This is a genomic window from Rhodococcus sp. 06-221-2 (genome assembly GCF_002258365.1).
Taxonomy (GTDB): Bacteria; Actinomycetota; Actinomycetes; order Mycobacteriales; family Mycobacteriaceae; genus Rhodococcoides; species Rhodococcoides fascians.
The window spans coordinates 113,509-228,851 of the sequence record NZ_NOYJ01000024.1 but is presented as its reverse complement, the minus strand read 5'-3'; the positions used below and the strand labels follow the sequence as shown (position 1 = coordinate 228,851).

76 protein-coding genes, 2 pseudogenes and 1 riboswitch (1 of these 79 running past the window's edge) are annotated in these 115,343 nt (G+C 61.2%); of the genes and pseudogenes, 41 read left to right on the top strand and 37 right to left on the bottom strand.

Annotated elements, in window-relative coordinates; all coding sequences use genetic code 11:
- Positions 1-151, top strand: partial view of a long-chain fatty acid--CoA ligase gene (locus tag CH281_RS12510; protein WP_032406985.1) — the 3' end only. 1,475 nt of this gene lie to the left of the window's left edge; only the last 151 of its 1,626 coding nucleotides appear in the window; the start codon falls outside the window, past its left edge; it ends in the stop codon at positions 149-151.
- 33 nt (positions 152-184) lie between these two features.
- Here CH281_RS12510 and CH281_RS12505 read toward each other — a convergent pair whose 3' ends face one another.
- Positions 185-799 carry a TetR/AcrR family transcriptional regulator gene (locus CH281_RS12505; protein WP_032364370.1) on the bottom strand — a complete coding sequence of 205 codons (615 nt, stop codon included), beginning with the start codon at positions 797-799 and terminating at the stop codon, positions 185-187.
- Positions 800-919: 120 nt separating this feature from the next.
- Here CH281_RS12505 and CH281_RS12500 point away from each other — a divergent pair, with 120 nt between their 5' ends.
- The gene (locus CH281_RS12500; protein ID WP_032406904.1) at positions 920-1,819 is read left to right on the top strand and encodes an NADP-dependent oxidoreductase; all 900 of its coding nucleotides are present in this window, start codon (positions 920-922) and stop codon (positions 1,817-1,819) included.
- Positions 1,820-1,850: 31 nt separating this feature from the next.
- Positions 1,851-2,720 (top strand): TIGR03619 family F420-dependent LLM class oxidoreductase, encoded by an 870-nt coding sequence (locus CH281_RS12495; protein ID WP_032406905.1) that lies wholly within the window; start codon positions 1,851-1,853, stop codon positions 2,718-2,720.
- Positions 2,721-2,742: 22 nt separating this feature from the next.
- Here the strand turns inward: CH281_RS12495 and CH281_RS12490 are convergent, their stop codons facing one another.
- From CH281_RS12490 to upp, 3 genes are all read right to left on the bottom strand, one after another.
- Positions 2,743-3,030: a hypothetical protein gene (locus CH281_RS12490; RefSeq protein ID WP_032406906.1), complete on the bottom strand. Its 288-nt coding sequence runs from the start codon at positions 3,028-3,030 to the stop codon at positions 2,743-2,745.
- A 1,024-nt stretch (positions 3,031-4,054) separates the two neighbouring features.
- A complete protein-coding gene (locus tag CH281_RS12480) occupies positions 4,055-4,432 on the bottom strand; it encodes a PH domain-containing protein (RefSeq protein WP_032384880.1) in 378 nt (125 codons plus the stop codon).
- Positions 4,433-4,827: 395 nt separating this feature from the next.
- Positions 4,828-5,451 (bottom strand): uracil phosphoribosyltransferase, encoded by a 624-nt coding sequence (upp, locus tag CH281_RS12470; RefSeq protein ID WP_032393066.1) that lies wholly within the window; start codon positions 5,449-5,451, stop codon positions 4,828-4,830.
- 203 nt (positions 5,452-5,654) lie between these two features.
- Between upp and CH281_RS12465 the strand changes: the two genes are divergently transcribed.
- The 16 genes from CH281_RS12465 to CH281_RS12390 all read left to right on the top strand — a co-directional run bounded on the left by CH281_RS12465 (position 5,655) and on the right by CH281_RS12390 (position 28,734).
- Positions 5,655-6,827 carry a CaiB/BaiF CoA transferase family protein gene (locus CH281_RS12465; protein ID WP_032364454.1) on the top strand — a complete coding sequence of 391 codons (1,173 nt, stop codon included), beginning with the start codon at positions 5,655-5,657 and terminating at the stop codon, positions 6,825-6,827.
- Entirely contained in the window at positions 6,824-8,404 is a 1,581-nt protein-coding gene (locus tag CH281_RS12460) for a carboxyl transferase domain-containing protein (RefSeq protein ID WP_094694408.1), read from the top strand. The genes CH281_RS12465 and CH281_RS12460 overlap by 4 nt, the downstream gene beginning before the upstream one ends.
- A 78-nt stretch (positions 8,405-8,482) precedes the next feature.
- Positions 8,483-9,589: a ring-opening amidohydrolase gene (locus CH281_RS12455; protein WP_094694440.1), complete on the top strand. Its 1,107-nt coding sequence runs from the start codon at positions 8,483-8,485 to the stop codon at positions 9,587-9,589.
- A gap of 105 nt (positions 9,590-9,694) precedes the next feature.
- Positions 9,695-11,143, top strand: coding sequence for an amidase (locus tag CH281_RS12450; protein ID WP_032384967.1), 1,449 nt, complete (start codon positions 9,695-9,697; stop codon positions 11,141-11,143).
- Positions 11,144-11,185: 42 nt separating this feature from the next.
- Positions 11,186-12,904, top strand: a complete 1,719-nt coding sequence (locus CH281_RS12445; RefSeq protein WP_094694406.1) for a PucR family transcriptional regulator — start codon at positions 11,186-11,188, stop codon at positions 12,902-12,904.
- 21 nt (positions 12,905-12,925) lie between these two features.
- Complete coding sequence (locus CH281_RS12440) at positions 12,926-14,302, top strand: amidase (RefSeq protein WP_094694404.1); 1,377 nt, start codon at positions 12,926-12,928, stop codon at positions 14,300-14,302.
- A 141-nt stretch (positions 14,303-14,443) separates the two neighbouring features.
- Positions 14,444-15,586, top strand: coding sequence for an XdhC family protein (locus CH281_RS12435; RefSeq protein WP_094694403.1), 1,143 nt, complete (start codon positions 14,444-14,446; stop codon positions 15,584-15,586).
- Positions 15,587-15,642: 56 nt separating this feature from the next.
- The gene (locus CH281_RS12430) at positions 15,643-17,247 is read left to right on the top strand and encodes a helix-turn-helix domain-containing protein (protein WP_256983497.1); all 1,605 of its coding nucleotides are present in this window, start codon (positions 15,643-15,645) and stop codon (positions 17,245-17,247) included.
- A 129-nt stretch (positions 17,248-17,376) separates the two neighbouring features.
- Positions 17,377-18,837, top strand: coding sequence for a uracil-xanthine permease family protein (locus CH281_RS12425; RefSeq protein WP_045840797.1), 1,461 nt, complete (start codon positions 17,377-17,379; stop codon positions 18,835-18,837).
- 80 nt (positions 18,838-18,917) lie between these two features.
- Positions 18,918-19,832, top strand: a complete 915-nt coding sequence (locus CH281_RS12420; protein WP_094694399.1) for an FAD binding domain-containing protein — start codon at positions 18,918-18,920, stop codon at positions 19,830-19,832.
- Entirely contained in the window at positions 19,832-20,470 is a 639-nt protein-coding gene (locus CH281_RS12415; protein WP_027497753.1) for a (2Fe-2S)-binding protein, read from the top strand. Before CH281_RS12420 ends, CH281_RS12415 begins: the two co-directional genes overlap by 1 nt.
- On the top strand, positions 20,467-22,947 hold the full coding sequence (cutA, locus tag CH281_RS12410) for an aerobic carbon-monoxide dehydrogenase large subunit (protein WP_094694396.1): 2,481 nt from the start codon (positions 20,467-20,469) through the stop codon (positions 22,945-22,947). The genes CH281_RS12415 and cutA overlap by 4 nt, the downstream gene beginning before the upstream one ends.
- Positions 22,944-23,609, top strand: coding sequence for an SRPBCC family protein (locus CH281_RS12405; RefSeq protein ID WP_094694394.1), 666 nt, complete (start codon positions 22,944-22,946; stop codon positions 23,607-23,609). Before cutA ends, CH281_RS12405 begins: the two co-directional genes overlap by 4 nt.
- A gap of 248 nt (positions 23,610-23,857) precedes the next feature.
- Positions 23,858-25,957, top strand: coding sequence for a hydantoinase/oxoprolinase family protein (locus CH281_RS12400; protein ID WP_027497755.1), 2,100 nt, complete (start codon positions 23,858-23,860; stop codon positions 25,955-25,957).
- Complete coding sequence (locus CH281_RS12395; protein ID WP_094694392.1) at positions 25,957-27,888, top strand: hydantoinase B/oxoprolinase family protein; 1,932 nt, start codon at positions 25,957-25,959, stop codon at positions 27,886-27,888. Before CH281_RS12400 ends, CH281_RS12395 begins: the two co-directional genes overlap by 1 nt.
- A 9-nt stretch (positions 27,889-27,897) precedes the next feature.
- Positions 27,898-28,734 (top strand): SDR family oxidoreductase, encoded by an 837-nt coding sequence (locus CH281_RS12390; RefSeq protein ID WP_094694390.1) that lies wholly within the window; start codon positions 27,898-27,900, stop codon positions 28,732-28,734.
- 33 nt (positions 28,735-28,767) lie between these two features.
- On the opposite strand, the gene CH281_RS12385 is transcribed toward CH281_RS12390, so the two are convergent.
- From CH281_RS12385 to CH281_RS12375, 3 genes and pseudogenes are all read right to left on the bottom strand, one after another.
- Complete coding sequence (locus CH281_RS12385; protein ID WP_143544806.1) at positions 28,768-29,238, bottom strand: GreA/GreB family elongation factor; 471 nt, start codon at positions 29,236-29,238, stop codon at positions 28,768-28,770.
- 364 nt (positions 29,239-29,602) lie between these two features.
- A pseudogene (locus CH281_RS12380) lies at positions 29,603-29,940 on the bottom strand (NADP-specific glutamate dehydrogenase); the annotation flags it as partial.
- Between the two features lie 59 nt (positions 29,941-29,999).
- A complete protein-coding gene (locus CH281_RS12375; protein ID WP_094694438.1) occupies positions 30,000-31,553 on the bottom strand; it encodes a helix-turn-helix domain-containing protein in 1,554 nt (517 codons plus the stop codon).
- Between the two features lie 144 nt (positions 31,554-31,697).
- Between CH281_RS12375 and CH281_RS12370 the strand changes: the two genes are divergently transcribed.
- The 3 genes from CH281_RS12370 to CH281_RS12360 all read left to right on the top strand — a co-directional run bounded on the left by CH281_RS12370 (position 31,698) and on the right by CH281_RS12360 (position 33,908).
- Complete coding sequence (locus CH281_RS12370; protein WP_094694386.1) at positions 31,698-32,162, top strand: nucleoside deaminase; 465 nt, start codon at positions 31,698-31,700, stop codon at positions 32,160-32,162.
- A complete protein-coding gene (gene codB, locus CH281_RS12365; protein ID WP_094694384.1) occupies positions 32,159-33,469 on the top strand; it encodes a cytosine permease in 1,311 nt (436 codons plus the stop codon). Before CH281_RS12370 ends, codB begins: the two co-directional genes overlap by 4 nt.
- Positions 33,470-33,530: 61 nt before the next feature.
- A complete protein-coding gene (locus CH281_RS12360) occupies positions 33,531-33,908 on the top strand; it encodes a DUF6941 family protein (protein ID WP_094652389.1) in 378 nt (125 codons plus the stop codon).
- Positions 33,909-33,950: 42 nt separating this feature from the next.
- Here CH281_RS12360 and CH281_RS12355 read toward each other — a convergent pair whose 3' ends face one another.
- From CH281_RS12355 to CH281_RS12330, 6 genes are all read right to left on the bottom strand, one after another.
- The gene (locus CH281_RS12355; RefSeq protein WP_143544805.1) at positions 33,951-34,733 is read right to left on the bottom strand and encodes a hypothetical protein; all 783 of its coding nucleotides are present in this window, start codon (positions 34,731-34,733) and stop codon (positions 33,951-33,953) included.
- 218 nt (positions 34,734-34,951) lie between these two features.
- Positions 34,952-35,317, bottom strand: coding sequence for a DUF6188 family protein (locus CH281_RS12350; protein ID WP_094694380.1), 366 nt, complete (start codon positions 35,315-35,317; stop codon positions 34,952-34,954).
- A gap of 118 nt (positions 35,318-35,435) precedes the next feature.
- Positions 35,436-35,741 (bottom strand): mandelate racemase/muconate lactonizing protein, encoded by a 306-nt coding sequence (locus CH281_RS12345; protein WP_256983494.1) that lies wholly within the window; start codon positions 35,739-35,741, stop codon positions 35,436-35,438.
- A gap of 151 nt (positions 35,742-35,892) precedes the next feature.
- Positions 35,893-36,012: riboswitch (SAM riboswitch) on the bottom strand.
- Positions 36,013-36,148: 136 nt separating this feature from the next.
- Entirely contained in the window at positions 36,149-36,358 is a 210-nt protein-coding gene (locus CH281_RS12340) for a hypothetical protein (RefSeq protein ID WP_094694376.1), read from the bottom strand.
- Positions 36,359-36,493: 135 nt separating this feature from the next.
- Complete coding sequence (locus tag CH281_RS12335; protein ID WP_094694374.1) at positions 36,494-36,907, bottom strand: hypothetical protein; 414 nt, start codon at positions 36,905-36,907, stop codon at positions 36,494-36,496.
- 9 nt (positions 36,908-36,916) lie between these two features.
- Positions 36,917-37,474, bottom strand: a complete 558-nt coding sequence (locus CH281_RS12330) for a DUF3558 domain-containing protein (RefSeq protein ID WP_256983504.1) — start codon at positions 37,472-37,474, stop codon at positions 36,917-36,919.
- 337 nt (positions 37,475-37,811) lie between these two features.
- On the opposite strand from CH281_RS12330, the gene CH281_RS12325 reads away from it, so the two are divergent.
- On the top strand, positions 37,812-38,102 hold the full coding sequence (locus CH281_RS12325; RefSeq protein ID WP_094694436.1) for a 2TM domain-containing protein: 291 nt from the start codon (positions 37,812-37,814) through the stop codon (positions 38,100-38,102).
- Between the two features lie 27 nt (positions 38,103-38,129).
- Complete coding sequence (locus CH281_RS12320) at positions 38,130-38,345, top strand: hypothetical protein (RefSeq protein WP_045840812.1); 216 nt, start codon at positions 38,130-38,132, stop codon at positions 38,343-38,345.
- 33 nt (positions 38,346-38,378) lie between these two features.
- Here the strand turns inward: CH281_RS12320 and CH281_RS12315 are convergent, their stop codons facing one another.
- The 6 genes from CH281_RS12315 to CH281_RS12290 all read right to left on the bottom strand — a co-directional run bounded on the left by CH281_RS12315 (position 38,379) and on the right by CH281_RS12290 (position 44,392).
- Positions 38,379-39,197, bottom strand: coding sequence for an HpcH/HpaI aldolase/citrate lyase family protein (locus CH281_RS12315; RefSeq protein ID WP_094694370.1), 819 nt, complete (start codon positions 39,195-39,197; stop codon positions 38,379-38,381).
- The gene (locus CH281_RS12310) at positions 39,194-40,357 is read right to left on the bottom strand and encodes an acyl-CoA dehydrogenase family protein (RefSeq protein ID WP_032393088.1); all 1,164 of its coding nucleotides are present in this window, start codon (positions 40,355-40,357) and stop codon (positions 39,194-39,196) included. Before CH281_RS12310 ends, CH281_RS12315 begins: the two co-directional genes overlap by 4 nt.
- Before the next feature lie 39 nt (positions 40,358-40,396).
- Complete coding sequence (locus CH281_RS12305; RefSeq protein ID WP_094694368.1) at positions 40,397-41,767, bottom strand: MmgE/PrpD family protein; 1,371 nt, start codon at positions 41,765-41,767, stop codon at positions 40,397-40,399.
- On the bottom strand, positions 41,764-42,981 hold the full coding sequence (locus CH281_RS12300; protein ID WP_032384863.1) for a CaiB/BaiF CoA transferase family protein: 1,218 nt from the start codon (positions 42,979-42,981) through the stop codon (positions 41,764-41,766). Before CH281_RS12300 ends, CH281_RS12305 begins: the two co-directional genes overlap by 4 nt.
- On the bottom strand, positions 42,978-43,526 hold the full coding sequence (locus CH281_RS12295) for a MaoC family dehydratase (RefSeq protein ID WP_057474838.1): 549 nt from the start codon (positions 43,524-43,526) through the stop codon (positions 42,978-42,980). The genes CH281_RS12300 and CH281_RS12295 overlap by 4 nt, the downstream gene beginning before the upstream one ends.
- 131 nt (positions 43,527-43,657) lie before the next feature.
- Positions 43,658-44,392, bottom strand: coding sequence for a FadR/GntR family transcriptional regulator (locus CH281_RS12290; RefSeq protein WP_094694366.1), 735 nt, complete (start codon positions 44,390-44,392; stop codon positions 43,658-43,660).
- Between the two features lie 306 nt (positions 44,393-44,698).
- Between CH281_RS12290 and CH281_RS12285 the strand changes: the two genes are divergently transcribed.
- The 7 genes from CH281_RS12285 (at position 44,699) to CH281_RS12255 (ending at position 53,474) form a co-directional block, all read left to right on the top strand.
- Positions 44,699-46,780: a hydantoinase/oxoprolinase family protein gene (locus CH281_RS12285; RefSeq protein ID WP_094694364.1), complete on the top strand. Its 2,082-nt coding sequence runs from the start codon at positions 44,699-44,701 to the stop codon at positions 46,778-46,780.
- Positions 46,777-48,594, top strand: a complete 1,818-nt coding sequence (locus CH281_RS12280; protein WP_094694362.1) for a hydantoinase B/oxoprolinase family protein — start codon at positions 46,777-46,779, stop codon at positions 48,592-48,594. The genes CH281_RS12285 and CH281_RS12280 overlap by 4 nt, the downstream gene beginning before the upstream one ends.
- Complete coding sequence (locus CH281_RS12275) at positions 48,591-49,799, top strand: amidase (RefSeq protein ID WP_306427552.1); 1,209 nt, start codon at positions 48,591-48,593, stop codon at positions 49,797-49,799. The genes CH281_RS12280 and CH281_RS12275 overlap by 4 nt, the downstream gene beginning before the upstream one ends.
- A 175-nt stretch (positions 49,800-49,974) precedes the next feature.
- Complete coding sequence (locus CH281_RS12270; protein ID WP_094694358.1) at positions 49,975-50,991, top strand: ABC transporter substrate-binding protein; 1,017 nt, start codon at positions 49,975-49,977, stop codon at positions 50,989-50,991.
- Positions 50,992-51,067: 76 nt separating this feature from the next.
- Positions 51,068-51,832 (top strand): ABC transporter ATP-binding protein, encoded by a 765-nt coding sequence (locus tag CH281_RS12265; protein WP_179274189.1) that lies wholly within the window; start codon positions 51,068-51,070, stop codon positions 51,830-51,832.
- The gene (locus tag CH281_RS12260) at positions 51,829-52,653 is read left to right on the top strand and encodes an ABC transporter permease (RefSeq protein WP_094694354.1); all 825 of its coding nucleotides are present in this window, start codon (positions 51,829-51,831) and stop codon (positions 52,651-52,653) included. Before CH281_RS12265 ends, CH281_RS12260 begins: the two co-directional genes overlap by 4 nt.
- Positions 52,653-53,474, top strand: a complete 822-nt coding sequence (locus CH281_RS12255; protein ID WP_094609948.1) for an ABC transporter permease — start codon at positions 52,653-52,655, stop codon at positions 53,472-53,474. Before CH281_RS12260 ends, CH281_RS12255 begins: the two co-directional genes overlap by 1 nt.
- A 37-nt stretch (positions 53,475-53,511) precedes the next feature.
- Here CH281_RS12255 and CH281_RS12250 read toward each other — a convergent pair whose 3' ends face one another.
- Positions 53,512-54,345: a LysR family transcriptional regulator gene (locus tag CH281_RS12250; protein WP_094694434.1), complete on the bottom strand. Its 834-nt coding sequence runs from the start codon at positions 54,343-54,345 to the stop codon at positions 53,512-53,514.
- A 90-nt stretch (positions 54,346-54,435) separates the two neighbouring features.
- On the opposite strand from CH281_RS12250, the gene CH281_RS12245 reads away from it, so the two are divergent.
- Positions 54,436-55,128 (top strand): SDR family NAD(P)-dependent oxidoreductase, encoded by a 693-nt coding sequence (locus CH281_RS12245; RefSeq protein ID WP_256983492.1) that lies wholly within the window; start codon positions 54,436-54,438, stop codon positions 55,126-55,128.
- 61 nt (positions 55,129-55,189) lie between these two features.
- On the opposite strand, the gene CH281_RS12240 is transcribed toward CH281_RS12245, so the two are convergent.
- Positions 55,190-55,780 carry a hypothetical protein gene (locus CH281_RS12240; RefSeq protein ID WP_094694350.1) on the bottom strand — a complete coding sequence of 197 codons (591 nt, stop codon included), beginning with the start codon at positions 55,778-55,780 and terminating at the stop codon, positions 55,190-55,192.
- A 131-nt stretch (positions 55,781-55,911) separates the two neighbouring features.
- Positions 55,912-56,535, bottom strand: coding sequence for a DUF4352 domain-containing protein (locus CH281_RS12235; protein ID WP_094694348.1), 624 nt, complete (start codon positions 56,533-56,535; stop codon positions 55,912-55,914).
- Between the two features lie 135 nt (positions 56,536-56,670).
- Between CH281_RS12235 and CH281_RS12230 the strand changes: the two genes are divergently transcribed.
- From CH281_RS12230 to CH281_RS12220, 3 genes are all read left to right on the top strand, one after another.
- Positions 56,671-57,906 (top strand): sensor histidine kinase, encoded by a 1,236-nt coding sequence (locus CH281_RS12230; protein ID WP_094694346.1) that lies wholly within the window; start codon positions 56,671-56,673, stop codon positions 57,904-57,906.
- 38 nt (positions 57,907-57,944) lie between these two features.
- Positions 57,945-58,598, top strand: coding sequence for a response regulator (locus CH281_RS12225; protein ID WP_094694344.1), 654 nt, complete (start codon positions 57,945-57,947; stop codon positions 58,596-58,598).
- 1,217 nt (positions 58,599-59,815) lie between these two features.
- Positions 59,816-61,897: a DUF3883 domain-containing protein gene (locus tag CH281_RS12220; RefSeq protein WP_143544803.1), complete on the top strand. Its 2,082-nt coding sequence runs from the start codon at positions 59,816-59,818 to the stop codon at positions 61,895-61,897.
- Between the two features lie 188 nt (positions 61,898-62,085).
- Here the strand turns inward: CH281_RS12220 and CH281_RS12215 are convergent, their stop codons facing one another.
- The 10 genes from CH281_RS12215 to CH281_RS12160 form a co-directional block, all read right to left on the bottom strand.
- A complete protein-coding gene (locus CH281_RS12215; protein WP_094694340.1) occupies positions 62,086-65,334 on the bottom strand; it encodes a UvrD-helicase domain-containing protein in 3,249 nt (1,082 codons plus the stop codon).
- A 1-nt stretch (position 65,335) separates the two neighbouring features.
- Positions 65,336-68,068, bottom strand: a complete 2,733-nt coding sequence (locus CH281_RS12210; RefSeq protein WP_256983490.1) for a PD-(D/E)XK nuclease family protein — start codon at positions 68,066-68,068, stop codon at positions 65,336-65,338.
- A gap of 107 nt (positions 68,069-68,175) precedes the next feature.
- Complete coding sequence (locus CH281_RS12205) at positions 68,176-68,667, bottom strand: hypothetical protein (RefSeq protein ID WP_143544802.1); 492 nt, start codon at positions 68,665-68,667, stop codon at positions 68,176-68,178.
- A gap of 538 nt (positions 68,668-69,205) precedes the next feature.
- Positions 69,206-69,955 carry a hypothetical protein gene (locus CH281_RS12200; RefSeq protein WP_143544801.1) on the bottom strand — a complete coding sequence of 250 codons (750 nt, stop codon included), beginning with the start codon at positions 69,953-69,955 and terminating at the stop codon, positions 69,206-69,208.
- 569 nt (positions 69,956-70,524) lie between these two features.
- Positions 70,525-72,195 (bottom strand): DUF262 domain-containing protein, encoded by a 1,671-nt coding sequence (locus CH281_RS12185; RefSeq protein ID WP_094694328.1) that lies wholly within the window; start codon positions 72,193-72,195, stop codon positions 70,525-70,527.
- Positions 72,196-72,238: 43 nt separating this feature from the next.
- Positions 72,239-74,464, bottom strand: coding sequence for a 3'-5' exonuclease (locus CH281_RS12180; protein WP_094694326.1), 2,226 nt, complete (start codon positions 74,462-74,464; stop codon positions 72,239-72,241).
- A gap of 40 nt (positions 74,465-74,504) precedes the next feature.
- The gene (locus tag CH281_RS12175) at positions 74,505-80,888 is read right to left on the bottom strand and encodes a DEAD/DEAH box helicase (protein ID WP_094694324.1); all 6,384 of its coding nucleotides are present in this window, start codon (positions 80,886-80,888) and stop codon (positions 74,505-74,507) included.
- Positions 80,888-85,618: an Eco57I restriction-modification methylase domain-containing protein gene (locus tag CH281_RS12170; protein WP_094694322.1), complete on the bottom strand. Its 4,731-nt coding sequence runs from the start codon at positions 85,616-85,618 to the stop codon at positions 80,888-80,890. Before CH281_RS12170 ends, CH281_RS12175 begins: the two co-directional genes overlap by 1 nt.
- Entirely contained in the window at positions 85,615-88,524 is a 2,910-nt protein-coding gene (locus tag CH281_RS12165) for a helicase-related protein (protein ID WP_094694320.1), read from the bottom strand. The genes CH281_RS12170 and CH281_RS12165 overlap by 4 nt, the downstream gene beginning before the upstream one ends.
- Before the next feature lie 190 nt (positions 88,525-88,714).
- Positions 88,715-89,857 carry a DNA cytosine methyltransferase gene (locus tag CH281_RS12160; protein ID WP_094694318.1) on the bottom strand — a complete coding sequence of 381 codons (1,143 nt, stop codon included), beginning with the start codon at positions 89,855-89,857 and terminating at the stop codon, positions 88,715-88,717.
- A 136-nt stretch (positions 89,858-89,993) separates the two neighbouring features.
- Between CH281_RS12160 and CH281_RS12155 the strand changes: the two genes are divergently transcribed.
- Positions 89,994-90,896 carry a ParA family protein gene (locus tag CH281_RS12155; RefSeq protein WP_094694316.1) on the top strand — a complete coding sequence of 301 codons (903 nt, stop codon included), beginning with the start codon at positions 89,994-89,996 and terminating at the stop codon, positions 90,894-90,896.
- Between the two features lie 496 nt (positions 90,897-91,392).
- Here the strand turns inward: CH281_RS12155 and drmB are convergent, their stop codons facing one another.
- Genes drmB through CH281_RS12140 form a run of 3 tightly spaced genes read right to left on the bottom strand, consistent with a single transcriptional unit; the run spans position 91,393 to position 99,394 of the window.
- A complete protein-coding gene (drmB, locus tag CH281_RS12150) occupies positions 91,393-93,105 on the bottom strand; it encodes a DrmB family protein (protein ID WP_094694314.1) in 1,713 nt (570 codons plus the stop codon).
- A complete protein-coding gene (locus CH281_RS12145; protein WP_256983489.1) occupies positions 93,102-96,254 on the bottom strand; it encodes a helicase-related protein in 3,153 nt (1,050 codons plus the stop codon). Before CH281_RS12145 ends, drmB begins: the two co-directional genes overlap by 4 nt.
- A 47-nt stretch (positions 96,255-96,301) precedes the next feature.
- Entirely contained in the window at positions 96,302-99,394 is a 3,093-nt protein-coding gene (locus CH281_RS12140) for an ATP-dependent helicase (RefSeq protein ID WP_094694310.1), read from the bottom strand.
- Positions 99,395-99,660: 266 nt separating this feature from the next.
- On the opposite strand from CH281_RS12140, the gene CH281_RS12135 reads away from it, so the two are divergent.
- The 5 genes and pseudogenes from CH281_RS12135 to CH281_RS12115 form a co-directional block, all read left to right on the top strand.
- Entirely contained in the window at positions 99,661-102,774 is a 3,114-nt protein-coding gene (locus CH281_RS12135; protein ID WP_094694308.1) for a DEAD/DEAH box helicase, read from the top strand.
- Positions 102,767-105,937, top strand: coding sequence for a sacsin N-terminal ATP-binding-like domain-containing protein (locus CH281_RS12130; protein ID WP_094694306.1), 3,171 nt, complete (start codon positions 102,767-102,769; stop codon positions 105,935-105,937). Before CH281_RS12135 ends, CH281_RS12130 begins: the two co-directional genes overlap by 8 nt.
- Before the next feature lie 181 nt (positions 105,938-106,118).
- Positions 106,119-107,651 carry an ATP-binding protein gene (locus CH281_RS12125; RefSeq protein WP_094694304.1) on the top strand — a complete coding sequence of 511 codons (1,533 nt, stop codon included), beginning with the start codon at positions 106,119-106,121 and terminating at the stop codon, positions 107,649-107,651.
- 36 nt (positions 107,652-107,687) lie between these two features.
- The gene (locus tag CH281_RS12120; protein ID WP_094694302.1) at positions 107,688-110,684 is read left to right on the top strand and encodes a Z1 domain-containing protein; all 2,997 of its coding nucleotides are present in this window, start codon (positions 107,688-107,690) and stop codon (positions 110,682-110,684) included.
- Positions 110,685-111,098: 414 nt separating this feature from the next.
- Positions 111,099-112,263 (top strand): annotated as a pseudogene (locus CH281_RS12115) (IS3 family transposase); the annotation flags it as partial.
- 117 nt (positions 112,264-112,380) lie between these two features.
- Here CH281_RS12115 and CH281_RS12110 read toward each other — a convergent pair.
- Positions 112,381-113,943 carry a PD-(D/E)XK nuclease family protein gene (locus CH281_RS12110; protein WP_143544799.1) on the bottom strand — a complete coding sequence of 521 codons (1,563 nt, stop codon included), beginning with the start codon at positions 113,941-113,943 and terminating at the stop codon, positions 112,381-112,383.
- Between the two features lie 38 nt (positions 113,944-113,981).
- Positions 113,982-115,304 (bottom strand): hypothetical protein, encoded by a 1,323-nt coding sequence (locus CH281_RS12105; protein WP_094694298.1) that lies wholly within the window; start codon positions 115,302-115,304, stop codon positions 113,982-113,984.
- Positions 115,305-115,343 lie beyond the last annotated feature (39 nt).

Sequence of the window (115,343 nt, the reverse complement as noted above, 5' to 3'; positions counted from 1 at the left end):
GTTCCTCGACAGCCGCGTCGCGCATTGGCAGTTGCCGGAACGATGGACCTTCATCGACGAGGTCCCGAAAACGAGCGTCGGCAAGTACGACAAGAAAAGGCTGCGGAGTTCCCACGCCGACGGTGCGTTGGAGGTCATCGAACTGGTCTAGCTCCAGCCGATACGCCTCTCACGATTGGTGCCGTCAGTGCGTTGTCGGCGGGCCCATTCCCAACGAGGCGAGAGTCATGTCCGCAACTCGTTCGAGTTGATCCCGAGTCGACCCGTCTCGGGCACGTTGCGACATGCCCTGGATGACGACGCCGATGAATTCCGCTGTGTCGAGAGGTGCCGACGACTGCGGCAGGATTCCGTCGGCGGCGTTCTCCGAAATGCGTTGTGCCAACAGTGAGACGTTGGCATTGCGTATGTCGCGCAGCCGATCTGCGATGCTCTGGTTGGCCTCGGTGACCCCGACGGCCGAACTGATGATCAGACAGCCCCCCGGACAGGACTCATCGGTGTAGTGCGATGCTGCCTCGTACAGCAGTCTGGAAATGAGTTCGGCAGCGTTGGGCTCCTCGGCAAACGCCCGGCCCATGAAGTCACCGCGGGTCGCGAGGTAACGGTCGATAGCAGCGAAGAACAGCTCTTCCTTGCCACCGAATGCGCTGTAGAGACTTGGCGGGTTGATGCCCATAGCACTGGTGAGCACGGAGACGGAAGTGCCCTCGTACCCGTGCCGCCAGAAGGCCAACATCGCTTTGTCGAGCGCGGCGTCGACGTCGAACTTCCGGCCCTGCCCGCGAACCCCGGCCATTGTTCCCCCTCCCTCTCGCGCATTGCACTGCTCGGTGTGGCCGAGCTTACTCGTATAGCGATCGATACACGAATAGCCTAGCCTCGGACAGGTCGCGCTACGTGAACGAGAGGAAGTCGAATGAAAGCTGTTGTCATCACCGGCAAGGGTGGACCCGAGGTACTCACAGTCGCGGAGATCGACGAGCCCGACGCAGGCTCGGGCGACGTCACCGTGTCGGTGGCTGCGGCAGCCGTCAATCCGGTCGACATCAAGACCCGCTCGGGATTCCTGCCTATCGAACTGACGTACCCCGCGGTCCTCGGTTGGGATCTGTCCGGCACCGTCGTCGCCGTCGGACCATCGGTCACCCGATTTGCACCAGGCGACAACGTGATCGGAATGATCACGCAACCAGCGCACCGCTTCGGCACCTCTGCCGAGCGAGTCGTCGCCGACGAATCACTGTTCGCGCACGCACCTATCGGCATCAGCCTCCAGCACGCCGCAGCAATCCCACTCGCCGCCCTCACCGCCATGCAACTCATCGACAAGATCACCCTCCCTGCGCATTCGACGGTCTTGGTGACGGGTGCGGCCGGTGCGGTGGGCGGCATAGCGTCGGCGCTTCTGTCGATCCGCGGCCACACCGTCGACGCTGTCGCGCGGAAGTCCGATACCGAAAACCTCCTCGCACACGGTATGCGCAGGGTGTTCACGAGTCCCGTCGACCTGCCTGCGGGCGCTTACGACGCCGTGGTCGATACGGCCGGCATCGTCGACGCCATCGACAGCGTGCGCGACGGCGGAGCGTACGTCTCGATCGAGGACGGAAATCAGCCCGAGCCACAGCGCAACATCACGCCGAGTAAGAGCTACGTGAACGAGGACGGGCTGGGGCTCGAGAAATTCGTCTCGCCCGTCTCCGCGGGGACGATCACTGTTCCGGTCGCTCGCGAATGGGAATTCGACCAAGCCCCACAGGCACATTCGCTGCTGGCCGCCGGTGGAACACGAGGAAAGGTGTTGTTGATCCCATGATCGGTGATGCTCGACCCGTCCCCGGTGCGCTATGAAATACGGAATCAATCTTCCCAACTTCGGGCCGCAGATCGACCCGGACGGAATTCTCGCGTGGGCGCGCACTGCCGAATCCGCTGGTTTCGACAACGTGCTGCTTTCCGATCACGTCGTACTGACCGAAGACGCTCACGGCCGCTCGCCGTCACCCTTCTACGAATGCCTGGCGACGCTGTCGTGGCTCGCGGGTCAGACCGAGTCCATTCGCCTCGGCAGCGGGGTACTGATCGGAAGCCATCGCCATCCGGCGCATCTGGCTCACGCGACCGCCACAATCGACCGGCTCAGCGGTGGACGACTCATCGTAGGAGTGGGCGTCGGTTGGACGACCCAGGCATTCGATGTGCTGGGTGTTCCCTTCGACCGGCGAGGTCGAATGACCGATTCGACGCTCGAAACTCTGCGTGCAGCATGGTCTTCCGAAACGTACGGGGCCATGGGAGCAAGCGGCACACCCCGCCGAGTTCACACTGGACCGCTACCGCTGCAGACACCGCATCCGCCACTGTGGATCGGTGGCAACGGTGCAGCCGCACTCGACCGGACGAACGCGTTGGGCACCGGCTGGCATCCCCTACACCCCACCCGGCAGCAATGCATCGATGGATCCCGCGCGCTGAACGATGGTAAGGAGTTCGTCCCGCGGATCTTCTTCCTACCCTCTGACGCTTCGGTGCAATCGCCGAACCGCCCGCTCGGCTACGGGTCCATCGAACAAATTCTTGAAGACGTTCAGTTCCTCGCCGAACTAGGCACCGAGACAATCGTTCTCGACACCGACCCTGGAGACCAGAAGCTTCGAAGTTTCACTGCCCACGATCTCGAACTAGTTCGATACGCAGGCGACGTGTTGGGGATGTGAGTCACACGCTCGACAGTGCGAACTATCCGCTCCAACCCCAGTTGTAGGGGTTCACCACGATTCGATACCAGACATCGGTGTCCGCAACGTTGGTGCAGGGCACCAGGATGTACGACTGTGATGCTTGCTCGAGCGACAACGCCTTGTTGCAGAAGTACTGTGCGCCTTCGCCGGATTGCTCCGCGCGATAGACGGGGCCGTAGTGCCATTCGTCGGCACTTGCGGTCGCAGCCCCCATCGTGGCACCGGCGGCGAGCGGAAGCGCCAGAAGTCCGGTCAATACGGCAATACGTCGGCTGATGCGGTTCATTCGAGGGCCTTTCGTGGCGGCACGTCCTGCACAACGTCGCCGGCCGTGGTCCGGCCACCGACTCGATCCGTTCATTGGTGACGTCGCTCGACGGCCGAGTCGCGTTACCGCTCGCGAGAACGACGGTCCCGCAGCCCTATCGAACTCGGTATACGGCTTGTCGGCGTCGTCGACGACCGGGACCGTCCTGGGCACACACAGCTATTCACATTGCGGGCCAGTGATGTACCCCTGCTCGCAGCCATACTGCGTTTGTATGTCACCGCTGGTGGGTTCTTCTCCGCAGAGGACGCCGCAGCGCTCATACCCGTTGACGACACCATCGCCGTTGCGGTCTTCGGATTCGTTGTACGGATAGCCGGATTCCTGTGACGGCACCGTAGCTGTACACCTCGGATCGTTCACCGCATAGGACCCATCGGTGAAGACCGCGGTACCGCCGTAATCGCAGTATCTGAACTCGGGAGGTGCAGGGGCGACGTATGTGTCGCATTCGGCTTCGTATCCCGTCGTTCCGTCTGAATATAAAGCTGTGCCGGACTGGTACAGGCCCAAGTCTCCACATTGAAAGGTGACCGGTTGGGGCTGAGGAACGGGTGCCTGCGTGGGTGGTGGCGGCGGCTCGACGGTGAGGGTTGGCGGTGCGGATGCCGGACTGGACCCCCTCGACACGGGGGGATTGTCGCTCGGAGGCTCGGTTGCGCCGTCGTTTGAGCAGCTCAGGCATGCTAGAGCGATTGCGATGACTGCAATGGACAATCTTCTCGACATAGCCACTCCGAACGAATCAGATAGCGTGGGCCCGTCCCCGACCACAGGCAATGTCGATCCAGTATGGCAATTGACTGGACGCTGAAGCGCTTGATTCGACACCCGACATCTGGAGATACGCCTTTGATCCCGGACACAGGGGTGGCGACACGGGATGAATGCGGTGCCGCACCTCGGCTGTCCGAGCGCAGTCCGGATGCAACCGCCAAAGATCCTGGCTGCGAGTGCCTGCTCGGATTTACAGCGAGCTAGCTCAGGACACTACGAAGTGCGAGAGGATCGCTTGAACCTCGTAGATGTCGACCTGCTTGGTGAACTGCTTCTGGATAGGAACCGCGTTGCCCGAAATCCAGATTTTCAATTCGGCGTCCAGATCGAAAGTACCGGCAGTTTCGACAGCGAAGTGTGTGATCGAGCGGTAGGGCACGCTGTGGTATTCGACTTTCTTGCCGGTCAGACCTTGTTTGTCGATCATCAGTAGACGACGGTTGGTGAACAGGAAGGCGTCTCGGACCAACTGGTACGCCGCGTGGATTTGCTCGCCACCGCCGAGTAGCCGGCTGTACTCCTGATGCGCTGCGACAGGATCGATCTTTCCTGCGTTGCCGATCAGACCGTCCATGAAGCCCATGTGCTCACGCCTCTTCCGCCCAGTCCGCCGCGTGCGGACACCTGAAATCTAGTCGCTGACGAATCCACTCTCGTTACCGCACACTCACTTGACCAAGATCTGGATTGGTGCGATCACTCCGAAGTACAGACGCTCTCCGTGCCGATCTGTGCAGCTCGACAGCGTGGCCGCGGTCGCGGATGCTCTGGGGTGCGATATCGCACTGCTCACGCGCGCCGGATCGTTTGTGCCACCGCTGGATCCGACATGATTCAAGCACTCGAGCTACGAGAGGTCGATGCAGCCGATGCCTACCAGGGAAGACCCCTTCTTCCCGATTTACTGACCCGCTCGGGAAACGACATGGTGTTTCGATACGACAGCACCTACCTCGACGACTCCTCTGCGTCGGATCGTCACCGAGGCCCGAATTGACGGTCTCCCGCATCCCCCAGTCCTGGCACGATGATGCCCTGATCGTTGAGCTCATCATCGACGGCGGCACACACCACACGGACGGGATGTCCTGACTTCTCCAGCGCGGCAAGGCCTTCAGGTGTGACGACGACGCACACGACGACCACGTCGGTTGCTCCACGTGCGACGAGCAAGTCGATCGTCGCGGTCATGGACCCGCCTGTGGCCAACATCGGGTCGAGAACGAACACCGGCGTGCCGGCGAGATCTGCGGGGAGAGACTCGAGGTACGGCACCGGCTGCAGTGTCTCTTCGTCTCGCGCCATGCCGATGAATCCCACACCGGATCGCGGAATGAGCGCACTCGCCTGCTCCACCATGCCCAGCCCGGCCCGCAGAACCGGCACGAGCAGAGGTGGATTCGCCAACCGAACACCCGTGGTGCGGGCAACCGGGGTGTCGACCTCGAAGGTGTCCACCGGGGCATCACGCAAAGCCTCGTACACCAAGGTGTGTGTCAGCTGCCGCAGCGCCGAACGGAAGGTCGCGTTGTCACTGTGGACGTCGCGCATCGTCGTCAAAAGCGCTGCGGTCAAGGGATGGTCGACTACGTGGGTATCCATGGTCGCAGATTATGGGCCCCTCGTCGGCCATCCGTCCACACGGCTCGCGCTCGCTCGAACTGTCCGAAAGCGACCCCTCAGCGTCGGCAACTTTTGCCCACGACGGAGCCGCGACCGGCACGTTGACTCGGACGCATGACGCTTCGCAACGATCGATTCGAGTTCGACACCGACATCGCTCCCCTGTCTCGGAACGCAATCCGATGACGGTCGGACCGCTCTCCGACTGCCTGGTCGTCGACCTGTCGCGGGCACTCGCCGGACCCCATGCCGCGATGATGCTCGGGGACCTCGGCGCGCGAGTGATCAAGGTCGAATCGCCCAGCGGCGGTGACGACACGCGAAGCTGGGGGCCGCCCTTCGTCGCCGACGACGAGGGCGATCGACACTCGACGTATTTCCTCTCGTGCAATCGCAACAAGGAGTCCATTGCACTGGACCTGAAAGCTGTCGACGGCCGAGAAACGCTCACCGCATTGATCCGCCGCGCCGACGTGCTCGTCGAGAACTTCCGCCCCGGCGTTCTCGCTCGCCTCGGCTACAGCATGGAGGCATTGCACGAGCTGAACCCCCGTCTGGTGATCCTGTCGATCACCGGTTTCGGCCACGACGGGCCAGAAGGCACGCGCCCCGGTTACGACCAGATCGCTCAGGGCGAAGCAGGATTGATGTCCCTGACCGGGCCGTCGAAGGACGAACCCACTCGGGTCGGCGTTCCCATCGGTGATCTGCTCGCCGGAATGAACGGCGCATACGGCGTCGTGGCCGCATTGCACGAGCGCAACACCACCGGACGCGGCCGCGTCGTGCGAACCAGCCTGTTGGCCTCCATCGTCGGGGTGCACGCATTTCAAGGCACTCGCTACACCGTCGCCGGCGAGGTGCCCCGCCCCACCGGCGGACATCACCCGTCGATCTGCCCGTACGGTCTGTTCCACTCGTCCGAGGGGCTGGTTCAGATTGCCGTCGGCAGCGAGGGACTGTGGCAACGCTTCGCTCCCGCATTCGGATTGGACCGTCCGGAGTGGGCCACCAACCCCCAACGGGTTGACGACAGAGAGGCCGTCATCGCCGCTGTCGATGCCGTTTTCGCGGACTGGCCGACCGACAAGCTTCTCGGACTACTCGGCGAGCTGGGCATACCGGCCGGACGTGTCCGTGATCTGGCCGAGGTCTACACCTGGGAACAGACCCGGTCGCAGGGACTGATGATCGACGTCGACCATTCGGCCCTGGGCACCATCACGTTGCCCGGCCCACCGCTGCGCATGGACGAGGATTGCGAGGGTGCCGCTATGCGCACGACGCACGCAGCCCCGCCGACCCTCGACCAGCACGGCGACTCGATCCGCGCCTGGCTCGAGACGACGCCATGACCCGCACCGGCGCGCCGGCACGGCTCGGCGCGCTCGAACTCGTCGAGATGGTCGTCGACGCCGGCAGTTTCGTCCGGTGGGACACCGACCCGCTTCCCCCGATCGGGGTGCACGGACCGGCGGATCAGGGCTATCTCGACGAGCTGGCCGCGGCCCGTGAAACGAGCGGCTGCGACGAGTCGGTGCTGACCGGCGAAGCCACCCTCGCAGGGCGCCGGGTGGCACTCGTCCTGTGCGAGTTCGGGTTTCTCGCAGGCTCCATCGGAACGGCGGCCGCCGAACGATTGGTACAGGCCGTCGAAAAGGCGACGGCAGAACAGCTTCCGCTGCTGGCCTCGCCGACCTCCGGCGGAACACGGATGCAGGAGGGCACGGTTGCCTTCTTGCAGATGGTCAAGATCTCGGCGGCTATCGCTGCGCACAAGTCGGCGGGTCTCGCCTACGCCGTCTACCTTCGTCATCCCACGACCGGTGGAGCACTTGCCTCGTGGGGCTCACTCGGCCACGTCACTGCGGCCGAACCGGGTGCGCTCCTGGGCTTTCTCGGTCCGCGCGTGTACCAGGCGCTGTACGGGGAGAAGTTTCCCGAGGGAGTGCAGACAGCCGAAAACCTCGCCGCTCGTGGCCTGGTCGACGCGGTGGTCCCTCCCGAGCAACTCCGTGAGGTTGCCATTTCGGCGCTCGCCGTCCTGTGTGCGCCACACGAGCCACCTCCGCCGGTTCCGAACATCCCGTTGGAGCACCTCGACGATGTGCCTGCTTGGGAATCCATCCGTCGTTCTCGACGGCCGGAACGGCCGGGAGTACGCCACCTCGTGCGATCGGCCGCGAACACGGTGACGACGTTGCAGGGCACCGGAGCCGGTGAGATCGAGCCCGGATTGTTTCTGGCCCTGGCCAAGTTCGGGGCCTCGGCGTGTGTACTTCTCGGCCAGGACCGCACTTTTGCCGATCAGCCGTTGGGTCCCGCCGGCCTCCGGGAAGCGCGACGCGGAATGCGGCTGGCGGAAGAGCTGCAACTACCCCTCGTCACTGTGATCGACACTGCCGGTGCCGCGTTGAGCAAGGAGGCCGAAGAAGGTGGCCTCGCGGGCGAGATCGCCCGCTGCTTGGTCGAACTCACGACACTGAAGGCACCGACGATCTGCCTGCTGCTGGGCCAGGGTGCCGGCGGCGGCGCACTCGCACTGCTCCCGGCCGACAGGGTGCTGTGTGCTCAGCACGGTTGGCTGTCGCCACTGCCGCCGGAGGGCGCATCGGCGATCAAGTTCCACACCACCGACCGCGCAGCCGAGATGGCAGAGGAGCAGGGCGTGCGCAGCCTGGACCTGCTCCGTAACGGCGTCATCGACCGGATCGTGGCCGAACGGCCGGATGCCTCCGACGAACCTGCGGCGTTCCTGTCTCGCCTCGGTACCGTGCTCGAACACGAGTTGGCCGTACTCCTCGCCGCCGACCCGGCCGCCCTGGCGACCTCCAGGCTGCAGCGCTACCGCTACTTGGGGATGTCCGATAACCAAAAAAGTGCGCTGATTGGGCAAAGCTTGCCAGTGCACCCCCGGTCCAACGGTCGATAACGTTCGTGGGGCGAGCCCCCGCCGCGCGAACGCCGGCCGACTCTGCAGTACCCACAGATCCCGATGAAGGAGATTTCAGTGCCCGACGCAATCGAGGTCCGCAAGGTCCCGCTCCACAACGTGTCCGATGCCAGCGAGCTGGCGAAGCTCATCGACGACGGGGTGCTCGACGCCGACCGGGTCATTGCAGTCATCGGTAAGACCGAAGGCAACGGCGGAGTCAACGACTACACCCGCATCATCGCCGACCGAGCATTCCGCGAAGTGTTGTCCGCGAAAGGAACTCGCAGCGCACACGACGTCGGCGAGGTTCCGATCGTCTGGTCCGGTGGCACCGACGGAGTCATCAGCCCCCACGCCACCATCTTCGCGACCGTACCGTCGGACAAGGCAGTGCAGACCGAGGAGCCGCGCCTGACGGTCGGCGTCGCGATGAGCGAGCAGTTGATGCCCGAGGACATCGGCCGCACCGCGATGATCACCAAAGTGGCTGCGGCAGTCGAGGATGCGATGGCCAACGCAGGCATCACCGATCCCGCAGACGTGCACTACGTGCAGACCAAGACCCCGCTGCTGACGATTCACACCATCCGTGACGCCAAGAGCCGTGGCAAGACCGTCTGGACCGAGCAGACCCACGAGTCGATGGATCTGTCCAACGGCGGCACCGCTCTCGGTATCGCTGTCGCACTCGGTGAGATCGATATGCCGACCGACGAGGACGTCATGCACAGTCGTGAGCTGTACTCCTCGGTGGCATCGTGCTCCTCGGGCGTCGAGTTGGACCGCGCGCAGATCGTCGTCGTGGGTAACACTCGCGGAATCGGCGGCCGGTACCGCATCGGACACAGCGTGATGAACGACGCGCTCGATCAGGACGGCATCTGGAACGCGATCAAGGATGCCGGTCTCGAACTTCCCGAGCGGCCGCACACGAAGGATCTGGGCGGCAAGCTCGTCAACGTCTTCCTCAAATGCGAAGCAAGCCAGGACGGTACGGTCCGTGGACGACGCAACGCCATGCTCGACGATTCCGACGTCCATTGGCACCGCCAGATCAAGGCGTGCGTCGGCGGCGTCACCGCGGCAGTGACCGGCGACCCAGCGGTCTTCGTGTCGGTCTCGGCAGCGCACCAGGGCCCCGAAGGTGGCGGCCCCGTCGCCGCGATCGTCGACCTCGGATAGCGCCGGTTTCGATATCGAACAGCGCCGCGCGAACCCGACATTCTCGGGTTCGCGCGGCGTCCGGCCCTCCCTGCTTCTGCGTCTCTCTCGAACGAAGGAACCACCATGGCAACCACCGTCGGACCCGCTGCCGAACTTCTGATGTCCGACGCGGTCGAGCTCAGCGGCAAGATCAAGCGCCGCGAGGTCTCGTGCGTCGAGACCATGACGGCGTACCTCGACCACATCGAGGCACACAATCCGACGGTCAATGCCATTGTCGCCCTGCGTGATCGCGACGAGCTGCTGGCCGAGGCACGCGAGCGGGATCGGCAGCTCTCGGACGGGCAGTATCTCGGGTGGATGCACGGATTTCCCCATGCGGTGAAGGATCTGTCGGCAGCCCGAGGGCTACCGTTCACATCGGGGTCACCGATCTTCGCCGATCGCATCGCCGACGCGGACGATCTGTTCGTCGCCCGCGTGAAAGCGGCCGGTGCCATCGTGATCGGCAAGACCAACACACCGGAATTCGGGTTCGGATCTCAGACGTACAACCCGGTGTACGGAACCACCGTCTCGCCCTACGACACCTCGCGCACTGCAGGCGGAAGCAGCGGAGGTGCGGCGGCAGCCTTGGCACTACGCATGCTGCCCGTCGCCGACGGCACCGACTACATGGGATCGCTGCGCAACCCCGCAGCCTTCAACAATGTGGTCGGTTTTCGCCCGTCGTGGGGACGCATTCCCGAGCCGGGCTTCATCGCACAGGGCGCTGTCGCCGGACCGATGGGCCGATCGGTCACCGATGTCGCACATCTGCTGTCGACGATGGCGGGCCCGGATGCCAACGCGCCCCTCGGAATCGACGAGGATCCGGAGATCTTCACCCGCACTCTCGAACGCAGCTTCCGCGGTGCCCGCATCGCGTGGGTCGGAGACTGGAACGGTCACCTGGCTACCGAACCCGGTGTCCTCGATCTGTGCGAGTCGTCGTTCACCGTCTTCGAGGACCTCGGCTGCGCAGTGGAGAGCACCGTGCCGTCGTACGACCCGGCGAAAATCTGGGACTCGTTCCTGACGTGGCGGTGGTGGGCGCAGCTCGGGATGGCCGATCTGTACGAGAACCCGCGCACGAGGGAGCTGATGAAGCCCGAAATGCTGTGGGAGATGGAGCATGCCGTCGCATTGACCGCACTCGATGTCACCAAGGCAGCGCAGGCTCGCAACGACTGGCAGAGCGCACTGACGACATTGTTCGAGACCTACGACTTCGTTCTCGCGCCCACCGCTCAGGTGTTCCCGTTCGACAAGGACCAACATTGGCCGCAGTCCATCGCGGGTCGACCCATGGACACCTATCACCGGTGGATGGAAACGGTGGTGCCCTGGACGATGACCGGTGTTCCTGCCGCCGCCGTCCCGGTCGGGTTCGACGATCGCGGTCTGCCGATGGGTGTTCAGATCATCGGCAGGCACGGTGCCGACCGGGCGGTTCTGCAGCTCGCCTATGCCTACGAGCAGGCCTCGCGGTGGGTCGAGCGCGTTCTCCCGCCGGCACTGCACGTCGGCTGATCCCCCGCCGTCGCGACATGCCCTACACAGTATTGTTGAACAATGGATGACATGGTCGGTGCGCTTCGGCCACGAGTACGAGACTTCCCGGCGTCGGCGAGTTACGCGCTCACCGTCGCAGAATTGCTTGCACTCCCCAGCCTCTCCGGGTCCACTCTTGTTGCGGGCGAGCAGGGACTCGAGAATGTGGTTCGACGCGTCAACGTCATCGAAGTTCCCGACATCCTGCCGTGGGTGAAACCGAACGAACTGCTGTTGACAACGGGTTTCCCACTGCGGCATGCAGATTCGGGCCGCCCGTTCGATGCCGGTGCCCTGGTGGAGTTGGTCGAAGGACTTGCCGAACGCGGTGCGGCCGCGCTCGGAGTCAAAAAAGGACGCTACTTCGGAGACGTGCCCGCTGCGATGATCGAGGCAGCAGATCGACTCGGCCTGCCGCTCTTCCTCATTCGCCGAGATGTCGGCTTCGACGAGGTCATCTCCGAGGTGTTCACCCACCTCGTCGACCGGCAGGCGTGGGCGTTGGATATCGCCGATCGCATGCATCGAGCACTGACCTCGATCGTGCTCGAAGGCGGCGATCTACCGCAGATCGCCGACGAGGTCGCCACGCTCTTCGAGGCATCGGTGCTCATCTGCACTCCGGACGGTCGAGTCCAGGCCACAGCAGGAGCAGACGCAGATCTTGCGGCCCTGGAAGAGATGCCCCTGTTCGACCCGTCCGGTCGTCTGCTCACCGAACGGCTCCACGAAGGCCTGCAACCGGTACCGGGCGACAGCGGGCACCGCATTGCCGTCGCACCGATCATCGCGGGCGGCACCGACCACGGACTGATCGTGGCTGTGGCCGCCGCCGAACGACTCGGTCCCGTCACGATGCAATCCCTCGAACGCGCGGCCACCGTCGTGGCGTTGGCGGTCATCAAGAAGCTTGCCGTCTCTGCCGTCGAGTCCAAGTTTCGGGGCGATTTTCTGCGTGACGTCCTCAACGGCGCAACCGAATCCCCCGAACAGATCATCGAGTACTGCACCCAGCTCGACTGGGACGTGGATCGAAGCATGGTGGTCATCGTGGCCCAATTGGACGAGATCGCCGAAGTTGCCGTGAGCAATTCGGTGAAGCCGGCCGTGTCCGGCCGCCTGCCGCAGGAGCGGCTGACCGCGGCATGGCAGCAGGTGGTTCGCCGGCGCGATCGACGGGCTCCCGTCGTGGGGTTCAGCAACGAGGTCGTCACGCTCATGCCGGCCGAACCCGGCACCGAACGGGACGTCGTCGAGGATCTGATCGCCTCCGTCGCCGGAGACAAGGGCGGCGGACGAAACTCGTTCGGCGCGGGCGTAAGCCGCGTCATCGACTCCGTTGCCGACATTCCGCGCGCCTACGATCAAGCCCGCAAAGCAGTCGTCGTAGGACGCCGTATGCGCGGAAACGGATCGGTAGCGCATTTCGACGGCCTCGGTGTGCATCGACTGCTGTCACTGGTCACCGACGGAGCCGAGCTGCAGGCCTTCGCAACCGAGGTGTTGGGCTCACTCGCGGGCGACGACGCCGATGCCGTCGACCTGCGCCAGACGTTGCAGGCGCTGCTGGACACCAACTGCAACGTGGCAGAGACCGCCCGCGTCTTGCATTTCCACTACAACACACTCCGCTACCGCATCGGCAAGCTGGAGTCCATCGTCGGCCCGTTCACCACCGATCCGATTCTGCGCCTGGATGTAGCGCTGGCGCTGCGGGTCGCGGAGATGAAGGGGCTGTGACACCACCCGAGGAGACACCCAGTGCCTGAGGGCAATTCGATCGGAACCGATGCCGTCGCACTCGCGGCAGCAGTGCGCGCCGGCACCGTGTCCGCGCGCGAGGTGACCGAGCAGCACCTCGAACACATCGGCCGAATCAACACCGAACTCAATGCGATCGTCACCGTCGCTGCCGAATCGGCACTGCTGGCAGCCGACGGAATCGATGCCCGCATCGCCCGCGGCGAGCGGGTCGGCGACCTCGCCGGAGTGCCGTTCACGGTCAAGGACCTGATCGCCACCGCCGGAGTTCGCACCACGGCGGGTTCACATGCGCTCGCGGACAATGTCCCTCGCGTCGACGCTCCCGCCGTTGCTCGGATGCGCGCCCAGGGCGCAGTCCTGATCGGTAAGACCAACACACCCGAGTTCGGTGCCAGCGGACTCACGCACAACGACCTGTTCGGCTACACCGTCAACCCGCTCTCCCCCGCCGACACGAAGCTGTCACCAGGCGGGAGCAGTGGCGGTGAGTCGGCGGCCATCGCGTCGGGCATGAGCGTGGTGGGACTGGGCACCGATTTCGGTGGCTCGGTGCGGTGGCCCGCGCACTGCACCGGTCTGTGCTCTATCAGGCCGACACCGGGCCGAATCGACTCCGAGGGGCAGTATCCCGGTGTCATGAGCGACAGCCGAGTGCTAACGAACCCGGCGACCATGCACGGCACCGTGCAGACCATCGGACCTATGGCCCGCACGCTCGACGACGTGAGCCTGGTGCTGCGCGTGCTGTCGCAGCCGCAGTACACCTGGACCGACCCTGCGACCGTGGACCTCCGCGAGCTCGATATCCATTGGGCGACAGGTGAAGGCACGATTCCGGTCGATGCGGAGATCCGCGCTGCCGTCGAGGCCGCAGCTCTGCGCACAGAGCCGTTCGTCGGATCGGTGACGCCGTACGAGGGCACCGCACTACACGGCGCTCATGAGCTGTTCACACAGATGCGGGCCTGCGAAACCCAAACGGACATCGAGCAATACGGCCCCGCCGAGTTCAGCGCCAACATCCGGGCCATCCTTGCTGCCGTCGGAACCACCACGGCCGCAGACGTCGAGGCACTGTGGGCTCGACGCGCCGAGATGCAGCACCAGCTGGTGTCCACGATGGGCGACGTCCTGATACTTCCCGTTGCATCGATCCTCGCCCCTCCTCTCGGTGAGACGAGCTTCGAGGTCGAGGGTGCATCTCTGTCCTGGTCGCAGGCGTTGGCGAGCAGCCGAGCGATCAGCATCCTCGGGGTGCCCTCGGTGGTGATTCCCGTTGCCACCTCCAGTAGCGGTCTGCCGATCGGGGTGCAGATCATCGCCAAGCCGTGGCACGAGCATCACGCTCTTGCCGTCGCCGCCGCTCTGACGTAGCCCGCGCGGTCCGTCCATCCGTACCGCGACGGCAGGTTCTTACAACGACCCGCTGTCGATTTGGTCGAAATGTGTTTCATGGTCGGCCCGCGCCAGCAACTAGCGTGATGGGCATCACTCATCCGGTCGAAAGGCGGCGGCATGCGCGACATTCTCGACGACGTGGCCCCGTGGCTGCGCGAACGTGAGCCGTTCGCCCTGGCCACGGTGGTACGTACGTGGCAGTCGTCACCGCGCCCTGCGGGTGCGGCCATGGCGGTCGCCGCGTCCGGTCAGGTCGTCGGCAGCGTTTCCGGCGGCTGCATCGAAGGTGCCCTGTACGAGCTGGCGAACGACGTCCTCACCGACGGCATGGCCAGGAGCGAGACCTACCGGGTAGCGGACGACGACGCGATCGGCGTCGGCCTCACCTGCGGCGGCACCATCGAGGTGTTCGTTCGTCTCATCGACAGCGACGCGTGCGCGGTACTCGAAGACGTCGCTCGTCTGGTCTCGAGCGGCGAGCCGGTGGCCGTGCTCACCGACCTCACCACCGGGGCCCCGACGCGGCTGGCGGTTCTGGGAACGGAGGCAACCGTCGATTCCGACGGTCTCACCGACATCGAGTCCGACGGTTCGAGCGTGAGTCTCGCCGTTCTCGACCGACTGCACCGCGGCGAGTCCGGCTTGGACATTCGCATCGCCGACGACGGCGCGCGGTCCGTCCTGGTCGAGTTGTTCGGACCACCGCCCCGGATGTACGTATTCGGTGCCATCGATTTCGCCGCCGCGATGTGCCGCCTGGGCACGTTCGCCGGCTTCGCCGTCACCGTCGTCGACGCCCGCCCGGTGTTCGCCACCCGAGCCCGATTCCCCGACGCGCACGACGTCGTGGTGGCGTGGCCGCACACGTTCCTCGCTACTGCGCCGGTGGACGAGCGCACCGTCATCACCGTTCTCACCCACGACGAGAAGTTCGACATTCCGTTGCTCGAGGTTGCGCTGCGCAGTGGTGCCGCCTACGTGGGCGCGCTGGGCAGTCGGTCCACCCACCGCCGCCGGGTGGAATTGCTCGGCGAGCGCGGGGTGACCGACAGCGAGCTGGCGCGGCTGCACTCCCCCATCGGGCTGGATCTCGGTGCTTCCACTCCACCGGAAACGGCGATCTCCATCGTGGCCGAGATCCTCAAGGTCTCACGGCAGACGACCGGGCTCGAATTGCGAAGTCTCAGTGGGCCGATCCACCGCGATGCCGCTGTCGAGATCGACGCGACATCACCCGTTCGATCGGCCGTCAGGTGCTGACACTGCACGACGAGCGACGCTCGCCCACCACGGAGGTACCCCATACCGTCGAGACCGTGCTGGGCTCGAACCTGCTGGCGCACGCCACGTTGCTCGCCGGTCGCGCCGGCCTCGGCCGGCCGGTACGCAGAATCAATCATGTCGACGACCCCGCCGGCATTCGGTTCTGGATTCGGCCGGGTGACCTGTTGTCCACGACGAGCGAGGCCCTCACGCACCTGACGGAGCCGACGGCAGCGCTGCTGTCCCGAGCGCATTCCCTCGGCGTTGCCGGGATTCTGGTGCGGGTGGACGACGACATCGCCGTTCCGGACTGCGTCGGCGTGAGTGCCGAGACACTGGGCCTGCCGCTGGTTCAGGTCTGCGGCGAACTCGACCCCGGGCACGATCTCACCGCGGGCCTACGCGACAACGCAAAGACGCAGGCACGAGCGATGTTTCGGTCCGAACGTCTGCGCCGGGCATTGACCGACATCACGCTCGCCGGCGGCGGGGTGGCACAACTGGCATTCGCAACCTCGGTCGAATGCGATGTGGCGGTGTCGATCACCACGGTTGACGGACGCGAACTTGCCTCGGCGGGCAGTGACGTCGAACTGTGTGCCCTCCGCGCCAGCACCGCCCTCGATCCCACCGGAAGACTGCGCACCGACTCCGTCGACGGCGGCCTCGGTCTCCGTTCGCAACAGAGCAATTCGATCGCGGTATGCGCCATCACTGCCAACGGAATCGACCATGGACGCATCGTCATGTTCTCCTCACGTCGCCCTCTGACGGAATCGGACCTGCACACTGCCGACGCGGCCGCAGGCGTGTTGGCGATGGTCGTCACTCGCGATCTCGCGCTGTCGGCAGTCGAGGAGAAACACCGATCGAATTTTCTGCGCGATCTTCTCCTGGGCCGAGGCGGCGAGCACGCACACGCGGTGGCGCATGCACGACGCTTCGGCTGGAATCTCGGCAGGCCGGTGGTGATCGTCGCGATCGAACCGATCCCACACCTCGACGACGAACCGACGCCCGGCCGCAGGCCACTCGTCGATCGGCAGATGTCGGCTTTCGCAGGTGCTCTGGCACAACGAGATCCGCAGGCCGCCATCGCCGCCCTCGGCACCGAAACCGTCATCATCATGGGCGAACGTCCCACGACGGTCGCGGACGTGCACGAAATCGTCGAACGAGTACACGGAGACGGCGGCGGGGGTCGACAACCGTTCACGGTCGGGATCTCGCGTCCGTGCGCCACGGTGTCCGACATTCCCAGCAGATACGGCCAGGCGCGTACCGCGTTGAAGGTCGGCCGGCAGGTATCCGGGGACTGGGCCGTCACCACGTTCGACGAACTCGGCGTGTTCCGACTACTGAGCCTGGTGGACAACGTCGACGAGCTCGAATCGTTCACCCGGGAAACCCTGCACGACCTCGCCGGGCACGACGACGAGGCACGCGACATGCGCAGAACGCTGGAGACGTTGCTGGCCACCAACATCAACATCGCCGAAACCGCTCGGGCACTGCACTTTCACTACAACACCTTGCGATACCGAATAACGAAACTCGAAAAGATACTGGGCCCCTTCACCGATCGCGCCGATTTACGCCTGGATCTTTCCCTTGCGCTGAAAATCATGGCCATGCGCGGAACCGACCACCACATGTGACGGACCCGCCATCGAGCGCTTGGCAGATTGCGCTCGTAGCGATTTGGAAATGCGTCAGTAACGTTGCAGGACAATGCTTTACCCATCCCACGAACCACCCCGGTTCGGTACGTTGGAGAAAGGCTCGACATGCCTATCTGGAAGATTCACGGAGACGGAAAGAATGTTCGACCGGGTGACGTCGTCGCGCCGAACGAACGGTTGAACTGGGGCCGCACCATCAGTCTCGGCGGCCAACATGTGGTGTCGATGTTCGGGGCCACGTTCGTCTTCCCCATCATCATGGGGCTCAATCCTCAACTCGCCATTCTGATGTCGGGCTTCTGCACCATCTTCTTCCTGCTCATGGTCAAGGGCCGCATCCCCAGCTACCTCGGCACGTCCGCGGTGTTCGTCGGCGGTGTCGCGGCCATCCGAGCGCAGGGTGGAACGTCGGCCGAGGTCACCGGGGCCATCCTGGTATCAGGTCTCGTCCTCGCACTGGCCGGACTCGCCATCCATTTCATGGGCGGCGGCGTCGTGGTGCGGGTGCTACCCCCGGTCGTCACCGGTGCGGTGGTCATGTTGATCGGCTTCAATCTCGCGCCCGTCGTAGCCAGCACCTACTGGCCGCAGGACCAATGGGTCGCTCTCGCAGTGATGTTCGTGCTCATCGTCATGAGCGTGGCGTTGCGCGGGTTCCTCGGTCGGATCGCGATTCTGCTGTCGCTGGTGTTCGGGTACGCGCTGTCCTGGATCCTCGACCTCGTATCCGGGCCCATCACGTCCTACGACGCCACGGCCGGCGAGGTCACCGAGCACTTCCGCGTCAACTGGTCGGGTGTCGAGGCGTCGCAGTGGTTCGGGCTCCCGCCGTTCAGCGACGAGGCCAACGGCATCGTCGGCATTCACGCACCGTCGTTCAGCCTCGCCTTCATCGTTCTCGTCCTCCCCGGTGTCATCGCTCTGATCGCCGAAAATGCAGGGCACGTCAAGGCTGTCGCGGAAATGACCGGTGACGATCTCGACCCGATGATGGGCCGGGCACTCGCTGCCGACGGTATCGCGACGGTCATGGCCAGCTCGGTCGGTGGTTCACCGACGACGACCTACGCCGAGAACATCGGCGTCATGGCGGCGACCAAGGTCTATTCGACGGCGGCATACACGGCGGCCGGAATCATCGCGATGATCCTCGGATTCTCGCCGAAGTTCGGCGCGCTGATCTCGGCCACTCCCGGCGGCGTACTCGGCGGTATCACCGTCGTCCTCTACGGCATGATCGGCCTGCTGGGTGCCAAGATCTGGCGCGAGAACGGTGTCGACTTCGGCAACCCGCTCAACATGATGCCGGTTGCCGCGGGTCTGATCATCGCGATCGGCGACACCTCGCTCGTCTTCAGCGATTCGTTCTCGTTGAGCGGTATCTCCCTCGGCACGATCGTCGTTATCGGGCTCTACCACCTGTGCGCTCGCATTGCCCCGGCCCACATGAAGACACCGGTCGACGCGTCGCCTCGGCATCGATCCTCCTCTACCACAGCACGTTCCGACGGCAGCGACGGAGACGGGGTTGCCGGCGAGGTCGACACCCTGAAGCCGTTGCGGTAACGAGCGATTGCAACACTGGGGCGTGACGTTTGTCACCTCTTGACGAAACACTTACAGGCACAGGCAGGCAGGATCGGGATATGAAACCTTCTCCATTGAAATACCATCGGCCGCGGTCGATCGAGGAGGCGTGCCGCATCCTGGCCGAGGTCGACGGCAAGGTGCTGGCCGGCGGTCAGTCCCTCATTCCGATGCTGTCGATGCGCCTGGCCGCTCCCGGGAACCTGATCGACATCACCGGTATCGACGGTCTCGACGACATCACCGGGTCGACCCAGTCGGGCGTCACGTTCGCGGCCCTGGCCACGCACGCGTCGCTCGCGTCGAACCGGGCTGCCGCTCAGACGCAGCCGTTGCTCGGACGGGCACTGCAGTTGGTGGCCCACGCGACCATCCGGAACCGTGGGACCACCGTTGGATCCATCGTGCATGCCGACCCGTCGGCGGAGATGCCTGCCGTCATACGGTTGCTCGACGGTTCGGTCACGGTGCAGTCCGTCCGCGGCCGCCGAGAGATCGCGGTGAAAGATCTGTTCCTCGGGCCGCTGGAGTCCTCGCTCGAAACCGACGAGATCGCGATCGCCGCAACGGTTCCCGCCGCCAAGTCCGGCGAGGGCACGGCCATCGACGAGGTTGCCCGCCGACACGGTGACTACGCGCTCGTCGGAGTCGCGGCCCGCGTCACCGTTGCCGACAACGCAGTACGCACCGCGCACGTCACCTATGTGTCCGCCGGAGAATTCGGCGAGGTCGTCGACTACACCGACGTCATCGGTGGGGCCGCCGTGTCCGACGCACGTGATCCGAAGTGGAACGCGTTGTCGGAGGACGCACGTCGACGCGTCGAGACCGAGTCCGATATTCATGCCACCGCGGCATACCGATCCCAACTCGTCGCAGCACTGACCGCACGGGTGGTGATGGCCGCCGCAGTCGACGGCGCGTCGTCGATGTCCACTCACCCGCAGCACGCCGATTCCGGAGTGAACCACTGATGAAGACAACAGATATCGAACAGCAGTTGGACGATCTGATGGCGGAGACCGGTGAACAACACGTACAGGTGACGTTCACCCTCAACGCAACCAAGCAGACGATCGTCGTCCCGGCCCGCACCCTCGCGTCGGACGCCATCCGCCACGACCTTCGTCAGACCGGCACCCACGTGGGATGCGAGCACGGCGTGTGCGGCGCGTGCACGGTGCTCCTCGACGGCAAGCCGGTCCGCGCCTGCCTGATGCTCGCCGCGAGCCTCGAGGGGCAGACCGTCACCACGGTCGAGGGCCTCGTCGAGCCGGACGGCACTCTGCATCCCGTGCAGCAGGCCTTCAAGGACTGCCACGGTCTGCAGTGCGGTTTCTGCACACCGGGATTCGTCACGACGATCGCCGCGTTCCTCGACGAGAACGATTCGCCGACGCAGGAGGAGGCCACAGAGGCCATCGCCGGCAACATCTGTCGGTGTACCGGCTATCAGAACATCAAGGCTTCGGTGCTGCGCGCCGCCGAGATCAAACGCGAACGGGCGGGCGAGTTTCCGCTCGGTCCCGACGACGAGTCGAGTCGTGCCGCACTCGACCGCAAGGTACGCGGATCCACCAGTCCCGTCGGCGGACGGATGGGCCGAGCATGAGCACCACGCGCACCGCACCGCCGCACACTCCCACCAACACCGCTCCCCTGTTCGGCCAGCCGCTGTCACGGTCGGAGGACGAGCGGCTGCTCAGCGGCAAGGGCAAGTATCTCGACGATCTCGGTCACGGCGCACTGATCGCTGCCTTCGTGCGCTCCCCGCATGCACATGCACGCATCACCGCCATCGATGTCGACGACGCGCTGGCCATGCCGGGCGTGCACGCGGTGTACACCTACGACGATCTCGAAGCGGACTCGGCCGAGATGGCCGAAGGGCTGCCGCTGCTGATCCCCCATCCGGCAATCGTGGCTCCGAGAAACGGATTCCCGCTCGCCAAGGACGAGGTCAATCACGTCGGTGAGGCCATCGTCATGGTCATCGCAACGAACCGCTACGTGGCCGAAGATGCCTGCGCGGTCATCGACGTCCGCTACGACATCCTCGAACCCGTGGTCGGCATCGACACCGCGCGCTTCGCGGCGCGGCGAGTACACGACGACGTTCCGGACAACGTGGCCGCGCACCTGCAGCACGGTTTCGGAGACATCGACGCCGAACTCGCCGCTGCACCACACCGGATCACCCTCGACCTGAACATCGAGCGTTCGGCGGCGATGCCGATGGAGGGCAAAGGCGTCTACGCGCGCTGGGACAGTGACGAGGAGACGCTGACCTTCTGGTCGTCGACACAGACCTCCACGTCGGTGCGCGCGGCCGTCGCGGCGCGACTCGGCATGGCGATGAACAAGATTCACTGCATCGCCCCGGATGTCGGTGGCGGCTTCGGCGTGAAGATCATGCACCCGTGGCCGGAGGAGGTGATGGTGACGTGGGCAGCTCGGCAGCTCGGCCGCGCTGGCATCTCCAACGAGGTCAAGTGGGTCGAGGACCGCCGCGAGCACTTCATCTCGAGCGCCCACGAACGCGCACAGGTCCAACAAGTCACCCTCGGTTTCGATGACGAGGGACGGCTGCTGGCGTTCGACTTCACCGTCTGGCACGACAACGGTGCGTACCTGCCCTACGGCATCATCGTGCTGATCAACACCGCGACGCAGGTACTCGGGCCCTACAAGCCGGTCTCGTTCCGCTGCAACGGTTATTCGCTGTACACCAACACCGTCATCGTCATTCCGTATCGAGGAGCGGGCCGCCCGCAGGGTGTGTTCGCGATGGAACGCTCGATGGACGCCATTGCCCAGTACCTCGGCAAGGACCGACTCGAGGTACGCGAGAAGAACCTGATCAGGCCCGAGGAGATGCCCTACGACTTCGGTTTGATGTTCCAGGACGGTCGACCGTTGATCTACGACACCGGCGACTACCAGGCCGGGATCGACAAGCTCAAGGCCCTGATCGACTGGGACGGATTCCCCGAATACAAGAAGCAGGCAGCCGCGCAGGGCCGCACCGTCGGTATCGGTGTCGGTGCCTACGTCGAGGGCACCGGCCCCGGGCCGTACGAGGGCGCGCACGTGCTCATCGAGAACTCGGGAAAGATCAAGGGCGCAACGGGGTTGACGACGCAGGGCCAGGGCCATCAGACGACGTTCGCGCAGATCGTCGCCGATGACCTGGGTGTCTCCATCGCCGACGTCGAGATCACCACCGGCGACACTCGTCGATTCGGTTATGCCGTCGGCACATTCGCCTCCCGCGGTGCGGTGATGTCCGGTTCGGCGTTCCACGTGGCCGCGCAGATGGTCGCCGAGAAAGCGAAGGTCATCGCCGGTCGTGCCCTCGATCTCGACCCCGTCGAGCTGGAACTGCGCGGCGGCTACGTCTGCAAGATCGGCACCGAACCCGGAGCAGAAGGCACATCCATCTCCCTCGGTGTTGTTGCCGTACTGTCCAATCCGCTGCGCTATGCCTTCGACAAGGAGTCGAGGCAGGCCACCGGGTTCGCCAAGATGGACACCGACATGACGATCCCGCCGGTGCCGGAGGGCGAACAGCCGGGCCTGGAAGCCACCGGTTACTACTCTCCCCCGCGCTCGACGTTCGCGTCGGGTATCCACGCGGCGATCGTGGAGACCGATCCGGTGACGGCCGAGATCCACGTCGAGCGGTATGCGGTGGTCCACGACTGCGGCAACGTCATCAACCCTCGGATCGTCGAGGGTCAGATTCACGGCGGTGTCGCCCAGGGAATCGGCGGCGCGTTGTACGAGAAGATCGCCTACGACGAGCACGGGCAGCTGCTGAACGCCTCGTTCATGGATTTCCTCATGCCGTTCGTCACCGAGGTTCCCGAGACAATCGAGATGGACCACACCGTCACCCCGTCCGGGCTCAATCCGTTGGGCATGAAGGGTGCCGGCGAAGCAGGCGTCATCCCCACCAGCGCCGTGATCGCGGCCGCCGTCGAAGACGCCGAGGGCTTTTCGATCACCTCGATGCCCATTTCACCGTCCGACCTGTACGAGCTGCGGCTGACCCACGCGGTCGTCCAGCCAACCGAGGAGATTTCATGAGAATCGCAGGAACCGCAACGCTGGCCGCACCGCCCGCCGAGGTCTACGACAGCATGCAGGACGGCCGAGTCCTGGCCGCGACCATCCCCGGAGTGCAATCGCTCGAGCAGTTGAGCGACGATCACTACAAGCTCTCGATCACCGCAGGTGTCGCGGCCATCAAGGGCACCTACGACGGTGAAGTGGTGCTCTCGCAACAGAACCGGCCCGAGTCGTTCGTCATGACCGCCTCCGGTGCCGGCGCACCGGGCACGGTGCGCGCCGACGTCACCATCAAGCTCGAGCCCACCGAGGGCGGCGGCACGATGCTCAGCTACGACGCCGACGCTGTGGTCGGCGGAATGGTCGGCGGGGTCGGTCAGCGCATGATCACCGGTGTCGCCAAGAAGATGGCCGGGGTGTTCTTCAACGGCCTCGACGGCGTCATCGCCAACGGAGTGCCGGACGCCGCTGCTGCTCCCGCGGAGATAGCCGCTACCGACACCGGTGCAGGCCCCACCGCCCTGCCCGTCGCCGCTGCCGGACGCGCTGTCGGTGCCGGTGCACCCGTTGCCGCGCAGTCCGTCCGCAGCACCCTGCTGGCCGCCGCAGCCGGTGCCGGCTTCGCACTGGCCGGAGTCGTGTTGGGCGGACTGCTCACTCGCTCGTCCTGTAACCGGTAACCCTGCACCGTCTCGGCTCACGACAAGGCCGCTCATCCCCGTAGATCGGGGGTGAGCGGCCTTTGTCGTTGCAAGTACTGCCAATTCGGAGCTGCTGCACGGCGCGCGAAGCTCAAATGCCCGGCGGGAGTTTGGCACCTTGTGACAAAGATTCCGAGAAGCAGAACGGGTCGAATATGAGTACACGTCAGGTACCCGCCGATCCGATCAACGGACGCGTGGCCTACGAACCATATCGAGGAGGAAGCGTGGAACCACGAAAGATTCGGGTCGGTATCGACACCGGTGGCACATTCACCGACGTCGTGGCAGTGGACGAGGAGTCGGGAGCCATGGTGACCACCAAGACTCCGTCGACGCCGAGTGATCCGGCCGAGGGATTCCTGACCGGCATCGACAAGGTACTGCGCCAGCTCGGCGTATCCGGCGATTCGCTCAGCGCCGTCAGCCACGGCACCACCGTCGCCACCAACAAGTTGCTCGAAGGCAAGGTGGAGAACCTGGGGTTCATCACCACCGAGGGTTACGAGCACGTACTCGAGATCGCGCGCCAGTCGGTTCCCGACGGCTATGGCAACTCGTACTTCTGGGTCAAGCCCGATCGCATCGTGCCCGCGCACCGCGTCCGCACCATTCGTGGCCGGCTCTCGTTCGACGGCAACGAGATTCGCCCCCTCAACGACGACGACGTGCGCGCCGCAGCCGCATTCTTCAAGGCCGAGGGCGTCAAAACGCTGGGTGTGTGCCTGGTGCACTCCTACGCCAACCCCGATCACGAACAGCGTGTCCGCGACATCCTGCTCGAGGAATACCCCGAGGCCACGGTCTCCATCTCCACCGAGGTGCTGCGCGAGTACCGCGAATTCGAGCGCGCCATCACCACATTGGTCGACGCGGCCGTCAAGCCGAACATTCGCAGCTACGTCAACAACATCGCCAACCGGCTGCGGGAGTTCGCCACCGAATCCGGCGACGCGCGCGACGTGCCGTTCTACGTCATGAAGTCGAATGGCGGCGTCCTGTCCGCCAAAGAGGTTGTGCATCAGCCCATCACCACCGTGCTCTCCGGCCCAGCTGCCGGCGCTCTGGGTGCGGCCCTGGTGGCCAGCGCTGCCGGCGTCGAGCAGGTGTTGACGTGCGACGGCGGCGGCACCTCCACCGATGTGACCGTCGTGGTCCGCGGCGAGCCCGCGCTCACCACCGAGGGACGCGTCGGCAACTACCCGTCGAAGATCCCGATGATCGACGTCGTCACCGTGGGTGCAGGCGGCGGGTCGATCGCCTGGATGACGCCCGAGGGCACGCTGCGCGTCGGGCCGCATTCTGCCGGAGCCGATCCCGGCCCCATGTGTTACGGCAACGGTGGGTCCGCTCCCACCATCACCGATGCCCACGTTCTGCTCGGCCGCATTCCTCCTCACCTGCTCGGCGGCGAGATCCCGCTCGATACCGACCTGGCGCGCAAGGGCATCGAAGACCTCGCGCATCAGCTCTCGCTCGAAGTCGAGGCCTGTGGCACCGGCATCCTCGAGGTGTCGGCCTGGAACCAGGCCAATGCGCTGCGGCAGATCTCGGTCAAGCGTGGTCTCGACGTTCGCGACTTCACGCTCGTCACGTTCGGCGGCTCCGGCTCGCTGCTGGCCTGCCGCCTGGTGGACATCCTGGGTCTGAAAGATGTTCTGGTACCCCTCAACCCGGGCAACGTGTCGGCGTTCGGTTTGCTGACCGTCGACGTGCGCAACGACTACGTGCAGACGCATGTCAGCCGGCACGACCGTCTGCGCGTCGAGGATCTGGAATCGGAGCTGGCCGTGCTGGCCTCTCGGGCCGACGAGGCGCTCGCCGGTGAGGGCTTTGCGGCCGAGGATCGTCGCTACGCACGCTCGGCCGATCTGCGCTACTTCGGTCAGGCCTTCGAGGTTCGGGTGCCGATCGCCGACGGCGAGATTACTCAGGCCACCATCGATCAGGCCGCCGAAGCGTTTCACGAAGCACACCGCGAGCTGTACGGCTACGACTTCCGCGGAGATCAGAGCCAGTTCGTCGAGTGGGTGAACCTGCGCGTCAGCGGTATCGGACCCATCAAGCGCCCGGTGCTGTCCGAGATCGCCGAGGGCAGCGGAGCCGAGAGTGCCCGCACCGGAACGCGTCAGGCCTACTTCGACGGCTGGCACGAGACCGCGATCTACAGCCGCGCCGATCTCGGTGCCGGTGACACGATCACCGGCCCGGCCGTCATCGAGGAATTCAGCTCCACCGTGCCGATCGATCCGGGCTTCTCCGCTCGCATCGACACGTTCGGCAACGTCCGCATCACCCGCACTCTCGACTCGAACGGAGCGAACTGATGACCGTCATCGACATGGTGAACAACAAGCCCTACCGGCTCTCTCCGGTCGACGCGCCTGCGCCTGATCCCGTTCTCGTCGAGATCGTGGCCGGCTACCTCGCAAGCGTCGAAATGGAGGTGGAGACGGCCATTTCGCGAACGTCGCGGTCACCGATGATCCGCGATGCCCACGACTTCCGCGCCGGAATCCACGACCGGAACCTTCGCAAGCTGACGGGCCGCTCCTACTCCGCGCTGGTGCATCCGGTCGCTCGCGACTTCCCGCTCGAGACGATGAAGCCGGGTGACGTCTACTTCCACAACGACGTCTATCTCTCCGAGGGTGGCATCGGGCACCTGCCCGATCTCTGCGTCACGGTGCCGGTGTTCGCGACCAAGCCCGGCGACACCGAGCCGTCGGTCGTTGCCTTCGTGCAGGCGTTCGGCCATCACGACGACATCGGCGGCTGCTGCCCCGGCTCCATGCCGTCCGGTGCCACCACCGTGTACGAAGAGGGCCTGATGGTTCCGCCGATCAAGCTGTGGGATCAGGGCGTACCCAACCAGGCTGCGTTGACGATCATGACGCGCAATTCCCGCATGCCCGACGCGTTGGCCGCCGATCTCGACGCCGAATGTTCCGCGTGCCTGATGGGTGCTCGGCGGATGACGGAGCTGTACGAGCGCTACGGCGTCGACACCGTCGAGGCGTGCTTCGACTCGATGATGGATGCCACCACCGAGATCTACCGCCGCGAGATCCTGAGCAAGATCCCGAAGGGCGAGTACACCTGGGAGGACTACGCCGAGCACGATGGCGTCGACGAGCCCATGTTGCACGTTCAGCGCATCACGTTGACCAAGACCGGCCCAGAGGACGAGCGCGGCGAGCGACTCATCCTCGACTTCACCGGCACCGGGCCACAGGCCAAGGGCCCGATCAACCACTGCGGTGATTACGCCGACGGCAACTTCCTGGCCAAATGGCTTGCGCCGGTGCTCCGCAACCTCGCAGACTCCCCCGAGCGCATGGCCGAGCTCGACGTCAACGAGGGCGTCATCCCGCTGATCGAGATGAAGTTCCCCGAAAAGGGCACGCTCATCACCCCGATCTTCCCGGCCCCGACCAACGCTCGGACGTTCGTCATCCTGCGCCTGCTCGGTGTGCTCGCCGGCGTCGTGGCAAAAGCTGTGGACGGCAACATGCCTGCCGATCAGGAAACCATCCGCTACACGGGCGTGTACGGCGACGACTTCGACGGCAACTCGTACCTCATGCGTGAGGTGCTCGGCGGCGGCTCCGGTGGACGGCATTACGCGGACGGTGAGGACACCATCCACGTTGTGCCCGATTCGCGGAACCTGCCCACCGAGTTCACCGAGAGCCGCTTCCCGTTCATCGTCGAAAAGCTCGGCCTCGCCAAGGATTCCGGCGGTGCCGGACGCTACCGCGGCGGCCTCGGTTACGAGAAGCACATCCGCATGCTCAAGGATGCGCATTTCATGTCCATCGCCGACCGTTCGATTCTCGCGTGCTGGGGCGTCAAGGGCGGCAAGGCCGGCGGATCGTTCTCGGTGACGCTGAATCCGGGTCAGCCCAACGAGCGCGAGTTCGACGCGTTGACCGATGCCGAACCGATCCTGGCCGGCGACACCATCCGCATCCGCACGACGGGTGGCGGCGGCTGGGGCGATCCGCTCGAGCGTCCCATCGAATCCGTCGAGCAGGACGTGCTGTGGGGCAAAGTCTCTCGCGAGTTCGCGGCCACGGACTATGGCGTCGTGATTGCCGAGGGCACAGCGACTGCGGATGTCGAAGCATCGGAGAAGCTTCGCGCGGAGATACGCAATGCACGCGGCCTCGATGAGCCGTTCTTCGATCGTGGGCCCGGCTACGAACGCCTCTCCGGTGGCGCGAAGTTCGCCGAGTACGACTTCATCGATCGCTGAGATCACCTGATGACTCTCGACGTTTCCCGTGGCACTGACATCGCGATCGTCGGTGCCACGGGTAAGACCGGACGAGCCGTCGCAGCTGCACTCGACGGTGTGGCGGTGGTACGGCGGCTGAGTCGTTCTGCTCCGGACTTTCCGGTGGACCTGGAGACCGGCGATGGACTGGTCGAGGCTTTCACCGGGTGCCGCGGGGTGTATTTCATTGCGCCCAATGTGCATCCGGACGAGCCGGCTCTACTCGTGCGGGCGCTGGACGCGGCGGCTTCGGCAGGGGTCGACCACGTCGTGTATCACTCGGTGGCCTGGCCGTACAGCCCGCGGATGCCGCATCACATGGACAAGGCACGCTGCGAGGAAGAGCTACGTGCTTTCAGTTCGGCGCGGGGCTTGCACTGGACCATCCTGCAGCCCTGCGCCTATGCACAGAACTTCGAGGCGGTTCTGGACGGGACTGCTGCCGATCTTGCTGTGCCCTACAGCCTGGACACCACGTTCTCGTTCATCAGCCTCGACGATGTGGCCGAGGTGGCAGCTCGAGTCCTCATCGAGGGGCCCGAGCTGCACCATGGGTCGACGTACGAGCTCGGTGGGCCGGAAGCGCTCAGTGTCCGAGACGTGGTTCGTCTGGTCGAGGTGGCCACCGGTCGTGTGGTCGCCTCGAAGTCCTCGAGTGTCGACGAATGGATGAGGCTGCACAGCGACTCGATGTCCGCCGATGAGCAACATCGGCTCGGGGCAATGTTCGAGTTCTACGACGACCGAGACTTTCTGGCCGGGAGTGCCGTCACCGCAGCCCTGTTGGGCCGGGAGCCGACGCCGGTACGTGCGCTGATCAGCTAGTCGTTTCTCGACGAGCAGGCCACTGCAACACCCTCACGGCCAGGTGATGCCCAGGATTGTCACTGTGCTTTCGGCACCGGAGGGGAGCGAGTACGTGCGTACGTCACGCACTCGACTCCCGTCCATGGCAGCGCCCAAAGGTGAAGCGGTCGAGCAGGTTCGGCCGCTGCTCTCCATCGCGTGTTCGACCAGCACGAAGGTGTCCACGTCCTTCTCGTCACCATCGAACATGACGGTGACAGCAGATCCTGGCCCGGCGATATCGCGGTCGATGGTCTTCGATGCGTCCGATTCTGCGATGCGGCTCTTCACTTCTGCGATCGTGCGATCGATGCGCTGCAGCTCGGCGCGAGCGCGGTGGTACGCGTCGTTGTTGTCGAGGTCACCCGAAGCACGTTGCACCAGAACGTTGTTGAAAGCCATCACTCGGCTCTCCAGTAGCTCCGACAGTTGTTGCTCACGGGGTGCGGGTGTGTCGAACGGCAGGTGATCGATAGTGGTCACGGTTTCTCCTGTGTGACTGGGGTTGTGAGAGTTCTCGAGCAGCACGTCGTTGCGCGATGTACGGACGCAGAACTGCGCCCGCCGATTCGAGATGAATATTCGATGACCGCTGTTTCTCGATGAGCCGACGGACAGACTTTACCGAGCGCGATCAGAACGGCCGGTGGTCGAAAGTGGTGGCGCTGAAATCGGGTCCAGGACGGAGTCGAGGGACCGAGGATCGAACGAGGTGACGAAAGCGCGAACGCTACCGCACCTCTGCTCCATCGGGGATCACAGCGACACACCTTCTTTCGGTTCGAGCTCGTGCAGCCGACTGTAGCCGAAAGAAAACAAAAGGCCAGTCGGTGATGAGGGCGGTGCTTCAGACGATGCCGAGAGCGATCATCGCGTCGGCGACTTTGATGAAACCGGCGATATTCGCGCCGTGGACGAAGTCGCCCGGCTTGCCGTACTCCTCGGCGGTCGCGATGGTTCGGTGATGGATTCCGTGCATGATCGCGGCGAGGCGTTCGTCGGTGTACTCGAAACTCCACGAGTCACGAGATGCGTTCTGCTGCATCTCGAGAGCGGAGGTAGCCACTCCCCCGGCATTGGCCGCCTTGCCAGGTGCGAACGCCACTGAGGCGTCGCGGAAGATCTGGACGGCGTCCGGTGTGTCGGCATGTTGGCCCCTTCGGCCACCACCTTCACGCCGTGAGATGGGCACACAGGTTGGGGCCTCACTGGACTGGGTCCACGACGTTTCCGATCGAGTGGGGTCAGCTTCCGCATCGCGATGTACGCGCGAATGCGGCCTGCGGGTCAACACCTGTCTGCATACGCCACGCCGTCAGAGCGAGTCCCAGACCGGCCAGGTGCGTCGGATCATCGAGCGAGGTGCCCAGGAGCGTGTCGAGTCGCGACAACCGGGCGTAGAGAGACTGTCGCCTGATGCCCAGTCCGATCGCGGTCTGGGCTTTACTACCGCCGTTCGCCACGAAGGCATCGAGGGTTCGCACGAGATCGGCAGAGTGTTCGGTGTCGAAAGCGATCACGTCACCGAGCTGTTCGGTGACGAACTCCGTGATCATGGCCGGTACGCACGCGCCCAGCAACCGTTGAACACCGACATCGCGAGCGCACAGAACACCGGTGCGAGTTCCGAAGCGCCGCGCGATCTGGACCACCTCACGCGCTCGGCCGATCGCATCGGAGATGTGAGACAACCCGAGGACCGGAGCCGACGCACCGATCGTGCGCAATGCTGAACCATGAGATCCGCCGCGAAGCAGAGCCTCGATCTCGTTGAACGCGGAGCGAACTCGCGCAGGGGACGGTTGCACCCAGCCCTGCGCGAGCACGACGACGTGGTTCGCAGCCACCCCGACCAAACACCGCCCGAGGACGGACTCGACCGCCTCTCGAACCGGAATCAACAGCTCGCGCGCCGGAGTTCGTTGATCGACGTCGACGGCGGCCACCAGAACATGGTGGCCTTCGGTGGGTGCCCAACCGGCTGCGCCGAGGCGCTCGACCAGGTCACCGTGTGAGGTCGACGTGCCTCCCACGAGATCGGTGATCACGGCCTGTGCACGGGACTGCCGGGGACCGAGGCCGGGATGTCGACCGAGTTCCAGAGCTACCGCCACGGCCGCGCAGTGACCGATGGCCGAGCGCCGTGCGGTGGTCCGTCCGGCCAGCACGAGCCGACCGAGCGAGCCCGCGGGTCCGCGCACATCGAGGACCGTTTTTTCATCGGCCGATCGCGGCGCAGCGGTAGCGTTGTGTTCGACGACGCGGCCCTCCGCGTCGAGCAGATCGACGCCACAGCCGGCCAGGCGTGCGATCGCGTCGAGTAGGGCAATCATGCCCTGCCCCGCCACGACGAGGTCCATGAGCTGATGCCAGACCGGCTCTCCGGTGCGCTGCATTCCGAGCCGGCGCCTCATTACGAGGTCGTGGAAGTCCTCGACCATCCGCTCGAAGGGGACGATCGTGTGCAGCGTCAGGAATGCCACCCCTCGGCGACGCGCGGCCTCGACCAATTCCGGCGGTGCCACGAGAAATGAGCGTCCGACTTCCATTGCGAGAGCGGCACATCCCGCGTCGGCCAGTTGGTCGACGTAGGCGGTCAGCTGCTGGGCCGATCGTCCCTGGAGGCCGAGTCCGGTGGTCAACAACAGCTCTCCGCCCGACAGCAAGCCGCCCATCTCGTAGACCTCGGACGAATGCACCCATCGGACGACCACGGTGTCGGGTGAGCCCGTGAGTACCTCGACAGCAGCCGCTTCGAAAGACGGCAGCGCCAGAACGTTTCGCAGAGTCGGCAGCATTCGTTCATGCTCCGCCGACGGGACACAGTGCTCCAGATCGACTATTGCTCGAGTGACACGTTGTCCCTTGGCAATCTGTGCGAGGCCTGGTCGACTGATGGCACGCATCACCCTCATCGTTCGTAGACGCTTCAGGAGGACCCCTTGACCGATCCCGCGCACACCGACGAGTACTTCCTCGGACTTGCAATCGAACAGGCACAGATCGGCTGGGAGGAGGGCGGCGTTCCCATCGGCGCGGCACTCGTGCACGACGGCGAAGTACTGGCGGTGGGACGGAACCGACGCGTGCAGATGAACAGCGCAATTCGTCATGGCGAAACCGACTGCATCGAGCGAGCGGGGCGACTACCGGCTTCGGTGTACCGCAAATCCGTTCTCTACACCACCCTGTCCCCGTGCTTCATGTGCGCGGGAACCGCATTGCTGTACGAGATTCCGCGAATCGTCATCGGCGAGAACCGCTCGTTCGAGATGTCGGAGAGTCTGTTGCGCGAGCATGGAGTACAGCTCGATGTCGTCGACGACCCCGCCTGTCTGCAGCTCATGGAACGCATGTTGGCGGAGCGCCCAGGCCTGTGGCTCGAAGACATCGGCGAGGAGGCATGAGCAACCGAGCCGATCACGAGTCCACCGCACAGAAGGCCGACGAACCGGTCGACCTGGACTACCCCGTCACGCCGGTTCCCCGCAGTGCCCGTAAGCCGTTCTTCTCGTTGGCCATCGTGCTGCTGGGGTTCACGATCTTCACGCCGACGATGCTGGCCGGTGCCGCACTCGGCACGGCGTTCAGTTTCTGGACGTTGATCCTGGTGATCGCCGCCGGCTCGGCGATCCTGGGTGCCTACGTGGCCATGATGGGATTTGCCGGTGCACGTACAGGTTTGACGACCGTGCTCATGGCGCGTTACAGCTTCGGCACCCGCGGATCCAAGCTCGCGTCGTTGCTCCTCGGTGGTACGCAGATTGGTTGGTATGGCGTCATCATCGGCACCATCGGTGAGCTCACCTCGCAGGCATTGGGCTGGGAGTCCTATGCCGCGCGGGCGGCGGTCATGATCGGTGCGAGCATCCTCATGTGCATCACCGCCTGCTACGGATACCGCGGGATGTACTGGGTCTCGGTCGTGTCGACGCCATTGATTATTGCCTTGGCGTGTTGGGTGGTCTCCCGCTCTCTCGACGAGGTCGGTGGGTTCTCCGGTCTGACGTCGATCGCACCCACGACGACCATGACGGTCACGCTCGCCATCACGACGGTCGTCGGCACTTTCGTCTCCGCGGGGACACAGGCACCCAATTGGACTCGATTCGCACGATCCGGGTCGCAAGCGGCGTGGGCGTGCATCATCGGGTTCCTTCTCGGCAACGGAATGATGATTCTGTTCGGAGCGATCGGAGCAATCACCTTCGGTGAGGGCGATTTCGTTCTGGTTCTCTACAACCTGGGACTCGTCGGCTGGGGCCTGATTCTGCTCTTCGGTAACCTGTGGAAGAGCAACGCGGACACCGCATATGCCTTCGGTGTTGCCGGCGCGGAAATGTTCCGGCATCCCCGGAAGGCACCGTTCATCATCGGCGGCTGCGTCATCGGGACCGTGCTCGCGCTCGTCGGTGTGCACAACCATCTGGTCGACTACCTGAGCTTGCTCGGTACCTTCATTCCCCCGTTAGGCGGGGTTCTCATCGGTGACTTCCTGTGCCGCTGGCGTGGGGGTATCCCAGAGGGGCACACTCCCCCGCTCGTGCATTGGCGACATCTCGCGGTCTACGCCTTCGCGGCATTCCTTGCTTGGCTGTCCGGGGAACTCGAAATCGGAATCCCACCGTTGATCGGCATCATCGTCGCCATCGCACTGACAATGGTTTTGCATCGACGTGGCGCTGCGTCAGCACATGGCTCCGTGGCCGCTTAGGGTTGTCTACACGACTGTCAACCCCGAGGCCAGTGTTGGGCGAAAGAGGTGGCCGAAGCCGATGATCATCACCGGGCTGTTCTTCGCGGAGTACGCGCGAGTCAGCGAAGACATGCTCGACATTCTCGGCGGTGTCTGGGACACCTGCACCGTCCCTCGCGACACCCGCATGCTCGAATGCCGTCTGGTCGCGCTGCTACAGACGGGACCCGACGACATCGGCAAGGACTTTCCCGCGACACTCGAGGTGCTCGATGCGACGGGCGAACACATCGTGAATCAGCGGGGTCTGCAGATCCCCGGTGCCGGCTTCACCGGCGAGAATCGATTCTGGTTCCTGCCGATGCAGATGGTGTTCCGGGACGAAGGACGACACAACTTCATCCTCAGCGCCGGTGGTGCCACCGCGAGCGTCGGGCTTCGCATCGCCTTCGGCTGACTTCAGCGCGGCACCGGACCGGTCGAGTGCCTGCCACCAGCGCTATACACCGACGCTCGTCAACCTCTTTGCTGCTGCATCGGTTCCAAGTTCGACTCGGGCCTCCGGATTGTCGATGTAGAAGCGAATCCATTGTTCCAACGCGACCGGGTGGATATCGAAGCGTCTGCAGTCCAGTTCGATGTACTGGCCTTCCGACATGAGTTCGATTCTCCAGAGCAAGGTTGTGAAGCGACGGTTCATCTTCGCCAGCTCGTCGACCCTGACCAGAACCATCGGGTACGACTCCACCACCACAGCGGTGTCTCTGATGTCCACCCACGGCACCAGGAGGTCGAATGCCCAGCCGCGGTGGCGAATACCGTCGTCCGAGAGCTCGAGGTAGCCGTTGCGAATCCAGCGCAACAGGATTGGAATCAGGAACGAGGCCAGCGACAATCCCATTGCCGCTAGGAGCCATCCCGCCCCACCCGAGGTGAAACCCATCGCGATCGTGCAGGTCGACAAAGAGCTGACTATTACGACGAGCAACCGCAAGCCCACCGGGTTGTAGCGCACGGTCGATCCCTGCACCCATCGGCGGACGTCAGAGCCTGTCTCGAGCGACGGCATGTTGGTCCACGCGAAAGCCGCTGTGCTGACGCAAAACACAGCGAATCCGAGAGTCGACAGCGCGGAGCCGACCATTCCCTCCATGACGCTCACCACGCACAAGTACAGAGCAATCAGCGCCGCGAACCCGATGATCGCGCTTCGCGCGATCATCGACCCCGGTGATGCCACCCAGCGCCGCAATTCGCGGGGCCGCACGTCAGAAAATCGCATCCCACGCCCCCGTCGCCAATTCCCCGATTGCCGAACCTGTGTCGGCGACTGCCGCAGCACCATCACCGATCGCATCGCCGACGCGTTGGAACTGCCATTTCTGCACCTCCCCGACGCGGCCCGATCGCCGCCCCACAGGATCAGACGCAGCAGGGATCGCGCTGGTTCCGTGGCCTTGGGCTGTTGTCAGGTCCATCAGCACTGGCCAGATCGTTTTTTCAGTCCCACAACGTAAGTCCACCGCCGGCGACACTGACAGCCTTGAAGCCCTCAGTCGCTGCGATGGACCACGCCTCGAAATCAGGGTCGAAGGGAACTGCCAACCTAGTACCGTCGGCGAACTCCACTAGTAAATCGCCATCATTTGATGCATTTGCGTGCGCGACCAGCCTGCCGATAAGGCGCTGAACACTGTCGTTTTCGGATAGCAGCATGTGCGGCACGCCTCGAAACACCTCGGTCCCAGGCTCGGTGATTTCAAAGTTCGACTCGATGCGAATTTCGCAATCACGATCTGTACGCAACGTGAGGGAGAACCCGAACTCCAAAGACACGATCGTGTGCCGGACGAGAGGAAGTTCCACGCGTGTCCGCCTTCCTGAATAGGTCGGCCGTCATCGCCGCTACTGACCTGTCAGACGCAGCAGCGACCTCAGCCGTTCCACTGGCAGGGCGGCCCTATCGGAGGCCTGGTGGACGGCTTCAGCGAGACAACGCCTGCCAGGTGGCCTCCCCCGCGCGATATCCCGCCTCGAACAGCCATGGCCACTCGGAGAAATCTTCGGGGTCGACCACCACCGTCTCGACACCACCGTTCCCACGCCGCTTGGGCATGTTCTCGGGATGAGACGGGAACTGATCCTTCAGGTACGCGGGTTGGAGACTTTGCCGAAAGATCAGCCACGTCCGCGGTGTAAAGCCCACTGCTTCAGCGCGTTTCGCAAGATCGGTCCAGGCTTCGCTGTTCGCGTATCCACCCTCGAGTACCAGCCTTCGGGTCTCGAGCATCGGGAAAACCCCGAACCAGATCGGCGGGTAACTCAATAGCGTCTGGCACCAGGCACGACGACGTTCGGGCGGAATGGGTTCCCACTTGGCTTGCGCTGCTACGAGTTCGTCTCGACCAGACATAGTTCACCTCGTCCTGGAGGTGCAACCCTCCATCGACTTGCGCACCCACAGTCGCGGGATGCGCCGGTTCTTCCCCTGGGGCACCCCTGTCGATGGAGACGGGGTTGCCGGACAGCCGGCCAGGTACCTATGGCTGTCACTCTTGGACCTTCCTCGACAATAGCCGCGGGGTACGGCCTCGACAATCCCTCTGGATCGGCGAAGCAGCTCGACAGATTCCGCACTGTGATTGGAGCGCTGAGCCGGGGCATTCCCCATGCAACATCATCGACCAGCGACGTCGCCTAGGGTCGACGATCACGTCCACCCGGCCCCATGTTTCTGCGTAGGTAGCGGACCAGTGCGGCCAGGGACGTCACCAACGGAATCAGAAACCAACATGTTCCCACGAATACGACTGTGCCCCAGAGAAAGAAACCGACAAGGGCAGTGCTGACGTACTCCGACGCGGAGTGCTCGTCACCGCCGGTCGCATACGCGATCGTCAGAGTCATCCCAGTGCCCGCCACGCAGAGTACGAACGTAATCGGTACCGCCCAGATGAGGGACGACCACCAGTAGAACCATGCCGTCCGTGCGCGACTTTCGGACTGCCTGCGACTCACCGTGTTTCAATCACTGCTGAGTCTTCAACTGGCATATCTCTTTGCCAGACCCTCGGCGATCTCCGCGATGGACGTCAATGTGCGCTGGTCGGCGTACTCGGCCTCATCGAAATAGCGCTTGAACACCGACCGCATCAGCTCGATGACCTCGATATGTTGCGTCAGTACGACGCGCAGCGATCGATCGCCACTGAAGGCAATCCTCTCGAACTTTTCGCCGAGCTGCCTGGCTGAATCCAAGGTGCCGAATGCCTTTATGTCGACCAGGTTTTTCGTTTTCGCCAGCATTTCCGTCAAGTGTCTGATGTAGGCAGCGCACACCTCGTCGCACTGGAACGCAACACCTTCGGGAATCTGGAGCTGCCCGGACTCGGCCTGGCTCGACAGCGACCGCCACTTCTGCATCGAAGATGCAAGCTCGTTCGTTTCTGAACCCATCGGTTGCCTTCACCTACCTTCGGTCGGCAAGGACGGCTGGAGCGAACGCGCCAACCGTTCAACTTCCACACACGGATCGCCAAGAGCTGGTGTCATGAAGATCCCGTCGAGATTCAGGTACACGACGCCACCCACATGGCTGAATGCGACGCCGCAGTTGACCTCGTCGTACTTGATAGTCCGCTGGAAGCGCATGCCGTCGAACCCCTCGATGGGCTCGAAATTCTCGAACGGTCCCCGCTCACGTAGGTAGTCCAGGCCCTCAATGGACGAGAAGATTCCGAGGTGATACCACGGCGTCGGTAGCGGATTAGTCCAAAAGCACGTCATCCAGTCTTCCGAGATCGGCAGATCCCCCACCAAGTTCGAGGACTTCGTCTCCACGGCCAACCCCGCGCCTTCGATGGCCGAGTCCGGGATGGTGCACGGATCCCACGCACCATTCGCCGGAGCCGTCGTCATCACCGATGTCGTCGACGGGCCGGCAGCGGGAACGCCTTCGGTCGCGCCTCCGCATCCGGTTGCCACCAGCATCAGTCCGACCGCACCCGCGATCAGCAATCGCATCTTGCTCACAGCACTCCGTCCATGGAACCCACCCTTGATGTTGGACGCAGCTACTGATGCATCGGTTCCATCGGATCGGACACAGATGTGCCTGGCGTTGGGCAATCGTTGCGGCGATGTCCCGAATGCAGAACGCATGACCGTCCGGCGGCTACTCGAGGTCAGGACGAGAAACGCTCTCGTGATCGCAGAATGAGGGACGTTGTCGATTCTGTCGTGGTGCCCGTGGTTTTCAGGCCGATCGGGTCGTGTCCAGGTGACTCATGGCCCTAGGGTCGCCGGTCGGCATCGATGGAGGATGAACTTCCGACGCAGCCGCAGAGGGAAGGCGAACGTGATGACCACTGGACAAGAGCAGGGTGTAACCAACAAGCCTGATCTACGGACGCGGGCGGTTGCGCGCTTGAAGCGACAGGCGGACTTTCGGGTTCATCTGATGATCTACCTGATAGTCAATGGCTGCCTGACCGGAATTTGGGCGATGAACGATCGCCCGTTCTTCTGGCCGATCTTCTCGATCGTGGGCTGGGGAATCGGTGTGCTGTTCGACGCGTACGACGCCTTCGGCCACTCCCCCAGCGAGGCACTCATCGAGCGCGAAATGAAGCGTATTGAAGAACGAGGCTGACCCACCCACCACGAGCAGGAGAATTCGATGTCCGCTACAGATCGAGAGCACACCCACCGCACGTCGACTCGTTCCACTCCGGGAACCGGAGGTGAGGCGGTGTACTTCTTCGGCGGCATCGGCAGTCTGATCTTCTGGTGGCAGGCCGCGTCAGGCTTCGGCGAACACGTTGTCGCCGTGCTCAAGTCGTTCGTCTGGCCGGCGTTTCTCGTCTACCAGGCCCTCGGGGCGTTAGCCGGGTAACCTGTTGCCGCCGTCTCGAATCCACCGGATCGGCTATCGCGACGCCGCCCGTTCCACCACTCGTCGGGCGGTTCGGGCCACGGCCTCGTCGATCAGAAATCCCTTGCTGTCGACGGCCACTCCTGAGGTGGCATGTTCCAGGTCGGCCAACAGTTCCTCTGCTTCCTGTACCTGGTCTTCGGACGGCACGAACACCGTTCGCACCGGCGCGAGTTGAGCCGGATGAATACATGCGCGGCCGACAAAACCTAGACCGGCCAGAGTGCGCGTATCGGCCTCGAACGCGTCGGCATCGCGGAAGTTTCGAGACACCGCTGCAGGAGGCGGATCGATTCCCGCCGCCACGCTGGCCGCGACCACCTGAGCGCGCACGAACGACAGTGACTCCGCAGAACCGTCGACGCCCAGATCCGCAGCGAGGTCCACTTCCCCGATCTGCAAAAACTTGACCCGAGGGGCACGGGCGATCTCCAGAGCGGCGAACACTCCGGCGGCCGTCTCGATGAGGGGCGAGACCACCGCACTACTGCCACTCAAAAGAGCATCGGCCTGCTCCACCTCGCGAGCAGACGACACCTTCGGCAACCATATACCGGTCAAGTTCGGGTGCAACACCGCCCGAATATCGCTCTCCTGCAACGCCCCAGGATTGACGCGCACCCAGATCTGCACGTCACCCGGTTCGCAGGAAGCAACCCACGCGGCCACCGGCGCACGGGCATGATCCTTGTTCGCCGCGGTGACGGCATCCTCGAGATCCAATACCACCGCGTCGGTACCCGAAGTCAGTGCCTTGTCGAACCGCTCCGGCACATCCCCCGGGACGTAGAGGTACGTCAGAGCGGTCCTCATCCGATAACTCCGGTGCCCGCGACGAGGGACTTGGCGATGACGGTCCGCATGATGTCGTTGGTGCCCTCGCCGATGGCCATGAGGGGCGCATCGCGGTAGAGACGCTCGACGACGAACTCGGTGGAGTAGCCGTAGCCACCGTGAATGCGCATGGCTTCGAGGCTGGCGGTGATGGCGGCTTCGGAGGCGAAGTACTTCGCCATGCCGGCTTCCATATCGACGCGCTTACCCGAATCTGCCTGTGATGCCGCCCAGTACGTCATCAGACGTGCGGCCTGCAGCTGCGTCGCGATGTCGGCGATCTTGAGCTGAATGGCCTGGAACTCGGCGATGGGCTGACCGAATGCGGTGCGCTGCTTCGCGTATTCGAGGGCGGCGTCGTACGCGGCCTGCGCGATGCCGACGCTGCGTCCGGCAATGTTGAGGCGGCCGATCTCGAGCCCCGACAGTGCTTGCTGCAGACCACGACCCTCCACACCACCGAGCACCGCGTCGACGGGAACGCGCACATCGGTGAACGTGATCTCACACGATTCGGTTCCTTTGTAGCCGAGCTTGCCCATGTCGCGCTGTACCTCGAACCCGTCGGTCGTGGTGTCGATCAGCAACAGCGACATGCCCTTGTGTGCCGGTGTAGTCGTGGTGTCGGTCTTCACCAATACCGGAAGCACATTCGCGTGCCGTGCGTTGGTGATCCACGTCTTGGCACCGTTGACGACGTAGTGGTCGCCGTCGCGCTTGGCGGTGGTCTTGATGCCCTGCAGGTCGGTGCCGGCACCGGGCTCGGTCAGACCGACACCCGTACGCCATTCACCCGACGCGAGCTTGGGCAGCAGGGTCTTCTTCTGCTCCTCGGTGCCGTGCTTGCCGATCATCCAGCACGAGAGGTTGTGGCTGCCGAGAATTCCGGCAACGCCCATCCAGCCGCGGGCCAGCTCCTCGTACACCAGGGTGAACGACACCTTGTCGAGGTCGAGCCCGCCGTACTCCTCCGGCGTCGTGATCCCGAACAGGCCCATGGCCTTCATGTGCTCGACGATCTCGGTGGGGTACCGTCCCGTCTTCTCCCACTCGTTCGCGACGGGGATGATTTCCTTGTCGACGAAAGTGCGCAATGCTTTCCGGAAGGCCGTCTGCTGCTCGTCGTACGTGAAGTCCATGATGATGTCCTGTCGATTGGGGTGTCGTCGATCGAAGTGTCAAGGCGCCGGCGCGATGGCTGCGGCGAGATCGAGAATGGCGGTCAAGTCGGTTTCGTCGACCAACCCGAGGACGCGGTCTGCCAGCTCGGTGGCACGAGAGTCGTTGCCGCAGTTTGCGAGAAACTTCTCCAGCAGACGGTCGTCGCTCAGCGGGAAACCGGCGGATCCCTGACTGCCGCCGACAGAGGCGTCGAGCACTCGTCCGTCAGTAAGGGTGAGAACCGCCCTGCCCGACGCGGCGGCCGCGGGAACCTCGGACGGGAGGTTCGTCACCCGCACCTTGCGGGCAGTGACGAGAACGTCCTCGCGCGCGATGGATTCGTCGGTGTAGGTCGAGACGGTGATCGCTCCGTCGTGCAGAAGCGCGGCCACACTCCAGGGCAGATCGAACTTGCCGTCGTAGGTGCTGCGCGGTGACGCGACCCCGGTGTTCGGGCCACACACGAAGGGACTCGAATCGGGATGGACGAAGACCTCGATGTCGGCGATCTCGCCTACGTGAACCGTATTGTCTGCGAGTGCTTCCGATACCGCGTCGAGCGTCACGTGCATCAGCTGGCAACTGGGGTACGGCTTGATGCCGATCCGGGTGGCTTCCCACCGCGTGCCGAGTCCCTCGGTCAGCGCGGCGAAATTCGTCGGCCGGTCGGTCAACGCAGCGTAGATTCCGCGTCGACCTTCGAGAACCGACGACGGGCCGGTCGCACCGGCGGCCGCGAGCCGAGCGGCCAGAACACCGTTTATGCTGGCCGATCCCGGATGCAGTGCCTTGGTGTCGGCGTCGGTATCGAGAAACTCGAGCAGTCCCGAGCTGGACGACCCGGCGATGCCCAGGGCGTTGACCAGTGTTTCGGTGTCGAACTTCGAGAGGTGGCCGGCGACGAGCGCGGCGGTCAACGGACCCACCGCTGCCGTGGCATGCACACCCCGTGCGTGGAATCCGTGCGGACTGACTTCACCGAGGCGGCAGGCGGTTTCGAGTCCGAGAGCTGCTGCGGTCAGCACATCCGCACCCGAGGCCGACACTTGCTGCCCGACGGCGAATGCCGCGGGAAGAGATACCGCCGTCGCGTGCACCAGAGCGCCCGCATGCGTGTCGTCGAAGTCCAGCGAGTGCAGCATCACCCCGGTCGCGAAGGCGGCTGCCGGCGCGGACAGTCCGCGTGTACCGGTGAGTGGCCGGGCTTCCTGCGGCCCACCCAGGGCATCGGCCACCGTCCAGCCCGGTCGGCCGTAGCCGAGGCGTTGGGCCGCAACGGTATTGCCGACGCCGTCGAGTAGGTGACGCGCGGCCGCGTGCCGGACGTCCTCGGACAGATCGGCGACGGTGACACCCGTTGCCCACTCCGCCAAGATCGTCGAGGTCACGCCCGCACCTCGTCCTTCGCCGTACCGAAGGCACCCTCCGCCTTCAGTTTCGCGACGCGTTCGTCGTCGTAGCCCAGTTGGTCGCGCACGATGTCGTCGAAGTGCTCGTTGCGCTGCGGCGCTCGGCGGTACTGCTTGGCCTCGGAACCGAAGTTCACCGGGGACGCGACCTGACGCACGGTGTTGTACACCGGGTGCTCGGTCTCGACCACGAGATTGCGTGCGAGCGTGTGAGGTTCGGTCAGTGCATGCTCGACGTCGTTGATCGGACCTGAAGGCACTCCGGCAGGGCCAAGCTTCGAGAGCCAGTGATCGACGGTATTCGTGGCGAACACCTCTTCCAGGATCGGCAGCAGCACGTCCTGATGCTTGCCACGCAGCGAGAAGTTGCTGAACCGCGGATCGGCACCGAGATCCGGGCGATCGATGGCGACGACGAGCCGGTCCCAGAACTTCTCCTTCGCGCAGCCGACGATGAGCCAGCCGTCCGTCGCCTCGAAGGCCTGGAACGGCACCAGGGACGGGTGCGCCGAGTTCTTCGTACGGATCGGCTCGAAGCCGGCGTTGAGATGCCACGTCGCGGGATACGTGAGCAGAGACATCGCTGTGTCGTACAGCGAGACGTCGCAGTCACCACCGATGCCATCGCGCTTGGCCGCGTGCAATCCCGACAGCAGCGAGATCGCGGCGACGAATCCACCGGAGTAGTCGACCAGCGACAGACCGGATTTGGTGGGCGGGCCATCCGGGTCGCCGGTGACGCTCATCCAGCCGGCGAGACCCTGCAGGATGTAGTCGTAGCCAGGCTCTTTCGACCGCGGACCGGTCATGCCGAAACCGGTGAGACTGCAGCACACGATCGCGGGATTGAGATGCTTGAGCTGGTCGTAGGTGATGCCGATCTTCTCCGGCACGTCACCACGGAGGTTGGAGTAGACCGCGTCGCTGGTACGGACGAGGTCCTCGAACACCGCTCGGCCACTCGGGGTCGAAAGGTCCAGGGAGAGAGACCGTTTGTTGCGGTTGAAGCTCTCGAAGAACAGCGAGTCCTCGCCCTCGTTGTAGGGCGGCACGTAGCGTCCGACGTCGCCGCCGACGCTGGGGTCCTCGATCTTGATGACATCCGCGCCCAGATCGGCGAGGTGCAAGCTACCGAACGGACCTGCGCCGTACTGCTCGAGGGAGATGATGCGGACGTCTTCGAGTGGCCTCATGCGTCGGAATCTTTCGTCGTGGGGAGTTCGAGCGGGCCGTTCTGCGCTTCGGGGAAGTAGTTCTGCCCGATGCCACTGTCCCGGGTGGCAACCATGACCGAGCGCTTCCACGAAATGACCTCGACGCCATCCTGATTGAGGCCGCGGGTGATCATCGAGACGATGCCGGCGTAGGGGCGTGACTCGGACTTACGCAGCCCGGTACAGATGCTTTCGGCGTACAGGGTGTCGCCTGCATAGACCGGGTGGGACATCTTGATGTCGGTGAAGGCCAGGTTGGAGATTGCGTTCTGGCTCATGTCGATCACCGAAAGTCCCAGCACCACTGAGACTGTGAAGCCGGAGTTGACGATGACCTTCCCATCGGTGATGGGGTTCTGCGACGCCAGATGCGCGTTGAAGTGGTTCTGGTTGGTGTTGAGCGACAGCAGCGTGATCCACGTGTTGTCGGTCTCCGTGATCGTCCGCCCGAAGGGATGTTGGTAGACGTCCCCCACGGTGTAGTCGTCGAAGAAGCGCCCCAGAACGGCCGGATGGATTGCCACCGTGTCTCCTCGTGTCGGTTTGGCGAGTGCCTTACCTAGACCATAAACATCAGATGTTTACGGCGTCAAGGGTTCGAGAAAACCGGTAATCGGCAGACTTCACCTGAATCGACTCGGTAAAGAGCAGATGTTTACGGATTACGAAGTCGATCCATCTGTCGGTACGAGTCACCGAGGTGGTCGAGATGCTTACGCATCAGATCCATGGCGGCCATCGAGTCACCGGCCTCCACCACGTCGAGCAGTCCCCGGTGGTCGCTGTCGACGCACTGCCAGAAACCCTCGGGCGCATGGTCTCGACCGAATCGACCGGACAGGACACGGAAGACGGGTGCGGTGATGAGCTCGAGCAGGGGGTTGTGGGCTGCGCGCAGCAAGACGAGGTGGAATTCCTGGTTTTTGGCGAAGGTCTCGGGTCCCTGCACTTGGTTGGGGTCGAAGATGGTCGCGTTGAGCTGCTCGAGATGCTCGTCGGTGCGGCGGAACGCGGCAATGCCCGCCGCCGGAACCTCCATCAGGTTGCGCACTTCCATGAGCTGGTCGACGGTGACAGTCTCCGCGGCAGCCATCAGAGCGACACCGGTTTCCAGGTGCTCACTGATGTGTCCGACACTGGGGACGGCGACGAAGCTTCCCCCGGTCACTCCCCGGGTCGTCTCGATCAGGTTCTGGCTTGCCAGGGACCGGAGAGCTTCGCGAATGGTGCTTCGCCCGACGCCGAATTCGGCGGTGAGCTCGGCTTCGCCGGGTAGCCGCTCCCCTGGCTGCAGCTCACCGGAGAGAATGCGGCTCCGAAGATGGCCGGCGAGAACCGCATAGGCGGGGACACTCTTGGCGGTCACCTTGAGCGGAGCCGATTGGGCCACGTCTTCCCCCTGATGTCGCTCGACTGTTTTCTACTGACCGGTCGGCTCGAGCTTAGCGTGACCGATGCCCCGAGATGCGGAGATCGCAACCCTCGATACATCCGCTTTTTAGCAAGAAAACGCGCATACCGACCCCGACCCAGGCCAATATCTGGACAATGACGACGCAATACATCAGAGGTATTGCTTTTCCTGTCGATCATCAGCACTATGACTCATGTCACCTCAGCAGTGACCCCACGACTTCGTAGGCACGCGGAGCACGCCCTTCCCGCTCCCCTCGGGCACCGACAGAACGGACGCAGCATGAAACGCATTGGAGTCGACGTCGGCGGCACATTCACCGACCTCGTCCTGTGGGACGACGATGGCACGGCCGTCGTGCACAAGACCCCGTCCACCAATCACGACCCCTCGATCGGCACGATGGACGGAATCAAGGTCCTCGCCGAACGCGCCGGGATCGACCCGTCCGAGATCGACATGTTCTTCCACGGCACCACCGTGGCCACCAACATCGTGCTCGAGCACAACGGCTGCGACGTCGGCATGATCACCACCGAGGGTTTCCGCGACCTGCTGCACATCGCACGTAAGAAGCGTCCTCTCAATTACTCGAACTACCAGGATCTTCCGTGGCAGAAGTGGCAGCTCGTGCCGCGACGCAACCGTCGAGTGGTCCCCGAACGCATCGATGCCGCAGGAAATATTCTCACCCCACTCGACGAAAATGCTGTGCGCGAACAGGTTCGCCTGCTGCGCGAGCGAGGCGTGCAGGCCATCGCCGTCGCATTCCTGCACGCGTACCGGAATCCGACTCACGAGCAGCGCGTGCGAGCCATCATCGAGGAGGAGTTCCCCGGCGTCTTCATCTCCCTCTCCAGCGAGGTGGCCCCGCAATACCGCGAGTACGAACGCTTTTCGACCGCTGCACTCAACGCATTCATCGGACCGAAGACCTCGAAATACATCGAGAATCTCGCCGGTAAGGCCAAGGCAGCGCAGGTCGGCGAGGACGTGCACCTCATGACCTCGGCCGGCGGGCTCGTCACCTCGCGCAGCGCCAGCGAAATCCCGGTCTCACTCTTGACCAGTGGCGTGGTCGCCGGTCTGCTCGGCGGCTGCGCCATCGGTAAGGCGTCCGGATACCCCAGTGTCATCACGCTCGATGTCGGTGGCACCTCGGCGGACGTCGGCGTGGCACCGGATGGCGCGCTGCGCATGAAGCATCTGCTCGACACCCGGATCGGTGACTACCACGCGATGGTGCCGATGGCCGAGGTCGACACCATCGGTGCCGGCGGCGGATCCATCGCCGTGGTCGACGACGGTGGCATGTTCCGCGTCGGACCACGCAGTGCGGGTGCCGTTCCCGGACCGGCGTGTTACGGCCACGGCGGCACCGAACCGACGTCGACCGACGCCATGGTGATGATGGGATGGCTGCGCGAGAAGAGCTTCCTGTCCGGAACCATGGAGGTCAAGCCCGAGCTGGCACGCGAGGCGATTCAGACGCATATCGCCGACAAGCTCGACACCCCACTCGACGACGCCGCGATGGGCATCTTCAAGATCCTCGCCCATTCCATGACCGAGGCGATCAGCCTGCACTCGGTACGCAAAGGCTATGACCCGCGCGACTTCTCACTGATCGCCGAGGGTGGTGCCGGTCCGCTGTTCGCCTGGCAGATCGCCGACCAGCTCGGCATTCCGCGCGTGATCGTGCCCGGTCACCCCGGCATCACCTCCGCTGTCGGCCTGCTCACCACCGACATCCGCTACGAGGAGCCGACGACGGTGTGGACGTCGTCCGCCGACCCGAACGTCGAACTGCTGCAGGAACAGATCGAGCGCCTGTCCGCGCTCGCCGTCGCGCAGCTCGAAAAGGACGGTGTTGCGGCCGAGAATATCTCGCTCGAACGCAGCGTCGACTGCCGTTACGTCGGCCAGGGCTACGAATTGCGCGTCGCCGCGCCGGACGGCGACATCGACGACGTGTGGGTCAAGACCGTCGCCGAAGCATTCCACGAAGTGCACGGCCGCACCTACTCACAGCGGTTCGACGACAAGCCCGTACAGCTGATCAACGTCCGTGTCACCGGTGTGGGTGCGGTGCCGCACGTGCAGATCGCCGACATCGCCGTGGGCGCCGCCGACTCCTCGGCCGCGATCAAGACGACCACCAAGGCGCTGTTCTGGCAGGACGAGACGTCCGCGCCGCAGTGGGTGGACACCCCGGTCTACGAGCGGTCGTTGTTGTTGGCGAACAACGAGATCGACGGTCCTGCGATCGTCGAGCAGTTCGATTCCACCACGATCATCGGCATGAATCAGCACGCCACCGTCGACGCCGTCGGCCACATCATCATCGAGAGGAACCCCGCATGAGCAAGGCGCTGATGCCCACCACCGGAGTGTCACTGGCGGGCGAATCCACTCGAACCTGGAACGACGTCGAGGTCGATCCCATCACGCTGCGCGTCATCGGCGGAGCCCTGCAGTCGATGGCCAAAGAGATGGCCCAGGTGCTCTACCGCATGGCGTACTCCTCGCTCATCCGAGAGTCCGAGGACCTCGGCGCGGGCATCTTCGACATCAACGGACGTGAACTGTGTGAATCGGATTCGACTCCGATGCACTGTGGTTCGATTCCCGCCTACATCAAGGGCGTGAACCGTCGTCTCGCTGGAACGTACAAGCCCGGAGACGTGGTGCTGCACAATCATCCGTACCACGGAGCGGCTCATTCCCCCGATTACGGCGTGATCATTCCGATCTTCTGGCAGGGCGAGCACATCGGCTTCGCAGGGTGTACCGGTCACGTGTCCGACGTCGGCGGTAACTTCCCCGGCCTGTGCATGGACGTCGTCGATGTGTGGGCCGAGGGCAAGCTCATGGACTCGATGAAGATCTACGAGGCCGGGGTCCGCAACGACTATCTGATTCAGCACATCCTCGACAACGTCCGCACACCGGAGCAGAACCGCGGCGACCTCGAAGCATTGATCGCCTGCTCGCGGATCGGGGAGACACGATTCACCGAGCTGCTCGAGAAGTACGGCCTCGACACCGTGATGAGCGCGGGCGAACGCTGGATGGACTACTCCGAGTCCATGCTGCGCAAAAAGATTCGAGAGATTCCTGACGGCAGCTACACCGCACCCATCGGCTACCTCGACGACGACGGCAAGAACCGCGGCGAACCGCTGAAGGTGGCCGTGCGGGTGCAGGTCGAGGGCGAGGACATCCTCATCGACCTCACCGGCTCCAACAGTCAGGTGCCCACCGCGTTCAACGTCCCGTTCGAGGGGTCGGTGCTGCCGGTGGCCGTCTCGGCCATTCGCACGATTCTGCTCGACGAGGATCTGACCGAGGAATTCGTTCCTCAGAACGACGGGTGCTTCCGACCCGTCAAGGCCTATGCCCCCGAGGGCACGATCTTCAACCCGGACTTCCCTGCGTCGTGCTTCGCGCGGTTCTCGCAGGTGAACCGCGTGTTCGACTCGATCAACTTGGCTCTGGCCCCAGTGCTTCCGGACCATGCGATCGCGGGATCGTCTGCGGCTCTGTGCGCCATCGCCTATTCCGGTATCGCGCCGGACGGCGAATCCTATTGGGTCTACATCGAAATCAACGAGGGCTCGTACGGCGGCCGCAACGGCAAGGACGGTATGGACGCCGTCGACGCCCTGATGGCCAACACCCGCAACAACCCCATCGAGGAGCTCGAGCTCAACCACGCCATGCGGGCGTTGCGGTACGAGCTGCGCGACGAGGCACCCGCGCCAGGGAAGTGGCGCGGCGGTATCGGCAGTGTGCGCAAGTGGTTGATGGAGACCGATACGTTCCTCGGGTCCGAGGCCGACAACCGGTCGGATCCTCCGGCCGGAGCCCTCGGTGGGCACAACGGTGTGTCCGGCTCGTTCACCAGGAACGCCGGGACCGACCGCGAGGAAGTGTTGTACTCCAAAGTTACTCAGGAGACGATTCGTTCCGGTGAGACGCTGGAGATCAAACTGCCCTCGGGCGGTGGATTCGGAAATCCGTTCGAGCGTGATCCGTTCCAGGTGCTCAGCGACGTCTGGGACGAGTACCTCACCGAGGACGACGCTCGACGCGACTACGGTGTGGTCGTGAACACCGATTTGTGGACGGTTGACGAGGACGCGACGGCCGAGCTGCGCGCCCGGAGCGCAGCCTGATCGAGGACGGGACCTTCGGCGGTGTCGTCCGGTGGATCGACGACCGGAACGACACCCCGGGGCCCCTGTCCGGCCTGCGCATCGGCGTCAAGGACAACATCGACGTGGCCGGCGTCGAGACTACCTGCGCGTCTCAGTTCTTCGAGGGCAACGTCGCCGCCTCGGACGCCGAGGTCGTCACCCGTCTGCGACGCGCAGGCGGGTCGGTGGTCGCAAAACTGAACATGGCCGAGTTCGCGGTCGGCGTCACCTCGCAAAACTCGGCTGCAGGCCCGTCGTACAACCCGTGGAATCACACGCGGGTGCCCGGCGGATCGAGTGGGGGTTCGGGGATCGCCGTCGCCGCCGGGTTGGTCGACGCATCCCTGGGCACCGACACCGGCGGGTCGGTACGCCTACCCGCCGCCGCATGCGGAATTACCGGTCTACGCCCGAGCTGGGGATCGATCAGCAACGACGGCGTGTTCCCGGTGAGCGAGCAATTCGACACCGTCGGCCCGATGGCGCGATCGGTAGCGGAGGTGAAGACTCTGTTCGACGTCCTGTCCCCCAGACCGTCCGAACCATCAGCTGTCACGCGCATCGGTGTCCCGACTGTGTTCCTCACCGCGGACGTGGACTCGGGCGTCGCGCAGACCGTCGCGGCCGCGGTGCGCACGTTCGCCGAACTGGGGTACGAGATCGTCCCCATCCAACTCAAGCACGCCGCAGACGCCCAGGACGTCGTCTACACGATCGTGTACGGCGACCTCGCTCGCTGCCATCGGCACCGGCTCGCCACCGAGCCTTCACGCTTCCAACCCGCGACCTACGAGCGAATAGCGTTGGGCCTGAGCATCTCCGAGTCCGACCGTGCCCGTGCATTCGCCGGCCGCGATCAATTCCGCAAGGCCATGACCACCACGTTCGCGACGGTCGACGTGGTGTTGACCCCGGCCATGCCTGTCGACGTTCCCCCGAGGGACGGGGGTGACGACGTCGTCGCGCTCTCGCGCCGGATGGGACAATTCACGTACCCGTGGTCGCTGCACGACGGCCCGACGCTGGCTCTGCCGGTCGGCTTCCACCCGTCCTCGGGCATGCCGGTGGGAGCGCAGCTGACCGCTGCTGCGCACCGTGAGGGTGCACTGTTCGACGTGGGTGAGCGCTATCAATCGGTGACCGACTGGCATCGGGCGATACCACCGCATACATCAGATCTTTAGCCGGTGCTGTTCGCAGCTTATCGCGACTTTGTCCGATTTTGATCCGCCTTGACGCCCTAAACATCTTATGTTTAGGTAGAAGACAGCTGTTACGTACGTCTCACTATGGGTGGGCATGCGACAGCCGACACTCTCACTTCGGCACCGTCACGCCGATCATCCAGCGAGGACGCAGATGCATTTACGCCGAGCCACGTCCATCATGGCAGCACTGACGCTGTCCACCGCATTGGCGGCCTGTGGATCCGATCCCGGTCCCGACGCGGACCCGGCCAACCCGGTCACGATCGACGTCACCGTCTCGGCAGCGGCCGAAATCTACAGCATCCCTTGGCTTGTCGCGCAGAAGCAGGGACTGTTCGAGAAGCACGGTGTGATCGTGGAGAACATCGTGCCGGGCAAGGGCGGTAGCGCGACCATGCGCACACTGCTCGACGGCAACATCCCCATCGGTGAAGTCAGCTACCCGTCGATCGTGCAGGCGGACGCGGCCGGCTCCGAACTCCGCATCGTCGGCGGTGGCACGCAGGGGCCGTATCCGATGAATTTCTATGCGCTCGCCTCGAACCCCAACATCAATTCCATCGAGGACGTCCGCCGCTGGGCGTACACCCGCCCCAACTCGGCCTCCGACGCCCTCACCCGCCTCATTCCCTCACTCGCGGGCGTCGACGCCGGCCAGATCGAGCGGGTTGCCTCCGGCGGAATCGGTGAAGGCTTCGCACTCCTCGAAGCTGGCAACGTCGATATCGCTCTCGTTCCTTCGATTGTCGCCGAACAGCGACCCGAGGACTTCAAGCTGATTGTCAGCAGCCCCGACTACATGTCACGGTTCCTCCAGTCGACAATCACCACGACCAAGGACTACGCCGCGAGCAACCCCGGCGTCGTACGAGCCATCAACGCCGGCTACACCGAGGCGGTCGCGTCGATCGAGGCCGATCCTGTTGCCGCCGCGGAGATCTACGCGGCGTACACGGGATTCGACGTCGAGTCGGCCACCGCAGTGGTCGAACGCGCGTCCTCGGTCGGCACGTGGGGCGGCGGCTTCGACACAGCGTCTGTCCTGTCCGCGCAGGACGGAGTGGAGGCATCGGGCAGTGACCGCGAACCCGACTTCTGCACTCTGTTCGACCCGGAATTCCTCGCCGAGGGAGTCGTAGACGACTTGCCCGGTGACTGCGACTCCTGACAGCAATTTCCCACCACCAGAAGGTAGCGACGTGACTCACGCAGCGACTCGACCCCGCCCCGACACCACCTCCGCCATCGCCGTCGCATCGTCGGTGTCGCGGCGCTTCGGTGATGTGACTGCCCTCCACGAGATCGACTTGTCCATCGGCCGAGGCGAATTCGTCTCCGTCGTCGGCCCCAGTGGCTGCGGTAAGTCCACTCTGCTAGAGGTGTTCGCCGGACTACAGGATCATGACGGCGGCACCGTGCATGTCGACGGCCAACCGCTGACCGGACCTCGGTCCAAGACTGCAGTCATCTTCCAGGAATCGGCGACGCTGCCCTGGCGGACCGTCCGCGACAACGTCGCGTTCGCCCTCGAAGTCCGGGGTGTCGGCAAGCGGGACAGACGCGCCCGCGCCGACGAGCTGCTGAACACCGTGGGGCTGAGCAAGTTCGGCGACCACTACCCCACCCAGTTGTCCGGCGGTATGCGCCAGCGTGTGGCCATCGCGCGCTGCCTGTCCATGGAGCCCGACCTGATTCTCGCGGACGAGCCGTTCGGTGCACTCGACGAGCAGACGCGACTGGTCATGTCGTACGAGCTACTCAAGATCGTCGAAAAGCTCACGTGCGGAGTCCTGTTCATCACCCACAGCATCCAGGAAGCAGTACTGCTGTCCGATCGGGTGCTGGTGATGAGTGCGCGTCCCGGCCGCTTCATCGACGAGGTGGACATCGATCTGCCGCGCCCGCGATCCGAGGACGTACTGGCCAGCCCTGACGCGGTCGCTCTGCACGAACGTATCTGGTCGCGGCTGCGGGACGAGGCCAAGAAGACGATGAGCATCGAACCATGAGTGCGCCCACGCGTGAGAGCACACGCGCCTCCGTGGTCCCCGGATACATCCGCCCTGCCCCCTCCACCCAACTCGGCCTCCCCGCATGGGGATGGACCGTGCTGATCCTCGTCGCGGCTCTGGTGGCCATCGACATCTCGGCGCGGTTCTTCGCTTCTCCGCTCGACATCGTTCCGGTGACCGACATGATCTCAACGTCGCTGAGCCTGCTGACCGACCCAGAGTTCCTGGTCGACGAGTTGGGCCGGACGCTGGGCATCATCGTCCTCGCGTTCGTGCTCAGCTCCGTACTCGGCGTCGCCGCCGCCTACGTCCTGTGGCGGTACGAGCTGTGGGACAGAGCGTTTCAGCCGTACCTCAACGTCTATTACGCCGTCCCGACGTTCGCGCTGTACCCGATCATGGTGGTGCTGTTCGGTGCCGGTGTCGCCCCGATCGCCATCCTGTCCACCATCTTCGCCTTCGGTGTGGTCGCACTCAACGCACGCACCGGCTTCAACGCGGTGTCGCCGATCGTCACCAAACTCGGCACCACACTGATGTTGACGCGGTGGCAGTACTTCCGATCGGTATTGCTTCCGTATGCGCTGCCGAGCATCGTGACCGGACTCAAACTGGGGCTGTCTTACGCTGTCATCTCGGTGTTGGCCAGTGAGTTCATCCTGTCGACGCAAGGACTCGGGCACTTCATCTCCATTGCCTACGACGGGTTCGATATCGCCGACATGTACGCCGGGATCCTCATCGTGGCGCTGATCGCTCTGCTCTCGACCTCGCTGATCTCTCTCGCGCTCAACCGATTCGATTGGAGGCGCCGCTGATGAGCAGCACCTTGGACAGAGTAGCCACCACACCCACCGCTCCCCCGAAGGTCACCTCGTCCGCAGGCCGCACCAACGCCCGACGCTTCCTCCCACCACTGGTCGTGGCCGTCGTCGCGGTCTTGATCTGGTGGGTCGCGGCGGTTCTGGTCGACAGTCTCATCTTCCCGACGCCGGCCGAGGCCATGGCCTCGCTCGTCGAAGACCTGGGCAAGGCAGACTTTCGTGCCAATGTCGGCGACTCGCTGCGCATCCTCGTGCTCGCGTTTCTGGCCAGCACGGTCGTGGGTTCGCTGCTGGGCCTGACGCTGGGACTGAGTCCGTTCTGGACCCGAACCATCGCTCCGATCGTCTACTCGATCAACAGCATTCCGAAGATTGTGCTGTACCCGATCTTCCTGTCGTTCCTCGGCATCGGCGCACTGAGCCGATTCGGCTTCTCCTTCTACGCCGCCTTCATCCCGATGTTCCTCGTCGCGGTCGAGGCCACGGCATCGGTCCAGCGAATTCACTTGAAGATGGCCGCGTCCCTGCAGGTGAGCTGGCCCAGGTTGATCCGTCAGATCGTCATTCCCGCAGTGCTTCCGGCATTGGCGACGGGTATGCGGATGACCTTCGGATTGGCGTTCCTGGGACTGCTTCTCGCCGAAATGTTCTCGTCCTCCAGCGGCATCGGATACGAACTGCTCCGCAACGTCAGCCTCGTGCGGATGGAGAACATCATGGGCACGGTTGTGCTGATCCTGGTGATGGCACTGCCACCCACGATTGCGTTGCAGTGGTTGGAGAGTCGCATCACCTCGAAATACGGCGGTCGGTAACCGCAGTAGATCGGCGGACGTCGAGCGCTGCGGCCCGTTACTCGAACGCAATCCCCACAGCCGACCGGACCAATGCCGATACCGCTGGCGATCGGACTCCGGCCGGCCATGCGATAACCGTCGTGATCATCGGCGCATCAACGACAGGTACGGCCACATGCTCGGGCCACTGCCACGCGCGACTCGACGCCGGAATCACCAGCAGCGCCTGACCCAGCGCGACCAGTTGGGCGATCTGCGATTGACCGCGCACCTCAGGCCCTGGCCCCTTCGGATAGGTGCCGTCGAGCTGTGGCCACCGTGCCATCGGCAGATCCGGGACGTCACGGATATCGTCCATGGCCAGTTCGTCTTTCGAGGCCAAGGGGTGATCACGCGGAACGATCGCGACCTGCCCCTCGGTGAGGAGGTCCTCGGAGTCGAACCCAACGAGGTCATCGACGGGGCGATGCATCAACGCCACGTCGGCATCACCGCGGCGAAGATATTCGGCCTGCTCACCGACTTCGCACAAAATGACATCCACGTCAGCGGAGTACGCATCGAGCACGCGGCGTAGGAGCTCATGGGACGCACCGGCTTTGGTCACCAGCTTGACTCTGGCACCGGCGGCTCGTGCTCGCTGCGCTGCCGCTGCGACCGCGTCGAGCGCCGTCGCAGCGTCCCTCAGGAACACAGCACCGGCAGCAGTGAGTGCGACTCCGCGGCGATTCCGATCCAGGAGCGCGACGCCGAGTCGGCGCTCCATCCTGCTGATCGCTCGCGAGAGTGGTGGCTGGGCGATCCCCAAGCGTTGCGCTGCGCGTCCGAAGTGCAGCTCCTCGGCAACGGCGATGAAGTACCGGAGTTCGCGTGTTTCGAGGTCGTCCACTCCAACAGCGTAGTTGTGATACCCGTTGAGTATCACTGGTTGGTCGATCGGTATTGGACGCACCTGCTCTCGACGCCGACCATGGACTGCATGACAACGAAGACCGCGCTGATCACCGGCGCCAACAAAGGGATCGGCTTTGCCATCGCACACGGACTCGGAATGCAGGGAGTCAGAGTAGGAGTCGGGGCGCGCAACGATGCACGACGACAGGACGCGGTCGACAAGCTTCGTGCTGCGGGCATCGACGCCTTCGGAGTCCCCCTCGATGTCACCTCCGACCACAGCGTTGCTGCTGCCGCCGCCTCGATCGACGACCTGGACATACTGGTGAACAACGCAGGCATTTCCGGCGGCGAACAACAGAATCCAACGACGCTGGGTATCGACGTATTGCGAACTACATTGGACAACAACGTATTCGGGGTCATCAGAGTGACGAATGCATTGCTTCCGACGCTTCTTCGGTCTGCCTCGCCACGCATTGTCAATGTCTCTAGCAACATGGGCTCGCTCGCGCTACAGACTGGCCCGATCATGGCGGCATACGCTCCATCCAAGACCATGGTGAACGCGATGACCGTGCAGTACGCACGGCAGCTCGTGGACACTGCGGTGATCGTGAATGCATGCTGCCCAGGTTATGTGGCAACGGATTTCACCGGATTCGCATCCACACGCACGCCGGAGGAGGGCGCGCGTATCGCGCTGAAGCTCGCCACCCTGCCCGACGATGGCCCGCGGGGCGGATTCTTCGACGACGCCGGATCGGTGGCCTGGTAGGACTCTCGGTGCCGAGCTGACCACTGCCGAGGCTGTCGAGGGGGAACGTAGAAGACCGCCCCTACTCCCCTCGCGCCCGTCTGCGATCTTCCGAAGTGAAGGCTGAAACCGAACACGCATCGACACCGGCCGAGCGCTTTCGATGCTGATAGTCCGCCACCGAATCGAAGGCCGCCGTCACACCCACCGACGTCGAGACGTACGTCATCGACTTGTCACGCTTAAAGCCCAGATCGGCACCCACCTCGACGGCGTCGATGTTCGACCCCAGGAACACGAAATCCCAGCTGTACTCCGCTTCCTGCCGCTGAATCAGCTCTCGCACAGCAGCATTCGTCCGCTCTTGGCTCGAATTCTCGTGACCGTCGGTCATCACGAGAACGGTCACCGAGCCGGGACGCTCGTCCTCCGGTGTCGCAGCCAGACCCGCGCCGACCTCGCTGACGAGCCGGCCGATCGCGTCGTACAACGCGGTGCCACCCCGCGGTTCGAGCACTAGCGGTGCAACGTCCTCGATGGGGACGTTGTCGTAGACCAGCTGGTACCGGTTGTCGAACTGCGCGAGCGTGACCATGGTCCGACCGTCGGCCGCACGTTCCTTGGTGATGAACGAGTCGAATCCGCCGCGGGTGTCGTCGGCGATGGAATGCATCGAACCGGACCGGTCGAGCAATGCGGCAACGAGAGAGTTTCGGGTTGGTCATAGTTTCCTTCCGTGAGACGCAGCCGGAACTGCGTCGAATGAATTGGATTGAGAGATAACGGAAGAGCGGCTGTCGACGGTTACCGCAGCGCAACCGTCGTACCGCCCGAGAACGCCGAATCATGCAGCTCGATCTCGGCAGGTACGGTCCCAACGGGGACGTCGAACACGACGGTCGTGTCCAGCGCGTTGCCAGGGTTGATCTGTTCGTAGCCGATGCCCTCGTCGAGGTAGGCGGTCGCGAGGCTGTCGACCGAGTACTGCTTGCCGTCCGCGTCGAGCAACTTCTGCGAGGATGCGTCCAAGCTCTGCGCTCGGTCGCCGACGTTGCGCACGGTCATTGTCACCTGGACGTACTCGCCCTGTGCGGTCTGCGTCAGGTACTCCGAACCGACTGTCGCGACGGGTGGTGCGACTGCGGTGACGACGAACTCGAACTTTCCGTCGCGCACTGGGACGCCGATGCCCGGCTGAGTCGGCTCGGCCGGGGCCGCAGGAGCCGCTTCTTCTGACGACGGGGATCCGGCCGGCGCGGGAGCTGTCGGGCTCTCCGACGAACCACCACCGATGAGCCGAATGAGGACACCCAGCACGACGATAGCCAGGATGACGGTCAGGATCTTGTGTCGGGAAAACCAACTCTTCTTCTGCTTAGGAGCGGGCGGGGCGTACTGCTGCTGGGGGTTCGGGTTCTGGTTGGTCATGTCGAAATTCCTCTCGTTCGGCGACACATCAACCACACCGCAGTCGGCCCGGTCCGCGCCTCGTCTGACCGGTCGGTACGCCTCCTCCTTTCGGTCACATCCGATCGGCCATGCGGGCCGTTCGGACGATTCGCGGTGTCGGTGCTCGGCCGTACGCTTCTCCTCGTGAGCACCCACCGAACAGGCACCCTGCGCCGCAAAGCCTGGACAACGGCGGCGGTGGCCTTCAGCCTGTTCTGCTCGATGATGACCGCAGGCTTGGCAGGCTCCTCCGGGACGCCCGGGTGGAACCTGGGCCTCGGCGTCGCGCTCAACCTGATCGCCGGCGTCGCCTTGATCTGGCGACACGAACGGCCATGGGTGGTTCTGGGACTCGCGTTGGCCGGGCCACTGTTCTTCGCCACCGATGCGACGGCGGCGTTGATCGCACTGTTTGCTGTCGGTGCGTTCGCACGCACCAAGCCGCTCGTAATTGCTGCCGTCGCTGTGTACGTCGCGTGCGGGGTGTCGTTGACGTACGACGTCCATCGCAGTCGGTACTACTCCGTCCTGACCATCGGTTCGACGAAGGCCGAGGACGGATCCATGCCGGTGGAATGGGACGTACCGGCGTGGATTCCGTGGGTCGTCGCGGCAGTGCTCGTCGGGTTGGTCGTGGGTGGAGCAATACTGCGCCGCACGCGATCCGACCTGACGGAGGCTGTGGTCACGCGAGACAAGGTGACGGTGGAGTCCAACGCTCTTCGTGAGGAGATGCTGCTGAATGCGGAGCGTGCCCGCATTGCCCGCGACATGCACGACACTCTCGCGGCCAGCCTCAGCCGCATCTCGTTGTTCGCGGGCGGAATGCAAGTCAACAGCGGCGATGGACCCGAGAAGGTAGCCCAAACGGCGTCGATGATTCGGCAGACCGCGCACGACGCGCTCGACGAGCTCAAGCGCATCATCGGTGTACTGCGCGGATCGGCCGATGCCTCGAGCGGTGGCCGGCAGAGCGTCGAGGGCATCTCCGATCTGGTGCACTCGGCGCGAGACGCGGGCTTGCACACGTCGCTGATGCTCGACGTGACGCCCGGTGAGATCGGCCCTGCGAGCAGTCATGTGGCGTATCGGGTGGTGCAGGAATCGCTCACCAACGCGCAGAAGCACGCTGGCGGTTCGACCATACGGGTGGCGGTGTACGGGTCTGATCAGGCCGGAGTTCGTGTCGAGGTGCGCAATCAGCTGATGGGGCAACCGGCCTTTGCGCGTGGCTCGGGTACGGGGTTGGCGGGATTGGCCGAGCAAGTCCGCGGGGTGGGCGGAACGTTCTCTGCCGGCGCGCAGCCGGGCGAGTTCGTGGTGGTGTGCTGGCTGCCGTGGTACTCCTGACGGGCAGTGTCGGAGTGGCGTTCTAAGCTCAGCGAACCATGACAGCGCCAGCCGTGATCACAGTTCTGATCGTCGACGACGACCCCTTCGTTCGACGCGGAGTTTCGGACATCTTCGCGAAGACCCCGGACATTTCGGTGGTGGCCGATGTGGAGGACGGCGACCAAGTGCCTGCTGCGGTGGCGGCGTTCCGGCCGCACGTAGTGCTGATGGATCTTCAGATGCGCCGGGTCGGCGGACTGGATTCCACCCGCGAGTTGATGACGCTTGCCCATCCACCGAAAGTCATTGCGATGACGGCGATGGATGTGGACGATCTGGTGGTTCGAGCGATTGAGGCGGGGGCGCACAGCTTCTTGAGCAAAAGCGAGGCACCCGAGACGTTCCATCAGTCGGTTCGAGCAGTGGCATCAGGCAACACGTTGTTCAGTGAGGATTCGCTCCGGAAAATTGTCGCGACGTCGATGTTGCCGGCAGCTCCGGCATCGGTGTCGATGGACGTGCTGAGCCCGAGGGAGCGAGAAGTGCTGCGTATCTTGGCTACTGGTTCGACCAATGCGGACATCTCCTCGGAGCTGTATCTCAGCGAGACGACGGTGAAGACCCATATCTCCGGGATCTTCGTGAAACTCGGTGTGCGTAATCGAGTCGAGGCGGCACTGGCTGCATTTCGGGCAGGCATGGTCACGTGAGCGGGCCGGGCCAGAATCGCTGATCGCCAATCGGATTCGCTTTCGAAGCGCCTCGCCAGCACACTGAGGGAAGTGTCGACAGAGAAGAAGAATCGTTGGACAGCCCCAACAATCAGCGACAAAGATCAGGACCATGCCATCTGATGATTGCCTGGTGCCATCAATGGGACGACGCCAGGTTCCACACGCGTCAGTGCGCTGGTACCGAAATGCAGATCCGCAGTGCGTCGGCGGATGCGCAGCCACCCGACTGTCATGCAATGGGCTCTGGGCACTGGCCGGTCGACTCCGCGATCGAATTGATCTCGGCGTTGGACCGAGGGTCGTTGGCACAGTCGATCTGGTTCGTGCATCGGTCGTCCGGCACTGCGTTCGGATCAGGGATGGTCGCCCCGTTCGGATACGTACATACGTTTCCATCACACACCGAAGTGTTTGTGTCGATCTCACTTTGAAGTGTCAGCTGCAGCGGGTTTGGACACGATCTGGAACAAGTTTGTACCGTTGAAGTTCGCGCCGAAAAACGAATGACTCGACGAGTTCGCACAGATGGAGACCGAGGTCCTATATCGCGATACGCAGACGATAGAGTTGATTGAGGAGTTCTCCGGCCTCGCAGAGTGGATCACGATTTCGTGGACGTAGGTGTGCAGTGTTCCTTGCCGACGTGATCTAACAACCCGCGAAGCATCTCAACCCAACCGACCAGGTTCGTTGGGTCACTGCCTCCATTCGGCTTCGTACCGATGACTGCAGTTTGACCACACTGCACCGCCCAATCGGTTAGCATCGTGATGGCCGGGTCGAGATGACCGTCGGCCCTGTTTGATGATCAAATTGAGGAGACGCAGTGACGAAAGATCGAGTAATTGAAATCACGGACAGGGCCGAGCGCATGGACGCCCTTGAGGACCGAGCAGGAATCTCTATCGAAGGTTTGTACGTCGTACACGTAAGTGATGACTATCGCAATCATGTTGAAGTAAATTACGATGTAATCTCGCAAACCGGAAAACTTCGCAGCTCGGTCAAAATAAACATCGCAATCTACAACTCGAAGTCACAACAAATCGGTACAACCTACTCATACATAGACAGTGATGACTTTGTCGGAATCGAATCATGTAACGACACCATCTACTGCGACGAACCTCCTAGCAAGATCCGCGTATATCCGACCGCTGGCGACTAGAGAATAAGTGACCATATTAGACACGGTGCGCGCAGAACTGCTCGACGAAGCTCAACGCTCGCCGCAAATGCTGGCAGATCTCGCAGGTTTAGAACGCTATGTCTCTGAGTCCTACTCCAATCGAGCTTTCATAGAGTTATTGCAGAATTCTGATGATGCAGGCGCCACAGAACTTGAATTCGTACTGGGTGACAACTGGTTGGCTGTGGCAAATAACGGTCGTCGGTTTAACCTAAGCGACTTCCGCAGCCTATGCAGAAGCGCGGCCTCCAATAAAGAAAGAGGAAATGGAATTGGCTATCGCGGAATAGGATTCAAGTCCATTGTAGGAATTACGACCCAAATTCACTTGTACAGCGGTGAATTAGAAACTACATTCTCGCGGACACTAACGTCTAACGCAATTGGTACCGACTTCCCCGTACCGTTAATTCGGATACCCCATTCACTTCAACTTGAAAGTGGAAGTTCAGAAAGTGAAGTCGCCCAGAAACTGTTGAGTTCGGGTTATACGACGGTCTTTGTTCTCGAAGGACTGAATCGCGAACAGGTACTGGACGAGTTCGACCGGTTCGATTCGGACTACTTGATCTTTTTGAAGTCGATCGAGTCCGTCAATATGCTGCATTCGACGGTAGAACATTACTCCAGCCGTCGCCGGGTCAGCAATGACTTGACAACCGAGATTGAGACGAGATCCGAAACACAGATAGAAAACTGGCGCGTGTTCAACGCCGAAAATGTTTCTGTGGCTTTCTCAATTGTTGAGAACCAATACGCCCCACTACGGGTAGACCAATCCGTAGTCCATGCTTTTCTACCCACCCAGGAGCAGTGCGGATTCAATATCCGAGTAAATGGCGACTTCAGCACTGACCCATCGCGCACCCGAGTAGTTCTGGACGAGACCTCGGGGAAACTTATCACTGAAGTCGCCGACGTTCTTGCGAAACTGATAACTGACAGCATGCTGCATCGGACAACTCTAGACCCCAACCCGTTTCTTGAGTGCCTAACGCCGAATGTCGACGAAACAACCCTACAATTGCAACGTCGAAGCTTTCGCTCCGAATTAATAGGTGCAGTTAGGGAGCGATTGACGTCAGTGCGGAATAATGTCTCCCTCGCACCGAATTGGCTGAGTAGCATAGACGCAAAACACCTGACGGGGAACGGGAAAGGACTTGTACTTCCGCAAGCCGACAGCTTTAGCTCAGAAGCATCCGTCAAGATCTCTAAGTTTGCGGGCTGCGCTGTAATAACTACGCGCGCCGTCCTAGAGTCAGCAGAAAAAAACAAACTAACTGTTGCTGGCCGTGCAGATCTAATTGCACACTTCGCCAACACAGTTATCCTTAATAACGTTAGCATAGAGGATTTCTCTCAGGCCAAGATCTGGGAGGGACCAACTGGACCAGTAACCATACCGGAGATGATCGCCGGACAACATTCAATGAGCCCCACATTTGAGAAACTCCTACTTGATCGAGGCGTTGAGCTTAGATCATTGAGCCGAAGACTGGCCATAGCTGATTCGGGGATTTTTTCCGAGCATACTCAAACTGAACACCTTAATGGAGACGAATCCGCTGATAGAACCGAAATCACTAACCACAACAATGGACTGAACGGCGTTATCTCCAACCCTCACCTTGGGATAAAGTCGCCATCCAAATTTCTGCGTCCAGAATGGCACGGGGCTCAAGCTAAGACATCAACTGCCTCAAACGCGTCGCAATGGCGTTCAGCTGAGATCACTGTGCTTGAACTCTTGCAGAGCCTAGGGTACGAAGCAATTGATCACAGTCGCCAGAATCTCGGATATGACGTGATTGCGACCCTAAATTCAGAAATTCTGCATGTCGAAGTGAAATCAATCAGCTACCCAGGGCAGCCTTTCTCTTTGACCCCCAATGAGGACTCCTATGCGCGCGACGCTGCTGATACCTACATGATTGCCCTCGTATACAGGGCGAGACAATCGACACAGATTCAGCTAATCACAGACCCCAGGAGTTCTCTTAATTTTGTGAAGCAATGTCGCCAGTGGGCATGGGAATGCAGCGAATACAACTTTGTTCCTGACTATGAACTCGATCAGACATAGGCATCAGAGCGCACACGCCCAAGGAAAATCCAAAAGCCTGGCAGTAAACTTCGTAGTACTGATTCCGAAGCAACTTGCGCTCCGAGTCAATAACGAGTCCGTCATCACAGGAGGAGTAAAAGGCAAGGTTGCGCAACTCAACCGAGATGAGAGGCGGTATGTCTCTGAGCGCCGTCACCGGAACGCGTTCAAGGCCTCCTTCTCTGCAAAACGTCAGCAGCAGTCGATCGTGCGAACACCAGCACAAGCCGACTCACTGTCTCCCCCGTCGCCCGGCCAAGCAGGTCCGCATACACCGACAACTGGGTCCAGTAGGCCTCCAGCGTCATTGCCGTAACCCCCACATCGGTCTTGTAGTCCACGATCACCAGCGACCCGTCGTCTTCTCGGTACACCAGGTCCGCGATTCCCTCAACCACGATGGTCTCGTCCGGCGACATGCCGGCTAGCTGCATTTCATGCCAATGTTCGCGCGCGGCAGCGCGCTGCACAGGCTCGGAGCTGAACACCGACTTCGCCAAAAGCACGAACCGATCGAGATCGACCAAACCAGCCAAAGCGCCCGCTTTCCTGGCCTTCTCATCGAACTCGGAATCCAGGGCCGCATCGAGCGGAACCGTCTCCAACAGCGCGTGCAAGGCAATACCCAGCGTCGTACCACTCTCGACAGACCCGACGAGAGGCGCGACCACTTCGATCGAAGCCGGTGAAAAGATTAGGTCCGCCAACCGGTACTCCGCCAACACTGCTTCCTGTACAGGCAGAACAGGATGCGCAATCTGCGTCGCGGACACCGTCGACGGCAACGCAGAGATTTCAGCCACCCGCGCAGTCTCGGCCTGCCATTCGTCCCAGCTCTGCAACGCAACCGAACTCGACTGTCCACTGTCCTCGACCCGCACTGGCTCGATCAGATCGGGAACCACATTGGGAACTCCCGCGATTCCTGCAGCCATAGTCTTGCCCCAACTCCCCTTCGCACCGACATAGCCCGACACAGCAAGGAAACTCTCCGCCCGCGTACACGCCACGTACAGGAGGCGGACGCGTTCGGCCTCTGTGTGCGCCTTCTTGATAGCGGAGACGCTCGTGTAGTCAACGGATTGCACTGCAGCGCATACATTGAGATGCATCGTCCCGTCATCACCCCACACCACCGGATCGGACGTCGTCCGGAAACCTCCGCTCATTCCCGCAACGATGACCATCGGAAACTGCAGTCCCTTCGCGGCATGCATGGTCATGATCCGGACAGCATTGACCCCGACCTCGGGCAACACCGCTTCGGTGACGCGCGCATTCTCGTCCTGCTGGGTTTTTGCCCACGCAAGGTAGTCCCGCAGATCGCCGCCGTCCTCGCCGTACCACGCGTGCGCCTGATCGATGACGAACCGCAGTCGACGCCACACATCCCGATGCCGTGGCGAATCCATCGACACCTCGAACACCCGACGATCGGCAGCCAAACGACTCAGCAGCGCACCGGGGCTTAACAACCCCAGCTCGAACCAGACCGACTTCAGATACGCACGTCCCGCCGCGACCGGCGAATCTGCCAGACCCTCGGGTGCGTCAGAGAAGAAGTCCCACCGTCCTCCCGCTGCCTTCCACCGCAGCAAATCATCGTCCCCGCAACCGAACAGCGGCGTCCGCAGTGCAGCAACAACCGCAGCTTCGTTCGCAGTGTCTGCCAGGGCGCGGCAAGTGACGAGCAGATCATGGACCTCCTGCGTCGAATAGACCAACGACGAGGCTTCCGAACGAAACTCGATACCGGCGTCGTCGAGAGATCGCTCGAGAAACGGCAGTACTGCGCGCGACGGGATGAGGATGCAGATATCGCTGAGGTTCACTGGTCGATGGGTGTATTCGCCGAACCCGCCGGCCTCCTTCTGCCAACCTTGGTCGAGCGCAGTCGCGATAATGCGCGCGACATCCCGTGATTCCCGGGCGCGCAGCACTTCCGAGGCAGTCAACAAGTGCTCGTCGTCGACGGCGTCACCGGAGTCCTCGAAGACGAATGGTGCCGGACCCCACTCTGTTCCGACGGACCATTCCGGTCGGCCAGGTGCTGGATCGAGCGGCGCGTAGTCGGGCTGAACATAGGCGTTGGGGACGACCAGGGACCCGAACACCGAGTTCACCCAACGCAGAACAGGTTTCGTGGATCGAAAGTTCGTGGTGAGTCGAACCACGTCTGCGGTGTCCGTAGCATCGCGCGCCGCCATGTACGACGCGATATCTGCGCGACGGAACCTGTAGATCGACTGCTTCGGATCCCCCACCGTGAACAACCGGCCCGACTCATCCGGACCGTCGACGATCAACCGGGCAATCTCCAATTGCAGAGGGTCGGTGTCCTGGAACTCGTCCAGCATGATCCGCTGATAGGAGCTGTGGACGATCTGACGAACGTCGTTATGATGCAGCACGTTTCGGGCGTAAACGAGCAGATCGTGAAACTCGAGCTCACCCCGTCGACGACGCTCGGTGGCCTCGTCGACAATCACCCGGGAAAGATGATGCACGACGATCGCCAGAGCTGACGCGACATACCGAGTCCTCTCGGCAGTGGCCGCAGCGTTCAAGTCGTCGATCGAGTTCTTGATCTGCTTGACCTGCGAAGCGCCGCCGACCCAGTTGGATCCCTTGCCACCGCTGCCTTTCGACGGGCATTCCGCCGCGAGTGCGATCCAGGCTGTGGAGGACCGGGCGTCTGCCATAGCGACTCGCCACTCTGCGATCGAGGACAACCGCATGGCCAGCTTGTCGGACTGCTCGGAGCAGTCAACTCCAGAATCGACCACCTCATCGGCAGCACGCAGGAGAGCATCGATATTCGCGGCGGCCATCGTCGGGGCAACGTCGGCGACGACCAATCTGTCCCAGCTTCGATCGAGAGCGTCAGCGAGAATACGTACCTGATCGAGTGACGCTCCTGCGCCCAGGATGATGCGCAGTGCGTCGGTGAGGCCGCTGGGCGCGGCGTGTTCATCGGCGAAGAGCGCAGCCCGCATTCTCCGCCAGCGGCGCTCGAACGAGAGCTGCGACCCCATGGCATCCACGACGGCCACACGCGGCGGCACCCCCGCCTCCAGCGGATGTTCGCTCACGATGCGTGCGGCAAACGAATGCAGCGTCCCGATCGCCGCTGTATCGATCTGCTCCATCGCCTTCTCGGCAGCATCACCGGAGAAGGACGCGAGATGTGTGCGGACTCGTTCGCGAAGTTCGGCCGCAGCCTTCTCGGTGAACGTGATGGCTGCGATGCGGTCGAGTTCTATCCCATCGACGAGTACGAGGTGACAGATGCGCTCGACGAGTGAGTGCGTCTTGCCGCTTCCTGCGCCGGCTTCGACGAACAGCGTTGTAGAGGTGTCGGTTGCGATGCGTGTTCGATCGACACGGTCGACTAATAGGGTGTCTTGGTTTGCCATGTCAGTCTCCGTACTTCGCGCGGTAGTCGGCGAGCTCGGGCACGTCTCGCAGACTCGACCATGCTCGTTCCAGTCCGGCTGTCCCGATGAGGTCGATCAGCGGGTTGGCCCAGAAACTGTCCGGTGGACGCGGCGGGAAGTACCCGGCTCGAATCATCCGGTGCACCCGAAAGATGTCTGCTTTAAGCACCTCGACCGCGGCATCGGTGAGCGGATAGCCGATCGTCTCGTACCTCGCTTTGTGGTTGACGAACCAGTAGCGCGTCGTGACGTCGTCACCCATCGTCAGCGCCAGGAGTCCATACACGGGAAGCTGGAACTTGGTACCGCCGTCGGTCGGCTCGGATCCGGAGAGCTTCTTGTACGACGTCGCCTGACCGGACTTGTAGTCGGTCACCCGAATTCGGCCGTCGGTATGCCGGTCGATCCGGTCGATCTTCCCGGCGAACGCGATCTTCTCGCCGGCTAGGTCGAGCACCACGGCATCGGGTTCGACGCCGAAGTTCTGTTCGACGTGCGTTGGCGTCCATCCCGTTTCGCGGTCGGTTCGGTCGAGCTCGAACCACTCGACAAGTTCGCGACGGATGATGCTGCTGTCTTTCTCCCACAGCTGCGGCAGCCATCCGGGAGCGTCGACGCGGGCGTCGGCCAGGACCTCTTCGGAGACCTCGATGAGGTGATCGAGAGTTGCGTCGATGCCGTCGATCGTTCCTTGGACGTAGCGCTCGAGGGAAAGGTGAATCAGGTTGCCGCGGGTCAGCGGATCGAGCTGCGCGGCGTCGTCGGGGTCATCGAGTGTGTCGACGCCGAGGACTGTCTTGACGAAGAAGCGGTACGGGCTCGCCACCCAGTCTTCGAGCCTGCTCGCCGACACCGGTTTGTCGAAGAACGTGACGGCGTTCTCGATGTGGGAAACGTTGCCGTTGAAGCGGGTGAATTTGCCCTTCAGTCTGTCGCTGCGAAGTTCCATCCCCGCGTTGACAATCGAATCGTCCAGAGCGCCCCGGCGGTCATCTGCTGCATGCTTTACCAGTGCGCGCAGGCGCCATTCGGTCTCCGAGGCTGCACTGACGCCGATACGAGGATCGACGGTTTGTGTCGCGACGTCGAACGACTCGACCGTGACGATGGACTCGACGTTCGCAGTCTGCTTCTGCCAGTCGACGACGCCGATCTTGTTTCCGGACAGGGCATCGAGCGTGGGCATGAGCCAGCGCGACGGCACCTTCTCCGCTCCCCCGCGCATGCTCCCGCGAGGGAAGGCAACGACGCGGTGCTTCTGTCCCGACGCCAGCGTGGCCAGCAACTGAGATTTCTGTTGCTGGATCTCGTCGGCGAGAGTACGGCCGACGAGTGCGCTCGGCAGCAGCGGATCCTCGCGACGTGTGGCAGGGAGAATGCCTTCGGCCGCGCCGAGGACAATGCACACAGCGAAGGCCCGTCCTGCGCCGGCGGCCAGTGGGCCGACGGTGACGGCCGATGTTGTGGTTCCGACTGTCTCCGAAACAGCATCGATTCGCACGGAGATCGCGTTGACGATTCCCGACAGGGTAGGAGGCGGTGCCACGCCGTCCAGCTCGCCGAGCTCCTCGCAGATCGTCATCAAGGCACGTAAGTCTCTGGTGGTCGGATCATCTGGCTGCTTCGACCGGCTCTTGAAGTACGCCCCTACGACGTCGATCACGTATCGCGATGCCTCCGACCACGTCGCGGCGTTTGCGACCGCGTTGAGATCATCGCGGAGGGTGGTAATCAAGGAATGCAATGCTGTGGCGACGTTGGCGTCACGGTCCTCTGGGTCCAGCTCTGTGAGTTTTTCCCAGTCGGAGCCGCCGACAATCTTGATCCTTGCGCGAGTCAGACGCTCGACGCGCCGGAGTGGAATAGCTGCGATAGGAGTTCCGTAGTACCAGGTCACCGCGCGTTCGGACAGGATCGACAGCAGTTCGCGTCGGGGCATGACGTCGGTATCGATGTTAAGCAGCCGTCGGAGCGATCGTGCGACCGGCCGATGCTTCATCGTGTGGCATTGCTCGCCAGCGAATTCGATTCCCGCGCTGTCGAAGTGTTCGTGGATCAACCGTAGGTAAGGATCGGCGTTCGCGAAGAACACACCGATCCGGTGTCCGGGAAGTCCGGCCGCGAGATGCTGCCGGACAAGCCTGGTGATGGACCGAACCTCGTCGTCGGCGTCGGATGCATGAATCACAATGGTGCCGAGCGGCCCAGCATCGCTCTCAATCAGCTGACCACGGTTGGTGAGAGCGTCGAGAAACTGCGCCGCTCCCGCGTCCGCAGCCGTCGGGAGAAGCACAACCACATCACCCAGCTCATCGATGCGCGATATTGCGGCGGCGTATGCCTCGTGCGGAAGGTAGTGCGTCTCGCTGTGCGCGGAGGTCGCGGCAATGTGGATGCGGAGCATGTCCCGCACCAGAGGAGTTGGATCGGCGGGTGACGGATCAGCTACCGCACCGAGCGTGCGCGAGGCAGCCGCCAAAGCTTCGGCGGTGATGGGCTGATCTGCGACGTCGACGAACACTCCGGGCTTGTCGGCGAGCACTTTCTGCACGGACGCGGCGAGATACGGGAACGGCAGTGGCACGCGGGGTGCCAGTGCGGGGGAAGCTAGTGTGTCGACGGCCAACTCGAGTGTGAGGACTCGAGTGTTGGCGACCCCGCCGTGCCGGGCAAGGTACTGCAGCACGTCTCGGATGGAACCTCGACTGGGCACGATCACCGTGACCCGCGAGAGTGGGTCCGCAGCCTTAGCCCGAAATACCGCTTCAGAAAGCTCTAGATAGAGATCGCGACTCATCGATTCTTCACCTGTACAACCGCTCAGAACCCGCTCGCGACTGCCACGAGGCTGTCGTTCCTGACACAGGTGAACCCTGCGGCGTTCATCTCGGCAACGACCTTCTCCACGTCGGCTGCGTCGAATTCGAGGAACTGTCCGTTCATCACGCTGTCGGCCTTCTTACCGTATTTCTCGGCGATCGAACGAGGAACCAGGGTCAGCATCAGCCGAGCCGGCCATTCGGGCCAGTCACCGTCGAGATGCCCAGGAATGTCGTCCAGAACGAACGACTGGCCATTCTCTGGCACGGCGATTTCGGCGTCGGCCAGCCTGTCGATGATCTGCTTCCACCGGGTTGGGCTCAGTCTTGCTTCTGCCTCTCCCCAGGTTGCGAGCCCCTTGCGAAGCATGGCGAGCTCTTCGCCAAGCGACTGCCCGACAAAGACGAGCTGACCGTCGTGCACTCCATAGATAACATCAGTTGCGGTAATTTGTGTTCTCCTCGATCGACATAAACCTACGTTCTGGTTCATCTCGTTTACGCGGTAAAGTGTTTCATTACGTCATGGCGCGGCGCTCTTGTCCGTGGCCATTCCACAGCTCTGTGACCGTTGTCTTCGTCGATCACCGGACCGCTTCGCCCGGAACGCCAAATTTCGGAGTAGATACGTGTCTTTTCGCACCCCCGTCACGCCGAACAGGCAGCAGTCGCTCCAAGTATCAGGCACCTGCAACTTCGGTCCATCGTGCTTCTACTGTTCGACGCGCGTGGGCCGGAGGCCCATGTCGATCAATTGCTGCCGCGGTCGAGGGTTGGAATCGACGTTCTCGCCAGCTTGGTGTCGGCGTGCCCATCGTGCAATATCAGCGAGTCTCAGCTGATGCCCGCACGATCACCCGTCTTGAGAGCCCTGAACCGCGGCCGCGACCTATCAGACACTTCCGAGCAGCAGTCTTCGACCAGGAAGGAAAGCTAATTCCAAAGTCGTCCATGCTCGGCCTGTTTGCACCGTTTCGATCGTCTTACGTGCTGACGACTCTTCGAGCGAACAGCTGGTCGCACCACAATTCTCAAAACGCGGACGTCACCACTTGGACCGTTCCGTCGAAGTGGCTACCCGGTTCCGCGTCGGCCGGAGCGTAGTTGTAGCGATACCTCGCCGGCTCCGCAAGACGATCCTGCACAGATTGCGAAGTCATAGGCCCGATCGGGAATGCGGTTACGATCTGAACATCATCCCCGGACACCGAACCGTAGAGCAGCGCAGTGGAATCGGTAATGCGGTCACGGATGTAGACGGTTCGCATCCGCCGACGACAATCGACGACCTCGTCGATGGCCAACACCGTCCGACTGTCTGCAGTCGGATCGATCAATGTCGGTAACACCGCTGACGCAACACGTTCCATCAGCGGCACCGTCGAAGCAGTTGGGAAGAAAAACGACGACTCGAGCCCGAAAGCATTCGCCAGATCAGCGGTCAACCACCTCAACCGCTTCAGGCCGTACGGAGTTTCGACCGAGGACAGCAAGTAGCCGTAGACGTGCATGAGTCCCGCGTGCCCGATGGGAAAACCGAAGGCACCGGCTACGCCATGATGCAGCCACGAGAACACACGCTCGTCCAACACCGGCGCTTGCACGTTGTCATCGATAACGGTGGACGAGGCCCACTTCGCCATCTGGGCCGGGTCAGACCTCGACGCCGTCACTTGTTCGCCGAACCACCGTGCACTGAGGTCAGCAGGGACGGAACCGCCGTCGCAAGAATTGCTGATGGCGCTCTCGATGCTCGACAACATGGACGAAATGTCCTTCACCGGTCACTCCCATCCCTAAGTCCAAAGCTCTAGTAGAGCAAGTGCCTACTCAGCGTCCCTCAAACAGCCGGTCAAGAGCTCGGACCACTTAATAGCCGCCTCTCCTTCAGAGTGAGCGAAAGCAGAGGGCAGCATTGTATTCGGGAGTTCCGAGTGCAACTGGTCGTTGCGCATGATCGAACGAGAAATTCATTGATCCGAAACCGCTCCACGCTGTGGACCCAGGCAACAGGGCACTGGCACAAACTGTGGACAGGAAAATACCGGAACTATAACCCGTCATTGAGGGCTGTTGGCGTTAGCTTGAAGGAAAGTTGTAATCCCACCTCACAATCCGGTTCTCTCTTATCGACCACACCGCACCCTTGCCGTCCATGGGCACCACCAGTTCGTCACCATCAAGTAACTGCAACTGGTCCTGATTCCAAATATCGAGCGAGTACCCCACGCCCGTCGACTTCTCCCTGAACCCGGCCCGACCATTTTGCTCACCTACGTATTCAAAATCATTAGCCATTTTGCACCACTCTCAGTCAGGTCCAATTCACTCCGATGATTATGACCAAATTTCAGTCCACCAAGGCGTCATCCTCCTCCAAGTCATCTGTCCTGACCTCTTGCCCATTGTCGTCTACATCTTGATAAATGACATACTTACCGAGCTCCGCGCTGATCGCCTCTGCCCGTTTGCGAAGGAACGCGGTGTAATCGTCCGCACGCCAGCCTGAAAAAACAAAGTCACCCATGAGGTGCGATTCCATCGATTGCTGGAACAGCTTGTTTGTCTTCTTGTACTCACCCAGGTACACAGATGGCGCCTTGGCCCTGATCTTGTTCTTATTCAGATGCGCATCGATGATCGCGATATTTGCGACAGTGTTGCTCTGCTGCCTCGTGAAGCCCTGCTTTTCCAATAGACTCTTTGGAAAAATATGGTGGTAGTTCTTACTATTGGCCTGCTTCAGGTAATCATTTCCGATTGTCACCGGAGCACCGTTGTCAAAGGAACGCGGCTGATGATGCGCCAGTAAACACAATATCGCCTTCGCGAAAGCGCGGCTGGGAGTGAACCACCCATTACTCAAGATGAAGTCGGCTTTGATGTCGACTGGCCAGTCATACTTAGGCTGTGTTTCAGCGATTATTTTGTCCACCCGAAGGATGTCCTGTGCCAGCTTCGAGTCCAGGGACGACGAGTACCTGTTACCAAGGCTGCAACGCCAAAAGAAGTCAGCGAGCAGTCTCTGCTGTTCGGAGGTCGGTGCTTTGTTGTCAGTTTTCCGGAAGAAGTAAGCGAAAGTTACGACTAGACCATTGTAAGGGAGCAGGCGTGATGCGCGAGCACCATACGACTTGCGAATGTATTCACAGGCATTCTCGATAGCTTCTGCGGCGTACGGCCACTCATCAACGAACGCGTCACGTCTGAGTTCGAGGATGGCTTCACGCTTGGACTCGCGCGAGAGCAATAGGGCAACCAGCTGGAGAGGCGTAGCCTCTGGCAGCGTTTCATACTCGATGGCGGCCAGCTTCTGGACGAGTTCTTCATGCTTCTCGGTGAGGTCGAAATTTCTGGTTTCGTCGTAGGTTTTTGCCGCCATGATCTCGAAGGTCGTCAATGTCTTGCCGCCGACATTGATTCGAGTGAAGATGTCCGTCGCGACCGGCATCGATGCGCCTGTTACATGCGTAATCGGGAAATTGTACGATTCAATTCGCGTTGAGTATTCCCCGATGCTGTCCCAGTACTTCTCGTCGTACTTCTTCGCGATCTTCAGTCCGCCATGAAGAAGTTCGGTCAACGAGATGAACGAGCCGGCTTCACAGCGGGAAACGTCCGCAGTCACGACCGGGTCGCTGCCTGAAGCCTTCAGGTCGACGAAGATCTTGGAGAAATCGTCAGTCCGCCCCGACGGACGCAGAACCTGTTTTCCCTCCAGAGCCGCATAGAGGCTCGTGAGACGTTGCTGCCCATCGAGGACGTAATCGACCATCTGCCCTTCCGGAGGCTCGGGCAGGTCGTCGCCGCCAATATTTCGAACGCTTCGCAGTCGCTCGTCTGTGTGCCAGAAGATGAATGTACCTACCGGATAACCTTTTACAACGCTATCCAGTAGGTTTGCCGAGCTGGACACAGTCCATACAAAGTCTCTCTGAAACTGCGGAATCTTGATCAGACCGTTCTTGATCTGCTGCAGCAGTGCTGGATAGTGCTCATGCGTAGGTTTGGCGTTAACCACAGTTGCATTGCCCTTCTTTGGTTTTCTGGTGCATGATCTGGTGTCAGTCGTTGCCGGGCAACAGCGAGCTCGCCTTGCCGGTCCACACAACGACCAACTCGTCTCTCGCTCGAGTAGCCGCCACGTACAACAACGACCTTTCACGCTGCAAGGCGTCCTCTCGCTCCCCCTCGGGCAAGGAGTCGATTATGTAAGAACGAGGAACCGAGTTCTCGCCAACTCCCACCAGGACTACCTTTGCGAACTCCATGCCCTTGGCGCGGTGCATTGTCATGACCTGGGGAGTTCCCTTCGCAGAGGCGGAACCCCGATCGACGAAGGTAGCCCGCACGTTTCGTTCACCGAGTGCACGCGGAAGCGACTGCCCTTCCTTCTTTGTCGATACGAGGAGTCCGATCGACTCCGGATCTGTACCGGCCTCGATCCAGTCCTCGACGAGCTCGGCAACAACCTGATACTGCTCGGTGAGGTTGGATACCTCCAGTCGGTTCGGCTTCGGCCCGGTGCGGGCCGACCGGTACCCCTCCGACGACTCGATCTGGTCCCCGAGGTCCGTGAACTCAGTCCCCGCGAGGATTCGCAGCGCAAAATGCAGGTTCTGCTCAGTGGTGCGGTAGTTCAGCGTCAGCCGCCGCGAGCGGCCCACGATATTGATTCCGTAACGCCCGAGAACTACCCGCTGCCCGTAGATTCGCTGGTGAGTGTCCTCGGCAAAGAAGAGGTCGTTCTTGCCCTCGGGTACGAGAGCTCTCAGTAGCAGAAACCTACTTGGGCTCAGATCTTGCGCTTCGTCGACGAGTACGTGGTCCGCCAAATCATTCGTGTCGTCGCGCAACACAGTCGAGGCAATCGCGGCGCGCTCCTCGTAATCAGTCGAACCCGACGCGGCAGCGGATGCTCGGTAACCAGTGATGACGTCCCACACCGCGTTTCGCTTCGCTCTGTTCAGAGACACCCCTCGTCCTGCTCGCTTCACACGTAGATAGTCCTCGCGAGTGGTGACAAGGTTCGGCAGCACGATGAGGCTGTACTCGGCTTCAAAGAACGAGTCCACTTTGAGATCGCTTGGCAGATCGACGCCATATGTCGCGATCGCCTGCTTCCATGCATCCTGAGCCTGACTCTTGAAGACCTCCGCAGTGCGGGGGCCGAGAACCTCTGCGACTGCACCGTTCCCAGAGGCTTCGCCCCCGAGCGCGGGCTCGTACCTGTGGAGGACGCGGGTCGCGATGGAGTCGACTCCCGCGATGAACACGCCGGACTGACCCAGATCGGTGGTAAGAGGAACCGACGCATCCAGTTGCCGAAATTGTGATCGCAAGCTTTCGGCAAGCGTTGAACCGTAGGTGGTGAGCACAATCCGCGCTGCCGGATTCTTTCGGTGAAGCTCACGTGCGCGATGCAGGAGGACGACAGTCTTGCCAGTTCCCGCTCCACCCGTCAGGCGGAATGGCCCGTTGGTGTCACGGCCCGCGTAGGTTCGCTGCTCCGGGTGTAGGAAGATACGCCACGCCGCGAAATCCGGCCGCTCGATCGCTTCGCGAAGCTCGTCGTTGTCCTCGATGAAGGCAAACTCCATCTGCGCAGCGGGATGCCGCAGTGCCTTGAGCAGCTTGTCGTCATCGGTGCCCTCGTCCGAAGTATCGGCGTCGAGGGTGTACTTGTCCTTGATGTCGGTCAGAGACGTACCCGTAAAGATATCCACGAGGGCGGTGCCTTGCCAGGTCGCGGGTGCCGACTCGGCATACTCCAGTAGCGCGTCCGGGTCGTTGATGTCCAATGCACCCGCGGCAAAATCGTGATCCATCCCCAGATCGGCCAGATGCTCTACCGTGAATTCCCTTTCCCGCAACGTTTTTTCTGCGTGGGAGTCAGGAAGCTCCAGCGCTTCCGCCCGTGCAGCCGTCACCGTGGGAGCGACGAAAACGGGCGGAAGATCCTCTACCGGCAACAGTTCAGCCACACCGTTGCGCGGGTTGATCGTCATTCGGCGAGTTTGAGCAATCTTGATTGCCTCGTCGTGCTGAAACGTTCCGATGAAGACGTAGGACGCCTCCTGTCCACTCCCCTGAAGTTTGAACAACACTGCTCGGTTGGACAGGTCCACGCGGCCAGTTCGCGCGCGGGAATCAGCCGAGTTGTTGATCGGCTCGATGTGCAGACTCTTGTTGTCGTCGTTCGCAGACAACTTCGCAAGGAATGCGTAGGTCGCTTTGTGAAGACTTCCATCGATCTTGTCCAGCCCACGACCGATCACAATCTGGGGCACTGAGTCGCCTTCCTTCTGAACCAACGGTCAACTATGAGCACTAGCGCAACGCCGCAGCTTGAATCGCTTCCGCTACTGACTTGGCATCAGCCGCACACAGTGTCCACCCTGCCTCCGACAATTCCTGCTGATCTGTTCCGTCGAGCGTGGGATCGACTGCTATGCGCAACGTTGGCCACGAAATCTCCACCGGCAGCCCCGACACTTCTTCCCCAACCTCCGGCACCGGAACACCCAACTTTGCAAGGGCAGTCACCAACGCCTGTACGGGGCCGATCACCCCGTCGTAGACCTCGCGCCACGGTCCACTCAATGAATCACTATCGGCCGCAACAGGTTGAACGGGCGTATCGGCAGGTGCGATGCTCATCGACGCCGAGCTCAGGTGCCGCCGTGTGGTGACAACGGCGGTGAGTGGACGCAGTTCGAGCAGGTTGGACCAACGAAGCCACTCTCTCCACTGATCGCGCGTCTCCACTGACAGTGCCGCGTCATTGTCGTCGATGACGATGGCAATTTCGGCCTCGCCGAGTGACTTGCCCTCTGGGACTCGCACCGACACTGCGAAGCCCTGGTCACGCCATACGAGCGTGTCGCCCGCAGGTTTCTCGACGACGTTCCCGTCCATGAGATTCAGCGCAAGTTCTGCCGGTGCCGCACCGCCGGTGCGTGTCGCAGAAGTACCCATCCCCATGATTGCCATGACCGGTAGCCAATGAGCAAGGTTTCGACGAGGGTGGGCTTGCGGGCTCTGCATCCACGCCAGGAGAAGGTCGATGCTCGTCGCAAAGACCAGGTCTATCGAGCCTTTCGCGAGTTGATCGCCCGCCATCTTCAAGAGGTTCGGAATGTGATCCGCGTTCAGAACCGTGGACGTCGACGGGTTCCCCTCCAAGTCCTGGTGAGTGACAGCGACTACCTGATATCCGCCGTCGCGGAGATTGCGTCGCTTCTCGGCGTCGTCCGCCAGTCGGTTCGTCGCCGGGCTGGCATGGAACTGCCAACCGTCCGTGAATATTGCAGTTGGCGGGACATCGGGTGTCGCCGATGTCAGAACGAAGTCGGGTTTACTGCCCAGGATGTTCTCCTGAGGCCGCAGACTCCATCTGTTGGACGACCCGAGCGCGACGTCCCAAGCGACTCCCCTATCGGTTGGTTTCTCGACGATGGTCGCGCCGAGGGCTTTCAGCCTTTCTGCGAAGACGACTCGGAACCGACGTTCCAGATTGGACTCGTGGTCGATTGACGGAGGCTCATCCGTCGTGATCGGCCACGGCATTGTGTCTGGGATCGGGGAATCGTCGTCGTTGGGCAGATCGCGGCCCAACAACAGAGTTCGCAGATGGCGTACGGCAGCAGTTCGCGACGTGAACTTCACATCGGGGAACGATGCGAAGGGCAGCAAGCATTTTTCGCAGGCCAGCTTCCCGGCGTACTGGCACTCGCACGAAGCGACGACATCATGTGCGAGCCGAAGTACGTCCCAGATCGTTTGCGGGTCAGCGAGATCCGACAGATAACCCGTTCCACCAGGAACGACGTCATGCAGTAAGAGACCGGGCCGGTTGTCCCCGTTGAGAGATGGGTCGCTGACAGAAACAATCTGCAGATGATCAGGATCTCCACCGATCCGTTCTCGCAACCCGAGTAGCACCGCAGCAGACAGTGAGGGGATAGCAAAAGAATCTCCCCACGTCACCGAGGGCGGCAGCCGAAGGACAAGGCCTTCCGTGGTCAACGACCGCGCCAGTGCGACAGAGACAGTCGACTCTTCGAGCGCCTTTCTGTACGAGCACCAAGGTCGGTGCTCGCCGGCCGAGTTTCGTCGAGTATCAGTGTCGAGCTTCCCGCATTCGGAGCACACACGGAACATTGCGGATTCGACTTCACCGCCGGCCAGCAACCGCGACGAACCACCACCCCGGCTCCCACCGGTATTGATCCATCGGATCGTCATCGAACGACGGTGAGTTGCGCCGAAGCCGAGACCGTCCACGAACCAGCGCCGGGTGAACGACTTCGGGTCGATGTCGGCTGCGGTAATGACGGTGTACGGGGTCCGTAGGCGCTCTTCTCGCCCGTCGTCGATGGATGCCTCTTCGCGACGAATGACAGCCGAGACGCTCGACAGCTCAACAACGGGTAACCGTTGGCCGATGTCGGCTATCGCAACAGTTCCACACCGGGGGCACTGCGACGGCGCGACGCCGCCTTCTCCGAGATCGGCGACGAAACCGCATTCGGGACAGCATGCCCACTCGCGAACGGCGTCTCCATCCGCACCGAGGTCCACTGCATCGATAGCGATGGCGAATCCGCTTGCGTAGAAGGTTGATCCGGGTGCGAAGTCTCGCAGTGCCTGTGCTGAACCTCGGCTCAACTCGAACTCGGTGTGCTCGAACTCCTGGGTCTCCGGATGAATCCAGTTGACCGACACCGACAGGGTCACCGAGTCGTCCAGCAGTGTGTAGTTGGGAAAGAGTCCGAACGATTCGAGTGCGCTTATCCAATACTCGGACCGGAGTTCTGCGAGTTGGTTTCGCACCAGTCGTTGCGCCGCGAGGGCGGTTCGGTACGCCACCTTGTCTTCCTCGGTAGCAACCGTACTGTTGAAGGCCGTCAACAGCTCGGGGATAGCAGCTTCGACAGCCTTGAGACGATGCTGCAAGGTTTCCACTCGATGCGTCCACTCCACTGACGCTGCATGGCAACGCGATGCCAATTCACTGCTCTCGGAACCACTCTGCGGCGTAGTAAAAGCGCGCAACCGCTCGGTTACATCAGAGGCAAGGGTGGAGAAACCAGCGACGAATTCGTCGACGTACCGTGCCGAATGGCTCTCGGCATCGGCGATCAGCGTGCCCAGGTAGGTGGTGGGTCCAGCGGCAGCCAAAGCGTCTGGTGTCGTCCTCGGATGAGGTGCGTTCTTTTGACGAGCAAGACGGTCGGCGATCGATGCCAGAAACTGCCGTCGAAGAATCTCCTCCGCGTCGAGGTAAGTGGCGGGCGGACGCACCGCTCCGTTGATGGTGGCATTGGGATCGGCGAACCGCGGCAGCTGATCTCCGCGTGCGGTGACGTAGGCCAGCGCCAACGCATTTCCGGTGAGGCGGCCGGCGCGGCCCACCCGTTGGAGGTACGACGCCACCGTCCGCGGGAGTGAGGACAGCATCACGGCGGACAGGTCGCCGATATCGATGCCCATCTCGAGCGTCGGAGTGGCGACAAGGACATTCGGCGCGTTGGGAGGCGGATTGGTCTCCTTGAACTGAGACTCGTACTCCAACCTTTTCTCATCCGGCAGCAGCGAGGTGTGTTCGCGGGCAACGACTCGGCGGATGTCGTTGACGGCGTACATCTGTTGATAGAAGTTCGCGGCTATTGGCGACTGCTCCAGCTTGCCAGTGCAGTTGACAGTCAAGCACGGGCCGCCCTTGAGCTGGTCGATGGTTTCCTGCCCGCTGACGATGGAGTCACCGCAATGCGAGCACACCAAAGCGACGGCTTCTTCGCTCTCGACTGCACGGGCCACTATCGATGCCGGCGATAGATGGAACGTCCGAGTCAAAGCACCACCCGGTAATTCGCCGATCACGTCGCGGTGGCGCAACCGCTCGAACAGTAGGCGACTCAGCACTGCGCCTTCGGCAGGTGTGACCTCGAGTGTCTTGGCGGCCCAACTCGCATACCAACCTCGAGCCGACGCGATCGGCTCGAAGTCGCTATCTCGACGGTTCGTGGTCCCCAGCATCGGGAACCCCGGGGCCGATGACCCACGACCGAAGCCCGGCATTCCTTGACTCCGCTTGCGACCACCAGTGATCCACCACCGGTTGCCGTCGTCCGTTCGGTATTTCTCGAACCACTCGTGGGCGATCGCGCCTCGGTTCCGCATTCGCTCGACAGTCCCTCGAACCCACCTGACCATCTGCGCATCGCCGATGGTGTCGGTAGTCAGCTGGACGTCCTGCTCATCGAGAACTTCTTTGGCGCACGACAAGAGAACGGCCCGCGAAATGTTCACTTCGGCGAGAGCTGTGCCGGTTCTCGTCAACGTTCGACCGACGGCCGAGCGAAGGCCGAATTCCATCTCGATGTCGAGTTGCAGTCGCTGGGTGACGAATCCGGTCAATGTCGTCGACGATCGACCCAAGCGTGCCGTGCTCCAGAACTTCGAGAAATCGTCGCGATCTGCCAGTTCAGGCGGGAGTAGCCGGTAACGTTTTGCGCGGTCGTTACCAGCCATGGTGACCATTTTGTGAGCGAGCGCGTCGAGGCTCATATCGCCGTCGGCGAGCGCTTGCCGGATCAGCGTGCGCAGTGTGAGCGCCCTCGACCGTGCCTGGACGAATCCTGCGCGGTGAGCAGCGTCTTGGACGCTGTCGGTGAACACCAGCGCTCGCTTCTCCCTCGGGTCCAGGCCCGGTGTTCCGAACAGGGTGGACAGCGAGACGGACAGCATCGTCGCTATCGCGGATCCCAGGAATCTAATCCCATCGCGCTGCCGGCAGGACGGGCAGACGTCGCGCACCGAGTCTTCACCGGCGGTATCGCCGACGTTGACCAGAACCGGCAACGCGCCCCCCTCCGCCACCACTGATTCGGCAGGACGCTGCGACGAGAGGCAGCGATCATCGACCGCAAGCCAATTCAGCTCGGAACCAGAGACAGGTTTATTGGTCGAAGATGTTGACGAAGGGGCTGATTCGGCGACCTCGTCTCCCTCAGAAGGGGCGTGAATCAGTGCCCGGAATCTGTCGTCATCTCCTAGCTTCCGGCGACGGATAGTGGTGTCGTCCACGTCGAGGTCCGAACCGGTGGGAGCAAGCAAGACGCCCCACCCCGACCTGTTGCAGTGCCGACAGTACAACGCCGGCAAGAAAGGTGCCGTCGGTCCCTCGGCGTCCGCCTCGTCTACGACCAGACCGTCATCACCCCAAGCGAAGTGAGGCGCACCGGACGCTGCGCGATCGAGCCGGGTGAGTTCTCGGATCCACAGGTGTACATCTACAGACGGCGCAGTGCGACCGGACGCGGCTCGAACGTGGCTCAAGGTGGTCACTAGCGAGCGAAGCGCGTTGGCAAGCACGAGCGGATCTACTCGAGCCAGATCAGCTGACGCAGCAACATCGTTTCCAGCAAACAGTTCCGGGTCTGCCAGCTCGGCAACGGCAACAGCGGCTTCACATCGTTGGACCAAACGGTTGAAGACCGGATGTGCTTTGACCAGATCCAGACTCGCTTCATCGATCTGATTGTCGGTCAGACTTTCAGGGTGGGTGAACAACGCACGAAATACCGCGCGCGCAACCTCGGCGGGATCACTGTCGTCATCGGGTGAGGCGGCTGCGAGCCGCAGAACTCGATCGTCGTCGATTGCGGCCGGGCGGATCTCGAGGCCGGCGAGCCTGTGTTCCGCACCCGCGGCCCACTCGGAAAGAGCTTCGCGGGATTCGGTAACCACAGCGTCATCGCTGAATTCATCGCCGAACACCGTGCGCGCAAATTCGAGCATCGTCGACGGATCATTACCGTCACCGAGTGTCGCCGACGTAGCAACAGGCGTAACTCGCCCCAGCGGGCGGGAGCGATCCTCGGACGATACGTCCGGCTCATCCTCAGACCAATGGCTCTTCAGGGTCATTCCCAAGCGGCGAAGAAGCATAGACACATCGGTGCCCTGAGCACCGTCATATGTATGAAACTCATCCAGAACCAAATACTGCAGGCTGGTTGCGCTCTGACGCCACAAGTCGGCATCGGCATGTCGTAGGAGTAGTTGGTCGAGCATCTTGTAGTTGGTGAGTAAAATATCCGGCGCAACGCTACGAATAACGTCGCGGTCGGTGATGAGTCCGTCACTGCCCACAATTGTTCTGGTCGAACCTTTTTCACCGGTGTACAGAGCGGCAGTGATGCCACCGAGCTCCTTATGTTGCGTGATCAATGCGGCGAGGCGTTGAGCCTGGTCGTTGGCAAGCGCATTCATCGGGTACAGGATGATTGCTTTGGTACCTGTGACGCCCTGTCGTTTCGAGCGAAGAACGTGATCGAGAATCGGGTAGAGGAATGCTTCGGTTTTGCCAGATCCGGTGCCCGTGGTGACGAGCGTCGGTAGCGGCCGCAACTTGTCCGGTCCGAGATTGGCGCTGCTGAGTCGCTCGAATGCCGCGGCCTGGTGTCCGTAGGGTGTCAGACCGCCGACCCACTCCAACGACTTCTGCCAGCCGGGTTCAGCTGGTCGAAACGGCATCCGGAGACGCAGGTACGGCCCTCGGAACATTCCTGTTGCTGGATGTTCGAGAAAGGTATCGAGGGCACGACGCGCGTCCGGGTCGGCGAGGGCAAAGGTGGTACCGAGGTAGTCCAGCAAGCTCGCGGTGATCCGCTCGGACTGAGCGAGGGGCAGAAGTTCTGACGCCATCAGCGTGTCTCCATCGGTGTTCCGCCGATAGTCCCCAGCCGCCGCTCGAACTCTGCGTACGCCTCACGCATATCTGCTTCGCGGTCGAGGAATTGAAATGGCAGCTCGTAGGTGTAGGTATTGCCAGACGGGTTGGTAGCGGTGCGCTCCTCCTCGCTGATCGAGTCACCCTTACGACGCCAGATGCTCAGTACCTCGTTCGGCACGAGTCGCCCATTGGTGTCGTATAGATACGTCTTTCGGTCGTATCCGTAAAGCACCGGGAACTGCGTGCGATAGATGGTGCACAGCTCGTCAGCGGTCAGACCGAGCCCCAGCGCGACAAGAGCATCAATCTCGACGAGCGCTTGACGGCGGTCTGCTGCGATACGAAGAAAGGTGTCAGTATCCCAACTCTCGTTGACATCACCCAGTGACCTACGCCGTGAGTGCTCGAACCCTCCGGTCCACGAATCATTTTTCGCTTCTGCGACGTAGCAGCTGCGCCAGAGGTGCTGATAGGCGTTCGTTGCACACTGCAATCGCAAAGTTCGCCCAATCAGCAATTGGGAGATAGTTGAATCGCCCACCAGGGGAAGCCGATAGAATACGTTCTGGTAAATACCGCTCTTCGGAGCCGCCCTCACACCGAAGTCTGCGACAAGCGACGACGAGCAAGCAGCAACCAGCATGAGATCTCGAAGTGAGCCGGAAGGTAGACCAACACAGAAAACACCATTGATATGGGACGCGCCTGGCGGAATCGTGCTGGCAATAAGTGTGCGCTCACCCGTGTTGGCAGCCATTGCTCGCCACGCCACCCGATAACAATCCCGTGCGCGCACTGTCTCCAGTACCCCATCCTCACCCGGCACTTCCCATGACGTGTACCCAGCGTCGTATCTCGCACGGCTCCCCACAGGCTTGTACGACGTAGCGGGGATTGCGTCCGGCGCGAGCGCTTCGAGATCGACGGTCGACCAGTCTTGGTTGTGTTTCATCGTCTGGTTCGGCGACTTGTAAAATGGATTACTCACGAATAGGTGGGGGCCCTGCAGGATGACTTCATCCCAACTATCCGGTATCCCCCACTTGGAATCGAAATATCCTTTGGTCCGATCGTTCTTTTCATGCCAGCCGCTTGAGAACTCCAAGCCGAGCTCACCGAGTCTTCGAGCGTCGGCAAGCTTTTGCAATGCGCTGGCTGCCGATCGGTTGACCGTATAGACCATACGTGTGTGACGGACAGGAACTTCTTCGGCCTCGAGGACGTCCTTCCACGACTGCAACACATCGTCGTCAACGTTAACAATTCGGTCCGCGTGCGGACTAAGTTCCCACGTTCCTTCGGCATTCTTGAGGCCAGGCTCGGGCCCGGATCCATCATGCTTGAGCGACCGTTCAGCTGTATCGGGATGATAGAGCGAGCATGCACTTATAAAATTAGTCGAGCGAGGTGAACCGTAAATATGTACGCCGAACACGACCTGATCGTGTACCTCGTAAAGAAAGAGCGCGTTGGCGAATTGCCAGTGCCTACGCAATCGTTCATATGAAGCCCGCCGAAGCAACCCCGCCTTCTCGTCAGTGAAATGCGATTCCGGATGGACAAGTGCAATTGTCCCGTGCTTGGATTTGTGACGCCACGTTTGTTCCATGAAGCATCGGTAGAGGTCAGGCTGCAGACCGGCCAGGTGCGGATAATGCGCTGGATCCCCGACGAAGGCCGCGACCGAGGCCACGTCAGACGTGCCTCCAACAACGAGATTGCGGATACCCGAAATTTCCAGTGTTGCCTCCCGTCGAGCACGGTAGATCGACTGAGTAGGACGAGGTGTGAGCTGGAACCACGGATCACCCTCGGCCAAAAGCGCATCGACGTCCGAACGTGGCCGAACCCAGGGCGGATTGCCCACCTGCAAGTCGAAACCACCACGGCTGAAGACTGGAGCGAATTCGAGCTCCCAGTGAAAAAATCCTTGCCGCTGAGCAACTCGCTCAGCAACCTCCAACCACGGCCACCCGGTTTTCAGGGCATCAATTTTCGCAGCTTGTGCAAAGACCAGCTCGTTGGACTCTGTCACTTCGAGTTCATCCCAGGTCGAAATTGCAAACAGGTTCAGCTGCCCGTCCTTCTTCTCGCGCGCCGATTTCGCAACCGGTGAGCCCAGTAACCCACTCAAGGTCTCAATCCACTGATCGAGAGTGGGCGGCTCCACGAGATCGCCGCCTACGGATGCGTCGTCATCCACCAGTGGCCAGAACCACAGCGCACACCATGCATCCATCACGCGACGCAGCCGCCGATATGCACCGTCGGGATTGGCTAGTGACTTTTCGATCTCATCGCGTGACACGAGTGTCTCGACCACCTCCGGATCGCGACCCCACACTGGGATTGGCCGACGGATTTCACGCTCGGCAATCTCGAGCCTCTTCGACGCTAGTAGCCACAGGGTTTCGACGCGACCCGCAAGATCTCTGAGCTTGCGTAACTGCTCAGGAGTCGGCTTGGGCTTGAGATCTTTTCGCCACGCCTTGAGATCAGCGAGGGCCTCGGGCGCAAGCTCTCGAGCCTCTTTCGCTTCGACCGTCGCGCCCCAACCACTGGTGGGGAGCAGAAAGTGGTGGATGCCGTTCTTGATACCTGTGATCGGCTGTCCAGGCGCGCTGTCTGCGAACCGAACATCGACCGGTGTGGCGTCCAGCCAGTTACGGGACGTCAATTGTCCACTGGGAATGAGCGCGCGCCGAGCACCGATGAGGGAATTGCCTCGCCGTAGGTGCAGACCAAACCAGGGGGCGTCAAGATCTTTCGCCATAGTGTCGAGCCACAGCGAGATCTCGGCAAACTCGACGGCGGTGGCGTTCAGATCGACTCCATACACTTGATGCAGGGCGATGTACGCCTTCACCCGTTGCAGCTCGACCGGGTACTCCTCGGGCTCAACTCGCTCACCCAGCTCACGTTGGCGACGTGTCAGATACTGATCTGCAAGCTGGCGCACAGCCTCGATCGCGAACGCACCCGAACCCAAGGCAGGCTCGCAGACAGTAATGCAGAGAACCTCGTCTGCGGTGGTCGTCAACCCGTCTTGATCGAGAAGTTCCGCGAGAGCTTGACCGACAGTGAATTTCGTCAGCACTTCAGGTGTGTAGTAGGACGCCGACTGTTGACGCTCGCGGCCGGCCAGCCGATAGACGAACGTGCCCAGTTCGTGTCGCACTTTGACAGGTTCGCCGGTGAGATCGTTTTTCACCGTGACGAAGTCACGTTCCGCGATGCCTTCCGTTCGTCCCTCTGGGACGACCCAGGATCCCTTCGACGAGTCACCGTTCTTCGCGACCTCAAACAGAGTGTCCTTCGCGAAGAAGCCCGTGTAGCTCATCAACCCTTCGTATACCGCGCCGAGCTGGTTGATACCGAGGTCGGCGTAGGAGATAAACCCGCGATCACGCCCACGAGACTCCTTGCTGAGCAACAAATGTCGCAACACCTTCTGCACAGCTGAGTTGCTGAGCTTGACCTCGTCGATCAAAGATGTTGCGGCCGGGAGGAAGAGATCGGCTTTGAGGTTCCGGAAGGTCAAGCCGTCGGCTCGCGTCGAATCATCAGAGGACCCGTTGTGGCCGCTGTCCACCCACTGGCACAGCACGTGCAGCGAATCGTAGAAGTGCGTGCCGTCTTCGGCTCGCGGCGTCACCAACTCGACGAGGAGTAGCTCGCGGAGACGGTCGAGGCTGTAACCGCGCTCGTAGGTTTGTTCACCCGTGGGCAAGACGCCGAGTTCGGGACGCGCTTCTGCATACAGCAAGAAGAGGATGCGATAGAGGTAGCGCAGTGATTGCGCCGCAAGGGTCTGCGCCTGGGAGTCCGGCAGCGGGTCTAATCTTTTGACGCGTCGGCGGGCAACAACGTCGTTGGCGATGAGTTCGATCGACAACCGCACACCCTCGCGAAGGTCCTTGGACACCCCCACTGTGTGCTTGGCGGACTCGTCGATGACGGTGGTCCACCAGATGTTGCCCTCTGCATCCGGGGCAAGCGACTCTGCCGACACACACGTCAATGCACGATCGGTCTCACCACCACGCTTGTCGTCGTTGCGTTCGCACACCAGTTGCAGATCGACGGCGAGGTAGCGTCCCTCGAGCCATCGGCTTCGCTCGGTGATGAGTGCCTTCGAGCCGGCCAGCACCAGCATGAACTGCGGCCCGTCCTCCAGCGTTGCCAAATGAGACAGCAATTGCGCGACGGAGTGGAGCGCCTCCCCTGGCGCGTCATCTTCTCCGGTCCGGAATGTGCTTCGCAGTGTCTTTTCGTCTTTCGACAACAGCTGCTCGACACTGAGCTCTGCGGCACCTTCCACGATGACCAGTGGTGCGGGGCCCGTGAGACCCCGAGCCCGAACGGCGAGCGCCGGACCGTCCTCGGTCTCGGTAGCCCCGACACGAGTGAACTCCCAGCGAAGACCCTCGAATCCGAAGATCGACCGAAGGATCGAGTACAAAGACTCGAGCGCCTGCTGGTCTGCCACTTCGGCAAGGTCCAGGAACTTCCGCGTCAGATCTCCGCGTTGCGCGGTGAAACGTGAACGCGCAGTTGACCGATTATCGGCTCGCTCGGTCTCCCATTGCTTGCGTCGTTCGAGGACCCGGGCATTGAAAGACTGAGATGTGGCATCAGTGGTGAAGTAGTGCTCGCTGATGAAGTCTTCGCCGACTACCAGCGCGTCGGACGCGGTGCTCACTGATCGCTCTCCCTCGTCGTGCGGGCGGCCTGTAGTTCGAGTTCGTCTGGAACTGCCACTAATAGGGGGCGTATCAGACGGCGGTCAGGGTTCATAGTCGCTGCTGCGTCACGTTCGTGCATCACGCGTTCGGTTCGCTGGCGCAATTCATCTCGCTGGATCAGAGCATCGGCTTCGTGAGTCCACCGCTCGGCGCGCAAGGTCCACGCTCGAATTCGGGACTCTGTTTCCTCGCGAATAGCCGCTGCCTGCTGCTCTGCTGCAGAATCCGCTGCGCGGACTGCAGCGGCCACGACGGGGAGCAGTGGGGCGACGTCGCCCAAGTCAACTCGATTGATATCTCCGAGGCCAAGGGCGGCTATAGCGTCCGAGGATCCGTTGTGCGGGAGCGCAAAATTGAAAGTAGGGTTACTCAGATCCGGAAACGACACTGTGTAGTACGAAGCCGCGACCACCTGCCCTCGATAATTGGTCTGCGTAACTTGCACGAGCACAGTTGTATCGGCTATCGATCCACGCACGGCAAAGATCTGCCGGCGCCCGAGGTCAGCGAGGGATCGATCCGCCGCCCAGTCCAGAATGGGATGCAGTGGAGCGAGAAAGTGAGCCTCGGGCCACGTCGAGGTGGACTCCCCCGCACGTGCGGATCGCAGTTCCTCCTCTCCTCGCAGCGAAGTGAGCGCAAGTTTGTACGTGTCGGTGACCGATCGAGCACGAAGATAAGACTGCGGCAGCACCTGGAGCCGCTGCTTCAGGTCGCGCGGTGGTGTAAGGCTCGCAATCGACTGCGCCGCATGAACTTTCCATGACACCCCGTTCGGTGCTGGCTGCTTCGGCGTTTCGATAAACTCTTCCAAAGCGTCGGAGAGATACGCGAATTCGGAGGGGTATACGTCCGCGGATTCTACGAAGCTCGGAGTCGGACCGGGCATGGCTTCTTTGTCTGCCGCTACCGATCCCCCGCCAAAGCCGAGTTGTGCAAGCAGGCCGTCGAGTCCCCCACCTGACACGACTTGATCCACAGATCGCACCACCGACTCCAAGCTTTTTTCGCCGGCAAGCACCTTGCGGATCGCTTCTTCCTCGGCGGCAACGTCGTAAGTTCCCATGAGCGACGACGACTCGCCCAAAGTCTTATGTGCCTCGTGTTCTCGCTCCACCAATCGCGTCAACACCCTGAGGTCACCGGCGAAATGGGTGGTCGATGGAGTGAGGAGAAGCGTCACGATCCGAGGACGGTGTCGCTGACCGTAGCGGTCGATGCGACCATTGCGCTGCTCGATGCGGATGAGGCTCCACGGAATGTCGTAGTGCACCATGTCGTGACACTGAGAGTGAAGGTTCACACCTTCTGACGCAACGTCGCCGGTCACCAAAATAAGGATCGGCGAGGATTCGAGCTTGAACGATTCGACAATGTACTGCTGCTCGGTATCGCTGAGCCCGCCGTGCAGCACAGTGACGTTCCCCAAGTCACTGCCATCGGTGAGCGTCATCTTCAAGTCAGCCGACAAGGCCTGTGCGAGAGCCTTGAGTGTTGCAACTCGCTCGGCAAACACGACCACGCGAGTATTGCCGTTGCGCTTCACTCCGATCTCGGCCAGGTAGGCGAGCAGAGCCATGTACTTGGCCGACTTGCGCAGCGGGGTTGCTTGGACCAGCTCATCGAGATGATCGAGGGCGCCGATCTCCCGCGCTGCGTCGAGGTCATCGGGATCCAACCGTTTGCGGCGCTCGGTAATCGACTGGGTGAGCGCATCGGGCGAGGAAAGAAACGCTTTTGCGAGTACCCACGGGAACAACCGTGTCGACCCCGAGTACGCCGACCGGCCTTGCTCGGGCCAGAGCCACACATCTTCTAGCTCACGGGCCACCGCATCCTCACTCGCCGACGCCGGAACCGTGATGTTTCGCGGCGGCTGACGTTCCGCCCACGCGTCGCCGACCTCGCTGGCTACATCGGGATGGTGCCGATGTCGCCGAATCACCAGCTTCTTCACTTGTTCGGTGTCGAGCTCGCCCGAGGGGGATACCGCGCTCGGATCGAGCATGCGAATGAGCTCGGCAAACGATTCCGCGCGACCGTTGTGCGGTGTCGCCGACGCCAGAATCAAAGCATCGGTTCGCGAGGCAAGCAGGCGTGCGAGTCGATTGTTCTGCGCCGCAACATTGGTGACGTTGTGCGACTCGTCGATGACGACCGCATCCCACTGCTGCTTACGGAGGTGGTTCAGGTAGCGGTCGCTTTTGAGAGTGTCGATCGAGATGATGACCCGCTTGTAATAGGTGAACGGGTTCCGGGTGGCAGGTAGAATTTGCCGAATCCGTTGAATGCCAGCCGAATCGAGACGGACGAACGGCAGCGCGAAACGAGTCCACAGCTCCATCTGCATCTGCTCGAGCACGTGCTTGGGTGTCACGACCAAGATTCGTTCACCACGGCCTCGGCGCACCAACTCGGCGAGAATCATCCCGATCTCGAGAGTTTTTCCCAACCCGACGGCGTCAGCAAGCAGGATACGGGGTCGGAGGTTGTCGGGATCGAGAGCCTGACGCACTGCCTTGAACTGGTATTCGAGAGGTCTGGCCAGTGCCCGGTGCGCAGTGGCCAAACTCGGATCCGCAATCGCTACAGGTGTCTTGCGAAGCATGGATTCCAACCACAGTCGCGATCTACGAAACTTATCGGAGGTATCGGCGACGACCGTGACATCAGTGGGATCGACGACAATCACCGTATCGAGCGCCGTCGAGAAGGACGCCTCGGTGTCGCGAACCAGATCCGAGAGCCCCAACACGTGGACAACGTGTCCGTCCGATGTCGGTTCGACCGAGGAGACCAACCATTCCTCGTCGCGAACCTCGACGATCGACCCTGGTGCGGCGTTGAACGGGCGATCATCCATTGCACCTGAACTCTCGGGGGTAACGCTCAATGTCACGCGCGGTGGTCCTCTCGCCTGTTCAATGCCGACTTGAACACAACCCTAACGGTCAGTTCGTTAGGCCGACGCAAGTTCCCATGGTCGGTTTCCGACGCGGGCCGCGAGGCACGCCAGGAGTCCTGATGACAAATCGCCACCAGCAGTCGCACCGTCACATCGTCGCAACAGTGTCCAAATCGAGCTGCCAGAGGGAATCGAGAGGGGGTCGCCGCAACTCGATGGGCATGGCGGAGGTCGGTTCAGCGATCCAACTACCGCTGACCTTCGCGTCCAGCTGAGGTAATGACGGCACGAGCCCGAAAGCAGCGGCCAGCGCGTGCACGGCGAGCCTAGGTGGCATGGCGTTGCCTACCTGCTGTGCCCACGCCGATTCAACCCATTGGTAATCAGCGGGGAAGGATTGCAACCGACCAGCCTCGTAGCGTGTGAACCGGGGCAGTTCGGCACCGTGCGAATCGAAAATTCTGTTGCGAGAGATTTTTCCGGTGACCGTCGCGGAGGGCTGATCCGAGTTGCGCCGGCCTCGTGCCGTGGAAACACCACCCGAACCATAGTTCGATACCACCTCGAACCAGCCTGACCTCCCGAGTGCGGACCCCATCGATTCCCAGGCCCGCAGATGCTCCTCCCCGGCACCTCGATCCACACCCGCGCGATACGGCTGATGGGTGTTGATAGGACGGATAGGCGTTGCGACACGGTTCGCCACCAGCACTGCTCGGCGCCGGGTTTGCGGTATCCCGAATTCTTCGGTTCGCAGCACCGCGCACTGGACCTCGTAGCCGAACGATTCCAGTACGGGCTTCATTGCCTCCCACACCGGCAGTACCGTCTGTACCTGCTCGAGCACAATTGCCTCGAATGGCCGCCCGGCTCTCACCGCCTCAGCCGCCCAGCGGAGCGGCTCCAAAACGAGCCCGGTTCGTTCGTCGTCGAACCGTTCCAGGGCGGCCCCGATGTCCTCGAAACGGCCAAGGCGGTCAATCAATCCGAGAACATTAGCGAGCGAGTCCCGCCCAGCACCGGAGCCGGCCACCGTGAACGTCTGACATGGCGGGCCGCCCGCAAGTACGGTCGCATCCGGGAAATCGCTCGGACCGAGCGAACGCACATCCGCGTGTGTTGTCTGCAACCCGGCCGCGTGACGGGTTGCGCATGCATCGTCGTCCCATTCGATGCCGTGAGTCTTCATTCCCAGCCAGGTCGCGGCAACATCTATCCCCCCCGGACCGGCAAACAAGTCGACGACAGAGTGACCAGACAGGTCACCAGCGGCACTACGGCTGTCGTCCATGACCGCGAAGTTTACGACACATCAAGGTGCCAGACCGTGCCAGCCGCTACCGGTGTCGCACCAACGTCGTACAGTTCGACCAACACAGAACGCCCATACCGGGCATCCACGCTCGAGTTAGGACTGACCCACCGCAATGGCGAAGGCAATCGCAACGATCAACCTCAAAGGCGGGGTCGGCAAGTCCACGATGACCGCGGCTATCGCGGAGTTCATGGCGGGTGCATTCGGGAAGCGCGTACTGCTGGTCGACCTGGACCCACAAACCAACCTGACGACGATGATGATCGGCTCGAAAACCTGGCACGATTTGAATGAATCCGGCCGCACGCTGAAAGCTCTGTTCGAGCAGGCACTCGATTCCCAGGCACCCGCGTTCGACATCGAAGGTGCGCTACAGCGCAATGTGTCGCCCTTGGCAAATTTGGGCGGCATTGATCTGCTCGCGTCGTCCCTCGACATGATCGAGATTTCCGAAGAAATGGCTGCATGGCAGTACGATGAGCCGGATTCTCTTGAACCCTTCCTTGTCTTGAAAACTGCCGTCGACACGGTTCGTGACCAATACGACTACATTCTGATCGATTGCCCACCCAATATGGGTATCGTCACGCGGAACGGCCTCATGTTGGCGGATGCCTATGTCATCCCAACAATCCCAGATGTACTGTCTACGTATGGAATTCCGCAGATACAAAAGCGGGTTCGCATGTTCTCCCATAAAACTAAGCACAATATCAAGCCTCTAGGCTTGATCATCACCAAGTACCGTAAGAGTACGAATCTGCATCGCGATACCATTCAAAGACTGCAAGATGCCGTCCTCGATTACGACGCCATGCCTGCACATGAGCGCGAGCTCACTGAAAGACCGCCGAACGTCATCCCTTTCTGGATTCCAGACGCAATCGCCATTGCGGCGGCTGCGGACTACTTCGACTTCGGCACATTGAACAAGCGATACGGTGGGGGCACCACAGTGAGCGCACTGCAGGACTTAACCAGCCACGTGATGATGAATGTTGAGATCTACACATGACAAATTCGGCCGACAGTCTGCGTCAAGCTCAGACCGCCTTCGACGAATCTTTGCGCACCCTCGAGGCGGAAAACGAAGCTGCCGCTGTCGTGGTATTGACGATGGCCCGTCTTGCACTGCAAGAACTGTCCCAAAATGCCGAGTTCGCGGCTGCAGTCCGTGCTCTACACTCGCCATCAGCAAGCGTCACCGTACAAGCACCGGGGGGCTCCGCCCCACCAGCTTCCGCTCCTAGCCCGAGTCGCCGGACCCGGATCGCTCGCACTCCGGCCTCGATCGACCCGTTCGACGTACTTCGGAAGGACGGGCCCGATGGGCTTGTCACCGCACTGAACACGCTACAACTCGAACAGCTTCGAGACATCATCCACCAATACGGAATGGACCCCGACAAGAGGGCGATGAAGTGGAAAACGGCCAGCAAAGTTCGAGACCGGATTGTTGAACGAGCCTTGGCAACTAGCTCGCGTGACAACGCCTTCCGTTGATTACGGCTCTAAATCGAAGTCAGCACGTCACTGAACAAGCCTTCGCCTCCTCGTCCACCCTCCGGCGTCCCGAACAACAATGCGCGGTCCAGGTAGCGGTTTCCAAGCTCGCACGAGGTTTCCGGAAGGAGCACGCAGGCATGACATGCGGCAAGGTTCAATGCATCGGTGCCAGATCCCTGAGATTCGATGCACACTGGGTCGGCTGAACACCACGACAGTCTTGCCAGCCCTTCGGCCAGGGCCGGCCCCAAGCGCTCAGGTTCCGCCTGCGATGCCACTCCCCCAAGGCTTCCCGCAGAGTCAGAACTCGCGGTATAAATCAATACACCAGCCATCTCGCCATCATCGACGTACAACCGTTCGCGAAGCGACGCTGCCGGATAGCCAGCAGCAAGCGACAATTGATCGATCACGACATGAGCGAAGGTGTGGATCGCAACACGTATGAGCCCGGTCAGGCTTCGCTCGCCTGGACGTGTGAGGCCGGGTCCTGCAGCTCGCCGCAGTAGGTGCCATCTGTCGGTCGCAAACTCATCCTTGGCCCACTCTTCGAGTGCGTCGCGGTGGAACGCAATGAAGATGCCTTCGCCGATGACCTCGATCGCTGGAAGCCAGTGGGTCTTGTCCGGTGACAGCGCGCAAAGGTTGTCTTCGCTGTTGTCGTCATCCAGTCGCGTGAATCCATACAGCGCTCGCACCTCGCGAAGCCGGGTCACTTTACGGACGTCGGAAATGAGATGCTCGAGGTCAACGGGCACATCTCTATCCAGACAGACAAAATCGTCGTCGAGACTTTCTTGTTCTCTGCCTTCCATCAAGGCTGCGTATTCCTGCCGTCGGAGCGCCTCTTCGGTCAACAGATCATCGAGGGCCTCACCCCGGCGTCGCTCGAGCTCGGTCTCGATCTGCTGAACCGAAAACCGACGAGAATGCTCAGACAGATTTCGCAAGAGCGCCGGCGTGACGGCCTCTGGATCACCCAGGGAAATCCAGTGACGGTCGACGAACTTGGCGAGCGCGGCGGAGTACGGAGGGATGGAGATCGCTGACCTGACAGCCGGCAACCAAACGTTCGAAGCACCGCGCTGAAGTGTACGAGGGGTTTCCTCGCAGGGTTGCGTGCTGTCCGGACCCAACCACGGGCGCCGCCCGGCGCAGGTCCCGAATTCCGCGAGCGCTTTCGGACCTGCCGATCCATCGAGGGTTCGAGGCTGCACGCCGCAGGTGCAGGTCAACTCCAGATCAGCGAGGGATGACGTACGGCCTTGCGCACGTAGATGCATGACGTGGTTCGATCCACCATCTTGCCCCTTATGTAACCAACGAAAGTATGGAAACTCGTCGATGTGGCCCCGTGCACACGCAACAATCAGTCGGAACGGGCTCAGCTGTGTCCCCTTCTCACAGCTACACAATGCGACTTCTTTGTCGTTGGATAATCGTCCGATGGAGTCGATCCTGCGGCACGACGGGCACACCTGCGTGAGGGGAAAACGAATGACAGGCACATCGCGTTTTCGCTTCGATCCAGCCGGAGGGGCCTTGAGCTCTGAAACGCCCAGACTTCGCGCCAGTCTCGGTTCGCTGATGGTGTCGGCATCGCGCGGCTTCCACTCGTGGATGCCAGCAATCATGTAACTCGTTGTGTCGGATGGGAACAAGCTGCCTACGCCGTACGTACTGAGAAGCTGAGTTCGGCGGGCCTTCGCAACGTTCATTGTTCGCTCCTCATTCGGATCGAGTAGAGAGCACTTTCCGCGTCGACGTCGCGCAAGCTCATCAACGTAGGCCAGGGGGTTTCGGTCTGCGTGTATTCGATGTCTTCGTCAGTCAACGCCGACGACGGTTCGACCAGGAGTGTGTCCGACGAGTCTCGCCGGTTCGCGTACTTCATCGAATCCCGCGAACCAGCCTCTGCAATCCAAACCCTGAGCATCTCTTCGAGTTGCTCGACCGTGTCCGCTGTCTCCTCACCGTCTGTCGTCGAGTCCACTCGTTTTTCGATCAGCGCAATCAGTTGCCGGAGTTCGGCTTCATGGCTCGGAGCCTTGTGAGCGCCGAGTTCACCTGACATCGAGTCGATCATGAGACGTGCCAGCGCGACAAAAACCCCGTGAAGCCCTCGATCGCGCGCGCGAGCTGCAAAAGGCGTCGCACTCGTCGCTTCGACAGCCCTGTACAAAGCCTGGTGAAACGGTACGAAATTTTCGAAGTGCGATCTGTCGCGCGATCGCGCCGAGTTGAAGATGGTAACCACCAAGCCAGGAAACCGTCGGCCGACGCGACTTGTTGCTTGAATGTACTCGGAACTGGACTGCGGCTGTCCCATTACTGCCATCAGCCCAAGCCGATCGATGTCCACGCCGACCGAAATCATGTTGGTAGCGAGGACGACGTCGTCAGCGTCACCCGACTCGTAGTCCCGCTCAAGGCTTTTCAGTCGCCTCGGAATGTCGGCCGAAGACACCCTGCTTGTCAACTCACCCGCCGACTGAAGACGCCGAGTCTGTGTACCTCTTCGTCGAGCGACAAGTCCCAATCGTTCGCGGACGTCGCCCTCGACCTGAAGCAGCGCGCTACCCAGTACCCGCAAACTGTTGAAATACCCGATCAATGTCCAGTAGGGATCGCGAGTCTCTGGCGTGCCGTCGATGTCATGAGCGGCCTGAAGCAGTGAGCCGTAAGTCCTGACCAGCAGCGTTGCATGACTTGTTGCGGGGCTCATCACCCCGAGATACATGCGTGTTCCTGCGACGTCGCGGGGGGCCGGCTCGGCGAAGAACGATTGGTCAGGATCGATTCCCGGAGGGGGGAATTGGCGTGATTCGCGATCGAAGACAAGCTTGATCTGATCCTTGGCCCGCCGAATCGTGGCAGTCGAAGCAATAATTTTCGGACGCGACAGAACATTGCCGTCGGCATCGGTGGTCGAACACGCAATATCGACGGCAGTTTCGTACAGGCCGACCATCGACCCCAGCGGTCCAGAGATCAGGTGCAGTTCGTCCTGGATAATGAGATCGGGTGGACTGCCGACTCCATCACGAGCAAAAAGTTTGCCCACGTCGGCGCGCCACGCCATCATGGCAAACTTGTCCACTGTTCCCAAGATCAACTCCGGTCGGTACTCGTAAATATCTTGATCGACCACATAGACCGGAAGTCCTGATGCAAAATCGCATGTACGGTTGCCGCAGGCGATGATCAGTTTGGGTGCCGGATTGGCAACCACCTTGTACTTGGAGTCGTCCAGTGCTTTCCCGCACCAGGGGCACTGGGTCAGTTGCACGGGATTGGCCTCGGTGATTTCGGTGCCAGATCTCAGTGCCCTGAGCGACTTCTTCGCGTCGTCAAGGGTGTTCGGTGTACCCCCACGCCCGACCCACAAGCCGATGGAGAACGGCCGCGCCCCGAGGCTGCTATCTCCGATTCTTATCCGCTCGAGCGCGCACATCAGCATCGTTGCACGTTCGAACTGCTGAATAGTCAACAGGCGCAACGTGTAACGCATGATAACCGCGACGCCTATCGATGCACTGTCACGGATTCGGCGCAGGAGAATGACGAATGCCACGAGCCCCAGGTACGCTTCGGTTTTGCCGCCACCGGTTGGAAACCACAAAAGGTCCGCGACACCACGTTCCGGATGGCCAGGGTCCGCGACACTCGGAAGATTCAGGAGAATGAACGCAACCTGAAACGGGTACCAGAACTGCTCGGCGCCATCGTCGGCCACTCCGGTAGCGCCCTTACGTACCCATACTTGCCGGGCGCGCTGGGCCTGCATCGAGGAATTCGCCAGACGAAAGGCCCGCAGAACATCCGGGTCCGTCTCCAACAGGTTGATTCCCGCCTCGATACGGTCTGCAGTTTCGCGCGCGTTCTCGAAGTGTTCAGTGGCCGTCGGCATAAGCGCTTCGGGTACATCGGATGTGCGGTCGACCAACGACACTTCCAACTCGGAGATCCATTTACGGTATGCAGCAACAAGTTTACGCAGATTATCGACGATGCTAGGTGCGTCGGACTTCGCAAGAAAAGACATCCGCAGATCGATGCCGGGACCGACCTGCCCGGGTCTTGCGCGCGAAACTTCCTGTGTGGGGAGAAGGGTCGTTCCAATTCGATCTGTGACCGACGCCGTGACCCCGAACCATGTGACGGCACATCCATGACCGATTCCGAAGTTGCGCGCGTTCCGGTAGACCAGTTGGGCGGATCGAAGATCTTCCTCGGCCCCGAGCCGGTTCGGCGCACTTCGATCGACGATCGCGTTCTGGTCAGTTGAAGCGAGCAGCTCGACCTGAAACCACGCCTTGGAATCTTTGAGTTCACCCTTTTCGGCGGACTGTACGTTGCGTGCAATCGCAGAAATCGTGACCTTGCCATCTCGAGGACTGCGAGTGAGAACGTATAGCTCGAGGCCTGGAGCCACCGTCAGCTTCACTGCTCCCATGGTTGCAAGCGAGTGCGTAACCCGGTCAGAGTTGATTCGCTTTCTGGTCCATGTAGCGGGCTTGCTACGTCCGCGGCGACGCGGCGACGGCTCGCCTGGCTCGACCGAGACCGCTGACGGTTCGTAGCGCGCAGCTGACACATCGAAATGGACCTCACTCACGACCGCTGAGTCGACGGTGAACGTCAGTCCCATCGAAGACGGATAGCGCATGAGAGACTGTGCCACAGGCGAATCGCTCTCACCGTCGACGGTGTCGGGCTCCGCACTGTCTGGTTCTGGCTCTTCCTGAAACTCTTCATCGCGGGGCCAAAGCACACCCACCACATATCGGTCGAGCGGGGCCTCTTCCAGCACTTCGCCCTCACCGCCGGCAGGCCCGAGAAGATCGCGTCGAAGGTCCTCCACCATCTCACTGCGAAATCTATACATCTGATCGAGGCCGGTTGTGCCAGTAGTCAATTTTTCCCGTCCCATTTCGTTGTCCAGTCGGGTTGAAGAAGGCCTGCAAGCCGTGGCACGAGCCAAATTCCGGACTCCCCGAGGCCAGCATCTTCGCTGATCTCAGGCGAGCCGACCACCGACTCGATCGATGTTGCAGTTCCACCATTGAGCACCATCGGCCAACGCGCGCTACCGATCGTGAAGATGCGTCTCAGCTCGCGGCCGAAGTTTTCGGTGGTTCGAGCGAACGGAACACCGTCGAGCCCTTTCACAAAATAGATCGGCGCGTCACGATGGGTCAGTTCCACATCGAGTTCCAAGCTGACCGTCCTGCCGGCAGGCGAACCGCTCGCCAACAGTCTTTGCACTTCCGCCGCATCACCATCAATCTCGAACGGCTCGTCGGAATCGACATCCTCGACGCGAAGTTCCACCGCTCGCACGCGCGTCTTACCCCGTGTTCCGTAACCCTGCTCGGTCCATCGACCAGTCTGACCGGAGTCCTTCTTCATCCACGATCTCGATTTTTTCGGAGTGCACCGCACTATTTCGTCACGTGCACGGCTCAATGCCACATAGTTCCGCCGTGCGATGGCAAAGTCGTCGTCGTCTGACTCATAGTCTGTGTCGTACAAAAACACCCGGTCGAATTCGAGGCCTTTCGCGCGGTGAACTGTCGATACGACGACGTCTTCCGTCGAGTCAGCAAGCAACGCAGTAGGTATTCCGTATCCGCCGATCACCCTCCTTACCCGCGACAGGTCCAGATCATTGGGGAACTGTGTTCGCCCCTCGGCCTCCTTGAGCAGGTTCCAGGCGTCGGCCGGGTTTGCCACCGACGTGGTGTGTAAGGCTTCCATCACGTCTTCTCGGCGATTCGTATTCCGTCGCAGTGAATGCGCCAGTTCAGCTATCCAGGGGGCTGCACCGAGCTCCTGCGCGGTGCGGCGAAGACTGTGGCGGATCCCGATCGCCGTCAGCTGCTGAGACACGCGGAGTGCGTCCCCGTTGGTCTTCGTCAGCACCGCTGTGCTGCAGCCCGCCGCGTATACAGCGTCGAGCCAGACTGACGATTCAACCGCGGCTATCCCCTGAATGAACGAATCGACCTCCGTCCTCGCCGTAGCCCCTTCCTTGATTTCGCGCAATCGAGGGCCTAGGGCGACGACGGAGAGTGGAACACTTCCGCGTGCGCGGAAGTTGCGTTGCAAACCGAGTACCTCGACAGCGTCCAAGCCACTCAGCTCGCCGAACACATCGGTCCGCTTCTCCCGTTCCTGAGGTGACAATTGAAAGTCGTAGAGTGCCTGGTTGGGGTCACCAAGTGCGGTAAATCCAACATAGTCGCCAAGCCGACCAATGAGGGCTAGTGCGAGCTCTGCCCGCCGACCCACAAGATCTTGCACTTCGTCCAAGATCACGTGCTGAATGTCGTCCAACATCGGCAGTTCCGAATCGCCGTCGAGCAGAAGCGTCACGGCCCTGTCGATGCGGCTGTCGAAGCTTCCCTTCGGTTCTTCTCCTGCATCGATAATTACTCGGTTGGCGAACGAATCGAAAGTTCGTATTTCAGCGCGGGCCAAGACACGGGTCTGTAGACGGCTCCGCACTGCAGACACTGCGGCACGCGAAAAGCTCAGCACCAACACCTCCGTTGACAGCGAAAGGTCGAACTCACTGGCTAACAGACCAAGCCTGGCGGCAACCACTTCAGTCTTGCCCTGACCGGCACCCGCAATCACCACGAGACGACTCGCTGGGGCAGCCTCAACCACTGCGCGCTGAAGTAGATCCAGCTCCATCGGTCCATGGCCGGAATCAAGCTCTAGCGAGCGCGGCGCAGCTTCGACACCATCAGTCGCCGCAGCCAAGGAGGACTCTGCTGCTGCTCGTCGACGGTCTCGGAACCGAGTCAGCGGGTCAGTCGGCTCGGTCCGGGCTCGTAGCCGATCCCGGAATTTCGGTCGATCGGCGGTCGAGTTTTGAGGCTCAGCCGTATGCGGGTCTTGCAGCACTTCCACACCGTCAGGCGCGGACTGACCTGCCCTTAGTAAGTCTTCAAGCCTTCTCTCTATTGCACTGGCCCAGTCCCCCCTGGTGGCTTCCGAAATCTCGGCCATCGCCCTTTGCTCGACACCCGGCCACGGTGCCAAAATATCGGTGAGCGACAACCGGAGTTGCTCGAGATCCGCCCGTTCCGAAGCGGCCCTGCGTCCGCGCACGAGAAGCGCCGGGCTCAACGTGAGAGACCAATCGACACCTTTCCCCCACTGCCGATCGATTGCTTCACCAATGGCCGGCCGAATGTCAGCGATCACACGACCCCTCACCTGAGCACCTATGGGGAGATCGTTCCGTTCGGCCACGCTCGAACGAACTGCCAAAGGCACGTTGTCGGCCGAGAAGAGACCCGTCGGACCGAGCTCGAATACCGTCGGTTCAGCGGGATGAACAATCAAGGAAACCCCGGATGCAACCGCCCCTGGAATATCCTGGTCTTCGTCCGCCCCATTTTGCGATCGGGATACGGTCGTCTTCTCGAGGCGGACGGGCCGCAGGGCGATATGGAGGTCTACCCCTTGCCCCGGAATGATCAAGCGCCAAGCAACGAGCAAGGTCTCGACCGACTGACCGCGTGCTGAGACCGTTTCCGTCAACTCACGGAGGTCGTCGTACAGGGCGGAGCTCTCCTGGACGCGCTGCTGCACACGGGCCCATTCGTTCCACACCCGCCGATAAGCAGCGAACCGTTCGTCCAATTCCAAGTTGTATTCACGTCGATAGAACGCAGAGTAAGTATGCAGTTCGCTCAGGTCGACCAGCAGTCCGTCGGCCGACCAGTTGCCCAACTCGGAGTCGTCGATAAGCTCGTCGAGCGGCCAACCCAGTGGTGGTGGAACCTCGGAGGCTGCCGCGCTGCTGCGGTGCATCCGGAGACCGTCAGCCGTAGCCGTTACCGACAACGCCAATTCGCCGAATGAGTCGGTCAGCGGTGCGGCGAACTCGACAGTTGACGGATCATCGTCTGCCTCGCGTTTCGTCGCCTCGTCCGAAGCACGAGCCTGTACCAATACAGACTTCAGAGATGCAACAGCACCGTCCAGCACGCTAGATCGCAAATGAAATCCCTTCGGCTACCGAACAAACCTATCTGCTCGCCTGACTCACCGCCCAGATAGTCCTGAGATGGCGTGTTCGATCCATCATGCAGCTGGCGATGATGCCGACCGGCCGGCGGCTCTACAGCGACAGGCGCAATCGAACTCCCACAAAGCGAACGCTCAGCCAGACACCACGCACCGATACATGAGTTCTACTCCTCCCCCGTCAGCCCCCGTGTAACTTGGCTGGCTAACGACCCAATGGAGGCCTGGTGCAATTTGAAGTCGGCGACATGGTCCAGCTGCGTGTAGAACCAACTCGCTTGGGTCCCGTGGTAGAAGTTCTCCCAAAAATCGACAACGTACCGAGGTACCGCGTTTTTCACAGTGCAGCGAACATCGCCACGTACTCCCACGATCAGCTGTGTGCCGTGCCCAAGCCCACGGGATCTGACGCCGCCACAAACGATTATGGCGATCTGCTCCGTCCGGACGCCCTACGTGCGCGTTTGACCGCGATGCTGCTCAGACACCCTCACAGCGACAGAATTTACTCGCTCGCGGCTGCAAGGATCGAATTCATTCCGTTCCAATTTCGTCCCCTCACGCGCCTTCTACGCGCCGAGCGTCCGCGGTTACTCATTGCAGACGAGGTAGGTGTCGGCAAGACGATCGAGGCGGGACTGATTCTGAAGGAATTGACGAGCCGTAGCCCGATGGACACCGCATTGATCGTCTGCCCCAAGTCACTCACCACCAAGTGGCGACAAGAGATGAGGCGGTTCGACGAAGGCTTCCGAATCCTCGACGCCGCGTCTTTGAAGTACTGCCTGCAGGAGGTGCACGCAGAGGGTGCGTGGCCGGTCGAATACTCCCGCGTAATCGTCCACTATGAACTTCTGCGGTCGGAGTCGTACTTGATGGGCGACAAGCGGGGGCGCTGGCCCGGACTGATGACGTTGGACCCGCCACCGATATTCAATTTGGTAATAGCCGACGAGGCTCATCACCTCAGAACGGCTGGGACCAACTCACACCTTATGGCCCAGCATTTGTCAGACGCATCGGAGGCCCTGATCCTACTGTCTGCTACACCGATTCAACTCGGCTCCAGGGACCTGTTCACGTTGCTGAATCTGCTGCGACCCGAAATTTTCAACAACTTCTCACTATTCGATCAAATGCTGGAACCCAACAAGCACTTGACGCGAGCTGCCCATCATCTCCGTCGGCTATCCCACAACGAGGATTGGGCCGCAGACGCTCTCGACGCGATTCGTCTTGCATCCGGCACGCAGTGGGGCACGCGAACCCTAGCCACTGATCCCCGAACGAGTCGGTTAGCGACAATCCTGCAAAGCGACTCGAATCCCTCCGATGAGACCCGGCTACAGTGCCTTCGCGACGTCGAAGACCTCAATTCTCTCAGCCATGTCATGAACAGAACACGTCGGCGCGATATCGGCCGTTTCACGATCCGTGAACCCGTCACGGTCCGCGCAGAATTCACCAGCGAGCAACGAGAGTTCTACGATCGACTCTTGCAGTCACGGCGTGACATTCTCAGCCAACGGAACTCGCCGGGTGTCGTAGCGTTGATACTCGACGGACTCGAAAGACAAGCGTCCAGCTGCCTGCCCGCGCTGGCACGGTCTGTCGATGCTCTAATCGAACGGGGAATGCTCAGCACCACTTCCTATACGGACGCACCTGAGTTCAGGAACGACGAAGTAGAACTGCTCCCCGAATCGGCCCAACACCAACTACGCAACATCGCCGACGCCGCGCGCGCACTTCCTGAGACCGATCCGAAGCTGGCAACTTTGCTCGACGTGGTTCGTGGTGCCCAGGAAGACGGCGGGCCGGGAAAAGTACTCATATTCTCCTTTTTTCTAGGAACCTTGGACTACCTTCACGAGAAGCTGGTCCAAACAGGCGTGCGGGTGGGAATTGTTACGGGACGAGTACCCGACTTCGAGCGAGAGTCCCTCCGTCATCGCTTCAGCCTCCACGCCACCCACCGAGATGCGCTGGACGTCTTGCTTTCCAGCGAGGTTGGGTGCGAAGGTCTCGACTACCAGTTCTGCGACCGCTTAGTGAATTACGATATTCCGTGGAACCCAATGCGTATAGAGCAGCGTATAGGCAGAATCGATCGATACGGGCAACAAAGCGCGAAAGTGAGAATCTACAATTTCATCACTCCCAACACAGTCGAAGACCGAATATATTTCAGATGCTGGGAGAGGCTTGACTTGTTCAAGAACTCGATCGGAGACATGGAGGGCGTTCTAGGTGCCGCCGTCGACGGATTGGACAAAATTGCGAATGACCCGAACCTGTCCCAGGATCAAGCCGCGGAACGTGCTCAGCAGCTCGCGGACAACGTCCTTCGACACGCAAACGAAAGCAGAATCCTCGAAGATGCGGCACCAGACCTGCTCGGCTTCGAGGAAATATCGAGAACCGACGCCAAGACCCTGACCGAAGACAACCAACTAATCGGGCCGCACGATATCGAACACCTGGTTCGCAACTTCTTGAATACGAGTGATGTCCGAGGAACAATCGAGCCTCATCAAACTGACAGTGACCTCAGAGTCATCCGGGTCGAATCCAAAGCTCATCGTCTGAAGCTTGGACAAATTTTCGAGTCGAATCGGCAACAGGGACGTACACCAAAACCACTAACCGATTGGACCAATGGAGTCTCCAGCGACTACCCCTGCACCTTCTCTCAACGTGCTGCGGCAGATGACCGACAGCTGGACTTCGTAACACCGTTGCATCCTCTGGTCCGGGCCGCCATCACGCAACCCCACGGTAGCACTTTCGATAAACCCGCGATTTCCAATCTTGTCTTATACGACGAAAAATTACCGGCTGGTCAATACGTTTTTGCTGTGGACACATGGGAGACCATCGCCGTACGCCGCGAGATGCAAACTCGGTCATGGGTCGTCGATCTCTTTGCCGATGCAGACTGTCAACTCGTGCAGCAATCGCTGTTCAAGCTTATTGGGAAAGCGAAACACGCAGGACCGAAGCTTCCTCCGAACGAAACGCTGTCCGCGGCGCTGCAAAGACTCGACAGCGGGATAGAGAATGAAAGAAGAACCTACAGTCAGAGACTCATCGAACAAAATGCAATATTGATAGAAAGAAGACTTGCGAGCCTTGCCGCCGACGTCGAAACTCGGTCGGCGTTGCTTGAGTCTCAGCTCGAGGACACCAAAGAACCGCGCATTTCTCGTATGCGCAGCAGTCAATTGGTTCGGCTCAAGAAGAATTTCAATGTAAGCCAGGCAGATTTGAATAGCCGACGTGACGTCGATGTCATATCAACCAGACTTTGCTTCGGAGTTTTGGAGGTTCTCAATGGTTAGCAATTACGAAGAAATCACTCGGGAGAACATTCGCGAGTACGGCCAAGGAACACGACACCTGGCGTTCTTGGGTCAGCTATACAGTGACCGCACGCATTTTATCCTCGAAGTGTTACAAAACGCCGAAGACGCGAATGCAAACGCAATCGACTTCGATCTTTATCACGATCGATTGGAGGTCAGACACAACGGTCGCGATTTTTCTTATGGAGACGTGGCGGGGATCTGCGGCGTAGACCTGTCGACAAAAGCTCAAGACCTCACTAAAATTGGGAAATTTGGCGTCGGATTCAAGTCGGTCTACGCCTACACCATGTCGCCTCAGATCTACTCCGGTGATGAGCATTTCGAGATCCAGCACTATGTAAGACCGGTCGAGGTCCTACCTAAGACCGACTTGGCCGCCGGGCAAACCTTGCAGTGCTTTCCGTTCAATCAGCCAAGCGTCCCATCTCATGTCGCGTACGACGAGATTGAGCGCGCTTTGGAAGCACTAGATTCATCGACTGTACTCTTTCTACGTAACGTCACCATGATCCGAATACGAACAGCCAATATTCACCGCGCCCTCGAAAAAACGGTCATCGCAGAATACCCGCGACTGATCGAGACTGCGGTCATAGCCGGTTCAGATAGGGAGTCGAATTATTGGTGGGTGTTCAGTAAGAGGCATACGTTCGAGGGACGAGAAGGATTGCCTATTCAAATTGCAATCCAAGTTCGACCCGACACAGACGAGGATGGCAACACGACAGCCGGTATGACGCCGTTTGCGCTTGATAATTCTCCTCTGTTCGTCACCTTCGCAACGCAGAAAGAGACTGGCCTTGGTTTTCTACTGCAGGGGCCGTTCCGCACGACCCCCGCACGAGACAACGTCCCGACGGATGACAAATGGAATCTTTCTTTGATCGAAGCGGCGACCGAACTGACCAAATCGACACTACGCGATCTCAAAGGGCTGGGATTGCTCTCGATGGCTGCACTGTCCACCATGCCCATCAGATCTGATCTCTTCACCTATGGCTCGATGTTCCGACCACTGTTCGATGGCGTGTTAAATGTGCTCAACACGGAGGCGCTCGTGCCGACAGCAGCGGGGTCACACAGCACGAGCGACAACATTCGGATTTCGCGAGTCAGTTCTGTGGAGGAGCTGCTCACCCCTGACATGCTCACCGACCTGCTGCAGCTCTCCGAACGTGTCGACTGGCTCGGTCCTCTGCAGGATGTTCTCAAACCACTGAACCTAAATCGTTACTTACGCGAGAACCTGCGCGTGGGGGAAGTCACACTGGAGACTGTTGCACGTTCTCTAACCATCGAGTTCTTGAGGCCGCGGTCAGCAGAATGGTTGAACGGCCTCTACTTACTTCTGCTCAGCTCGCCGAATCTCTTTCGTGCTCCAACCGGCAGCAACCCGGCTGGCGGGATTCTTCGCTCAAAGCCCTTTATTCGACTGGAAAGCGGTGAACAAGTGACACCGTACGGGGCCGGAGGCGAACCCAACGCTTACCTTCCGTTCGAAGACTCGACGTCGCAGTTTCCGACGATTCACCCTGATATCTCTAGCAACGGCAATTCGCTGCAATTTCTCAAGGTCCTCGGTCTACATCAGCCTGACGCGTCTGTTGAGGTACGGCGTTTCATTCTGCCGTTGTACTCCGAAGTCGACTATGTGCCGACCGTATCAGACATCTATTCCCATTGGTCAATGATTTTCCAAGCGATACAGTCGACTACCGGGACCAGACGAAACGAACTGATCAAACTCGTGCGCGGAACGGCTTTGTTGAAGTGTCTGTCAGCAGAGGGCGGAACTACAATGCTTACACCAGAAAGCGCGTATTGGAAGTCGTCCGAACTCGAAGAATACTTCCAAGAACTCGAAGGTTTCTCCTTCGTACACGAACTGTATCGGACATGGTTCGACACACTGGTTGAGCTGGGAGTCGCGAGTTCCGTGCGTGTTACGACTCGACGCGTGAATGCGAACGGTGTGGTTACTATTCGATCAGGTCATGGTGACCATGCGCGCGGCTTGAACTACTTTGATCCCGATATACGAATTGACGGACTACCGGAGGTATTGGAACAGCCGACGGTGACTCGTTCAATGTTCGTATGGAACACGTTGCTCAGTCCCCGGTCGACGCGACTGTCGGGGACGGTCGAGAGCTCGGGCAGGCAAGACTTCAGCCGGGCGACACGTACCGAGCAGGTCGCCTCTCTAATGGCTCCGCTACGGGCGAAAGCATGGCTACCCGGTACGGATGGCTTGTTTCATCGACCAGACACCCTTGCCCTCAGCGATCTGCCTCCCGGTTTCATAAGCGACGTAGATCTGGCTGGGGTACTCGGGATGAAGACAGCACTGCTGGCCCAGGCTAGCGAGGAGCTTGGTATCTCGGCTTCACTTCTGCATCATCTGCAACAACACCCCGAGTTCGTCGCTGACCTTGAGAACAAACTCAAGAAACTGGCGGATGCTCGAGACCGTCGTGAAGAAAGCGATCACCCGACCTACGCCGAGCAGGTTGAAGCCAAGTTCGCGACTCCAAACGACACGGGTGCCTCCGCCACGACCGCGTCAGAGGAGGACGCTATCGTGCCCGATGCCGGCGCGGTACGTAATCCTGAGCTACGCCGCGAACGAACGCGGGAATCTATCGAGTTGGCCAAACAGAGCGGACCGGCTGACCATAGCGTCAGTGTGTCGGTAAAAAGACCGCAGCAAGAACGCGATGAGTCTGTCCGGCAATTCCTTTACGAGCAGTACGCCGGCCACTGCCAGATTTGCGGCGCGACTTTCCGATCGAGATCCGGTGAAAACTATTTCGAGGCACTCCATCTCGCCCAGCTCTCGACCGGTCCGCACACACACCGACCTGGCGGTGTTCTATGCCTGTGCCCTACATGTTGTCGTCAGCTACAACACGGTTCAGTTCTTGCACCGAACCTGGCCCCGAAGATCAAAGACTGGCGTGCAGCGGCTGAGGGCGGACAAGCCAACCCTGAGCTGACCGTTGTCCTCTGCGGCAAGAGTCAAACAATCTCCTACACAGAGAAGCATTTTTTGGATATGCAAGAGCTGCTTCACAGTGACTCGCGCCTTGATTTCCACGACGCGTCCATCGTCGTGGAACCAGGCTTGCCGCAATGAGATTCTTTTCATGAGCTATGCGGCGAATAGCCGATCCATCGTGGTCCGCGACGCGGGCTACAAGGCGGCAGCGCGCCACAGGCCATCAATCGCGCAAACATCGATCAACAATCTGACATCCCACGAACTACGCTCGGCTAAGGTTTGAGCAGTTGCCTTAACTTTCGACTGACGGGACGGCATGACAAGCGATTGGACGTTCGACGTTCCCACCACGGGAACGCGACACCTACCACCCGATTCGCGCTACATGGAGGCGCTGAGCAGTCAGGGTTACGGGTTCGAAGTTGCGATCGCAGACTTGATCGACAACTCGATCGATGCCGGTGCGCGAGATGTAGTCGTTCATTTCCTCCGCCAGGAGGACCAGCTCGTCAGCCTTCTTGTGATCGACGACGGTTGTGGAATGACGGACGAAGACCTCGACGTAGCCATGACGGTGGGCGGTCGTAAGGCCTACAAGGCGAAGTCCCTCGGAATGTACGGTGCCGGTCTGAAATCGGCGTCTCTGAGCCATGCATCTTCGGTGACTGTCGTCAGCAAATTCAAGACCTCGCGTCCCGCCGGACGCCGCTGGCTCATGGAACGCGCTGTAGCGAGCTTCGATTGCGACGTGGTCGAGCCAAAGTTCGCTCAAGACCTCATGGACCGATATACCGACTGCCCGATCGTCTGGTCCGGTACCGTCGTACGTTGGGATAACGTCAAGAACTTCCCACGCAACGGCGGTGGAGGCCAAACCGACCGATATCTGCACCGCACCATCAACAAACTGGGTTTTCACCTAGGGTTGTTTTTCCACAGGTTTCTTGCGCGAGACGACTTCAACATAACAATAGCTGTTGAAGACGTCGACACCGGGATCGAATATATGAATTTCGGAGTCGTACCCTTGGATCCTTTCGCGTACCCCGTATCCGGCTCGATGGACTACCCGCGTCGATACGTCGTCGATCTTCCCGATGCAGCCGGCGTAGCGTTAAAGGCCCACATCTGGCCACCGAAATCCACACTGGACGAATTCAAAGCGGTCGGATCAGTGATGGACCGGCAAGGGTTTTACTTCTATCGAAACGACCGGCTGATTCAAGCGGGCGGGTGGAATAATTACAGGCAATCCGAGCAACATCTCGCACTAGCGCGAATAGCGATCGAGATACCGTCGCACGCGGACTCCTCGTTCAAGCTATCCGTCAAGAAGGAGGGGGTTGATCTCTCGCCGGAAGCGGTTTCGGCACTCGATGATGCCATTGATGAGACCGGGAACTCATTTCAAAACTATGTCGCAGATGCGCAGCTTGTTTACCGTGATGCGCGAAAAAACAGCGGCCTGGTACGGAAGCCCGTAATACTTCCAGGCAAGGGCCTCGACGCGTCAGTACGTGACACTATCGAGGACGAATTGCCTTCGATTCCTAACGAAGACCCGATTGCACTGCGATGGATTTCAATGGAAAACAACGCATTCTTCGATGTCAATCGCGCGGACCGCACGATCTATTTGAACCAGCAGTATCGCGCCGCAGTACTGGGCGGACGGAAGGGCACGCTCAACGATGCCCCAGTCCTGAAGTCGCTCGTTTACCTCCTTCTGCATCAGTTATTCGAGAAGGAGATCAGCGGTAGGCGAGAAAAGGACAATATCGAGCTCTGGCAGTCAATTCTCGTCGCTGCTGCTCGCGCCGAGCTAGATCGAATCGTCGACTCCGACTAGTGCCTATCTATCGTAGCCCCGAAGAGGAATGAGCGGATGAATGTGACTAACGAACTGCGGCTGACCCTACACACGGCCGTCTTAGCAGACCTGGCCGGGAGCAGGCCGAAAAATTTGGTGCGGGCGCTGCAGTATCAGGCTGAAGATATTTCCGGAGAGACAGACAGCCTCGCCACCGAAGCCGATTTTCGAGAAGTCCTCAAGCACGCAGCTACTACAGATCAACTCATCTCGGCATGGCGACGGCAGCTGCATAGTTGGGACGCGTCCGATTCGGTGCAGTGGACCGAAGCTCCTCCGTTGACCGAACAACGTCGGCTTGACGTGTACGCGGCTCTCAAAATCGAAGCGGAGACGGTCGGGCTGATCGACCGTCGGTGCCCGATCTGGCGTGAAATCGGCCCCGTTGTTATCAGCAAGGAGTTCACACCGTGGTACGAACCAGACACCGGCCAAGGCACCCCGTGGTACTGGCCGACATACCGTGACCTTTTGACACGCAAGGGATGGCCGGATGCGGCAGTCGCGGGCGTCGACGCTGCAACAAACCAGGTAGTCGAACGTCTAGCCAACCCAACTCAACCTGATACTTATCAGTCCAAGGGCCTGGTGGTCGGGTATGTACAGTCCGGCAAGACCGCAAACTTCACGGGCGTCATTGCCAAATCGATCGACGCGGGTTATCGCTTGGTAATCGTGCTGGGAGGCACCCTTAATCTGTTGAGGGACCAGACACAGCGGCGTCTCGACATGGAATTGGTCGGCCGCGAGAATATCCTCCGTGGAGCCCACGAAGACACCTCGGAGTATGCCGACGATCCGGCATGGGGACAACGGAAGTTTGCTTCGTTCGGTCGAGCTCCGTCGTCACTTGGTGCCTTTGACATTATCCGTATGACAACAAGGGGCGATGATTATCAAAGCCTCCGTCAAGGAATTGTCGCGCTTGAGTTCGAGAAGGTGAATGCTGATAAGCCACTTTATGATTCCGAAAACCTGCTACAGTCGAATGCCAGGCTGATGGTCGTCAAGAAGAATAAAACTGTCCTCAGTAAGTTGGTCAAAGATCTGTTGAAGATCAAGACCCCGCTTTCCGAGATACCGGTTCTCATTATCGACGACGAGTCCGATGAGGCGTCCGTCAACACGACAAATATGTCCAAACCCAATGCTGAACGTACTGCAATAAATCAAAAAATCTCTGAGCTACTCAAGATATTGCCCCGCGCACAATACGTTGGTTACACGGCTACGCCATTTGCAAACGTATTCGTCGACCCCAGTGATTCTGAGGATATATTCCCGAAGGACTTCATCATCTCGCTGCCGCGGCCTGTGGACTATATGGGAGCTCAAGACTTTCATGATTTGGACTCCGCGATACCTGTTGCCGAACGGACCGTCGAAAACTCCAATGAAAAAGCTCATGTCCGCGACATAATCTTGTCGGACGATCAAGACGACGCCAGCCTTCGGGTTGCGATCGATATGTTTGTGCTCAGCGCGGCGATCAAGCTTTATCGCGAGGATAAAGGCGGCCTGGGAGATCGGTTCTTCCAGCACCATACAATGCTCATTCATGAGTCCATACGTACTGATGTTCAACGTGAGTTGCTGGGACGGGTGACGCGGCTGTGGTGGGACTCAGGATACATGGGCACCCAGGGCCATGCGCGCCTGAGAAAATTGTTCGACGAAGACGTCGTGGAGGTCTCGCGTTACCGTGCCGAAGGCCAAGCACTGCCGTCCACATACGATGATCTAATACAGTACGTTGGGCCCGCTGCGATTCGCATTGGCGGTGATGACCGACCAATCATAGTCGTCAATGGTGACGCGGACATCGAACACGGTGTCGCAGATTTCGATAAAAGATCCATTTGGAAAATACTAATTGGCGGTCAAAAACTGTCCCGAGGTTTTACAGTCGAGGGCCTTACTGTCAGCTATTTTCGTCGACGGGCCGGTAACGCGGCGACCCTCATGCAGATGGGGCGGTGGTTCGGATTCAGGGAGGGCTACCGCGACCTGGTGCGGCTCTACCTCGGCCGCGAGGAAAAGCTGGGCAACAGGAACGTCGACCTCTATGAAGCTTTCGAAGCAATTTGCCTCGATGAAGAAAGTTTCAGACGCGAGCTCAAACAATATTCCGTCCCTGTCGACGGGACTCCGCAATTGCTTCCATCGCAGGTGCCACCCTTGGTCTCGCAGCACCTGCCCTGGTTGAAGCCGGCGAGTCCCAACAAGATGTTCAACGCTGAGCTGGTCGAGATTGCATCACCGGGCGAATGGCAGGAACCGACGGCGTATCCCACTAAAGTGCCGGACATCCGTTACAACACGGCTCTGTGGTCGCCACTTTTGCACTCCCTAAATGAAGAGCCCGACACTTTCAGGTTCGATTTCGCCAGAAAAGACGGCACGCCATCGCACCACACATTTCAAGGCTTGACATCGACCGTCACCGCGACTGAGCTTCTTGAACTATTAGAACAACTCAAGTGGAATGCCCCTTCTCAGTTCGCGCCCCACCTTACCTACCTCAGAGAAATTACCCGCAGCAATCCTCCAGCGGTCGATGATTGGCTTGTAATTGCGCCTCAACACTCCACAAGGACCCCGCTGCCCAAACGGCAGATGCTGACCATCAACGGCCAGGAGCGGACGTTCTCTTACTTCGCCCGTGATAGGCGTCGTGGGCCGCTCTTCGGTGCCATCAGCGATCCGAAGCATCGCGGTGCACCGATGGAGATTGCCGGAGCGTTTGGCGGCGATGCGTCCGACGCGCCACCAGACTTCTCGGCACCCAACCGAGGGGTAATTGTCCTGTACCCGTTGGTCGAGTCCGCGACGTTGGCGAGCCACGTACCGGAAGGCTCGAACGACCCACCGAAGAACCTGGACCTGAACGGAGGTGAGGTCGTAATCGCGTTTTCATTCGTCGCTCCGGGCACCGCGCGCTCCGGGGATCGAGTCATTCGGTTCAGGACCATCGACTCGTCCAAGCCAGAGGCGGCCATTATCGAACGTTAATCGTTAACAGATTTTGCGCTTGTCGGTTCGCCCAAGCGGTCTCTAGAACAGGCTACGAGTTGGATGTTGTTTGAACTGGGACCGGTGCGCGGCGCTGTAAGCCGACGCTGCATGTTTTGGTGTGTTGCGCCTCGTCGATAGCTACCAACGCTGGGGTCACCGAAAAGCCCGGTCGTCGCGGGGTGCTGAAGGTGGTGATAGCAACTCCACCTTGCCCAACCCAAGCCTGGGTTAAGGATTCCCGTGCTGCTGGTTGTGACGTGTAGGGGCTCAGGACATGTTTGACCGATCATCATCAACACACGGTTACCCGCTTTTGGGCGGTGGACGTTGACGTTTCGAATGGGTTTGGTTGACATCTGATCTGTGAGGATCGCTCCTCACGGTGGAAGGATGTTCCCCATGCCGTAAGCATTCCCCGAGGAGTTCCGCCGCGACGTCGCCGTCGCACGTAAAGGCGAGGCTCCGCTGCGCCAGATCGCGAAGGACTTCGGAATCTGAAGAAGGGTGCCTACATCGCTGGACGAAGATTGCCGATCGTGAAGACGGCGTTGTCCGTCACGGCCGGCAGAACCCCGGTGACGAATCCGCTGAGCTGCGGGAGCTCAAGAAGCGCAACCGCTTACTCGAGCAGGAATACCATGTTTTGCGGCGAGCCGCCGCCTATCTGAGTCTAGACATCCTCCCAAAATGATCTTCCCCCGCAAGCGGGAGGTGCCCCCACCGTTGGTCCTCGACCTTGCTGCCGACGGAGTCCCCGTCACAGTGACCTGCCGGGTTCTCGGATTCCCTACCCAAGCATTCTACAAAAGGAAGAAGCAGTCAGTCACGCAACGAGATTGGGACGATGCGCACCTAATCCACGCTGCCCGTTCCATCCATGCGGACGATACAGCATTCGGCTACCGCTTCATCGCCGACAAGCTACCCGACCACGGCATTGCCGCGTGCGAGAACCGCGTCGCACGGTTGTGCTCACAAGAACGCATCTGGTCCGTGTTCTCGAAGAAGCGCGGCCTGAACAGGAATGCCGGCCCGCCGATCCACGATGACCTCGTGGATCGGCAGTTCACCGCACAGTCCGCTGATGAGCTGTGGCTGACCGACATCACCGAACACCGTACGGACGAAGGCAAGCTGTATCTGTGCGCGATCAAGGACAAGTGGTCCAACAGGATCGTCGGCTACTCGATCGACTCCCGAATGAAGGCCTCGTTGGCGGTGTCCGCGTTGGACAATGCTGTGGCGCAAAGAGGCTCGGTGGGGACGATCGTTTCACTCGAATCGCGGTAGCCAGTTCCGATCCAGGAAGTTTGTGCACGCGTTGTGCCACAATGGATTACGCGGATCGTTGGGCCGTGTCGGAGCATGCGGTGAGAACGCGGCCATGCAGTTGTTCTTCGCCCTCCTGCAGATGTACATTCCTGACCGTCAACGATAGTCGACCCGCGAGCAACTACGGCTGGCAATTGTGACCTGGATCGAACGGACCTATCCCCGAAAGCGCCGCCCACGACGCCTCGGCAAACTCACCCCTATCGAGTTTGAGACAATCAACCAGACCGCACACGCAGCCTGAACCACTCAACCCCGACAGTCAACTGAACTCGGGGCAGTCCCCCCTCGCCGTCCTTCACACCCGATATGGGATCCGCGTACTAGGTCTAACGTCCAACCTCGACGCCGCAGACACTGGTCATTCTTTCGACTTCGAGCGGGCAGCCAGGCGCGCAGCATGGAGCAGTTGTGCAACAGTCAGTGAGTCAAGTTTCTTCGATCTGTAAATAAAGTCCGGATTGAACTTGTTGAACGCTCCGCTGGCAGCGTCGCCCTTTGGATATTCCTGAAGAGCAGCCGAGTTCAGTGCCGGGTCCACGACACTGAAGTCGAAGTGCTGACAGTTCGATTTCCCCCAGTCGAGCCGAGACTGGGCATCAGCGTCGCTTGCGCCAGCCAGCCCAGGTAGCACGGCACACAGTCGAAACTCTCGACCTTGCAGCTGCCAACCAACTGAGGTGCCTTTCGCTCTATTCGGCTGCAGGTAGTGGAAAGCAGTAATTACTGGTGTCCCATTGGAGAACCCCGAGTCAACCGTGCAATCAAAGCTGCGTGCATCGAGATCTGACTGAATAATCTGGGATACCGATCGCGCCCGGAGCTTGGCGAGCGACCATAGAAGCCGCTGTTCGATGTGGGCACCTGCCAGGCTATCGGTGAGCAGCACGGGTTCGTCGTCCGACCGGACTGTGACCGCGTCGGCGAGTTCCTGAAGGACTTTGATCATCTCCGCGTAGTGACGGATGATTTCAACCTCGTAGGACAGGCTCACACCTTCGAGCGCGTGCAAGATCAGCTCAGACAACCTTCCATATGAGACCCTCACCCAGGACGCGCCTCCCGGTACGCGGTCAGTGGTGTCAAAGGTATCCTCGGGCCATTGCGGGTCCTGCAGGCTCAGAATTATTTGAGTGGGCCGATCGAGTTCGGTGTCGTTGAGGATGCGCGCTGAGTAGCCGTCCAGCTGATCGGGATCGGGCAAGCTGAAGACCTTGTTCTCGATCACCATCGGAGTTCGGTGATCGTCCCACCAGATCGACAAGTCCAAGTGACCTCGTTCGCGGTCGACCCTGCGTATATAGCCCTGAGGCTTTGTGTCGGCAGAATCCGGGATGGGGACCAGCGCATCGAATACGTCGCTGGCTTGTTGTGGCATCTCGCGACAAAACCATGCAAGCAGGTTGGTGTGAAAGAGCTCGCGACCTCCGAGCATGATGTGAGCTAAGGGTTCTTGATCAAGTTTTCGCGCGAGTTCGGTGATGAGCTCGACTCGATCGACCTCTGACAACTGAGGTGCTCCAACCAATTCATCAGGCGTGACCGCTGTTGCCGCAGCGGAACTGCAATTGACGAACCGGACCGGGTTGGCAGCCCCGTTCGGAAAGTATTGCGACACATCCAATCCGCCGTAGATGCCGTCAAGCTCACTGCTAGATGTGCCAGAGAAGCCGAAACGCGTACTGTCCGGGGAACGCCGCCAGCTCTCGATCTTGTAGACGGCTTTGACGACACCGCGATGAACGGCGAAGGCGAATTCCGGTGCTCCCGGACCCTGCACGGTCCGGCTGGCAGCAATTTTCCACCATTTACTGGTTGCGGCGTACAGCTGCCCACGGAATTCCGGGGAAGATTCGTCAGATATCGGGTAAGACTTCGTCAGCCTGATGAGCACTACTCTGTGCTGCGGAGCGATGATCGACAACGTTCAGTCTCTTTCTTCGGGGCTGATCAATGGAATTTTCAGCTCTGCGCGAATGCAGATTGTGCGGGAAGGACGACCAGTGACCCATCTGCCTTGCGCGCGATCTCGATGGCAACGTCAGGCTGCGGACCCGACAGCTCGATCGATTCGCTCAACGCGCGCACACGGCGGGAGGTCCGAAGTAGCGTATCGACCTCACTCGATTTGAAGACAAAGTCACGGACACCGTGTGTGCGGTCGATCTCGAGACTCGACAGGCGACCAAGAACGGTGGAGATTCGGTGATGCAACTCCACCACACGCTGAGCCCGCCGCTTCAATGCTTGGGTGAATCCCTCGAAGAGTCTTGTCGGGTCGAGCTGAGCGTGCTCGACCGCCTGCAGGACTGCTACTCGTTGCTGTAGGTCAATCGAGAGTTTCGCCAACTCGAGATGAGTCCGGAACTCACCGCCGTCACCGCCGATACCTTTAAACGCCTTTTCCAAAGCAGCAACCTCGACCCGGCCGTCCTCGAACTTGCTCAGAGATACCTCCCATGCCGCCAGCCGTGTTTCGGCGTTCGCAAGACCGACGTTGATGTGAAAGACCGCGGTGTCCAACCCCAGCGAGGCTCCGATCTTGCCCTCATCCAAGAGGATGGCCGAAGCACTGTCGATAATCGGAATACATGCGTTCAGCGCTGAACGCTCACCCGTCAAAGCGTTGTCCTTGAGTTCACCGAGCATCTCGGTAATGGTGTCCAAAGCCTGTTGACGATTGCGCTCCGCACGCGCGTTCAGTCCCACAGCAACAGCCATCAGGACTAACGGTGCCGCAACAGTCAACGCGCTGGCACCTACGACAGCAGCCCCGGCAGTAGCAGCAGATCCACCGACAGCACCAGTCGCAGCGTTGGCGGCCGAACCGGCCACGGGGACGAAAGTGGCCTGTGCTGCGATACCGGATGAACCCACAAGCGCACTATGCACGCCACCGGTCGCAACCTTCGAGGTCATCGACTTCAGCACGCCGCTACCCATCTGGGTAGCTACCTTTGCCGGCACCACCATCCGGTAGAGCGTCTCACCACCATTGTGAACGACTTTCGCCGCACCCGTCTTCGACGTATGACTGATCAACTGGGAAAGATGACCTGCCAGGGGGCTCGCACTCTCCAGGTGTATTCCCCCGGACAAATCAGCAGTTTTCGGAAGTGGATGAGCTTCAAGAGTGGCCAGTGGGGCATCGACCAGGGCTGCCAGGACCGTTCGCAACTCATTGAGCCGCGCGCTTGTCAACGCGCCTTCGGTCATCACCAACGGCGACACCATTTCTTCGGTCGCCAAAGTCCAAACCGGGACGTCATACGTGCTCTCGGTCATCCTGGGCCCTCCTGAGGTTGTTGACGCTCACCCTAACCG

What these genes read in the sequence shown, in the direction of transcription:
- CH281_RS12505 (WP_032364370.1), bottom strand. Translation starts at nt 799, where the DNA reads ATGGCCGGGGTTCGCGGGCAGGGCCGGAAGTTCGACGTCGACGCCGCG.
- CH281_RS12500 (WP_032406904.1), top strand. Translation starts at nt 920, where the DNA reads ATGAAAGCTGTTGTCATCACCGGCAAGGGTGGACCCGAGGTACTCACA.
- CH281_RS12495 (WP_032406905.1), top strand. Translation starts at nt 1,851, where the DNA reads ATGAAATACGGAATCAATCTTCCCAACTTCGGGCCGCAGATCGACCCG.
- CH281_RS12490 (WP_032406906.1), bottom strand. Translation starts at nt 3,030, where the DNA reads ATGAACCGCATCAGCCGACGTATTGCCGTATTGACCGGACTTCTGGCG.
- CH281_RS12480 (WP_032384880.1), bottom strand. Translation starts at nt 4,432, where the DNA reads ATGGGCTTCATGGACGGTCTGATCGGCAACGCAGGAAAGATCGATCCT.
- upp (WP_032393066.1), bottom strand. Translation starts at nt 5,451, where the DNA reads ATGGATACCCACGTAGTCGACCATCCCTTGACCGCAGCGCTTTTGACG.
- CH281_RS12465 (WP_032364454.1), top strand. Translation starts at nt 5,655, where the DNA reads ATGACGGTCGGACCGCTCTCCGACTGCCTGGTCGTCGACCTGTCGCGG.
- CH281_RS12460 (WP_094694408.1), top strand. Translation starts at nt 6,824, where the DNA reads ATGACCCGCACCGGCGCGCCGGCACGGCTCGGCGCGCTCGAACTCGTC.
- CH281_RS12450 (WP_032384967.1), top strand. Translation starts at nt 9,695, where the DNA reads ATGGCAACCACCGTCGGACCCGCTGCCGAACTTCTGATGTCCGACGCG.
- CH281_RS12445 (WP_094694406.1), top strand. Translation starts at nt 11,186, where the DNA reads ATGGATGACATGGTCGGTGCGCTTCGGCCACGAGTACGAGACTTCCCG.
- CH281_RS12435 (WP_094694403.1), top strand. Translation starts at nt 14,444, where the DNA reads ATGCGCGACATTCTCGACGACGTGGCCCCGTGGCTGCGCGAACGTGAG.
- CH281_RS12425 (WP_045840797.1), top strand. Translation starts at nt 17,377, where the DNA reads ATGCCTATCTGGAAGATTCACGGAGACGGAAAGAATGTTCGACCGGGT.
- CH281_RS12420 (WP_094694399.1), top strand. Translation starts at nt 18,918, where the DNA reads ATGAAACCTTCTCCATTGAAATACCATCGGCCGCGGTCGATCGAGGAG.
- CH281_RS12415 (WP_027497753.1), top strand. Translation starts at nt 19,832, where the DNA reads ATGAAGACAACAGATATCGAACAGCAGTTGGACGATCTGATGGCGGAG.
- cutA (WP_094694396.1), top strand. Translation starts at nt 20,467, where the DNA reads ATGAGCACCACGCGCACCGCACCGCCGCACACTCCCACCAACACCGCT.
- CH281_RS12405 (WP_094694394.1), top strand. Translation starts at nt 22,944, where the DNA reads ATGAGAATCGCAGGAACCGCAACGCTGGCCGCACCGCCCGCCGAGGTC.
- CH281_RS12395 (WP_094694392.1), top strand. Translation starts at nt 25,957, where the DNA reads ATGACCGTCATCGACATGGTGAACAACAAGCCCTACCGGCTCTCTCCG.
- CH281_RS12390 (WP_094694390.1), top strand. Translation starts at nt 27,898, where the DNA reads ATGACTCTCGACGTTTCCCGTGGCACTGACATCGCGATCGTCGGTGCC.
- CH281_RS12375 (WP_094694438.1), bottom strand. Translation starts at nt 31,553, where the DNA reads ATGCTGCCGACTCTGCGAAACGTTCTGGCGCTGCCGTCTTTCGAAGCG.
- codB (WP_094694384.1), top strand. Translation starts at nt 32,159, where the DNA reads ATGAGCAACCGAGCCGATCACGAGTCCACCGCACAGAAGGCCGACGAA.
- CH281_RS12360 (WP_094652389.1), top strand. Translation starts at nt 33,531, where the DNA reads ATGATCATCACCGGGCTGTTCTTCGCGGAGTACGCGCGAGTCAGCGAA.
- CH281_RS12355 (WP_143544805.1), bottom strand. Translation starts at nt 34,733, where the DNA reads ATGCGATTTTCTGACGTGCGGCCCCGCGAATTGCGGCGCTGGGTGGCA.
- CH281_RS12345 (WP_256983494.1), bottom strand. Translation starts at nt 35,741, where the DNA reads ATGCTCGAGACCCGAAGGCTGGTACTCGAGGGTGGATACGCGAACAGC.
- CH281_RS12340 (WP_094694376.1), bottom strand. Translation starts at nt 36,358, where the DNA reads ATGACTCTGACGATCGCGTATGCGACCGGCGGTGACGAGCACTCCGCG.
- CH281_RS12335 (WP_094694374.1), bottom strand. Translation starts at nt 36,907, where the DNA reads ATGGGTTCAGAAACGAACGAGCTTGCATCTTCGATGCAGAAGTGGCGG.
- CH281_RS12330 (WP_256983504.1), bottom strand. Translation starts at nt 37,474, where the DNA reads ATGCGATTGCTGATCGCGGGTGCGGTCGGACTGATGCTGGTGGCAACC.
- CH281_RS12325 (WP_094694436.1), top strand. Translation starts at nt 37,812, where the DNA reads ATGACCACTGGACAAGAGCAGGGTGTAACCAACAAGCCTGATCTACGG.
- CH281_RS12320 (WP_045840812.1), top strand. Translation starts at nt 38,130, where the DNA reads ATGTCCGCTACAGATCGAGAGCACACCCACCGCACGTCGACTCGTTCC.
- CH281_RS12315 (WP_094694370.1), bottom strand. Translation starts at nt 39,197, where the DNA reads ATGAGGACCGCTCTGACGTACCTCTACGTCCCGGGGGATGTGCCGGAG.
- CH281_RS12310 (WP_032393088.1), bottom strand. Translation starts at nt 40,357, where the DNA reads ATGGACTTCACGTACGACGAGCAGCAGACGGCCTTCCGGAAAGCATTG.
- CH281_RS12300 (WP_032384863.1), bottom strand. Translation starts at nt 42,981, where the DNA reads ATGAGGCCACTCGAAGACGTCCGCATCATCTCCCTCGAGCAGTACGGC.
- CH281_RS12285 (WP_094694364.1), top strand. Translation starts at nt 44,699, where the DNA reads ATGAAACGCATTGGAGTCGACGTCGGCGGCACATTCACCGACCTCGTC.
- CH281_RS12280 (WP_094694362.1), top strand. Translation starts at nt 46,777, where the DNA reads ATGAGCAAGGCGCTGATGCCCACCACCGGAGTGTCACTGGCGGGCGAA.
- CH281_RS12270 (WP_094694358.1), top strand. Translation starts at nt 49,975, where the DNA reads ATGCATTTACGCCGAGCCACGTCCATCATGGCAGCACTGACGCTGTCC.
- CH281_RS12260 (WP_094694354.1), top strand. Translation starts at nt 51,829, where the DNA reads ATGAGTGCGCCCACGCGTGAGAGCACACGCGCCTCCGTGGTCCCCGGA.
- CH281_RS12255 (WP_094609948.1), top strand. Translation starts at nt 52,653, where the DNA reads ATGAGCAGCACCTTGGACAGAGTAGCCACCACACCCACCGCTCCCCCG.
- CH281_RS12245 (WP_256983492.1), top strand. Translation starts at nt 54,436, where the DNA reads ATGACAACGAAGACCGCGCTGATCACCGGCGCCAACAAAGGGATCGGC.
- CH281_RS12240 (WP_094694350.1), bottom strand. Translation starts at nt 55,780, where the DNA reads ATGCATTCCATCGCCGACGACACCCGCGGCGGATTCGACTCGTTCATC.
- CH281_RS12235 (WP_094694348.1), bottom strand. Translation starts at nt 56,535, where the DNA reads ATGACCAACCAGAACCCGAACCCCCAGCAGCAGTACGCCCCGCCCGCT.
- CH281_RS12225 (WP_094694344.1), top strand. Translation starts at nt 57,945, where the DNA reads ATGACAGCGCCAGCCGTGATCACAGTTCTGATCGTCGACGACGACCCC.
- CH281_RS12215 (WP_094694340.1), bottom strand. Translation starts at nt 65,334, where the DNA reads ATGGCAAACCAAGACACCCTATTAGTCGACCGTGTCGATCGAACACGC.
- CH281_RS12205 (WP_143544802.1), bottom strand. Translation starts at nt 68,667, where the DNA reads ATGAACCAGAACGTAGGTTTATGTCGATCGAGGAGAACACAAATTACC.
- CH281_RS12175 (WP_094694324.1), bottom strand. Translation starts at nt 80,888, where the DNA reads ATGGCGTCAGAACTTCTGCCCCTCGCTCAGTCCGAGCGGATCACCGCG.
- CH281_RS12165 (WP_094694320.1), bottom strand. Translation starts at nt 88,524, where the DNA reads ATGGATGATCGCCCGTTCAACGCCGCACCAGGGTCGATCGTCGAGGTT.
- CH281_RS12160 (WP_094694318.1), bottom strand. Translation starts at nt 89,857, where the DNA reads ATGGACGACAGCCGTAGTGCCGCTGGTGACCTGTCTGGTCACTCTGTC.
- CH281_RS12155 (WP_094694316.1), top strand. Translation starts at nt 89,994, where the DNA reads ATGGCGAAGGCAATCGCAACGATCAACCTCAAAGGCGGGGTCGGCAAG.
- drmB (WP_094694314.1), bottom strand. Translation starts at nt 93,105, where the DNA reads ATGAACGTTGCGAAGGCCCGCCGAACTCAGCTTCTCAGTACGTACGGC.
- CH281_RS12145 (WP_256983489.1), bottom strand. Translation starts at nt 96,254, where the DNA reads ATGGTGGAGGACCTTCGACGCGATCTTCTCGGGCCTGCCGGCGGTGAG.
- CH281_RS12130 (WP_094694306.1), top strand. Translation starts at nt 102,767, where the DNA reads ATGGTTAGCAATTACGAAGAAATCACTCGGGAGAACATTCGCGAGTAC.
- CH281_RS12125 (WP_094694304.1), top strand. Translation starts at nt 106,119, where the DNA reads ATGACAAGCGATTGGACGTTCGACGTTCCCACCACGGGAACGCGACAC.
- CH281_RS12120 (WP_094694302.1), top strand. Translation starts at nt 107,688, where the DNA reads ATGAATGTGACTAACGAACTGCGGCTGACCCTACACACGGCCGTCTTA.
- CH281_RS12105 (WP_094694298.1), bottom strand. Translation starts at nt 115,304, where the DNA reads ATGACCGAGAGCACGTATGACGTCCCGGTTTGGACTTTGGCGACCGAA.